Source organism: Helicobacter pylori (assembly GCF_003637665.1).
In the GTDB taxonomy this organism is placed as follows: domain Bacteria; phylum Campylobacterota; class Campylobacteria; order Campylobacterales; family Helicobacteraceae; genus Helicobacter; species Helicobacter pylori_CK.
In genome coordinates, this window is the sequence record NZ_MVWR01000007.1 from 1 (window position 1) to 86260 (window position 86260).

Here is an 86260-nt window from a genome sequence, read left to right on the forward strand (position 1 = left end):
TTAAGCGTTGGGTTTTTTGCCACCATGAATTTGATGTTTATTGCCATTGCCAAATACGCAAGTTATGGTAGCGCGAGTTATGGCGGTGCGAGTTATGGCACTGGCATGGATAAGCTCATGCAAAGGAGTTTTGGTCTTGTATCTCTCCTTTTTTTGTTTTTGGGTGGTGTGGGGGGGGGGGGGTGTTTTCGGGCTCCAGCTAGCGTGGGTTTAGGAGCGCCAGGGTTGTTTTTACTAGGATCTTGCGAATGGCCTCTTTTTAAAACCAATAAGTTTTCAGGATTTAATTTAACGAGCTTGGGTTTTGAAGGAAAAAAATCTTCTCTGTGTTCGTATAAAAAATAAATCAACCAATGCAACAATATAGACAGAATGAGAGAAAAGAAAAAATTCCTGTTAGAATGATCCACAGGATCAAAATTTTTCCCTAACTTAACAGATTGTAATTTAGAATTTTCTGGCATATAAATTTCCTAATTTTGAATTCTTTATATTATTTTCAGTTTCTTTGATCAATTCTTCTTTAGATGTTTTGGGGCTTATTTTGTCTAAAAGCAGGCCGTATTTGTCGCTTAATAAAACCAAGTAACGCTCCTTATGAGTTTCTATGGAAATAATTTTATGGCGTGCATCCACACGACCCAAAACACTAATTTCTAACTTAAAATCTTTTGCAGAAAAAGACCCTTGTGTAGGAACAATTTTTTTTTTGATTATATACAATATTAAGAGCAAGACAGCAATAACCGCTAACGCCTTGTAAGCATGGCTTAAATCCAGTGGGGGTTTTAGCTCTAAAGCGTTTAAGGGGTTTTGGGCTTGCTCGTTAGCGTCTTTTTGTGCAAGGTTAGTTTGCTGAGAGTTTTCTTTAGGGCTAGGCGGTGGGGCTAAATGAAAACCTTTGGGTAAAAAAAGAAAGCGGATTTGTTTTTTATCCTTACTATTTGAGGCTTGGACTTCTAAATCTTTGGCTTTTTTAGACAAAAGATAGATGTCATTTTGGTAGGAAAACATTTCTAAGGCGTTTAAAGAGGCTTCTTTAAAATCCATGGTTTTTTTAGAATCCAGTTTAGCATTTTTTAAAACGATCACTTTTTGGCCTTCAACTTCCATGATTTTTGGCGTTTTATTAAAGGGCGTTTCAAAAGTGAGCGTGGTTTGGACGGCTTTGATAGGGGGCGTTTTGGTATTTTCATCAGGCTGAACTTCTTTTAAAACATTTTCCCAATGCGTGAGTTTAATGGGAGCATCATCATTTAAAGGTATTTTTTCGTCAGCCAGTAACATCAAAGTAGCGCTCAGTATCAAGAATAACAATCTCATGAATTTTTAGCAAGATAATACACAATGGCGTTAGAATCAAGGATTTCATTCAAACGAATGGCTAAATTCCTTTCAAAAACCATCACCTCACCCTTACCAATAACCCGCCCGTTCACAAAAGTATCCACGCTCTCTCCAGCGGGCTTTTGCAAATCAATCACAGAGCCTTTTTCAAAACGCAAAATTTGCAATAAAGGGATTTGCGTAGAGCCAAGCTCGGCGCTAAAAACGATTTCCATATCCAAAAGGTTTTTATAATCGCAGATGAGTTCTTCTAAATAAGTGGAAAGCTCTAGTTCTCTTTCTTTACTAGCTTTTTCTTTCTCTTTTTCGGCTATTTTTAACTTATTAGTTTCTGTTTCTGGCATTAAACTCTACTCTTTCAAGAATGATTTGACTTTGATTATAAAATCTTAATTTTACTATAAATTTTATAACAAATAAAGCTATTACGCCTTAAAGCGAGCTTTAGAAATGCAAAATTCTGTTAAAAAACACGCATCGCATAAAGGGTTTTTAGCTTTGCAAGTGTAGCGGCCAAATAAAATTAAGGCGTGGTGGAGTTGGGATAAATCGTCTTTAAAAAGCTCGCTCAATTCCTCTTCGGTTTTGATAGGCGTTTTAGCGTCGCTTAAGCCTAAGCGGTGTGTCGTGCGGAACACATGGGTATCTACGGCTATATAATTTGCATCAAAGCACACTGAAAGCAACACATTAGCGGTTTTTTGCCCCACGCCATCTAAACTCATCAGTTCTTTTTGCGTAGAGGGGATAACGCCCTTAAAATCCCTAACCACTTTTTGCGCCATATTAATTAAATGCTTGCTTTTATTGTTGAAATACGAAACGGATTTGATGATCTCTTTAACCTCTTCTAAAGAAGCTAGGGCTAAATCGTTCACGCTGGGGTATTTTTCAAACAGCTTGGGCGTTATTTGATTCACTCTAGCGTCCGTGCATTGGGCGCTTAAAATGGTCGCCACTAGCAATTCATAGGGGTTTTTATGGCGCAATTCGGTGGTTTGGTTGGGGTAATATTTTAAAAGCAGCTCTTTGATTTGTCGGGCTTTTTGGTAAGTTTTAGCGCGTTTTAAGCTCATTCTTGCACGCTTTCTTTGATGACAAGGTATTGCGCTTCATGGGATCTTAAAGCCACTTGAATGCGGTTGATTTTAACCGAAAGCGTGGCTTTTTTCATGGAATAATGCAAAAGAATGCATTGAACCCCTTCATGGATACCAAAAGAGAGGAAGCGTTTTTTAAGGGATTCATCGCAGTTGGCGATTTCTACGATTTCATAAACTTTGTCTTTAATGGCTTCATTGAGCGTCATTTTACTTCCTTTTTGAATCAATGTTTTTTTTGACTTCATCTACGATGATGTCAATAGGTGTGAAAATACGGCGCAAGATTTTAAAAGGTGCTTGGATAATATCTGACGCTAAAGTTACTTGAGTTTTAGGTTTATCCAGCGTGCCTTTGACATTCACGTTAGTGGTGATTTTACCTCCTTTTCCTAAGACAAGATAGCCCACAATAGGGATTTTATTTAAGACATTACTCAAAGCCTTGATAGTGGAAACTTCTAAATTCAAATCCAATTTGTTTTTGTCTAATTCAATGATCCCATTGCCAGCAATATCAAGCGTTTTGCCGATAAGATCAATTTTTTCTAACCCTAAATATTCTTTAGTGATCCCAAAAACAACAGATCCCTTTTTGATTTGATAGCCATTAGCCCCTAAATGAGGGTTCCTAAAGACAATGAGAGAGGGAATGGTGTTGATGAGATTGATCATGTTTTGCATGAGGGCGAAATTCTTTAAGCTTGTGTTTTGGAATTTCAATTCGCCGTTGAAAACTTGATCTTCAAGAGCCCCAATAAGCGTGAATAAACCCCCTTCTACGAAATCTTTTTGGAGGATGGTATTGATATAATCCCCGCTAAAATTATGGGCCTTAAGATACAAAGCCCCATGCACTAAATCCGCCATGATCATGCCGTTTTTATAATTGCCATCAATTTTCACTCTGTCATCTTGAGCGACAATATCAAGATTTTCTAAAGGAAAAGGCATTTTTTTATAGATTAACACGACATCTTTAGCATGGATGCGTGTAGAGATAGGGATAATTTTGTGGGCTTTTTCATAGCGTTGTTTGGCGCTAATGAAAATATCTTCATCTTGGATTTCTTTAGAGCTAGGCTTTTCTTTTCGTTCTTTTGAGAATAATCCTGCAATCGCTGGCATTTTGCTATCTAAAAAATCATCAATACTCAAATCAATATTATTAAGGGTAATATCCTTTTGATCCCCCTTAACTTTTATAGATATGCTTTTGCTTGGAGTATAGACAGAAATTTCATCTTTATTAATAGATCCGAATAAAGAGAGGGAATTAAATTGCTTGCCGTTGCTATGATAGATGGGTAAAGTGATTTTCAAATCTTTAGCAAAAAAATCAATATTGATAAAATCGCTCGTAGAAACTTCTAAAGAGCCATCTTCTAAGGCGAAATATTTCATAATAGGGGAATAGGGCTTGATTTTTTTCAAATCTTTGATTCTAAAAACATAGGCGTTATCTTTAAATTCGCCCTCTAATAAAAGTTGTGGCACGCTCCATTGCATGTGGTTGGGGTTAGAAAAATCAAAATTCAAAGAAAGGTTTTTAAGAGTGTCTCCTGTAGCGTAAAAAACATCTTTAGTGAATTTGTCTTCACTTTGGGCTTTAATGGTGTCTATGATTTTTCTTCTAAACGCCTCTGAGTTTTCACCCTCTTGAATAACAGAATGCAAGCTTTTTAAATCTAAAGAAAATTTAGTAGGCTGTGGGTTATCTGGGTCGTTATTCAAGCCATAAGAACGCATGTTGATATTATTGTTAGTGTTGAATCGTATTTTATGGACTAAAGAATCTAAAGAAAGGGTTTTTTTATTCAAATCTAAAGCGATTTTAGCGTCTAAATCCAGCATGTTTTCATAGCGGGTGTGGGTAGTTTCTATGTAGATGTATTGGTATTCTTGGGTAATATCTAGGTTTACGCTAGCGCTTTGCGTATAAAGGGGGATATTATAGAGCGAGAGAGTGCCTTCTTGCAAATTAACGCTGCCTTGAACGCTAAATAAGGGGGCGGTGTTTTTCAAGAATTGTAAGGTGAGTTTCAAATCCGCACTAGATGGCATGCTGATTTTATCCAAAGGTAAAACGACTTTATAAGCGCTCAATAAATCCTTAATGCTATCGCCATAATAATTAGGGGTCGTTTTTAAAAAAACCTCCAACTTAGGGGCTTCTAACAAATTGGAAAAAGTGGCGTAAGAGCCGGTTAATTCCATGGTTTCATAAGTGATTTTTTGGGGCTGTATGAGAAGCTGTTTGTTTTTGAAGATCAATTCGGTTTTATCCATTTTAATGGGCGATAAGCCATCATTAAAAACGACTGAAGGTTTCATCAAAGTGGCTTTAACTACAGAATTTTCCAAAAGCGATGGGATAAACTCGCTAGGAGTGAAATTAGCTTTGATTAAAGCGTTATCAATCTTAAAACTAGCAAATTGGATTTTATCAAAAATCCATGTTTTTAAATTTTTTTGCGATTGGCGTTGGAAAAGAGGCTTTAAAAACGCTAGGCTTTTCATTGGAGAAGTGTTAATTTTTAATTCTATGGTTTTTAAATCGGTTAGCCCTTGCAAATAAATTGCAGCGCTGGGTTCAATTAAAGGCTTGACAATCAAATTAAACGCCATTTTCCTAGCTTTAGGTGAATAGTGGGCGTTGCCATCCACTTGAACTTTAATATTTTTAAAAAGCAGATTGATGATCTTAAGCTTGATGTTTTTATCATCTTCTAGGGAAAATTCCCCTTTGACTCCCGGGAATTCTAACTCGTATTTATTCCCATCAAAAAAGATATTGGCTTTATTTTTATCGTCTAAAATGATTTCTTTGACTTTAAGTTTTTCAAAATAAGACACCGCCCAAATGCCATAACGGATATTTCTAATCAAATCAGAAACTTCTAAACGCTTTTTAGTGGGTTTTTGATGGAAGAAAGAAGAGAGATCAACCCGCTCAACTTCTAAAGAAAGCTTGTTATTGAGTTTTAAGTATAATTCAGAAATGCCAAGCTTTCCAATTTTTAAATTTTGTATGTGAATGCCGTTTGAAAGGGTTTTGTGAATGACGACTAAAATAGCGAATACTACCACAAACAAGATAATGACATTAAATACTTTCTTAGATACATGTTTTCTTTTATTCATTAGTATTCTTTTTTATTTAAGTATACCAATTTATCCTAACAAAGTGGTGGTTGTCCCGCAAGGTTCGCTCAAAAAAGTGTTTTTTTCTTTAAAAGAGCAGGGCGTGGATATTAACGCTTTGGATTGGCTTTTTTTACGCCTAATGGGCATGCCTAAAAAAGGCTATATTGACATGGGCGATGGGGCTTTAAGAAAGGGGGATTTTTTAGTCCGTTTGATTAAGGGGAAGGTGGCTCTTAGAAGCGTTACTTTAATCCCTGGAGAAACCCGCTATTTTTTCACGCAAATTTTGAGCGAGACTTACCAACTAGAAATAAGCGAACTTAATGATGCTTATGAAAGCATCGCACCAAGATTAAACGGCTCTGTGATAGAAGATGGGGTGATACTACCGGACACTTATCATTTGCCTTTAGGAGAGAATGCATTTAAAATCATGCAAGCTTTGATCGGTCAATCTCTAAAAAAACACGAAGCTTTGAGCAAACAATGGCTTGGGTATTACCACAAAGAAGAGTGGTTTGAAAAAATCATTCTCGCTTCTATTGTGCAAAAAGAAGCCGCTAATATTGAAGAAATGCCCCTGATTGCGAGCGTGATTTTTAACCGCTTGAAAAAAGGCATGCCTTTACAAATGGATGGGGCTTTGAATTACCAAGAATTTTCACACGCTAAAGTGACCAAAGAGCGCATTAAAACCGATAACACCCCCTATAATACTTATAAATTTAAGGGCTTGCCTAAAAATCCTGTGGGGAGCGTGAGCCTAGAAGCGATTAGAGCCGTGGTTTTCCCTAAAAAAACGGATTTCTTGTATTTTGTGAAAATGCCGGATAAAAAACATGCTTTCAGCGCGACTTATAAGGAGCATTTAAAAAACATTAATCTTTCTAATAATCATTTTTAAAATTAAGGTTAATGGGGCGTTTTTTCTTTTAAATTGAGTAAAAAGTGTTTAGTATTTTCTCATTTTAATTTTAAGTTCTTACTATTAAAGCATTTTAGATTTTATTAAAAAAGGCTTGCTACAATTTTAGGCAAATTTTGATTGCTAGGGCTTTAGAACAGCTTTTAGCACAAAGGAGAATGAATGGCTAAAATGAGCGCTCCAGATGGGGTTGCCGTTTGGGTGAATGAAGACAGGTGTAAGGGTTGTGATATTTGCGTATCGGTATGCCCTGCTGGGGTTCTTGGCATGGGGATTGAAAAAGAAAGGGTGCTTGGAAAAGTGGCCAAAGTAGCTTACCCAGAGAGTTGTATCGGTTGCGTGCAATGCGAGTTGCACTGCCCGGACTTTGCGATTTATGTGGCTGACAGGAAGGATTTCAAATTCGCTAAAGTTTCTAAAGAAGCCCAAGAAAGAAGCGAAAAGGTTAAGGCCAATAAATACATGCTCTTAGAAGAGACTATTTTAGAAGGGAGAGGCAAGTAATGCGTGAGATTATTTCTGACGGGAATGAATTAGTCGCTAAAGCGGCGATTGAAGTGGGGTGTCGGTTTTTTGGGGGCTATCCTATCACGCCAAGCTCAGATATTATGCATGCGATGAGCGTGGCTTTACCCAAATGCGGCGGCCATTTTATCCAAATGGAAGATGAAATCAGCGGGATTAGCGTGTCTTTAGGGGCGAGCATGAGCGGGACGAAGTCTATGACAGCCAGCTCTGGGCCTGGTATTTCATTAAAAGTGGAGCAAATCGGTTATTCTTTCATGGCGGAAATCCCTTTAGTGATCGCTGATGTGATGCGTTCAGGCCCATCAACCGGAATGCCCACTCGTGTGGCTCAAGGCGATGTGAATTTCTTAAGACACCCCATACATGGGGATTTTAAAGCCGTCGCGCTCGCTCCTGCTAGTTTAGAAGAGGCTTACACAGAAACCGTTCGCGCGTTCAATTTGGCTGAAATGCTCATGACTCCTGTATTCTTGCTCATGGATGAAACCGTGGGGCATATGTATGGCAAGGTGCAAATCCCGGATTTAGAAGAAGTGCAAAAGATGACCATTAATCGTAAGGAATTTCTGGGCGATAAAAAAGACTACAAGCCTTATGGGGTCGCGCAAGATGAGCCGGCTGTCTTAAACCCTTTCTTTAAAGGCTATCGCTACCATGTTTCAGGCTTGCACCATGGGCCTATTGGCTTTCCTACTGAAGACGCTAAAATCGGGGGGGATTTGATTGACAGATTATTTAATAAGATTGAATCCAAGCAAGACATTATTAATGAAAATGAGGAAATGGATTTAGAGAGTGCTGAAATTATTATCATCGCTTATGGTTCGGTTTCTCTAGCGGTTAAAGAAGCCTTGAAAGATTACCATAAAGAAAGCAAACAAAAAGTCGGCTTTTTCAGGCCTAAAACCTTATGGCCAAGCCCGGCTAAACGCTTGAAAGAAATAGGGGACAAATACGAAAAAATCCTTGTGATTGAATTGAATAAGGGGCAGTATTTAGAAGAAATTGAAAGGGCTATGCAAAGAAAGGTGCATTTCTTTGGGCAAGCCAATGGGCGCACGATTTCGCCCAAACAAATCATCGCAAAGTTGAAGGAGCTTTAAAATGGCGTTTAATTATGATGAATATTTGCGTGTGGATAAAATACCCACTTTGTGGTGTTGGGGCTGTGGCGATGGCGTGATTTTAAAATCCATTATCCGCACGATTGACGCTTTAGGTTGGAAAATGGATGATGTGTGTTTGGTGAGCGGGATTGGTTGCAGCGGGCGTATGAGTTCGTATGTGAATTGCAATACCGTTCATACCACGCATGGCAGGGCTGTGGCGTATGCGACAGGGATTAAAATGGCTAACCCTAGTAAGCATGTGATCGTGGTTTCTGGCGATGGCGATGGCTTTGCTATTGGAGGCAATCACACCATGCATGCGTGCAGAAGAAATATTGATTTGAATTTTATTTTAGTGAATAATTTCATTTATGGTTTGACCAACTCCCAAACTTCGCCCACCACGCCTAATGGCATGTGGACGGTTACGGCTCAATGGGGGAATATTGATAACCAATTTGACCCATGCGCTTTAACCACCGCTGCTGGGGCGAGTTTTGTGGCTAGAGAGAGCGTTTTAGACCCTCAAAAATTAGAAAAAGTGCTTAAAGAAGGTTTCTCGCACAAGGGCTTTAGTTTCTTTGATGTCCATAGCAATTGCCATATCAATTTAGGACGCAAAAATAAAATGGGCGAAGCGTCTCAAATGCTAAAATGGATGGAAAGCCGATTGGTGAGCAAACGCCAATTTGAAGCCATGAGTCCTGAAGAAAGGGTGGATAAATTCCCTACCGGCGTTTTAAAGCATGACACGGACAGGAAAGAATATTGCGAAGCGTATCAAGAAATCATTGAAAAAGCACAAGGAAAACAATAATGGAAGCGCAATTACGATTTACGGGCGTTGGAGGGCAAGGCGTGCTGTTAGCGGGAGAAATTTTAGCTGAGGCTAAGATTGTGAGTGGGGGCTATGGCACTAAGACTTCCACCTACACTTCGCAAGTGCGTGGAGGGCCCACTAAAGTGGATATTTTGCTAGATAAAGATGAAATTATTTTCCCTTATGCTAAAGAGGGCGAGATTGATTTCATGCTTTCAGTCGCTCAAATCAGCTACAACCAGTTTAAAAGCGATATTAAAAAAGGCGGTATCGTTGTCATTGATCCCAATTTGGTAACGCCCACTAAAGAAGACGAAGAAAAATACCAGATCTATAAAATCCCCATTATCAGCATCGCTAAAGATGAAGTGGGTAACATCATCACGCAATCTGTGGTAGCGTTAGCCATTACCGTGGAGCTGACTAAATGCGTAGAAGAAAATATCGTGCTAGACACCATGCTTAAAAAAGTCCCTGCAAAAGTCGCTGAAACAAACAAAAAAGCCTTTGAAATTGGCAAAAAACATGCTTTAGAAGCTTTGAAAGTTAGGGCTTAATGGCTCTAAACTCTTGTTTTGAATTGATTTTCTTAATAAATTTTTGAGAACTTGATTGTAATGGGTTCAAGATAACTCAAGCTCTAAAAAGGGGCTTTGCTTTTTTACCCATTTTAGATTAAGACGCTCGTAAACACCAAAGGCAAAAACACCAATGATTTTTGAAAAACAAGACTACCAGCAAGAGTGTATTAATAACATTGTCACGCTTTTAGATGGCTTTGATTTTAAGCGCCACGACGCCTTAAATCTAAAAGATTGTTTAAGTCAATTCCACGCCACATGCGAAATTCCTGTCAGAAATTTAAGCGGCAAGCTCAATGTTGATATTTTAATGGAGACAGGCACAGGCAAGACTTTCACTTACTTGAATTTAATCTTTGCACTCCACAAGGCTTACAAGCAAAATAAATTCATCATCTTTGTCCCACGAAAAGCCATTTTGGAGTCGGTTAAGCAAAATATCCGCCTTACGAAAGATTATTTTTATTTAGAATTCAAACGCCACCTGAAAACCTACACTTATGAAGGGGATAAATCGCCAAGCAACATTATCAACCATTACATTAAAAACCAAGACGAACTGAGCGTTTTGCTCCTCACTAACAGCGCGATTGACAAGGGCGAAAAAAACATACTCAATAAAAACAGCGAAAACCTTTTTAACACCAAAAGCATTTTTGAAAATATCGCTGATTTAAAGCCTATTTCCATCATAGACGAGCCGCATTTGCTTAAGGGTGAAGCGTTTGGTAAGTATTTTAGTAAAATAGGCGCGCTTTATTTTCGCTTTGGGGCGACTTTTGCCAAAGAAAAAGAGCATGCTTTAAGCAATGTATCCTTTTGTTTGGATTCAATCAGCGCGTTTAGAAATTACCTTGTCAAACAAATCCGCATCCATTCTGTCATGCAAGATGCGCAAAGCCCGTTTTTGCTCAATGCGGATTCAAAAAGCGCAAAAATTGCCTTTTATAAAGCGGGCATTCTTAAACAAATCACGCTTTCAAAGGGAGAGGATTTAGGCAAGATTGGCGCTTCTTTTAACGGCGTCAGTTTGGTTAAAACCACCAAAGACAAGGCTTATTTGAGCAATGGCGCTACGCTTGAAAAGGCTTCTTATAAACTCACGCAAGATGAAATCAGCACCCTTTTAGAAAAAGCCATTGACTTGCATTTTGAAAAAGAGGCGTTTTTATTTGAGCAAAACATTAAAGCGTTAAGCCTATTTTTTATCCCAAAAATTGAGGATTTTAGGCAAATTGATAACAAAGGCACGCCCTTTATTAAAACCGAATTTGAAAGGCTTTACAAACTCAAACGCGCTTCAATTCTAGCAAAGGAAGATTTATCGCCAAGTTATAGAGAATATTTGAAAAGAGATTTTGATGAGAGCGGTAATTTACGCGTCCATCAAGGCTATTTTAGCGGCGATAGCATAGCGTTCAATAAAGGCAAAAAAGAAAGCGGCAAAGAAAATATTGAAGCCAACGACATTAAAATGATTTTAAGCGAAAAAGAAAAACTGCTTTCATTCCAAACGCCTTTGCGTTTTATTTTTAGCGTGTGGGCTTTGCAAGAGGGCTGGGATAATCCAAACATTTTTACCCTGATTAAACTGGCAAATTCCACCAGCGAAACAAGCCGCCATCAGCAAGTGGGGCGCGGGTTAAGGATCGCGCTTAATCAAGAGGGCAAGCGCGTTACGCATGGATTTTTAAAAGGCAATGATGACGCTTTTTATAAAATAAACCACCTTGACATGCTAGTGAGTAGCGAAGAAGTGGGCTTTATGGAGGGTTTGCAAAAAGAGATTGAAGCGAGCAGCTTTATTGGTGGTGGCAGCGCGCTAGACAGAGAGATTTTAGCCAGGTTAGGGCTTAATGAAAGAAAGATCAATAAATTTTGCGATGCATTAGAAACATTAAACGCCGTAGAATTTGACGAAACAAACAACGCTTACAAAATCATTGCCCCTATTTGCGAGATAATGCAAAACAACGAAGAAAGGATAAAAAGCTTTTTAAGCGATGAAGAATATCGCGCCGTTTTAAGCGCCTTTAAAATGGCTGAAGATCCAACCAACAAGCGTGATCAAATTATAAACGCTAACCAGCCTCCAGAAAAAGTCAAAATCCGCCAAAATTTAGCTAAGGAATTTAAAGAGTTATGGCAAACCATCAACGTGCAAAGCCAATTAAGCTATCAAAATATCCAAAAAAACAAGCTGATAGAATCTATCGTTAAAGCGTTTAATGAAAGCCATGTGATGTGTGAGGCAATCATCTTTGAAAGCAAAAGGTATGATGCAAAAACAAATAAAATTATCACAGAGCAATCAAACACCCTAAAAATCAAAAACTACGCTAACGATTTACAAAAAGAAATAAACGCGCTTTTACTTGACTTTGCCAAAGATGAGCGCTTACCCTTAAAATTCACGCTTGAACTCTACAACGCTTTAAACAAAGAGCATTTCACAAACTCACCTAAAAAAGCCTTTAAATTGCTTAAAGACATCATTAAAGATAAGTTGCATGCAAATTTGCTTTCTTGCGTGAGTTATGGATTTTGCCAAAACGCCTTTTCTAACACGACTTTTGATAAAACCGATCCGCTTTATTGTGAAGATGGCTCGCCCAAAAATGAGATTGAAAAACACAAATTAGGTAAATACAAAAGTGCACAAACTCCAAGCCCAAACTATCTTTATGATACGATCATTTATGATTCTAAAATTGAAGAAGAAGTGAGTAAAGAGCGGGTGCAAACACTGGAAGGTAAAAGCGTAGAAGTTTTTGCCAAGCTCCCTAAATTTAAAATCCCAACGCCTTATAAAAACTATGAGCCTGATTTTGCTTATTTGATTAAAGATGAAAAGGGTGCAAAAATCTTTTTTGTTTGCGAAACCAAAGGTTATGAAAAAGAAAGCGATATCCCACCAGATGAAAAGCGTAAAATGGACTACGCTAAGAAATTTTTTGAAACGCTATCTCAAAATTTAAAAAATGCGAAAAAAGAAATACGAGTCGTTTTTGCCACACGCATTAACAAACAAGATTTATTAAGCGCGCTTAAAAACGCATTAAAGGAAACGCTATGACAGATAAAAATCAAGCCAAAAAAATGGGTATCAACATTATCCAAAGCCAGCAAGAAAATAACCCCCTTTTTGACATGCTTTTAAAGAACTTCCCGCAAACGATAAAAGACGGACAAGTGAGCTTAAGCGCTATCAAAATGCTTTTAGGCTTTAATGAAAGCATGAACGATATCAGCGGCTATGAGCTCACTTGGACGGGTAAGGGGCTTGCCAACGCTCTTTATTCTGAACCTTGCCAAAAACAACTCAAATTACAAGAAAGCTTTACGCCCCAAAATTTAGCCAACAAACACCCCAACAACGCCATTATCATAGGCGACAATCTTGATGCACTCAAACTTTTAAAATCCGCTTACAGCGAAAAAATCAAAATGATTTACATTGACCCCCCTTACAACACACAAAACGAGAATTTTATTTATCCGGATAATTTCAGACAAGATTATCAAAAGATTTTAAGGGAAGTGGGCTTAATGGAAATAGATGAAAACGGAAAGGAGATAGAAAGCGAGAGCTTGAAATTTTTTAAAAACATTCAAGGGAGCGGAAACGCATAGCGGGTGGCTTTCTTTCATGCTGCCTCGCCTAAAATTAGCGCGCGATTTGCTTAAAGAAGACGGCGTGATTTTTATCAGCATTGACGATAACGAATGCGCGAATTTAAAAATCTTGTGCGATGAGATTTTTGGGGAGGATAATTTTGTTGGAGATTTTATTAAGCAATCAAAAGTAGGGGGAGGCAGTGACTCTAAATTTATTGTAAAAGAACACGAATATTGTTTGGTTTATGCTAAAAATATAAATTTAACTAATGAAATGTTTTTAAAGCACGATGATGATTATCTTAAAAGATACAAAGAAATAGATGATAAAGGCAGATTTTTTTGGGATACTTTTTCAAGAAGAGGTTTAACAAATCCTATAATATATGAGATTAAAGCACCAGATGGAACTTTAATAAAAGATGGTTGGATTAGATCAGAAGAAACATTTAAAAAAAATTATCAAGATGGTGAAGTTAGAATTATAAAAATTAAAGATAAATGGAGCGTTCAATTTAAGCAGTATTTAAATTTAAATGGTAGAAAACCCCGTAGTATGACAACTGATTTTGGAGGAAGTATCGAGGGCAAAAATGATATTATCAATTTATTTAATAGCGATAAAATATTTAGCTATCCAAAGTCTATAAAATTTATTTCAACATTACTTAAAATTGCTACAAACGAGGGCGACATCATCTTAGACTTTTTCGCCGGGAGCGGGACAACCGCGCATGCGGTGATGGAATTAAACGCAGAAGATAAAGGCAATAGGGAATTTATTTTAGTTCAAATTGATGAAGAGATAAAAGAAGATAAAAGCGCTTATGATTTTTGTAAGAATGTTTTAAAAAGCACAAAGCCTGTCATTAGCGATATTACCATAGAAAGGGTTAAAAGAGCCGCTCAAAAAATCATCGAATCTTCAAAAGATAGCGGTTTGGATTTGGGCTTTAAAGTTTATACCTTACAAGACAAAGCGCAAATTACAAACGACAAAGAGGGAATGACGCTTTTCAATCATTCTCATTTAACGCCCTTTGACAAAGCCCTAAATTTAGCCCTACAATGCGGCAAAACGCTCAACCAAGTGCTAGAGATTATCATCAAAGATAAACTCTACCAATGCGAAGACGCTTACTTTTGTATCGTGTGCGATGAAGAAACGCAAGAATATTTAGCCAAAAGTGGAAACGAAAGGATATTTTTAGACGGCTATGAAGAAATAGACTTAGAAGCCTTTCTCAATCTCAACGCTAGCTTTAAAGAGCGTTTGAGCGTGGTGTATTGATTGAAAAGGGGTTAAAAACCGCTTGAGTGGTTTCGCTCCTAATTTTTATTTACCCATAGTTTGTTTTTGAGTATAATCCTACGAAAATTTTAAGGAACGGCATGGAGTTTTTAGGACTGCTTTTGAGTCTATTCGCTATTTTGATAGCGTTTAAAAAGCCTGAAAAAGAAAATTGGGCGTTTGGGATTTTGATTGTGGTGTGGTTGGAGGAGCTTGTTATTTTTATAGCCCACAGCTCTAGCGTTTTGCCTAATATGAATCTATAGGGGGATGCATGAATAAAGAAACCCGATTTTATAATCTTTTTTCTTTGGCGATTTTAGGGATTTTAATCTTTCCTGTGGGTTTGGCGAATTTTTATTTTGGCTATGTTTTGAAAGATTCGCCTTGTATTTTTTGCTGGGCGCAACGCATCAACATGATTTTAATAGGGGCTGTGGCGCTTTTGGTGGTGCGTTTTGGGTTTAAGCCTAAATACATTGCCTTGCTGTTGCTCATGGCTAGTAGCGGGTTATATGAGAGCTTTTATCATACCGGTAGCCATGCCTTAGAAGATGTGGGGCAGGGCTTTGCGCTCGCTATTTTGGGCTTGCACACGCAGTTTTGGGCACTTTTTGTCTTTTTTAGCGTGGTGGCACTTTTAGCGGTTTTGCTCTTTTTTGCCCCTAATACCCAACCTTTTAAAGATCGTTTGTTAAACGCGCTCCAAAAAAGCGCTTTTTATGTTTTCTTTATAGTGGTGGGTTCTAACGCCGTGCAAGCGTTTATTTCTACCGGGCCTTTCCCTTACATAGGGCAAAGCGATCCGGTGCGTTTTTCTTGGAATTTGAAAGAATCGGTCTGGTCTATGGAGAATTGGGATCATTTGAAATTCCCAAGAAGCGTTTTGGGCAGAAGAGATGTGGGTGAGCCTTTGAAATTGAGCGCTTTGCCTAAAGATAATGATTATGATCATTCGCCTCTAGAAATTACAAAAACTCTAAAGATTGAAAAAAAAGAAGAACTTTTTTTAAAACTGAATGGAGCGATCACGGATTTGAATTTCAATGAAGACAAGGCGATCCTTATTACAGAAAACCAAGGGCTTTATCTTGTAAGTAACGATTTGAAAACCATTCATAGCCATATGGTGTTGGATAGCTATTATAGCGCGACGGTGGGGGCGTTCGTGGGGGCGGATTTTAACGAAGATGAAAACATTGTGATCATGGGTAATAATAAAACGAGCGTAGAAATCACTCCTAACAAAAACGCTAACGCGCTTAAAAACTTCCCTTATTTTTTAGAAGGGGCTAACTCTTTTGATGAAGTGGAACGCAGCCGCTTGAAAACTTCTAGGGCGAAAAACTATTATGTTAGCGCTGCAAGAAGGGGGGCTAAATTCACTTATTTGATCACCGCTCCTAACAAGCGCTATAAGGATTTGATGATTATCTCCATGCTCAATAGCGACAAACAGGTACATGGGGAGTTTTTATTGGAACTAGGCAATGCCAAACTTAAAGAAAAAAGGGGATTGGGCGAGTTAGTCATTAGCGCGCTGGCTTTAAAGGATAACAAGCTTTATGCGTTCAGTAAGGAATTTAACACGCTTTTAGTCATAGACCCTATAAAAGAAGAAATCCTTGAAGTTTATGGCTTGCCTAAAGAGATTAAAAATATCAGCGCTGGGGGGTTTAGAAACGATGAGCTTGTCCTTGTGAGCTATGAGAATAATAAAAATATTCTCTACACTCTTAATTTTTAAACTCTTTTAAAGCTACTTTTTTCTAATATATCAACGCATTAGAAGATGGTCGCTATTTTAGAATAGAGGAAAGTCCGGGCTACATTAGACAAAATTCCATCTAACGGATGGCTAGCGCAAGCTAAGGGAAAGTGCCACAGAAAGCAAACCGCCTTTTTAAGGTAAGGGTGAAAGGGTGGGGTAAGAGCCCACCAGAGCTAAAGCAATTTAGCTTGTTTGGGCAAACCCAATTTGTAGCAAGAAGCGCATGGTAAGTCTAAATTGATACACGCTTCGCTTGAGGAATATTGCAAAATATTTCCCAGATAAATGGCCATCCATTGACAGAACCCGGCTTATTCTAATGCTCAACTGCGTGTTGATTTTTTAAATAAAGTTTCAATCATTTTATTTTTTTTATTTTTTACCTGATTATTGTTTAAAATCTTAAAGATTTGTGTTACACTCTGTAAAATCAAAATCAAAGGGGATAGCGTGTTAGAAAAATCTTTCTTAAAAAGCAAGCAATTAGTTTTGTGCGGACTGGGTGTTTTGATGTTGCAAGCTTGCACTTGCCCAAACACTTCACAAAGAAATTCTTTTTTACAAGATGTGCCTTATTGGATGTTGCAAAATCGCAGTCAGTATCTCACGCAAGGGGTGGATAGCTCGCACATTGTAGATGGTAAGAAAACTGAAGAGATAGAAAAAATCGCTACCAAAAGAGCGACAATAAGAGTGGCTCAAAATATCGTGCATAAACTTAAAGAGGATTATCTCTCTAAATCCAACCGCATTAAGCAAAAGATCACTAATGAAATGTTTATCCAAATGACGCAAGCCATTTATGATAGCTTAATGAATGTGGATCGTTTAGGCATTTATATCAATCCTAACAATGAAGAAGTGTTTGCGTTGGTGCGCGCGCGTTCCTTTGATAAGGATGTTTTGAGCGAAGGGTTGCATAAAATGTCTTTAGACAATCAAGCGGTGAGTATCCTTGTGGCTAAAGTGGAAGAAATTTTTAAAGATTCTATCAATTATGGAGACATTAAAGTCCCTATAGCCATGTAGGCTTAAAATAATAGGCGTTCTTCGCTATCGCCTGTTTTTTTGGGGGTGGGCGTGATGGAATTGGGGGTTGAATAGTAGGGGATTTTATCCACGATTTCTTTACGCAAGCCTTTAGGGACATCAAACTTTCTTTTTAAAGAAGGTTCAATCGCTAAAATGTTACGCATGAAATGCGAATACACAGGCGCACTCACAATACCCCCTGCCGCTCCTTTACTAATAGGCGTGTTATCGTCTCTCCCAAACCAGATCACGCTTTGTAAGGTGGGGGTAAAGCCAATAAACCAAGCATCAACATTGTTATTAGAAGTCCCGGTTTTGCCAGCGATTTCTAAACCTTTAATGCGCGCTGAACGCCCCGTGCCATTTTCTACCGCATTCATCAGCACTGAAAGGGTCAAAAAGGCTTGCTCTTTGGAGGTGATCTTTTTGGTTTCAATGGGAGTGAAAGTTTTGACTTCGTTTTGTTGGTTGGTGATGCTTTCAATGAGCATGGGTTTGAGCATGGAGCCGTAATTAGAAAATAGAGAATACTTTTCAGCCGCATCAATGGGTGAGATAGCAAAGCTCCCTAACACAATAGACAAGTCTTTAGGGAGGTTTTTAAACCCCATATCGCTTAAAGATTGATAAATTTTTTCAAAGCCAAGCTGATCGCTTAAATTGATCGTGGCTAGATTTAACGAATGGCTCAAAGCTTCTTGCAAGGTTACAAGCCCTAAAAACTTGCGAGTATAATTGCTGGGGTGCCATGCGTGGTTTTGTTCGCTGTTTTTACTATAATTGCCATTTTCAAAGTTTCGCGCGGTATCAGGGATTTTAGAAGTCGTGGAATAGCCATTATCAAAAGCGATTTGATACACAAAGGGTTTTATCGCGCTCCCAAATTGCCGTTTGGCTTGCGTGGCGCGATTGAAAGCGCTTTTTTTATAATCAATCCCCCCCACTAAAGCTAAAATCTTACCGGTGCTTGTGTCTGTAACTATCATGCTAGCGTTTAAGTTGTCTTCATCTTCATCATTAGATGCGTTAGTTTTTGGCTTTTCTTTAGCGATTTTTTCTAAGATTTTTTGATGCCCAAAACGCAAGGACTCTAACGCTAAGCGTTGGTAATCCAAATCTATCGTGAGCTTTATGGTATAGCCTTGAGTTTTTAGCCCATCTAATTGATCCAATTGTTTCAACACTTCATCTACGACATAGGGAGCGATATTTTGCGTGGAAGTTTGGTTATAGACGATTGGCACTTCATTGAGAGCGCCTTTGAGCTCGTTAGAAGAAATCCAGCCTAAAGAATACAACCGCCTTAAAATATCATTAGCCCTAGAAAGTGAAAATTCTAAATTTTTGGTAGGGTCATAAAAACTCGGAGCTCTCGGCAAGGCGACTAACATGGTGATTTCTTTAAGCGTGAGTTTGTCAAGGGGTTTTTTAAAATACCCTAAGCTTGCGGTTTTCACGCCATAATACCCATGCCCAAAAAAAGTTTGGTTCAAATAACGCTCTAAAATTTCTTCTTTGCTTAAGACTTTTTCAATGCGTAAAGAAATGATAGCTTCTTTGAGTTTTCTGGTTAATGTTTTTTCTCGTGTGAGCACCATGTTTTTAACGAGTTGTTGGGTTAGGGTGCTACCCCCTTCAGTGTAACGACCGCTTTTAGCGTTTTTAATCATAGCGCGCATGATAGCGTCTAAATTGATCCCCCCATGTTCAAAAAAGAGGGTGTCTTCTACCGCTAAAAGGCTTTCAATAAATCGTGGAGGGATTTCTTCAAAACGCGCATAAAAACGGAATTCCTTATCATAGATATTAGCGATCAAACGCCCTTTTCGGTCTAAAATCTGTGAAGCGACGCCCGGGCGATAATCTTTAATCTTAGCAATATCCTTATCCGTAGTTACCCAAACTTGAGCGATAAGAATGGCTAACAACCCTATGATAATCAAAAATAAAACGATAAAACCATAAAAAATCTTTTTTAGCATTTAATCACTCTTAAAAGAAGATTGTATTTTATAATAATCTAAAAGGGCGTTTGCAAGCTCTTTAGTGTCTTCTAAGCTGTTTTTGAGGGACAAAGAGACTCGTAAAAGGGGTTTAGAAACCGTGGGGGGGCGGATAGCTCCCACTAAAAACCCCTTTTCTTTCAAAAAATGATGAGCGTTTAAAAGAGCGGGATTGTTTTCAAATTCTAGAGTAAAAAATCCTGCGAGCGTTCTAATACCTAAGGTTTCAAAAATGATCTGTTGGTGTTTGCTAAGCTCATTTTTTAATTCTTGTTTTTGCGCGATAAAGTATTCTAAATGAGCCAAAGTTAAAGCGGTGTCTAACAGGCTTAAAGCGGTAGTATAAATCACGCTTTTAGCGCGATTAGTTAAAAACTCTATGACTTGTAAAGGGGCTAAAATACACGCCCCATAGCTCGCAAGGGCTTTAGAAAAAGTGCTGAGCTCAATGATTTTATCTTTGTCTTTGATACGATAATATTCTAAAAAACCCAACAAATTCTCACCGATAGTCCCAAAACTATGGGCTTCATCAACGATTAAAAAAGCGTCAGGAATCTCTTGAGTGATTGCATAAAAATCATAAGGAGCGACGCTCGCGTCCATAGAATAAACCCCCTCAATGGCGATGAATTTGAGCTTATTTTTAGGAGCGTTAAAGAGTTTTTGTTGTAAATCCTTAGCGTCATTGTGCGAGAAAAAAACCACTTGATCAGACTTAGTTTTCGTGCTAAAAATCCCGCTTGCATGGTAGTGTTCGTCCATGAATAAGAGGGCGTTTTTGACTAATAGGGTGTCTATTAAAGCCAGATTGCCCAAAAAACCACTCCCCACTAAAAGAGCGCTTTCAAACCCCAACAAATCCGCTAATCGCTCTTCTAATTCTGCATGCAAAGGGTGGTAGCCATTCACTAGCATGGAGGCTTTGGGGGAATGAGAAACAAAGGATTGGAGCTTATTAAAAGCGTTTTGAAGCAAGTCTTTTTTAACGCTCAAACCCAAATAATCATTAGAAGCGTAATCCTTTAATAAAGGGTCAAACAACTCTCTTTTGCGGTAGCGTTTGGCATGGCGTAGGGCTTCTAAAGATTTAGAAAACATCAAAACACTTCATTGAATGGAATCATTCGCCTTTTTGAATTTTTTCAATGATCTTATTGAGTTCATCTTGTTTTTCGTAAAACATCTTATCAATATTTTCTTTGACATGTTTAGCGCTATCTTCCATTAAATGCACTTTATGCTCTAGGTATTTTAAATCGGTAATGTGGTCTTCTTGAACGGCTTTAACCAAATCATTAGCTTCAGCATGCACGCTCGCATGGTGGCTTTCTAAAGCTCTATAGCCTGAAGTGTTGGAAAAATTCTCTTTGCCCGCGCCCTCATAATACCATTTGCCTAAGCGGCAATTCTTATGGCTGGTAATATCAAAGGAGTTGAGACCAAAAACCATGCCATAAAGATTGTTTTTAAAGACCACATGATCGAGTTTGGCTAGACCGCAAAACACCCGGTTATTGATATTGTAGATGGTGTATTTTGCCGCTTGCGCAACAATCATGTTATTTTTTACGGTGGATTTAAGCTCTTCTACATCGCCTTTAATAGAGCCTACAATAGAATTAATATCGTGGGTATTGGTTTGAATATCGTTCGCTTCTTGTTGCATGCTTTTAACGACAACGGCGATTTCTTTAGTGGCTTTCTGGGTTTTTTCAGCGAGTTTTCTCACCTCATCAGCCACCACCGCAAACCCTCTCCCATGCTCGCCCGCCCGTGCGGCCTCAATAGCGGCATTTAGGGCTAAGAGATTGGTTTGTTCTGCAATATCGTCAATCAAAGAAATGACTTGAGTGATTTCGTTGCTCCGTTGGTTGAGGGAGTCCGCTAACGAAGTAGCGTTTTGCATCTTTTCATAAAGCGATTCAATGTCTTGACCCGTTTTATTAACGGTCCCCAATCCTTCAGCAGAATGCGCTTCGCCATTTTTAGCCGCATTTAAGAGCAAGCCGGTTTCTTGATGGAAATACTGCATGCTTTCTTGTGCGTTCTCTAATCCTTCTTTTAAACTCGTGCAAAAAGTCTTAAACAAATCATTTTTATGGTATTCCCCCACACCCCCTATTTTTTTGGCTAGTGAAAAATACTGCACGCCATCAATATTTTGGCTTTTTAAAGAATAAGAAACCCCTTGTAAATTAACGCTCTCTGCATTTTCTTTAAAATGAACGCTTTGTTCTTCTAAATTGTTTAAGCTTGCAAGATTCCCGCTTTTAAAAACGACTTTATTGTTTTTAATACCTACAAAACCCTCATGCAAGCACAAATTTAAAAGGCTTTGATAGAGATTGATTTCTTTTTTTAACTCCGTAATTTCAGAATCTTTTTGACTGATTTGAAGTTGCAACTGCTTATTCCCAAACATGGTGGCATTCCTTATTTAAATTTGAATCTTTTGAGATTATACCCAAAATTACCAAACATTTTAATCGCTCGTTAGTATTGTTGCTTCAAATATAATTCAGAAAATAAGCCCTGTTTTTTCATAAGGGTTTCAAAGTTGCCCTGTTCTATTAGTTTGCCTTGATCTAACACGATAATTTCATCAGCTTGTTTGACACTATTCATGCGGTGTGTAATAATTAAAGCCATCTTAGATTGCGATTTTTTAAAAATAAAATCTAAAAACTCTTTTTCCATAATGGGATCGATGGCGCTGCTTGGCTCATCTAAAACAATGCAATTACTTGGTTTTAAAAAGGCTCTTATGGTAGCTATGCGTTGCTTTTGACCTAAAGAAAAATCTACCCCATTATACTGTGCTCCAAATAGTGTGTTGTTGCAATCATTAAGACAATTTTGAAAATTCTCATCAAAAGATTTTAGTATTTCTCTTTTTTGCTTTAATTGCTCTTTAGTGATATTGTTTTGCATAAAAAGATTATCATCAATGTTATACCCAGCATAAAGAGAAAAATCTTGGAATATAGCGCTCATTTGTTGATGGTAGCTGTTTAGCTCTAAATCCTGTAACGAGTATTTGTTATTGATAATAATTTGACCTGAATTTGGGATATAAAACCCTAGCAATAATTTAATCAGCGTGCTTTTCCCACTAGCATTCTTGCCGACTAATGCATAAATTTTATTAGAGTGTAAAGAGAGATTAAAGTTTTCAAAAATAAGTTTTGAATTAGGATAAGAGAAACTAATATTTTCAAATGTAATGCTATGGATTTTTTCTTCTAATTTGATTTGTGTTTCTGGTTTTGGTGTTTGGTAATCTAAAATACAAAAATAATTTTCAAAGTATTTATTGATAGCAAAAAACCACTTTCCATAAAACGATAAATCTTGTAGTTGCTGCTCAGTAGAGCTAAATGCTTGGATATACCCAGCAATTGCTCCCACACCAATTAATTTTGAAAGGATAATAAAAACCATTAGAAAAAAGAGTGCAATACTTAGAATGGTGGTTAAAACATCAGTATATATGGTAGATATTAAGTTTTTTTGAGCTACTTTCACAAAATTATTGAGATACAATTCTTTGTTTTCAATAAATTTATGATGAAAATTTAGCATGAAGTTAAATAATAGGTTGTCTTTGTTCTTTTGGTTATCTAATCCAGAGTATAGGTAATTTTGCATGCTTTCTTTTTGGTCTTGAAGCTTATCTATGGAAGCACTGTGTTTTTTTGCTATATGGTTGGAGATGAGAATACAAGGCATTGTTGCAAAAATCATTATAAAGGGTAGATAAATACTAATGGAAAATAATATTCCAAACAGACTCACAAGCCCTATAATGCGTTGTAGATTAAAAAAGAGATTACTGACATAATTTAGGGGGCGGATGTGCAGTCCGTTATGGATAGTGTTAAGCTTGATAGTATGGTCTTTATTTTCAAAAAAACTTAGATTTTTAACTTGTGTGAGTTTATTAGCGAGCTGTGTGATGATGTTTATAGAAAATTGTTCGGCAATAATGGTTTGCAAGCTTGATAAAATTCCTGATAATACATGTGCTAAAAACAGCAAAGATCCCCATAGTAATAAAGTTGGTAATAGCAAGCTGTATTCAAAATGTGTATGATTTTGCAACAAATTTACCACAATATCAATCAATCTTATCATAACAAGGATATTTAGAGATGGAATAATGCCGACAAATAGCACTGTAATTGATGCCAACACAACACATTTTGGTGAGCTTTTACAGAGTAAAATGAAAGTCCTTAGGGGAATGTTTTTCATCGTATCCATTGGTGTTTGCATGCAATAAGATTTGGTATAAATTTTCTTTATTATAGCCCATTTTCATGCTCCTTTAAATTTTGCTTTTAAAATAAAGCCCTTTAAAATTTCAAACTTTAACCGATAATAGTTCCAACCAAAAGCAAGGATGCCTTTGGGTTTTTTATAACAAGGAGTTACAACAATGGCTTTTCAGGTCAATACGAATATCAATGCGATGAATGCGCATGTGCAATCCGCACTCACTCAAAACGCGCTTAAAACTTCATTGGAGAGATTGAGTTCGGGTTTAAGGATTAATAAAGCGGCTGATGACGCATCAGGCATGACGGTAGCGGATTCTTTGCGTTCACAAGCGAGCAGTTTGGGTCAAGCGATTGCCAACACGAATGACGGCATGGGGATTATCCAGGTTGCGGATAAGGCTATGGATGAGCAGTTAAAAATCTTAGACACCGTTAAGGTTAAAGCGACTCAAGCGGCTCAAGATGGGCAAACTACGGAATCTCGTAAAGCGATTCAATCTGACATCGTTCGTTTGATTCAAGGTTTAGATAATATCGGTAATACGACTACTTATAATGGGCAAGCGTTATTGTCTGGTCAATTCACTAACAAAGAATTCCAAGTAGGGGCTTATTCTAACCAAAGTATTAAGGCTTCTATCGGCTCTACCACTTCGGATAAAATCGGTCAGGTTCGTATCGCTACAGGCGCGTTAATCACGGCTTCTGGGGATATTAGCTTGACTTTTAAACAAGTGGATGGCGTGAATGATGTAACTTTAGAGAGCGTGAAAGTCTCTAGTTCAGCAGGCACAGGGATTGGCGTGTTAGCAGAAGTGATTAACAAGAACTCTAACCGAACAGGGGTTAAAGCTTATGCGAGCGTTATCACCACAAGCGATGTGGCGGTCCAGTCAGGAAGTTTGAGTAATTTAACCTTAAATGGGATCCATTTGGGGAATATCGCAGATATTAAGAAAAACGACTCAGACGGGCGATTGGTTGCAGCGATCAATGCGGTTACTTCAGAAACCGGCGTGGAAGCTTATACGGATCAAAAAGGGCGCTTGAATTTGCGCAGTATAGATGGTCGTGGGATTGAAATCAAAACCGATAGCGTCAGTAACGGGCCTAGCGCTTTAACGATGGTTAATGGCGGTCAGGATTTAACAAAAGGCTCTACTAACTATGGGAGACTTTCTCTCACACGCTTAGACGCTAAGAGCATCAATGTCGTTTCGGCTTCTGATTCGCAACATTTAGGTTTCACAGCGATTGGTTTTGGGGAATCTCAAGTGGCAGAAACCACGGTGAATTTGCGCGATGTTACCGGGAATTTTAACGCTAATGTCAAATCAGCCAGTGGCGCGAACTATAACGCTGTCATCGCTAGTGGTAATCAAAGCTTGGGATCTGGGGTTACAACCTTAAGAGGCGCGATGGTGGTGATTGATATTGCCGAGTCTGCGATGAAAATGTTGGATAAAGTCCGCTCTGATTTAGGTTCTGTGCAAAATCAAATGATTAGCACCGTGAATAACATCAGCATCACTCAAGTGAATGTTAAAGCGGCTGAATCTCAAATCAGGGATGTGGATTTTGCTGAAGAGAGCGCGAATTTCAATAAAAACAATATTTTGGCGCAATCAGGCAGTTATGCGATGAGTCAAGCCAACACCGTTCAACAAAATATCTTAAGACTTTTAACTTAGTTTTAAGAAAGGTGTTTGTATGGGGCTAACGCTTTAAGCGTTGGCTTTTCGCTTTAATTTTTGCTTCTTTTTTAATAAAATACTCTTTTTGATTCCTTTTTATTACAGGCGGTTATTGTGTTGGATAGTTTTGAGATTTTAAAGGCTTTAAAGAGTTTGGATTTATTGAAAAACGCCCCTGCTTGGTGGTGGCCTAACGCTTTGAAATTTGAAGCTCTACTAGGGGCGGTTTTAACGCAAAACACTAAATTTGAAGCCGTTTTGAAATCTTTAGAAAATTTAAAAAACGCTTTCATTTTAGAAAATGATGATGAAATCAATCTTAAAAAAATCGCTTATATAGAGTTTTCAAAGCTTGCAGAGTGTGTCCGCCCTAGCGGGTTTTATAACCAAAAAGCCAAACGACTGATTGATTTGAGCAAGAATATTTTAAAAGACTTTCAAAGTTTTGAAAATTTTAAACAAGAAGTAACCAGAGAGTGGCTTTTAGACCAAAAGGGCATTGGCAAAGAAAGCGCGGATGCGATTTTATGCTATGCGTGCGCTAAAGAAGTGATGGTGGTGGATAAATACAGCTATCTTTTTTTAAAAAAATTAGGCATAGAGATAGAAGATTATGATGAATTGCAAAAATTTTTTGAAAAAGGCGTTCAAGAGAATTTAAATTCCGCCTTAGCGCTTTATGAAAACACCATTTCTTTAGCGCAACTTTATGCGAGATTCCATGGAAAGATTGTAGAATTTTCCAAACAAAAATGGGAATTGAAGCTTTGATTTTTAGATTTTTCTTAATCTTAAGCCTTTTAAAAGGAGTTTTATTGGCCAAAAAGGATGGGGATTTTTTTAAACCTTTAGAGCCTACTAAAAAATATTTTGGCTCTTTTAAAATCGGCTATCTTTATCAGCATGCAGAAACGACTAAAAGATCCCCCATCCGCCCTAAAAACCGCCCGCCTATTTTGATGGATAAAATTTATCATGACGCTTCTTTAGGCTTTCAGGCAGGGTTCGTTTTAAAAAAGAAAGCTTTATTAGGGGGGTATTTGGATGCAGGAATGGGCGATTCGTATTTCATGAGCGCTGGGTTTATGGCTGGGGTTAGGCTTTTTAAGGGGTGGGTTATCCCTAAAATCGCCTTAGGCTATCAGCTCCAAATTTTAGGGGCTAAGATTGATAAGTATCAATTCAATATCCAATCAGCGGTGGGGAGTGTGGGCTTGTTTTTCAATGCGGCTAAAAATTTTGGCTTGAGTATAGAAGCAAGGGGTGCTATCCCTTTTTATTTTATCCAAAGCAAATTTTCTAAAGCCTTTGGCACGCCACGATTGAATATTTATTCTGTTGGGATCACTTTCACCTTTTATGATTTTACGAGATTTTTAGGGTAAAATATTCATTTTAAAAAACAACTATAGAGTATAAAAACCATAATTAGACAAACTTTAAGGATTGATGATGATTTTCATTGATGCATGTTTTAGAAAGGAAACGCCTTATACGCCCATTTGGATGATGAGGCAAGCGGGGCGTTACCTTAGCGAATACCAAGAAAGCCGTAAAAAAGCGGGGAGCTTCTTGGAATTGTGTAAAAATAGCGATTTAGCCACAGAAGTTACCTTACAGCCGGTAGAGATTTTAGGCGTGGATGCGGCTATTTTGTTTAGCGATATTTTAGTAGTGCCTTTGGAAATGGGCTTGAATTTGGAGTTTATCCCCAAAAAGGGGCCGCATTTTTTAGAGACGATTACGGATTTAAAAAGCGTGGAAAGCCTAAAAGTAGGGGCTTATAAACAACTAAACTATGTCTATGATACGATTTCTCAAACGCGCCAAAAGCTTTCTAAAGAGAAAGCGTTGATCGGTTTTTGCGGATCGCCTTGGACTTTAGCGACTTACATGATAGAAGGCGAGGGGAGCAAATCGTATGCCAAAAGCAAGAAAATGCTTTATAGCGAGCCTGAAGTTTTAAAAGCGCTTTTAGAAAAATTAAGCCTTGAATTGATAGAGTATTTGAGCCTTCAAATCCAAGCAGGGGTCAATGCGGTGATGATCTTTGACTCATGGGCTAGCGCTTTAGAAAAAGAAGCGTATTTGAAATTCAGTTGGGATTATTTGAAAAAAATCTCTAAAGAGCTTAAAAAACGCTATGCGCATATCCCAGTTATCCTTTTCCCTAAAGGGATTGGCGCTTATTTGGATAGCATAGACGGGGAATTTGATGTGTTTGGCGTGGATTGGGGCACGCCTTTAGAGATGGCAAAAAAGATTTTAGGCGGTAAGTATGTTTTGCAAGGGAATTTAGAACCCACCCGCCTTTATGATAAAAACGCTTTAGAAGAAGGGGTTGAAACGATTCTAAAAGTCATGGGCAATCAAGGGCATATTTTTAATTTAGGGCATGGGATGTTGCCGGACTTACCCAGAGAAAACGCCAAGTATTTAGTGCAATTAGTGCATAATAAAACCAAGCGCTAGGGGGATTGATGAATACCATTATAAGATGTGTGAGTTTATTAGGTTTATGCACTGCTTTAGCTTTGGCGCAAACCCCCTCTAAAACCCCCGATGAAATCAAGCAAATCCTTAACAATTACAGCCATAAGAATTTAAAGCTCATTGATCCGCCGACAAGTTCTTTAGAAGCAACACCGAGTTTTTTATCCTCGCCTAAAGAAACAGCGACCACGATCAATCAAGAGATCGCTAAATACCATGAAAAAAGCGATAAAGCCGCTTTGGGTCTTTATGAATTGCTAAAGGGGGCTACTTCTAATCTCAGTTTGCAAGCGCAAGAACTCAGTGTCAAGCAAGCGATGAAAAACCACACCATCGCCAAAGCGATGTTTTTACCCACCTTAAATACGAGTTATAATTTTAAGAATGAAAATAGGGATACTCCGCACTTTAAGCATTACAACACGCAACAACTCCAAGCTGAAGTCAAATTGAATGTGTTTAATGGCTTTAGCGATGTGAATAATGTCAAAGAAAAGTCTGCGACCTACCGATCCACTGTGGCTAATTTAGAGTATAGCCGCCAAAGCGTGTATTTGCAAGTGGTGCAACAATACTACGAGTATTTTAACAATCTCGCTCGCATGATCGCTTTGCAAAAGAAATTAGAGCAAATCAAAACGGACATTAAAAGGGTTACTAAGCTCTATGACAAAGGGCTAACCACGATTGATGATTTACAAAGTCTAAAAGCGCAAGGGAATTTGAGCGAATACGATATTTTGGACATGCAATTTGCTTTGGAACAAAACCGCTTGACTTTAGAGTATCTCACTAATCTCAGTGTGAAAAATTTAAAAAAGACTACGATTGATGCGCCTAATTTGCAATTAAGAGAAAGGCAAGATTTAGTCTCTTTAAGGGAGCAAATTTCTGCGCTCAGATACCAAAACAAGCAACTCAATTATTACCCCAAGATAGATGTGTATGACTCATGGCTTTTTTGGATCCAAAAACCCGCTTACGCTTTGGGGAGTTTTGGGAACTTCTTCCCAGGTCAGCAAAATACGGCTGGGGTTACTGCGACTTTGAATATTTTTGATGATATAGGCTTGAGCTTGCAAAAACAATCCATCATGCTAGGCCAATTAGCGAATGAAAAGAATTTAGCGTATAAAAAATTAGAGCAAGAAAAAGACGAACAGCTTTACAGAAAGTCGCTTGATATTGCCAGAGCCAAGATTGAATCTTCCAAGGCTAGTTTGGATGCGGCTAATCTTTCTTTTGCCAATATTAAAAGGAAATACGACGCTAATTTAGTGGATTTCACCACTTATTTAAGGGGCTTAACCACGCGCTTTGATGCAGAAGTGGCTTACAATTTAGCGCTCAATAATTATGAAGTGCAAAAAGCCAATTACATTTTCAACAGCGGGCATAAAATAGACGACTATGTGCATTAAGGGATAAAAATGATACGAAAAATTTTAATAGGACTTTTTTTGAGTTTTTTGAGCATGGAAGCTGGCGAAAAAGTGTATGCGATTTTCAATGTGAAAGCGATGCAAGATTCCAAACTCACCTTAGACAGCACAGGGATTGTGGATAGCATTAAGGTTACTGAGGGGAGCGTGGTCAAAAAGGGCGATGTTTTGTTGCTTTTGTATAATCAAGACAAACAGGCTCAAAGCGATTCCACCGAACAACAACTCATTTTCGCTAAAAAGCAATACCAACGATACAGCAAAATTGGAGGTGCTGTGGATAAAAACACTCTAGAGGGTTATGAGTTCACTTACAGGCGCTTGGAATCGGATTACGCTTATTCTATTGCGGTATTGAATAAAACCATTTTAAGAGCCCCTTTTGATGGCGTGATAGCGAGCAAAAACATTCAGGTGGGCGAGGGGGTGAGCGCGAATAACACGGTGTTATTGAGACTAGTCAGCCATGCTAGGAAATTGGTTATTGAATTTGATTCTAAATATATTAATGCAGTCAAAGTGGGGGATACTTACACTTATTCTATAGATGGGGATTCTAATCAGCATGAAGCTAAAATCACTAAGATTTACCCCACGGTTGATGAAAACACCAGGAAAGTGAGCGCTGAAGCCCTTTTGTCTAAGCCTATGGCAGTGGGGCTTTTTGGCGATGGGTTTATCCAAACGAAGTAATAGGATATTTTGATGTATAAAACAGCGATAAATCGTCCTATTACGACCTTGATGTTTGCTTTGGCGATTGTCTTTTTTGGGGTGATGGGGTTTAAAAAATTGAGCGTGGCGCTTTTCCCTAAAATTGATATGCCTACGGTGGTGGTTACTACGACTTATCCTGGGGCTAGCGCTGAAATCATAGAGAGTAAGGTAACCGATAAGATTGAAGAAGCGGTGATGGGGATTGATGGGATCAAAAAGGTTACTTCCACGAGTTCTAAAAATGTGAGTATTGTCGTCATTGAATTTGAGTTAGAAAAGCCTAATGAAGAAGCCTTAAACGATGTGGTGAATAAAATTTCTTCGGTGCGTTTTGATGATTCTAACATTAAAAAACCCTCTATCAATAAATTTGATACCGACAGCCAAGCCATTATTTCATTGTTTGTGAGCAGTTCAAGCGTGCCCGCTACAACCCTTAATGACTACGCTAAAAACACCATTAAGCCCATGCTCCAAAAAATCAATGGGGTAGGGGGCGTGCAGCTCAACGGCTTTAGGGAGCGCCAGATTAGGATTTATGCCGATCCCACTTTGATGAATAAATACAACCTGACTTATGCGGATCTTTTCAGCACGCTTAAAGCGGAGAATGTGGAAATTGATGGGGGGCGCATTGTCAATAGCCAAAGGGAATTGTCTATTTTAGTGAATGCGAATAGTTACAGCGTCGCAGATGTGGAAAAGATCCAAGTGGGCAATCATGTGCGTCTTAGCGATATTGCAAAGATTGAAATCGGTTTGGAAGAAGACAACACTTTTGCGAGCTTTAAAGACAAGCCCGGTGTGATTTTAGAAATCCAAAAGATTGCCGGAGCGAATGAAATTGAAATCGTGGATAGGGTGTATGAAGCTTTAAAACACATTCAAGCCATTAGCCCCAGCTATGAAATCAGACCCTTTTTAGACACCACGAGCTATATCCGCACCTCTATTGAAGACGTGAAATTTGACCTAGTCTTGGGGGCGATTTTAGCGGTTTTGGTGGTGTTTGCGTTCTTGCGTAACGGCACGATCACCCTTGTTTCAGCGATCTCTATCCCTATTTCTATCATGGGGACTTTTGCACTCATTCAATGGATGGGTTTTTCATTAAACATGCTCACCATGGTGGCTTTAACGCTAGCGATAGGGATTATCATTGATGATGCGATCGTGGTGATTGAAAACATCCATAAAAAGCTAGAAATGGGCATGAGTAAACGAAAAGCGAGCTATGAGGGGGTGAGGGAGATTGGCTTTGCTCTAGTGGCGATTTCAGCGATGCTGCTCTCTGTTTTTGTGCCTATAGGGAACATGAAAGGCATTATCGGGCGCTTTTTCCAAAGTTTTGGGATCACGGTGGCTTTAGCGATCGCTTTATCGTATGTGGTGGTCGTTACGATTATCCCCATGGTAAGTTCAGTCGTGGTCAATCCCAGGCATTCTCGTTTTTATGTGTGGAGTGAACCTTTTTTTAAGGCTTTAGAGGCTCGTTATACCCGATTGCTCCAATGGGTATTAAACCACAAGCTCATTATCTTTATAGCGGTGGTTTTGGTGTTTGTGGGTTCGCTTTTTGTGGCTTCTAAATTGGGTATGGAGTTCATGTTGAAAGAAGATAGGGGGAGGTTTTTAGTGTGGCTCAAGGCTAAACCGGGCGTGAGCATAGATTACATGACACAAAAGAGCAAGATCTTTCAAAAAGCGATTGAAAAACATGCTGAAGTGGAATTCACCACCTTGCAAGTGGGTTATGGCACCACACAAAACCCTTTTAGAGCGAAAATTTTTGTGCAACTCAAGCCTTTAAAAGAGCGCAAAAAAGAGGGTGAATTGGGGCAATTTGAGTTGATGAGCGCTTTAAGGAAGGAATTAAGAAGCATGCCTGAAGCTAAAGGTTTAGATATTATTAATCTTTCTGAAGTCGCTCTTTTAGGGGGCGGTGGGGATAGTTCGCCTTTTCAAACCTTTGTGTTTTCCCATTCTCAAGAAGCGGTGGATAAAAGCGTGGAGAATTTGAAAAAATTCTTATTAGAAAGCCCTGAATTAAAAGGCAAGGTTGAAAGCTATCATACAAGCACGAGCGAATCGCAACCGCAACTGCAACTCAAAATCTTAAGACAAAACGCCAACAAATACGGCGTGAGCGCTCAAACCATTGGATCAGTGGTGAGTTCTGCTTTTTCTGGGACTTCTCAAGCGAGCGTGTTCAAAGAAGATGGCAAAGAATACGACATGATCATTAGAGTGCCTGATGACAAGCGCGTTTCTGTAGAAGACATCAAACGCTTGCAAGTGCGTAACAAATACGATAAATTGATGTTTTTAGACGCTTTAGTGGAAATCACAGAAACTAAAAGCCCGTCTAGTATTTCTCGCTACAACCGCCAACGCAGCGTTACGGTGCTTGCTGAGCCTAATAGGAATGCGGGCGTTTCTTTGGGCGAGATTTTAACGCAAGTGAGTAAAAACACTAAAGAATGGCTGGTTGAAGGGGCAAATTACAGATTTGCCGGTGAAGCGGATAACGCCAAAGAGAGCAATGGGGAGTTTTTAGTCGCTCTAGCGACAGCGTTTGTGTTGATCTATATGATTTTAGCGGCGTTGTATGAGTCCATTCTAGAGCCTTTTATCATCATGGTTACCATGCCTTTAAGCTTTTCAGGGGCGTTTTTTGCTCTAGGTTTAGTCCATCAGCCTTTGAGCATGTTCTCTATGATAGGCTTGATCTTGCTCATTGGTATGGTGGGTAAAAACGCCACGCTTTTAATTGATGTGGCGAATGAAGAGCGTAAAAAAGGTTTGAATATCCAAGAAGCCATTTTGTTTGCCGGCAAAACCCGTCTGAGACCGATTTTAATGACGACCATTGCGATGGTTTGTGGCATGCTGCCTTTAGCGCTAGCGAGTGGGGATGGAGCGGCGATGAAATCCCCTATAGGGATTGCGATGAGTGGGGGCTTGATGATTTCTATGGTGTTAAGCTTACTCATTGTGCCGGTGTTTTATCGTTTGCTCGCTCCCATAGACGACAAAATCAAGCGGTTTTATCAAAACCAAAAAACTTTAGAATGAAAAAAATTGTTTTAATTTTGGCTTTATGGGCGGGTTTGTTAGGGGCGTTTGAGCCTAAAAAAAGTCATATTTATTTTGGGGCTATGGTGGGTTTAGCTCCTATTAAAATAACCCCAAAACCCATTAGCGACTCTTCTTATACGGCTTTTTTATGGGGGGCTAAAGGGGGGTATCAATTCGCTTTTTTTAAAACTCTAGCGCTAAGGGGTGAATTTTCCTACCTTATGGCGATAAAACCCACCGCACTGCACACGATTAACACTTCTTTATTGAGCTTAAATATTGATGTGTTAAGCGATTTTTATACTTACAAAAAATACAGCTTTGGGGTGTATGGGGGGCTTGGGATAGGGTATTTTTATCAAAGCAACCATTTAGGCATGAAAAATAGTTCGTTTATGGGTTATAACGGCTTGTTTAATGTGGGGCTTGGCAGCACGATCGATCGCCACCACCGCATAGAGCTTGGGGCTAAGATCCCTTTTTCAAAGACTAGAAATTCTTTTAAAAATCTTTATTTTTTAGAGAGCGTTTTTATCCATGCGAGTTATAGTTACGCTTTTTAAAGGAGATGTATTACAGAAAGTAACTAACTGATGGTTTTTATAATGAGATTGGTTACTAACATATAAAAGGATTTGTTTTGTTTTCTTTTAGTTAATATAATGACCTTTTTGTTGTAGATAGTGTTAAGAAATGTAATTATATAATATAATATGAAAGGGTTCAAAATATGACTTATAGAAATGGCAAAATAGATTTAAAGGAACGCTTTAGCAAAAACCGCTCTTTTAAGGGCATTAAAAAGAAAATCGCTAAAAAATATACAATCAAAAACTCGCCTTTGACAATTTACTCCTTAAAAACGCATTCAAATTCTTCTCTATCCATTAATAAAAAAATCTTCTTAGGGCTAGGGTTTGTTTCGGCTTTGAGCGCTGAAGATTATAAGAGTTCGGTGTATTGGCTCAATAGCGTGAATGAAAATAACAGCCACAAATCCTACTATGTCAGCCCTTTACGCACTTGGGCTGGGGGGAATAGGAATTTCACGCAAAATTATAACAATAGTCAGTTATACATAGGGACAAAAAACGCTTCTTCAACACCTAATCATTCTTCTGTGTGGTTTGGGGAAAAGGGCTATATCGGTTTTATTACGGGGGTTTTTAAGGCTAGAGACATTTTTATCACAGGAGCTGTTGGATCGGGCAATGAGTGGAAAACTGGCGGAGGTGCGATACTGGTTTTTGAAAGCTCAAACGAATTAAGCGCTAATGGGGCTTATTTTCAAAATAACAGAGCCGGGACACAAACTTCTTGGATCAATTTGATTTCCAATCATAGCGTGAATTTGACAAACACAGATTTTGGCAACCAAACCCCTAATGGAGGCTTTAATGCTATGGGGCGAAAGATCACTTATAATGGTGGGATCGTCAATGGTGGGAATTTTGGCTTTGACAATGTGGATAGCAATGGCACAACTACCATTAGCGGAGTAACTTTCAACAATAATGGCGCGCTCACTTATAAGGGTGGGAATGGTATCGGGGGGAGCATCACTTTCACTAACTCTAATATCAATCATTACAAACTCAATCTTAATGCTAATAGCGTTACCTTTAATAACAGCACTCTAGGGAGCATGCCTAATGGCAATATTAATACTATAGGAAATGCCTACATTCTTAATGCAAATAATATTACTTTTAATAATTTGACCTTTAATGGGGGTTGGTTCGTTTTTAATAGACCTGATGCTCATGTTAATTTTCAAGGCACAACCACGATCAATAACCCCACTTCGCCTTTTGTCAATATGACCGGTAAAGTTACTATTAATCCTAATGCGATTTTTAATATTCAAAATTACACGCCTAGTATAGGGAGCGCTTACACGCTCTTTAGCATGAAAAATGGCAACATCACTTATAATGATGTCAATAACTTATGGAATATCATCAGGCTTAAAAACACGCAAGCCACAAAAGACAATAGCAAAAACGCCACTTCCAATAACAACACCCACACTTACTATGTAACCTACAATTTAGGCGGCACGCTTTATCATTTCAGACAAATTTTTAGTCCTGATTCCATTGTTTTGCAATCCGTCTATTATGGCGCGAACAATATTTATTACACCAATAGCGTGAATATCCATGACAATGTCTTTAATTTAAAAGACATTAAAGACAATAGAGACGATACGATTTTTTATCTTAACGGCTTGAACACTTGGAATTACACTAATGCGAGATTTACTCAAACCTATGGCGGGAAAAACAGCGCTTTAGTCTTTAACGCTACGACCCCTTGGGCTAATGGCGCAATCCCTAAATCTAACAGCACGGTGCGTTTTGGGGGGTATGAGGGAGTCAATTGGGGGAAAACGGGCTATATCACCGGCACTTTCACAGCCGATAGGGTTTATATCACCGGTAACATGATGTCTGGGAATGGCGCTCAAACCGGTGGGGGGGCGACTTTGAATTTTGTGGGTGCAACTGAAGTCAATATCGCCGGAGCCACTTTTAAAAACTTAAAAACCACTTCACAAAACTCTTACATGACTTTTATCGCTTTAGGGGATAGTTCTAGGAGTGGTAAGATCAATGTTTCTCAGTCTGATTTTTACGATTGGACGGGTGGGGGGTATGATTTTACCGGTAACAGCGCTTTTGATAGCGTGAATTTCAACAAGACTTATTACAAATTTCAAGGCCCTAAAAACACTTACACCTTTAAAAACACGAACTTTTTAGCAGGGAATTTTAAGTTTCAAGGCAAGACCACCATTGAAAAATCCGTTTTAGATGACGCTTCTTACACTTTTGATGGCGCGAATAACACCTTTAATGAAAACAAGTTTAATGGCGGATCGTTTAATTTCAACCATGCAGAGCAGACAGACGCTTTTAATAACAACTCGTTTAATGGCGGTTCGTTTAGTTTTAACGCCAAGCAAGTGGATTTTAATCATAACTCGTTCAATGGGGGCGTGTTTAATTTCAATAATACCCCTAAAGTCAGTTTTACTGATGACGCTTTTAATGTGAATAACCAATTCAAAATAAACGGTGCTCAAACGGATTTTACTTTCAATAAGGGCGTTATTTTCAACATGCAAGGGCTTTTGAGCAGTTTAAGCGTAGGCACGACTTACCAATTGCTTAACGCTAAAAGCGTGGATTATAAGGATAACAATAACGCTTTGTATCAAATGTTGCGTTGGACGAGTGGGGAAAACCCTAGTGGTAAATTAGTAGATGAAAATAAAACCGCACCAAGCAGCGCTAAAATTTATAATGTCCAATTCACCGATAACGGCTTGACTTACTACATCAAAGAAAATTTTAATAACGGGATCACGCTCACCCGTTTATGCACTCTAGGCTATACGCATTGCGTGAATATCCACAATGATGCATTTCATCTTAAAAATATCAATAATAACGCCAGTAACACCGTGTTCTATCTCAACGGCATGACGACTTGGAAGATCGCTGGCACAGGCGTTTTCACGCAAGATTATAGCGGCGCTAACAGCGTTTTAGTGTTCAATCAGACCACCCCTTTTCTTGATGGAGCAAATCCCGCTTCTAATAGCGTGGTGGGTTTTGGGAAAACTTCTGGGGCTGAATGGGGGTTAGTGGGCTATATTCAAGGCATTTTTAAAGCCAACCAAATTGACATTACCGGCACGATTCGCTCCGGCAATGGGGCTAAAACTGGTGGGGGCGCGACTTTAGTGTTTAACGCTGAAAAGCGTTTGAATATCGCTAACGCTAATTTGAATAACGATAAAGCCGGTTTGCAAAATTCATGGATGAATTTCATTGTCAATAACGGCAACTTGAATGTAACAAACGCAAATTTTAGCAACCAAACCCCGCATGGAGGCTTTAACCTTAAGGCCAATAACATTACTTGGGATAAAGGCTCTGTGAATGGAGGGGGGAATTTTGGCGTGGATAACGCTAGCGCTAACGGAAATGCCGTGATTAAGAACATTAATTTTAGCGATAACGGCACTTTGATTTATAAAGGGGGTGAAAACAGCACCGGAAATTCCCTAACCCTAGAAAACAACACTTTCAATTCCTATAACATCAACGCCAAAGCGCAAAACCTAATTTTTAACAACAACTCGTTTAATGGCGGGAGCTATTCGTTTAATGACACTAAAAACACCACCTTTAAAGGCACAAACACGCTTATTAATAGCGATCCTTTTAGCCGCCTTCAAGGATCAATCGCTATTGACAATAATAGTATTTTTAATATTGAAAGGGATTTGACTGACAACACCACCTACACGCTTTTAAGCGGGAATAACATTAAATATAATAATGAAATTTTGGCGGACAATGTTTTTTCAAAAAATTTATGGAATTTAATCCATTATGGTGGCGAACAAGGGACTCTATTAAGAGCGGATAACAACACTTTTTTTGTGCAATTCACCCAAAGCAACGGCCAAAAATTTGTTTTTGAAGAAACTTTTAACCCAGGCTCTATCACCTATAAATATTTCACTATCCATTCTTCGCCTTTCCACACAGACGCTGATTCTAAGGATATTTGGAATCAAGTGAGGAAGCAGTTTGATTTCATTCCAGGAAAAACCCCTGTGTGTGTTGGCGTGTGCTATATCGCGCCTTATAAAAATCAAGACCTTATTGGCTCTAGCGCTTTTGCGTGGTCGCTGAACTTTGGGGCTACGGTGGTAGGGACTTTGCTTTTAGGGAGCGCTCAAGAAAAGGCCAATAACAATGGCGGATCTATCTGGTTTGGTAAGAATAATTTGTTGTATTTGCATGGCAATTTCAACGCGACTAATATCTTTTTAACGAATAACTTTAATGTCGGCAACCCTAACGCCGGCGGTGGGGCGACGATTAGTTTTAACGCTGATGAAACCTTGAACGCTGACGGATTGAATTACACGAATTTTCAAACCGTGGCTATGGGCTTACAAACTAGCGCGAGCCAGCATTCTTGGGCGAATTTCAATTCCAGGCTTTCTATGGAAATTAAAAACTCTAACTTTAGGGATTTCACATGGGGAGGCTTTAATTTTAATTCAGGGCGTATCGCTTTTGAAAACACCACTTTTAGTGGTTGGACCAATATTAACGGAGCGACTGAGAGCGGCTCATCGTATGTGAATATGGTTGCGAATACGGATCTGATATTCACTAATTCCATTTTAGGAGGGGGCATTCGCTATGATTTGAAAGCTAATAACATTATTTTCAATAACTCTCAAATAGTCATTGATGTGTCTAAGAATGTGAATCAGTCATCATTGAATGGGAATGTTACTTTCAATAATTCCAGGCTTTCAGTCAAGCCCAACGCTGCTATTAATGTTGGGGATAGCCAAACCCAAACGGCTTTAGAAAACGCCTCAAGCCTTTCTTTTTACAACAACAGCGTGGCGAATTTTAACGGCACAACCGCTTTTAATGGGGTGTCTTATTTGAATTTGAACCCTAACGCTCAAGTAAGCTTCAATCAAGCAAATTTCAATAACGCTAATGTAACCTTTTATGGGATTCCGCTATTTGGTAAAACGCCTGATTTTGGCAACTCTGTGCGCCTTATCAATTTCAAAGGGAATACAAATTTTAATCAAGCCACGCTCAATTTAAGGGCTAAAAATATCCATATCAATTTCCAAGGCGCTTCTACTTTTAAACAAAACTCTACGATGAATCTAGCTGAAAGTTCTCAAGCGAGCTTTGACGCTCTCAAAGTGGAAGGGGAAACGAATTTCAATCTCAATAACTCAAGCTTATTAAATTTCAATGGCGATAGCGTTTTTAACGCTCCTGTGAGTTTTTATGCCAATAATTCTCAAATTTCTTTCACTAAATTAGCGACCTTTAATGCAGACGCTTCATTTGATTTAAGCAACAACAGCACCCTGAATTTTCAAAGCGTTCTTTTAAATGGCACTCTAAACCTTTTAGGCAATGGCGCTAACGCTCTAGCTATTAATGCAAGCGGGAATTTCAGCTTTGGATCTCAAGGCGTTTTGAATCTGTCTAATGTGAATTTGTTTGATGCAAAAAACAAGCCCTTAGTTTATAATATTTTACAAGCTCAAAACATTCAGGGTTTAATGGGGAATAACGGCTATGAAAAGATCCGTTTTTACGGCATACAGATTGACAAGGCTGATTATTCGTTTAATAACGGCGTTCATTCTTGGAGTTTCATTAACCCGCTCAACACAACTGAAACGATTACAGAAACCTTGCATAACAACCGCTTGAAAGTGCAGATCTCTCAAAACGGCGCTTCTAATAATACGGCATTTAATCTCGCCCCTAGCTTGTATTTTTACCAAAAAAACCCTTATGATGAAAGCTCTAATTCCTATAATCACACAAGCGATAAAGCCGGCACTTATTATTTGAGCAGCAATATCAAAGGCTTTAATCAAAACAATGAAACACCCGGGACTTATAACGCGCAAAACCAACCCTTACAAGCCTTACACATTTACAATCAGGCTATCACTAAGCAAGATTTGAGTGTGATCGCCAATTTGGGTAAGGAGTTTTTGCCTAAAATAGCCAATCTTTTATCTTCAGGGGCTTTAGACAATCTCAATCTCAATAGCCCAAATAGTTTTGAAACTCTTTTTGGTATCTTTGAAAAGTATGGTATCACTTTAAACCAAGAAAATTGGAAGAGCTTATTAAAGATTATCAATAATTTTTCCAACACGGCTAATTACCATTTCTCTCAAGGCAATCTCGTGGTAGGGGCAATCAAAGAAGGGCAAACGAACACTAACAGCGTGGTGTGGTTTGGAGGCGATGGGTATAAAGAGCCATGCGCGGTTGGGGATAACGCTTGCCAGATGTTTAGGCAGACTAATTTAGGGCAATTGCTCCATTCTAGCGCGCCTTATTTAGGCTATATTAACGCTAATTTTAGGGCTAAAAACATTTACATTACCGGAACCATCGGCAGCGGGAACGCTTGGGGGAGCGGGGGGAGCGCGAATGTGTCTTTTGAAAGCGCGACGAATTTAGTGCTCAATCAAGCCAATATTGACGCTCAAGGGACCGATAAAATCTTTTCTTACTTGGGGAAAGAGGGCATTGAAAAGCTTTTTGGAGAAAAAGGTTTAGGGAATGCGCTTTCTAATATCATTTATGAAGAGAGTTTGAACAATAACGCTATCCCTAAAGATTTAGCCAGCATGATCCCTAAAGATTTTGGATCTAAGACTTTAAGCTCATTGCTTAGCCCTACTGAAGTGAATAACCTCTTAGGCGTGAGCGCTTTTAAAAACGCGATCATGGAAATTTTAAATTCTAAAACGGTGGGCGATGTTTTTGGTGAAAACGGGCTTTTAAACGCGCTAGATCCTATAAAAAGAAAAGAAATTGATCAAATGCTTTTAGAACAGATCCAAGCCCATTCTTCAGGGTTTGAAAAATTCATCGTGAAAACTTTAGGGATTGAAAATGTAGAGAATTTCATCAATAACTGGTATGGCAAGCAAAGCTTGAGTTCTTTTGCCAATAATTTTGTGCCTGGAGGTTTGAATCAAGCCCTGGATAAAATAGGCTCTAGCTCTGATGCCAAAGACTTACAGAGTTTCTTGGATAAAACGACTTTTGGGGATATTCTCAATCAAATGATCAATCAAGCCCCCCTAATCAATAAGCTCATTTCTTGGCTAGGCCCGCAGGATTTGAGCGTGTTAGTCAATATCGCTTTAAATAGCATCACTAATCCTAGCGAAGAGCTGACTAGCACCATTTCTAGCATAGGTGAAAAAGCGTTAAATGACTTATTGGGCGAAGGCGTAGTGAATAAAATCATGAGCAATCAAGTCCTAGGGCAAATGATCAATAAAATCGTCGCTGATAAGGGATTTGGAGGCGTTTATCATCAAGGTTTAGGCACCATACTCCCTAAATCCTTACAAGATGAGTTGAAACAATTGGGCATGGGATCTTTACTCAAACCTAAAGGCTTGCACAATCTCTGGCAAAAAGGGAATTTCAATTTCGTGGCTAAAAACCATGTGTTTGTGAATAACAGCTCGTTTAGTAACGCCACAGGGGGGGAATTGAATTTTGTAGCGGGCAAGTCCATTATTTTTAACGGGAAAAATACGATCAATTTCACGCAATATCAGGGCAGGCTTTCTTTTGTATCTAAAGATTTTTCTAATATTTCATTAGACACCTTAAACGCTACCAATGGTTTAATTCTTAATGCGCCACGAAACGATATTAGCGTTCAAAAAGGTCAAATTTGCGTGAATGTTTTAGATTGCATGGGCGAGAAAAAAACTAATCCTTCAACTTCAAGCGCTCCAACCGATGAAACGCTAGAAGTGAATGCGAATAATTTCGCTTTCTTAGGCACAATTAGAGCGAATGGCTTAGTGGATTTTTCAAAAGTCTTACAAAATACCACGATCGGGACTTTAAATTTAGAGCCAAACGCTACTTTTAAAGCGAATAATTTGATCGTGAATAACGCTTTTAACAATAATTCTAATCATAGGGCTGATATCAGCGGTAATCTCAATGTGGTAAAAGGAGCGGCTCTCAGTACGAATGAAAATGGTTTGAATGTGGGGGGGAATTTTAAGAGCGAAGGGTCATTAATCTTTAATCTTAATAACCCCACCCATCAAACGATTATTAATGTAACGGGCACTTCTACGATCATGTCTTATAACAATCAAGCTTTAATCCATTTTAATACCCAACTCAAGCAAGGCGCTTACACGCTTATGGACGCTAAACGCATGGTTTATGGATATGACAATCAAACCATTCTTGGTGGGAGCTTGAGCGATTATCTTAAACTTTACACCCTCATTGATTTTAACGGCAAACGCATGCAATTAAAGGGCGATTCATTAAGCTATGATGACAAACCGGTCAATATCAAGGATGGGGGTCTTGTGGTAAGCTTTAAAGACAATCAAGGGCAAATGGTGTATTCATCTATCCTTTATGATAAGGTTCAAGTTACGGTTTCTAATCAACCCATTAACATTCAAGCCCCTAGTTTGGAATACTATATCCAGCGCATTCAAGGCGGCGGAGGTTTGAATGCAATCAAATCTGCGGGCAATCATTCCATTATGTGGTTGAATGAGCTTTTTGTGGCTAAGGGAGGTAATCCCTTGTTCGCTCCTTATTATTTGCAAGACAATCCCACTGAACACATTGTTACTTTAATGAAAGATATTACTAGCGCTTTAGGCATGCTTTCTAAACCCAATCTTAAAAACAACTCCACCGATGTTTTGCAACTCAACACTTACACGCAACAAATGGGGCGTTTAGCCAAGCTTTCTAATTTCGCTTCTTTTGATTCAACGGATTTTAGCGAACGCTTGAGCAGCCTTAAAAACCAAAGATTTGCTGACGCTATCCCTAATGCAATGGATGTGATTTTAAAATACTCTCAAAGGGATAAATTAAAAAACAACCTTTGGGCGACTGGTGTTGGGGGCGTGAGCTTTGTGGAAAATGGCACAGGAACGCTCTATGGTGTCAATGTGGGCTATGACAGATTCATTAAGGATGTGATTGTTGGGGGGTATGCAGCTTATGGGTATAGCGGTTTTTATGAACGCATCACTAATTCTAAATCCGATAATGTGGATGTGGGCTTGTATGCGAGAGCCTTTATCAAAAAAAGCGAGCTAACTTTTAGCGTCAATGAAACTTGGGGGGCGAATAAAACCCAAATTAGCTCTACTGATACTCTGCTTTCTATGATCAATCAATCCTACAAATACAGCACATGGACAACGAACGTGAAAGTCAATTACGGGTATGATTTCATGTTTAAAAATAAAAGCATCATTTTAAAACCTCAAATTGGTTTGAGGTATTACTATATTGGCATGACCGGTTTGGAAGGGGTGATGAATAATGCGATCTATAACCAGTTTAAAGCGAACGCTGATCCGTCTAAAAAATCCGTTTTAACGATTGATCTTGCTTTGGAGAACCGCCATTATTTCAACACAAACTCTTATTTTTATGCGATTGGCGGCGTTGGTAGGGATTTGCTTGTAAGGTCTATGGGGGATAAATTGGTGCGTTTCATTGGTAACAACACTTTGAGTTACAGGAAAGGCGAGCTTTATAACACTTTTGCGAGCATCACTACAGGCGGGGAAGTGAGATTGTTTAAAAGCTTTTATGCGAATGCTGGGGTGGGGGCTAGGTTTGGATTGGATTACAAAATGATCAACATTACCGGGAATATTGGAATGCGTTTAGCGTTTTAGGGGGTTGGGGCTTACCCCTTTTTTTTGAGCCATTAAACAATTGATAAATGGTGGGATTAAGGATTTAACGCATGCGTTCTTTTGGTGTTAGTAACATGCGATTAGCGCTTAGTAAAAATAAAATAATGCCACCAATAATGAAAAATGTTGAAGTTGCTAAAACCAGTATAGTATCAATCCCTTGAAAAGCTTTGATTAGAAGTTGATTAAGGTAGTAAAAAATAGATGTTTTGATAAATAATTGACCAATATTAGGTAGGTATTCTAAAGGAACAAAAACATTACAAGACATTAGCGCATAGAGATTGATGATATTACAAAATCCTAAGATGCTTTGTTCGTTTTGAAAAATTCTAGCTACAAAAATTGCCAAGCAAAAACAAAACAATGCGCTTGAAAAAACACTAACAAACCCCAAAATAAGCGCTTTAAAATTAAGAATAGTGATGATATTGAGCGCATAAAAAGAGAGAACAATAAAGATAAAAGCATATAGGATTACAACGATTAGTCTTGAAGCGATTAATGCTAGAGTTATTTGTTTGAAAGTTGCTGGTGATAGCATGTAGAACAAAAATATATTATGCGATCTAGAGCTTGTTATAGCTTGTGTGAGACCAAAGATCGCGCTAGAAATAATAAGAAGTCCCATTAGACCTATAATGTTATTAAAGTAAAAAATTTCAGTGGTATTTTTTGAAAAAACAAAAATTAGTAATAGGAGCATTAAAATAGGATAAATAAAAGTCCAAAATAGCGCACTTGTATTGGTGAGATAAGATTTGATTTCAAGTTTTAGGATAGATAGAATTGCTCCCACTAAATATCCTTTAGTAATGCTAATAAGTCTTTTGTGGTTGGTTTTTCTTTAAAGTTAAAAGTTTTAGCTACAGATTTTAATATAGAATTTAAAGGTTTGTATTGAGCAATGTTGCCATTTTTAAGGAGCAATACCCATTCGCAACTATCTAAGACAATAGGATCATGAGTGGCGATGATACTTGTAAGTTGTTGGGTGTTGCGCAAGCTTATGAGATTTGATAGTCTTATAAGAGCGTTTTGCTCTAAACTAGTTTCTGGTTCATCCATAATAATTAATTGGGGGTGGTGGCTAAGAGCTAAGTCAATCTTTAAGCGCTGTTTTTGTCCATCGCTTAGGTGTTCGTAGGTTTTATTCAAAAGATTTTTTTCAAATAGATTTGGAGTGCAGTTTTTGTGAAAAAATTGATAGAATTTAAAAAGGTCGTTTGCGTTTAATCCAGGTGGGTAGTTGAATAGGTTAGAGACAACTCCCAATTGTTTGCGTTGTGGTATAACATTGTCGTGGTATGGAATATTATTGTTTTGTGCTTTAAAATTATAGTCTGATCCAATGCCTAGAATAGTGTTGATAAGCGTTGATTTTCCAGCACCATTTGTGCCAATAATGGCTGTACTAGTATGACTTTTAAATGAAAAATCTTGTATATTTAAAGCGTTTTTAAACATGGTTTTTGGGTGTATGCTGATGTTAGAAATCATAAAATCCCCTTATTAGAAATGATTTAAAATCCTATTTAGGGTTATTATATTCAAATGATGGTTTTATTTAGCGTAGTATTACTAAAAAATTAACTAATCTTTGTTAAAACGAGCTCAAAGCGTTACTGATAAACACGCTCTAAGCGCATCAAACGATTTTAAAAAGCGTTCAAACTCCAAAAAATAAACAGAGCCAAGGCTTTAAATAAAAAGATCAATAACCTTAAAAAACCAAAGGAACGGAGTCTTTGATTTTCCATTCTCAAAACCCTAAATACCCTCTCATTTTTTGTCCGTTACTGGTTTATGGGTGTTTTAACATGTAAAATTCCAACGCTTTTTCAAAGAGAAGCGAGCGGTTAGGAAAACCTTTCTCTTTCATGTATTCATCCACTTTAGCCATAAAACTAGGCGAAAGTAAAACGCTGTGATTGATTCTTCGCTCTTTGCTTGTTTTTTCTTCGTATTCTATTTCTTCTATTTCGGCTAACAAACTCGGCGAAAGCGAAATGTTAAAACTGCTCCTTCGTTCGCTGCTCACTTTTATTTCTGCTTCTAATTCGGCTAATTCGGTTAGCAACTTTTTGCGTTTGGCTTGTAAAGCCTGAACGGTTGTGTGCACTTTATGGTGTTCCATCATTGCTCCTTAAAACATCTTTATTTTTCGCATTCTACTATAAAATAGGATTTTGTGAGTAAATTCATTAAAAATGAAAATTGGAATTTTTCTTTAGAATTTAACCGGGTATTTGATTTTAATTTTAATCCAATTCTTTAAGGCGTTTTAACAATTCTTCTTCATTCAAAACGCTCACGCCATGTTTTTTTGCTAGAGAGAGTTTTGAGCCGGCGTTTTCTCCAACGATTAAAAAATCGGTTTTAGCACTCACGCTTGAAGAAATTTTTGCCCCTAAATTTTCTAACATTTGAGCGTATTCTTGCCGTGGTTTAGAAAGCGTGCCGGTTAAAACAATCGTTTTATTGCTGAAAACAGAAGAGCTTTTTTGCTTTTCTTCAGCCATATCGCTGTTTTTAGGGTTCAACAACTCAAATAACGATCGGATAAATTCCTGATTGCTCGCATAAAAATTGACTAAAGAACGCGCCATTTCCACCCCAAAGCCTTCCATTTCTAAAAACTCGGCTTCGCTTTTTTCTAACACATTTAAGCCGTATTTGGCTAGCGTTTTACTCGCTCCCTTACCGACATGCTCAATCCCTAAAGCGTTGATCAAACGCCATAAGGGAGGGTTTTTGCTCTTTTGAATAGCGTCTAATAGATTTTGAGCTTTTTTGATTTTGAATTTGTCTAGCCGCATTAAATCTTCCAATTTTAAAGCATACAAATCCAAAGCGTTAACAATGAGTTTTTCTTCAAAAAGTTGTTCTATGACTTTATCGCCCAAGCCTTGAATGTTTAAAGCGTCCTTAGAAGCGAAATGAATCAAGCTTTCTTTCAACCTTGCTGGGCAATTAAGGTTTTGACAATAAGTAAAAATCTCTTCGCATAAAAGCTCATGCGAGCATATAGGGCAAACTTTGGGGCGTTCAATTTTATGTTGCGAGCCGTCTCTATAAGATTCTAAAGGTTTGATGATTTTAGGGATCACATCGCCGCTTCTAATGACAACGACTCTATCATTGAGCATGATATTCTTTTTTTCAATTTCAGAATAATTGTGCAAGGTCGCTTTCGTAATCATGGCTCCAGCAATTTCTACAGGCTCTAAAAGAGCGACCGGTGTGATTGCCCCGCTGCGCCCCACTTGGTTAATGACTCCTACAATTTTGGTGTGTTTTTCTAGAGCCGGGAATTTATAAGCGCAGGCGAATTTAGGGGATTTTTGCGTGTAGCCTAGCTCCTTTTGAATATTTAATTCATTCACAACGATCACCATGCCGTCTAAAAGGGCAAAAAAGCCCTCCCTTTCTTTAATCAGGGTGTGGTAATTGTCTTCTATTTCTTGGTGGTTTTTGTTTAGGCTTAAGTATTGAATGGCGCTAAAACCTAACGAGACGATAAAATCCAAACACTCCTTAAAGCTTAAAAAATTTAAAGAATGCTTGCCCACGCCCCAAGGAATGAATTGCAATTTACGCTTTTTAGTGATTTTGCTATCAAGCTGCCTCAAACTCCCTGATGCGGCATTTCTGGGGTTAGCGAATAGGGGCTCGTTAGCATTTAAGCGCTCTTGATTCAAAGCGTCAAAATCCTTTTTAGAAATGATCACTTCGCCCCTGATTTCTATTTCTTCATTATAAGCGATAGTGTGGGGGATATTAGCGATGTGTTTAGCGTTGTTAGTAACAAGCTCTCCTTCTAAGCCATTACCCCTAGTGGTCGCACTCACTAGCTTGCCATGTTGATACAAAAGATTGAGCGAAACCCCATCAAGTTTGGGCGAACACACGAATGAAGCGTTAGGATAGGCTTTTAAAATGCGTTGCAACCACGCTTGCAATTCGCTTTGATTGAACACATCATCTAAACTCCACATCCGCATTAAATGGGGATTCTTATTGAATGAATTGGTGGCAGTAGCCCCCACTTTTTGGGTAGGGGAGTTAGCTTGAATGCTATTAGGGTTTTTTTCTTCATAAGCTTTTAATTCTTGGTAAAGTTCATCATAGACTGCATCGCTTACGATAGGATCATCAAGGTTGTAATAATGGTGCGATAGGGTGTTTAAATATGCAATTCTTTCTAAATATTCTTTTTGGCTTTTTATCATGTTTGTAAAAACCTTTTAAACTAAATTAGGGTAGTATTATAACATTTAATCTTTGATAGGGCTTTAGGGGAAATTAGGTGGTAAGAGACATTGACAAAACGACTTCGTTGCACTTAAACAACGAAGCGCAATTTCTGTGCTTTAGATTAGATGCAGAAAAAGACACCCAACTTTATGGCATGAATATTTTTAAGATCCGAGAAATTATCCATTATGACGGAGAGGTTACAGAGATTCTTGGGGGGAGCGATGGCATGATGCTTGGGTTTCTTAGCGTTAGGGGCGAATCCATTCCTTTAGTGGATGTGAAAAGGTGGTTGCATTATAACGCCAATGATCCGAGTCGTGATCTAAAAGAATGCAGCGTTAAAGATGACCATAATTTAGTGATCGTGTGCCATTTTTCTAACCATTCCATCGCTCTAAAGGTTTTAAAAATTGAAAGGATCATCCATAAAAATTGGACTGAGATTAGCGCTGGGGACAAACAAGGCATTAATGAAGAGGGCAAGCTTAGCGCTATCACTCGTTTTGATGAACAACGAGTGGTGCAGATCTTAGATGTGGAAAAAATGATTAGCGATGTTTTCCCTAGCTTGAAAGATTTAGACGATTTGACTTTGCGTTGCATAGAAGCCATTCAAAGCCAAAAACTCATTTTAATCGCTGAAGATTCCTTAAGCGCTCTTAAAACCCTAGAAAAGATCGTTCAAACTTTAGAATTGCGTTATTTAGCCTTTCCAAACGGGAGGGAATTGTTGGATTATTTGTATGAAAAAGAACATTACCAACAAGTCGGCGTGGTCATTACGGATTTAGAAATGCCTAACATTTCAGGGTTTGAAGTGTTAAAAACCATTAAAGCTGATCATAGAACTGAGCATCTTCCTGTGATTATCAATTCGTCCATGAGCAGCGATTCTAACCGCCAATTAGCCCAATCTTTAGAAGCGGATGGTTTTGTGGTAAAATCTAACATTCTTGAAATCCATGAAATGCTTAAAAAAACGCTTTCATAAATTTAATTTTTGTTTTAATTTAAAGGGATAAAACATGCGAAGTCATTTTTGCACAGAAATTAGTGAAAAAGATGTGGGTAAAACCATCAAAGTGGCCGGGTGGTGTAACACTTATAGAGACCATGGGGGCGTGGTTTTTATTGATTTAAGGGATAAAAGCGGTTTGGTGCAACTAGTCTGTGATCCTAGCTCTAAGGCTTATGAAAAGGCTTTAGAGGTTAGGAGCGAATTTGTGCTAGTGGCTAAAGGAAGAGTGCGTTTGAGAGGCGTTGGGTTAGAAAACCCTAAACTAAAAACGGGTAAAATTGAAATCGTTTTAGAAGAGTTAGTCATTGAAAATAAAAGCGCTACCCCACCGATTGAAATTGGCAATAAAAACGTGAATGAAGATTTGCGCTTGAAATACCGCTATTTGGATTTGCGCTCTTTGAACGCTTATGAAATCTTTAAATTGCGCAGCGAAGTGGCTTTAATCACTCGTAACACTCTATCCCAAAAGGGTTTTTTAGAGATTGAAACCCCCATTTTGTCTAAAACCACGCCTGAGGGGGCTAGGGATTATTTAGTGCCAAGCAGGGTGCATGAGGGCGAATTTTTCGCACTCCCTCAAAGCCCGCAATTGTTCAAACAGCTTTTAATGGTGGGGGGAATGGACAGGTATTTTCAAATCGCTCGTTGCTTTAGAGATGAAGATTTAAGAGCGGACAGGCAGCCGGAATTCACGCAAATTGATGCGGAAATGAGTTTTTGCGATGAAAATGATGTGATGGGCGTGGTGGAAGATTTGTTGCAAGAGATTTTTAAAGCGATTGGGCATACTATTTCTAAACCTTTTAAACGCATGCCTTATAAGGAAGCGATGGAAAATTACGGGAGCGATAAGCCGGATTTACGCTTTGAATTGCCTTTAATAGAAGTGGGGGATTGTTTTATAGACAGCTCAAACGCTATTTTTTCTAATATCGCACAAGATCCTAAAAACCAACGCATTAAAGCTTTGAATGTTAAGGGGGCTGATGCGGTTTTTAGCCGCAGCGTTTTAAAAGAATTAGAAGAATTTGTGCGCCAATTTGGGGCTCAAGGCTTAGCGTATTTGCAAATTAAAGAAGACGGGATTAAAGGGCCTTTAGTTAAATTTTTGAGCGAAAAGGGGCTTAAAAATATTTTAGAAAAAACTGATGCGCAAGTTGGGGATATTGTCTTTTTTGGAGCCGGGGATAAAAAAATCGTGTTAGATTACATGGGGCGCTTGCGTTTGAAAGTGGCTGAAACGCTTGATCTGATTGATAAAGACGCTTTGAATTTCTTATGGGTAGTCAATTTCCCCATGTTTGAAAAAACCGAAAACGGCTATCACGCCGCACACCACCCTTTTACGATGCCTAAAAATATAGAATGCGAAGATATAGAAGAGATTGAAGCGCATGCGTATGATGTGGTGCTTAATGGCGTGGAGCTTGGTGGGGGGAGCATAAGGATTCATAAAGAAGAAATGCAAAAAAAAGTCTTTGAAAAAATCAATATCAACGAAGAGGAAGCGCAAAAGAAATTTGGCTTTTTACTAGAAGCGCTAAAGTTTGGCGCTCCTCCTCATGGGGGCTTTGCGATAGGCTTTGATCGCTTGATCATGCTAATGACCAAATCCAATAGTATTAGAGATGTGATCGCTTTCCCTAAAACGCAAAAAGCTTCATGCTTATTGACGAATGCACCTAGCCCCATTAATGAAGAGCAACTAAGAGAATTACACATTCGCTTGAGAAAATAATTTAAAAGGATATGATATGAAACAACTATTTTTGATTATTGGAGCCCCAGGGAGTGGTAAAACCACTGATGCAGAGCTTATCGCTAAGAATAACAGCGAAACAATCGCTCATTTTTCTACCGGGGATTTATTGAGAGCTGAGAGCGCTAAAAAGACTGAGCGAGGCTTATTGATTGAAAAATTCACTTCTCAAGGCGAATTAGTGCCTTTAGAAATTGTGGTAGAAACGATCCTTGCAGCGATTAAAAGCTCTAGCAAAGGGATCATTTTAATTGATGGCTATCCCAGGAGCGTGGAACAAATGCAGGCTCTGGATAAGGAATTGAGTGCTCAAAACGAAGTGATCTTAAAAAGCGTGATTGAAGTAGAAGTGAGTGAAAACACCGCTAAAGAAAGGGTTTTAGGGCGCTCTAGGGGGGCTGATGATAATGAAAGGGTGTTTCATAACCGCATGCGGGTGTTTTTAGATCCCTTAGCTGAAATCCAAAATTTCTACAAGGCTAAGCATTTGCATAAAATCATCAATGGCGAAAGAAGTATTGAAGAAATCGTGAATGAAATGCAAAAATATATTTTGTCTTTTGGGAATTAAAATGCGCTCTTAAGGAGAATGAGCTGTGATTTCTGTCTATATCATTTCTTTAAAAGAAAGTCAAAGGCGTTTGGATACTGAAAAACTCGTTTTAGAATCCAATGAAAAATTTAAAGGCCGTTGTGTTTTTCAAATCTTTGACGCTATTAGCCCTAAACATGAAGATTTTGAAAAATTTATTCAAGAGCTTTATGATGCACAAAGCATGTTAAAATCCGATTGGTTCCATTCTGATTGGTGTCGTGGAGAATTGTTACCCCAAGAATTTGGGTGCTATTTAAGCCATTATCTTTTGTGGAAAGAATGCGTTAAATTAAACCAACCGGTCGTTATTTTAGAAGACGATGTAGCCTTAGAGTCCAATTTCATGCAAGCCTTAGAAGATTGTTTGAAAAGCCCTTTTGATTTTGTCAAGCTTTTTGGGTGGTATTGGAATTTTCATAAGACCAATTTGCACACGCTCCCCTTAGAGAGAGATGCTGTAGAATCTGTGGGAGAGACACCCATTGAAGATCATGTAAAGACTGAAGCACCTGAAACGCCTATTGAAAATTATGAAGTTACCCCCCCCCCCCCCAATCCCACACAAGATGCGCAACAAGACTCTATTATTGAAACGCAACAAGACCCTAAAGGACTATCTGAGCCTTGCAAAATAGCGCCCCAAAAAATCTCTTTTAACCAAGTAGTTTTTAAAAAAATTAAAAGAAAGCTCAACCACTTCATTGGAAATATTTTAGCTCGGACAGAAGTGTATAAGAAACTCACAGGAAAATACGATGAACTCACAGGAAAATACGATGAACTCATGGGAAAATACGATGAACTCACAGGAAAATACGACGAACTCATGGGAAAATACGAATCCTTATTGGCAAAAGAAACAAACATCAAAGAGACCTTTTGGGAAAGGCGTGCTGATAGTGAAAAAGAAGCCTTTTTTTTAGAGCATTTTTACCTCACCAGCGTGTATGTGGCTTCTACGGCAGGATACTATATCACGCCTAAGGGCGCTAAAACTTTTATAGAAGCCACGGAACGTTTTAAAATCATAGAGCCGGTGGATATGTTCATAAACAACCCCACTTACCATGATGTCGCTACTCTTACTTACTTGCCTTTGCCTGTTTCTTTGAACAAGCATTGCAAAATCAGCACCATCCAAAATCTAAAAAAATCCGACATTTCATTGAGCGGCCCTAAAAAGTCTTACTTGGATAATCTTCTTTATGATCAATTAAACACTAGAAAGTGCTTAAAAGCCTTTCACAAATACAGCAGACGATACGCTCCTTTAAAAACCCCTAAAGAGGTTTAAAAAGAATGAAAAAACTTTATGGTAGAATGTCACAGAATGCCATATTTAGGAGTTCATTTGACACAAGTTTATATCATTTCTTTAAAAGAAAGTCAAAGGCGTTTGGATACTGAAAAACTCGTTTTAGAATCCAATGAAAAATTTAAAGGCCGTTATGTTTTTCAAATCTTTGACGCTATTAGCCCTAAACACGAAGATTTTGAAAAACTCGTTCAAGAGCTTTATGATTCTTCAAGTTTGTTAAAATCCGATTGGTTCCATTCTGATTATTGTTATCAAGAATTATTGCCCCAAGAATTTGGGTGCTATTTAAGCCATTATCTTTTGTGGAAAGAATGCGTCAAAACAAATCAACCGGTCGTTATTTTAGAAGATGACGTAGCGCTAGAGTCCAACTTCATGCAAGCCTTAGAAGATTGCTTGAAAAGCCCTTTTGATTTTGTGAGACTCTACGGGCATTATTGGGGAGGCCATAAAACCAATTTGTGCGCTCTCCCTATTTATACAGAGAATGAAAATGAAGAGGTTGAAGTGCCTATGGAAAATCATGCAGAGACCGAAGCGTCTATGGAAAAAACGCCTATTGAAAACCATGAAGTTACCCCCCCCCCCCCAATCCCACACAAGATGCACAACAAGAAGAATTATCTAATCCTTGCAAAATAGCACCCCAAAAAACCTCTTTTAACCAAGTGGTTTTTAGAAAAATTAAAAGAAAACTCAACCGCTTCATTGGAAATATTTTAGCTCGGACAGAAGTGTATAAGAATGTCGTAGAAAAATACGATGATCTCACCACAAAATACGATGATCTCAATAAGAAACTCGTAGAAAAATACGACGAACTCAACAAAAAATACGATGATCTCACCACAAAATATGAATCCTTATTGGCAAAAGAGGCAAACATCAAAGAGACTTTTTGGGAATCTCGCGCTGATAATGAAAAAGAAGCACTATTTTTAGAGCATTTTTACCTCACCAGCGTGTATGTGGCCACTACAGCAGGCTACTACTTAACCCCTAAGGGCGCTAAAACCTTTATAGAAGCCACGGAGCATTTTAAAATCATAGAGCCGGTGGATATGTTTATGAACAACCCCACTTACCATGATGTGGCGAATTTGACTTATTTGCCTTGCCCTGTTTCTTTAAACAAACATGCTTTCAATAGCACCATTCAAAATGCAAAAAAGCCTGACATTTCATTAAAGCCTCCTAGAAAATCCTATTTTGATAATCTTTTTTATCATAAATTCAACGCTCAAAAGTGCTTAAAAGCCTTTCACAAATACAGCAAACAATACGCTCCTTTAAAAACCACTAAAGAGGTTTAAAAAGAGCGGGCTTTATGTTAGAATAAGTCTTTTTATTCAAAGGAGATTGCAATGAATTTAGAGAAGTTAGAAGTGAGCCATGACGCTGATTCTTTGTGCGTGGTGATTGAAATATCCAAGCATTCTAATATCAAGTATGAATTGGATAAAGAAAGCGGGGCTTTAATGGTGGATAGGGTGCTTTATGGGGCGCAAAATTACCCCGCGAATTACGGCTTTGTGCCTAACACTTTAGGATCTGATGGCGACCCTGTAGATGTGTTGGTTTTAAGCGATGTGGCTTTTCAAGCCGGAAGCGTAGTGAAAGCGCGCTTGGTTGGGGTTTTGAACATGGAAGATGAAAGCGGAATGGATGAAAAATTACTCGCTCTGCCCATAGATAAGATCGATCCCACGCATTCCTATGTCAAAGATATTGATGATTTATCCAAACACACTTTGGATAAAATCAAGCATTTTTTTGAAACTTACAAGGATTTAGAGCCTAATAAATGGGTGAAAGTCAAGGGGTTTGAAAACAAAGAGAGCGCGATTAAGGTTTTAGAGAAAGCGATAAAAGCCTATCAAGGCTAAAGATTTTTTAAAGGGGTTTGGCTTATTTAAGCGATAAAAGCCCTTTTTTAACGCTCACAATATAAAAGGCTTTTGTCTTGTTGGGTGTTGGTATAAAATAGGGTAGTTTAAAGCGGATTTTTGTATCAATTCCCATAAAAACAAGCGCCAAAAACTACAATTTAACGATCTTAACCCCACTGCCGCCTAAATTAATGGGAGCGTCGCTAAAGCTCACCACTTTAGGGTGGTTTTTTAAAAATTCTTTCACAAACTTTTCTAAAATCCCGCTCCCTTTGCCATGGCAAATCAGCACTTCTTCAAAGCCCCCTAAAAGCGCGTCGTTTAAAAAAGCGTCTAGTAAATCCAGGGCTTCTTCGCTGCGTTGCCCTCTTAAATCAAGGCGCAAGCTCGCTTCTTTGGGTTTAGGAATAATGGTTTTAGGGGGTTTGAATTTGTTTTTAGGGGGTTTTTGGATTTGTTTCAACCAACTCCCATGCGCTTTCAAACGCATGCCAAACTCGGTTTCTACCAAATAATAGCCCTTGTCTAAAATTTGCGCTATCATCACGCTTTCATTTTTATAATGCGCTTTTTCGTTAATTTGAAAGCTTGTTATGATTTGTGGGATTTCCTGGTCTGTTTTATGCTTGTTTAAAATCTCGCTCGCTTTATGGATTTCTTTATGCATGGAGCTGGTATCTTTTGAAGCGACTTCGCTTTTTAAGATATTTAGGGCTTGTTGGTAGGATTTTTCCAATTCCAATTTTTTATTATGAAAGATTTCTTTTTGTTTTTCCATTTCTAAAAGCCATGCGTTTTTTAAATCTTCTTGCTCTTTTAAAGCGTCCTCTAAGCTTTCATTTTTTTGCTTTAATTCCCTTTCTAGCGCGCTGGAATTTTCAATCAAAACATTCAATTTTTCCTTATCTTCGCCATAGAAGGCTTTCGCTTTTTCAATCAAAAAATGCGGTACGCCATAGCGCAAAGCGGTTTCAAACGCATAGCTTTTGCCAATAACCCCTTTTAAAAAAGTGTAAGTGGGCCGTTCTTTTTCCTCGTCATAAAGAGCGGCTAGTAATTCCACTTCCTTGTTTTCTGCCATCAACACGCTCAGGCGTTTGTGGTGCGTGGTGATAATGATTTGGTTGTTTTGTTTGAGCAATTTTTCTAACAGGGTTTTATACAAACTGCTCGCTTCATCAGCGTCAGTCCCTAGCTCAATTTCATCAACGCCTAAAAGCATGTTTTCTTTGGATAAAAGAGCGCTAAATTGCTTCATTCTGCCGGCGAAAGTAGAGATATTGTTCGCGCTGTTTTGGGGGTCGTTGATAATGGCGTGGATTTCTTTGAAATAGGGGATAATGGAATGATGGGCGTTGATTTTCATAGGAATGAGATGCTTGCTCAAAAACGCCGCGCTTAAAAGCGATTTTAAGAGCATGGTTTTCCCGCCCGCATTCACGCCGGTAACAGCGAGCATGGATTTTTCAAACTTCAAATTTAAGGGCTTTGGCTCTTTTAAAATGGGGTGCGAAAAGTTTTCTAAAATCATTTTTTTTGCGTAAAGCTTGGCATGACAAATTCTAAATTATAAGCTTTAGCGAAATTAAGTCTGGCTTGCAAGCTGTCTAAAAAATCAAATTCTTTAAAAAGGAATTTTAAAAATAAAAGGTGTTTTTGCAAGCTACGGCTTAGAGTTTGGCACATTTCAACGATACAGCAATCTATTTCATTGTCAATTTGTGCGATTTTTTGCGCGATTTTTTGGGCGCTTTCAGGCAAAAGATAGAAATAGCCATTAGCGCTCCTTTCTAGCACAACGCCTTTAATCGCGCTAGAAAACCCGCTTTTCAATAAAAGGCATTCATAACCATGTTTAAGGTGGCTTTGCGTATCCACTAAATAAGGGGCAAGCTCTTTAGAGTGGGCGTAATGGTGAATGACTTTTACACTCTCTTTTTTAAGGCGGTTCAAGCTTTCATTCAAAGCGTCTAGGGTAGCGTTCGCCCCTTGTTTGATTTGCCCTTCATCATCTAATAAAGCGATTAGATCATTAAAAAAAGGGGGTAAAATAATGGCGTTAAGGCGTTCGTGAAATTTTAAATGCGTGAAAGGTTTAAAAGCGTTTTGTAAAACGACAATGTAGCGCAATCGTTTGACAATCTCATAGATTTCATCTAAATGGAGCGTCCCTAATTTGGTGAGTTTGATAAGAATAAGTTCGCTTTCTTTCACGCTTTTAGGGGCGATCAAACCGATCGCATCCACTTCAGTTAGATAAGTGAAAGCTTGTTTGAGATCGTTTTCTAAAGCAATAGAACCCCTTTCTTTTGCGAAAAAGGTTTTAAAAAGAGCGATAAATTCTTTTAAATCCAGGCTTTCTTCTAGGGGTTTGGGTAGGGTATTATTATTATTCATCATTCATTGGGTATTCATTGGGGTTGGATTAAGGGATCTTTTTGAAGCGTCTGACAAGAATCCAAATCCACAAGAACGTCTTTCATAGGGGTTTGTTTTTTGCCTAAAAAGCTCAAAGTCCCGCTCACTAAATTAAAGGTTTGGTTATTGACTTTAATGCCTTTACACAACAGGGTTTCCCCTCTTAAAAACGCTCTTTGCAAAGCGATTTCTTGTTGGTTTTGTTTATAAGTATAAACGCTGATGCTCGCTCCTATAATCCCTACGATTAAAAAAGCTAAAATCTTTTGTTTGGGGCTAGCTAAACCAAAATCCTTTAACACTAAAAACAATAAGATCAGCGTTAAAAATAAAACAACCGCTACGCCCATTACATTTCGCCCCTTAATTGGTAGGTAATATCCCCCGCTCCAAAGCCTATCACAAACCCCTTTTCAATCGTTTCTACTACCTCATCATTGACTAATAACTCTAAAAAATCCCCCTTTTTACGCACCCTATCTATAAAGGTGGGGTTATAATGCTTGAAATGGGCTTTCAAATCAATATCTCTTTTAACTTCACACGCGCTATAAACGGGTAAAATGATCAATCTGTCGCAATGCTCTAAAAAACATTTTTTAAACTCTTCTAAATTATCCATTAAGCGCGAATATTTGTGCGCTTGCCAAATGACAATCATTTTTTCTTGCGTGTTTAACAAATTAGCATAAATCCTAGCGCTCTTTAAAGTGGCGTTAATTTCGGTGGGGTGGTGGGCGTAATCATCAATGAGAATGAGCGCGTTTTTTTGCAAAATATCAAAGCGTTTTTTAATGCCTTTGAAATTTAAAAGGTTGTTTCTGATTTCTTCTAAATGCAATTCGTCTAAAGCGCTTAAAATCGCCAAACTCGCATTCGTGGCGTTATGTTCGCCTAACCCCCACACTAAAAAAGTCCCTAAATCTTTCAATTCAAATGAAGTGTAAGGCTCGCCTTCTTTTAAAATATATTGAATGTTTTGAATGTCTTTTTTTTCTAAAACAATGGCGTCTTTAGAATAGTTTTTTAAAAAAGGATCTTCTTTATAGATCACTCTTTTTTGCGCATGGTCTAAAAAATATTCATAAGCGAAGAAGAATCGCTCTAAATCGTGGTTATAATGCTCCAAATGTTCTGGCTCTGTGTTAGGCACAATCGCGCAAAAAGGGTTGGAAAATAAAAAACTTGAATCGCTCTCATCGGCTTCAAAAACCAAACTCATATCCGCGCTCTCTCGCACATTGGAATCAAACTCTTTAGAATGCGCCCCAATAATCGCTCCAAAAGCGGGGCAAATCGCGCTCAACATGGCCGTGATACTGCTCTTTCCATGAGCCCCACACACGCTAAAAACGCGCTTGTCTTTAAGGATAGAATACAAAGCGTCTTTACGAGACAAAATAGGGATTTCTAATTCCTTAGCCCTTTGTATTTCGGTATTGTCTTCTTTGATAATGGCTGAATGGATAATAACATCTTGATGGTTGATCGCTTGTGGATCATGCGGGATATTAATTTCTACGCCTAAAGCTTTCAAATACTTAACGCTAGGGCTTATGGCAATATCAGATCCGCTGATTGTAGCCCCTTGCGCTTTAAGGTATTTGGCTAAGCCTGAAATGCCAATCCCCCCTATGCCAATGAAGTGGATCTTGCAATCTTGCAAGTTTTTGAGTAAAACTTTTGGGGTTTCAAGCATGCTTTTCTCGGTAAGTTTCTATGATTTCTAAAGGCTTTTCTAAAAGGGGGGTGTCATAGACAAGGGCCAAACGCACATAGTCAGCACCGATATGATTACGCCCTAAATACAAAGCCGGTAAGGTGGTAATGCCTTCGTTTTGATAAAGCGTTTTAGCAAAATTTTCGCCATCTTTAACGGGCAGATACGCATAAAAACTATAAGGATAAATGAGCGTGTCTTTAAAGATTTTTCGCGCTAGTTTCAAATTATTCGCATAAATATTGCGGAAAAATTCTGCATGTTCATCATCTAGCCAAGCCGCTTCACTAGCCTTTTGGATCGCATTAGCGCTCGTATAGCCTAAATAGGTGCGAAACGCTTTGTATTTTTCTAAAAGGCTGCTATCCCCAGCGATAAAACCACTCCTTAGCCCTGGAGCGCTAGATCGTTTGGAGAGCGAATGGATAACCAAAACATTTTTGAACGCTTCATTACCAGCCAGCATGCAAGCTTCTAAAAGCGAAGGGGGAGGCGTATTTTCATAAATTTCACTATAGCATTCATCATTGATTAAAATAAAATCATGCTTTAAAGCGAGTTTGACCCAAGCGATCAGTTCTTCTAAAGAAAGGGTTCTTCCGGTGGGGTTGTTAGGGGAATTTAAGATCACTAAATCCACTTCTTGCAACTCTTTTTCATTCAAGCTTGGAGTGAAATCATTTTCTTTAACTAAAGGCATTAAAAGGCTTTTGGCTCTAGCGAATTGGGCTGATCCTTCATAGATTTGATAAAAAGGGTTAGAGTAGGCGATGGTGGGGTTTTGGTAATCAAATAAAACAAAACTAGGGAAATTGAATAACACTTCCCTAGATCCTAGCGTGGAAACTAATTCGTTTTCTTTCAATTCTATCTTAAAACGGCGTTTAAAAAAACCCCTTTGAGCCTCCCTCAAACCCTCTTCAAACGCGCTTTTAGGGTAGATATTGAGCGAATGAGCATGCTGTTTAAGAGCGTCTTGAATGAATTTGGGCGTTTCAAATCGCGGCTCGCCGATGCCTAAATCTAGCCCCTTTTTTTTAGGGGTGATCTCTTTAAACAAGGCTCTTAATCGTTCAAAAGGATAAGGCTCAAAAGTCATAGGGCTACTTTAATCTTAAAATGGAATAGTTGATCTTACCTAAAATTTAAGCGTTATGGTATGAAACCACCAAGAAAGAGTATAATAGTGCATAAGAATTTAACTGATGAAGAGGTTTAATGCTGGAAAATAGAGTTAAGACCAAGCAAATTTTTATCGGTGGCGTGGCCATAGGGGGTGATGCTCCCATAAGTACGCAAAGCATGACCTTTAGTAAAACCGCTGATATTGAAAGCACTAAAAATCAAATTGACAGACTCAAACTCGCCGGGGCTGATTTAGTGAGGGTGGCGGTGAGTAATGAAAAGGACGCCCTAGCCTTAAAAGAATTGAAAAAAGTGTCCCCTTTGCCTTTAATCGCTGATATCCATTTCCATTATAAATTCGCTCTCATTGCCGCTCAAAGCGTGGATGCGATAAGAATTAACCCCGGAAACATCGGCTCTAAAGACAAGATCAAAGCGGTGGTTGATGCTTGTAAAGAAAAAAATATTCCTATAAGAATTGGCGTGAATGCCGGGAGTTTAGAAAAGCAGTTTGATCAAAAATACGGACCCACCCCAAAAGGCATGGTAGAAAGCGCTTTGTATAACGCCAAACTTTTAGAAGATTTGGATTTTACCAATTTTAAGATTTCTTTAAAAGCGAGCGATGTGATGCGCACCATAGAAGCTTACAGGATGCTACGCCCTCTTGTGATCTATCCTTTCCATTTGGGGGTTACTGAAGCGGGGAATCTTTTTAGCTCCAGTATCAAATCCGCCATGGCTTTAGGGGGGCTTTTAATGGAGGGCATTGGGGATACGATGCGCGTATCCATTACAGGGGAATTAGAAAATGAAATCAAAGTGGCTCGAGCGATTTTACGCCATAGCGGGCGTTTGAAAGAGGGGATCAATTGGATTTCTTGCCCCACTTGCGGGCGCATTGAAGCCAATTTAGTGGATATGGCAAGCAAAGTAGAAAAACGCTTAAGCCACATTAAAACCCCTTTAGACATTAGCGTGATGGGCTGTGTGGTGAATGCTTTGGGTGAAGCCAAGCATGCAGACATGGCGATCGCTTTTGGGAATCGCAGCGGTTTGATCATTAAAGAGGGTAAAGTCATCCATAAACTGGCTGAAAAGGATTTGTTTGAAACTTTTGTCATAGAAGTGGAAAATTTAGCTAAAGAAAGAGAAAAAAGTTTAAAGGATTAGGCATGATGAATAAATTTAAAAATTTTGTGAGCAACTACCAACAATCTGATCATTATAAAGAGCCTTTAGGCTTTGGTATTGCCAGAGTGGATATTGCCCCTATTTCTAAAAAGGTTTTATGTGCCACTTACCCCATTTTGAACTGGAAAGATGAAAATCTAGGCTCTTATGCAGTATTTTGCAATGCATTTTCTAAAGAAAAAATCCTAAAAGAGAGCGCGAGCGAATGCGTCATTGAGATTGATGAAAGTTTTGTGTTAAAAGCGTTAGATTTTTATACGCCCTTTTTGAATGAAGCCTATTCTAATAAAATGGCTCATAAAAACATCCAAGTGGTTTTAGAGCTTTTAAAGGCTTTAGAAGAAAATCGTTTGAAAAATAATAATGGGGAGTCTCTTTATCGCTTGGTGATCTTGTATGAAGATAAGCCTTGCGAGAGCGTGGAGAGTGCGTATATGAAACTTTTAGCGCTCTCTTTAGGGAAAGCCCCTTTGAGGAGTTTGAATTTAGAGGGTATTTTTAACCAGCTTTCTAATGCGGCCTGGAGCGGCAACAAGCCTTATGAATTAGAATGGCTTAGAACGAACGAAGTGGCTTTAAAAATGCGAGGCCATTTCCCTAGCATTGATTTTATAGATAAATTCCCGCGCTATTTGATGCAATTAATCCCTGAGTTTGACAATATCCGCTTACTGGATAGCTCAAAAACGCGCTTTGGGGCGTATTTAGGGACCGGAGGTTATACCCAAATGCCCGGGGCTAGTTACGTGAATTTTAACGCAGGGGCTATGGGAGTGTGCATGAATGAGGGGCGCATTTCTTCATCGGTGGTGGTTGGAGAAGGCACTGATATTGGTGGGGGAGCGAGCGTTTTAGGCGTTTTAAGCGGAGGGAATAACAACCCTATTAGCATCGGGAAAAATTGTTTGTTAGGGGCTAATAGCGTTACCGGCATTAGTTTAGGCGATGGTTGTATTGTGGATGCAGGCGTTACGATACTAGCTGGGAGCGTGATAGAAATTGAAGAAAATGAGTTTAAAAAACTTTTAGAAGTGAATAGCGCTTTAGAAAAACATGCCAACAACCTTTACAAAGGCAAAGAGCTTTCCGGAAAAAATGGCGTGCATTTTCGTTCCAATAGCCAAAATGGCAAGCTGATTGCTTTTAGGAGCGTGAAAAAAATTGAGTTGAATCAAAACCTGCATTAAGGATTAAAAGAATGCTCAAAAAAAGTTTGTTATTGCTTGTTTTTTTAGTCTTACAGCTTAGCGGCGCTGAAGAAAACAATCAAGCCCCAAAAAACACGCCCCCTGAATTAAACCCCGCTAATACTAAGGGCGCACCAAACCCTAACACCCAGATCACCCCTAAAAACGATAACTCCAATCTATTAGACAAATTAGGATCGCCTGAAAACGCTCAAACCGAGCTTTCTGCCGGTATTGATTTGGCTAAAAAGGGCGATTATCAAGGGGCTTTTAAGCTTTTTTCCCAATCGTGCGATAACGGCAATGCGGCCGGGTGTTTTGCAGTGGGGGCGATGTATGCTAATGGGGTAGGGATCCAAACCAACAGACTAAAGGCCGCTCGCTATTATGAAATGGGTTGCAGTGGGGGCGATGCGACCGCTTGCGCGAATCTGGCTCAAATGTATGAAAACAAGAAGAATGCGGATACGAACGATAAGGAAAACGCTTTGCAATTGTATGCGGTGGCTTGTCAAGGGGGGGATATGCTCGCATGCAATAATTTGGGGTGGATGTTTGCTAACGGGAGTGGGGTCCCAAAAGATTATTACAAAGCGATAAGTTATTATAAATTTTCATGCGAAAATGGGAATGATATGGGGTGCTATAATTTGGGTTTGATGTCTAATGTGAATAATATTTATGGCATTGATAAGGCCAAGCTCAGTCAAGTGGATTTGAATTATTTGGCTTGTAACGCTGGGGATATGATGGGGTGCGCGAATTTAGGGTGGATTTATGCGAATGGGGATTTAGGGGCTCCTTTGAATAACCACTATGCAGCGAAATATTTTCAAATGGCATGCGATGGGGGGATTTTGGGGAGCTGTAACAATTTAGGTGTGCTGTATCAAAAGGGCTTAGGCGTGCCTCAAGACGATCAAAGGGCTTTGGATTTATTCTCGTATGCGTGCGATAATGGTTTTGAGTCAAGCTGTCGTAATTACGGGAATTTTAAAGAGCATTTATTGCGCGTGAATCCTAATTACGGGCGCTTATTCATGCCGTATAATTCTTATGATATACCCTAGTAATAGCAATTTCTTAAGGGGATAGGGGGTATTTTGAAACCATTCTCGCCCTATAACTAAACCCTCTCTAAAGATCGCATTTTTAAGAGATTAGCGCTTGCTTTGCGCAAAGCTCTTTTATTTTTTTGAATTAATTCAGCAACAAATTGCTACTTTTTCAAAAATTTAAGCTATCTTTTTTTTTTTTTGATTTAATACTCGGTGTGATTTTAATCTTATTCAAAAGGAAAAGCGATGAGAGTGGCACAAAACACCATTAACAACTTTTTTGCCTTAACAGGCACGATATTTTCTATCCCTGTATACCAGAGGAACTACACTTGGGAAGAAGAGAATTGTGAAAAATTACTGCAAGATATTGTCAGTATTTCACAAAACAAGAAAACGCATTTCATGGGTTCTATCACTTATATTTTGCATTTGATTGATGATGAAAAGAGTTTGAGGCAGTTGCAAGAATTTGTCATCGTTGACGGGCAACAAAGGATTACCACTCTCATGCTTTTACTCAAAGCCATAGAGACAAAGATACAAAATGAAGGGATAAAAAAAGAGATTGACAATCTGCTCAATCTTACAGGACAAAGGTTGCGTCTCAAGCCCATTAAAAGCGACAAAGAAGCCTTTGATCTGGTCATGCAAAATAAATCGTATAACATACAAGGCGTATCACACATTAGGAATAATTATAAATTTTTCACCAAAGAGCTTGACAATTATATCAGCAAAGGGTATCGCATAGAAGAGATTTATGGCGCGTTTTTTCGGCTTAAAATCGTAGCCGTAGGCTTAGAGTTGGGCGAAGACGATCCGCAAGTGGTGTTTGAAAGCATTAACGCTACAGGCGTGCAATTAAAAGGGCTGGATCTCATCCGCAACTATCTGATGATGGGAGAAAATTCTGACAGACAGAAACATCTTTATGAGACTTATTGGATTCCTTTAGAAAATTGGCTTGGTGAAAAGGAATTGAATGATTTTATCAAAACCTATTTGAGAATCTATTTTGAGAATAGATTAAAAGAGGGAGAGCGCGAAGTGTATGAAGCACTAAAAGACCATCACAGAGACAATTTCTCTGATAATATACAAGGTCTTATGAGCGATATGCGTGAATATGGGAGAATCTATCAAATCTTTTTAGACAGAGATCATTATTTTTTACATCGTGGAGACCCGCAACAATTAGCGAATTTACGCCTGCGCATTAAAGATCTTGTGAAAATCAAATTTGGCGTGGCAAAGCCTTTTATTTTGCGTTGCACGAGAGACTTTGAAGAAGGCAAATTGGATTATGAAAACTTCTGCGAAATTTTGCAAATCCTTATCAGCTACTTCGTGCGCCGGAGCGTGTGCGGGGATCCTGCCCCTGCACTTGCTGAACTTCTTTATTCTTTATACAGACAGCTAGAAAATGTTTCAGCCGATGCATTGAAGCGGTATTTGGGCAAGAGCGTTGGACGAACGGCGTTCCCTAATGACGATAAAATTAAAGCGGCGTTTCTTGTGCGTAACGCTTATGCAGCAAATCAAGTGTGCAAATTCATCTTGCTTGAGATTGAAAAATTAAGCAACGCCGAACCGCCAAAAGAAGAGAATTTAGAAGTGGAGCATTTCTACCCCAAAACCCCCACCCAAGAATGGCGCGATAGGGTAGGGGATTATTTCACTTTTGAGCAAGACTACCTCAATAATTTTGGGAATCTAACCTTATCAGGGCAAAATCAAAGGCTTGGCAACAAATCTTACGAGGCAAAAATAGAGCTTATGGAAGAATACAGCTCCTTGCATTTAAACGACTATTTCATCAATAACACCCATTCTTGGGGGATAGAGGAAGTGAAGAATAGGAGCGAATATTTAGCGGATCAATTTTGTCAAGTGGGATTGTTTAAAGATTTGCCTAAAGAATACCGCGCAAGAGAGCTTCACAAAACCCTTGATAATGACTTAACTAATCATAATCTTCAAAGCGTTAAGCTCCCCAATCAGCAAAAGCAAACGGCAAGAAACGCTAAGGAATTGGCTAGCGCTGTCATAGACTACTTGCTAGAAAACGCCAGAGAAGCCTTTGAAAACTACACAGATGAAGAGCCAAGATATATTTGTTGGGATAAAGCAAAAGCGCAATTAAGGGATAGAGATGGCACTTTGGTTGTGCCTTTTGAAAAATACGGATTTTACTTTGTCAGCAATGCGAGTTATCAAACGGTGGGCAGTAATCTTAAAGATCTCATCTTAGGCTGCGATCTCAATCCCAGAGACTTTATTGTGTAACAAACAAGCCCCCCAAAGAAATGGTGGGGTTAAAAAAATTTTAAAATCACTTGCCAAAAGCTTGGTGCAAATGCGTGGTGAGAGAGTTAAGATACTGCTCCACTTGGGGGTTTTTCACCACATCGTTGCAAATAAAAGTGGGCAACGCTGAAAGCCCTAAAAATTGGAACGCTTTATGCAAATGCAAATACACAACATCCACACCCACCCCTTCAAAAAATTCACTAGGATCGTTAAAGGCTTCAATAGGAGCGTTCCAGGTCAAGCTCAACATGTATTTTTTGCCTTGCATCAATCCCCCTTTCCCGTAGTTTTTAGTGGGGTTTTGCGAGCTTCTGCCATCGCTAGCATAAAGCTTCCCATGCCCTGAAGTGAAGACTTCATCAATGTATTTTTTCACAATCCAAGGCTCTCCCATCCACCAGCCAGGCATTTGCCAAATTGCCGCATCAGCGCTAAAGAATTTCTCCACTTCCTGGCTCTTTTCATAGCCCTTATCCACGATCGTTGTATCCACTTCTAGCCCTAAAGACTCTAGAGTCTTTTTTGCATGGTCAGTCAAAGTTTCATTGAGTTTCCCCCCAGAGCTCCCGAACGCTTTGCCCCCATTAATGATGAGTACTTTTTTCATTTTGTTCCTTTTTTAATAAAATAGGGGGAAATTCTATCCAAATGAAACTTAAGATTAAAGAAATTCCTTTCATCTAAAATAAAAGTTAAAAAAATAATCAATTGCCACTACATTATTTTTATTATGTTAAGATAATGAAAATTTCCAGTTAAGGAGTGGCGATGTTCTACGATGAAAAAAAGACCTATCAAAAGATTGAAGAACGCCTTGAGATAGTCAGTTCGTTTAACGCTCACAATGAGCATAAAAACTTGCAAGACGAGTTTAAGGGGGCTGGCATTTCTAGGCGCGATTTATTGAAGTGGGCGGGCATGATGAGTGCAACTCTAGCCTTGCCGGCTAGTTTTGCTCCCTTGACTTTAAAAGCGGTAGAGGTGGCTAACAGGTTGCCTGTGATTTGGTTGCACATGGCAGAATGCACTGGCTGTAGCGAGAGCTTGTTAAGGAGTGCAGACCCGACCATTGATAGCATTATCTTTGATTACATTAACCTAGAATACCATGAGACGATCATGGTAGCGAGCGGTTTTCAGGCTGAAAAAAGCTTGCATGACGCCATAGAAAAGCATAAAAACAATTACATTTTAATGGTAGAAGGCGGTATCCCCCAAGGCACCGAATACTTCCTCACTCAAGGCCCAAACGCTGAAACGGGGGCTGAAGAGTGCAGGAAAGCCGCTCAATACGCAGCGGCTATTTTTGCCATAGGCACATGCTCAAGTTTTGGGGGCGTGCAAGCGGCTTACCCTAACCCCTCTAACGCGCAACCTTTGCATAAAATCATTGACAAACCCGTGATTAACGTTCCCGGTTGCCCGCCTAGTGAAAAAAATATTGTAGGCAATGTGCTTTATTACTTGATGTTTGGGGCTCTCCCTAAATTAGATGCGTATAACCGCCCCTCTTGGGCTTATGGGAACAGGATTCATGATTTGTGCGAAAGGCGAGGGCATTTTGATGCGGGCGAGTTTGTGGAACATTTTGGCGATGAAAACGCTAAAAGGGGCTTTTGTTTGTATAAAATGGGCTGTAAAGGGCCTTACACTTTCAACAATTGCTCCAAACTCCGCTTCAATTCACACACTTCTTGGCCCATAGGCGCAGGGCATGGGTGCATAGGGTGTTCTGAGCCTAATTTTTGGGATACGATGAGTCCTTTTGAAGAGCCTTTGGCGAACCGCTCCATTAAAACCGCCTTTGATGGATTAGGGGCTGATAAAGTAGCGGATAAAGTAGGCACGACTTTGCTGAGCGCAACCGCTATTGGCATTGTCGCGCATGTGCTCCTTTCTAAAGCGATCAAAAACAAAGAGTAAGGGATTAACATGTCAAAAAAAATCGTAGTCGATCCTATCACCAGGATTGAGGGGCATTTAAGGATTGAAGTGATCGTAGATGATGATAATGTGATCACCGATGCGTTTTCTTCCTCTACGCTTTTTAGGGGGCTAGAGACGATCATTAGGGGCAGAGACCCACGAGATGCAGGCTTTATCGCTCAAAGGATTTGCGGGGTATGCACTTATTCGCATTATAAGGCTGGTATCACTGCAGTAGAAAACGCTCTAGGCATCACCCCCCCATTAAACGCGCAATTAGTGCGATCTTTGATGAACATGGCACTGCTTTTTCATGACCATGTGGTGCATTTTTATACTTTGCATGGGCTTGATTGGTGCGATATTATGAGCGCTTTAAAAGCCGATCCCATTCAAGCGGCAAAACTTTCTTTCAAATACAGCCCTTATCCCATTAATACCGGTGCGGGTGAATTAAAAGCGGTTCAAAAACGCTTGAATGATTTCGCTAAAAGCGGATCTCTAGGGCCTTTTAGTAATGGCTACTATGGGCATAAAACCTATCGTTTAAGCCCAGAGCAAAATTTAATCGTTTTAAGCCACTACCTCAAGCTTTTAGAAATCCAAAGGGAAGCGGCGAAAATGACCGCTATTTTTGGGGCCAAACAGCCTCACCCACAAAGCCTAACGGTAGGGGGTGTTACGAGTGTTATGGATATATTGGATCCGACGAGATTGGCGGAATGGAAGAGCAAGTTTGAAGTGGTGGCCAATTTCATCAACCATGCCTACTACCCTGATTTGGTGATGGCAGGCGAAATGTTCGCTAACGAACCATCCGTTACTAAAGGCTGCGGCTTAAGGAATTTTATCGCTTATGAAGAAGTGTTGCTCGGAAAGGATAAATACCTTTTGAGTAGTGGGGTGGTGCTTGATGGGGATATTTCTAAACTGCACCCCATTGATGAGAGTTTGATTAAAGAAGAAGTTACGCATTCTTGGTATCAATACGAAGACACTAAAGAAGTGCAACTCCACCCTTATGACGGGCAAACGAACCCGCATTATACCGGTTTAAAAGACGGCGAGAGCGTGGGGATTGAAAATAAAATAATCCCTGCTAAAGTGCTTGACACTAAAAATAAATATTCTTGGATAAAATCGCCCAGATACGATAGTAAGCCCATGGAAGTAGGCCCTTTAAGTTCCGTAGTGGTAGGTTTAGCGGCGAAAAACCCCTATGTTACTGAAGTGGCTACGAAGTTTTTAAAAGACACTAAATTGCCTTTAGAGGCGTTGTTTTCAACGCTTGGGCGCACAGCTGCAAGGTGTATTGAAGCTAAAACGATCGCTGATAATGGCCTTTTGGCGTTTGATGCGTTAGTGGAAAATCTAAAAAGCGATCAGAGCACTTGCACTCCTTATCACATTGATAAAAATCAAGAATATAAAGGGCGCTACATCGGTCAAGTGCCAAGGGGCATGTTAAGCCATTGGGTGCGTATTAAAAACGGCGTGGTGGAAAATTATCAAGCGGTGGTGCCTTCTACTTGGAATGCGGGGCCTAGAGATTCTCAAAATCAAAGGGGGGCTTATGAAATGAGCTTGATTGGCACTAAAATCGCTGATTTAACCCAGCCTTTAGAAATCATTAGGACTATCCATTCTTTTGACCCATGCATTGCATGCTCAGTGCATGTGATGGATTTTAAAGGGCAGTCTTTAAACGAGTTTAAAGTAGAGCCTAATTTCGCTAAATTCTAAAAAGGGTTACGCATGGATAAAATGAATAAGGTCGTTTTACACAAAGAATATTCAGGTTTTGTGCGCTTTTTCCATTGGGTTAGGGCTTTGAGTATTTTTACTTTAATCGCTACAGGTTTTTACATCGCTTACCCTTTTTTGCAGCCTAATTCCAGCTTTTATAAAGGGGTGTATCTTTTACAAGCTTATGTGCGCTCTTTTCATGTCATGTTTGGGTTTTTACTCATTAGCGCATTAATCTTTAGAACCTATCTTTTTTTCACTAAAGAAAGCTTAATGGAACGCAGGAGTTTTGGCCAACTTTTAAGCCCAAAAGCCTGGATAGATCAGATGAAAGCGTATTTTCTTATCAGCGGCAAACCCCACACTAAAGGATTGTATAACCCTGTCCAGCTTGTGGCTTATTTCACTTTGGTTGTTTTGATCGTATTGATGAGTTTGAGCGGGATAGTGCTGTATTATAATGTCTATCATGCGGGGCTTGGGGCGTTTTTAGCAAGTGCTTTTAAGTGGTTTGAAGCGCTTTGTGGGGGGTTAGCGAATGTGCGTTTTATCCACCACTTAGCGACTTGGGGGTTTATTTTGTTTGTCCCTGTGCATGTTTATATGGTGTTTTTCCATTCTATCAGGTATGATAGTTCAGGGGCGGATTCTATGATTAATGGCTATGGTTATACCAAAGAATGAGTCAAAAAATCCTGATTCTTGGCATTGGCAATATCCTTTTTGGCGATGAAGGGATTGGGGTGCATCTAGCCCACTACCTTAAAAAGAATTTTTCTTTTTTTCCTAGCGTGGATATTGTGGATGGGGGGACTATGGCTCAGCAACTCATTCCTTTAATCACTTCGTATGAAAAGGTTTTGATTTTGGATTGCGTGAGCGCTAAAGGCGTTGAAATAGGATCAGTTTATGCCTTTGATTTTAAGGACGCCCCTAAAGAAATCACATGGGCTGGGAGCGCGCATGAAGTGGAAATGCTACACACTTTAAGGCTCACGGAGTTTTTAGGGGATTTGCCTAAAACTTTTATCGTAGGGCTTGTGCCTTTTGTGATAGGGAGCGAGACCACTTTCAAGCTCTCAAGCGAAATGTTAAACGCTTTAGAAACAGCCTTAAAAGCCATAGAAACCCAACTCAACGCATGGGGAGTTAAAATGCAACGCACCGATCATATCGCTTTAGAGTGTATCGCTGAACTCTCTTATAAGGGTTTTTGAATTGGCGTTTGTTTTTCTTTTTAAATGCGTTAATGAAAAAACAAGCCTGAATTTTACACCCCTTTTAGAGCAAATGGCACTCCATTTGCAAGCGCGTTTTTATAGCGTTTATAAGGATAATACGACTTCTTTCTACCTCCAAGCGAGCGCTGAGATCACTTTAGAATTTGCGCAAAAATTAAGCGAGATCTTACCCTTTTCTTTAGATTTTAGCTTTTTGTCTTTAAAAGAAATCACAGAGCCTTTAGATGAAAATCTTTTCCAAACAACAAGCCTTTCAAAGCCTCTTTTTATGAATGCTAAAGAGCATCAAGATTTTTTAGACAAAAACGCATCTTTGTATGCCAATGCGTTAGGTTTTGTCAAAAACACCGCTTTTAAGGGGGATACAATCCATAGCCCTAAAGAGCTTATAGATTGCTTAACCCAATTAAAAGAGGCGCTCAAAACACAGGATTTTATTCCTATTTTCACTTCTAGAGGAGCATTATCCCTTTCTTTAAAAAATCCCTCTCCAAGCGTTATTTTTAGCGATCTCTCTAGCGTTTTGAGCTGCACTAAATTGCCTTTAGAGGACGCTAAATATTTAGCCAGTTTGGAAAAACCCTCTATCAAAGCCTCTTTAAAAAGCGTATTTAAGGACACTTTTAAAAACGATGAAATCATAGCCCAACTACCCTATGACCCCATATTGAATTTATTGTGCCATATTTTACAAGATGAGGGGATAGAATTTGTTTTTATCCATGCAAATGATCCACAAGAAGTGCTTTTGCATTATGAAGCGCTTTTTAAAACCCCTAAACGCTTGATCACGCCCACCAAAAAATTCGTGCTAGAAAACAATCTTTCTACCCTTCCCTTTAAAGATGAATTAGAGTTTTTAAGCACAACCCCCAATTCTATCGTTCTATATTTTAGTTTCAAGCACCCTACAAGGTTGTTATTGCATGCTAATGGTTCTTTAAAAACGCTTTTAAGCGTTAGTTTTGATTTCAATCAAATATTTAACCTCCTCAAACAAGACGAAAAAGCCTCTAGAATGCTACAAAACTACGCTACTAAATTCCCTGATTTTTATGCGCGCCTTTTAGAGCTTTCTAAATACAATCTAGGGGGCGCTAATTTATTGGATTTTTTTTGCATTTTAGGGTTTGTTTTGGGTTATAGCGAGGATTTTTGCACGCAGAGCGTTATTTCTTTGGCTAAAGAATGCTTACGCCCTAAAGGCCCTAGGATTGATTATAAAATCCTTAAAGATGATTCTTTGAAAATGGCTTTAAACTTTTCAAAGATCATGCACAGTGCGATGAGTTTCAGGCTCGCAGGCGTGGAAAATGAAATTTTGAGTTTGGGGATTTTGGATTCTTTAGCGGAGTTTTTAGGGAATTTCATTTGGGATAACGCGCAAAATTTTAGCGTCCAAGAAGTAACGATCGCTGGGGATTTCTTTGGCGAAAAAGTGTTTTTGGATTTGTTTGTGCAATATTTCCCTAAAACCCTTGCCCTTAAAACGCATGCGTTTTTGGATTATGAATAAGGGCTTAAAAGCGGATGTGCATCATCAACCCGCCGTCCATGTATTGGGTTTTTTTGCTTTTAGTCCTTTCAAAATAAGGCCCAAAAGATAAAGCCTTATTGAAATTAACAATCGGCACGCTCACCCCTTCGGCGATATTGTTTTTAGCGAGTTGTTTGTAAAGTTTTTTGTCGCTTTTTTTATGGCTTTTAAGGTTAGGGCTTTTTTCTAAATCTACGCCTTCTAAAGCGCTATTTTTAGTGAAATCATAAAGCTTTTTGTCGTTTTTAGCCTCGGTTTTTAATCCATGGTTTTTATGGAGTTTGTAAAACTTTTTACCGCTCTTTTTGTCGCTTTTAGTTTCGGTTTCTAAATCCGCTGCGAACGCACTACTATAAGCCACAAGCGATACAAGAAATAAATTTCTAACTATACGCATAAGAATATCTCCTCTTAATATAGTCTTTTTCTATCACACCACCCTAGCATGTTAGAAATAACCATTAGAAAATATAAGGGCGTTTGAGTAAAAATACCAACACCACCACGCTTTCTAAAGCCACTCAATCAATAAAAAACATAAGGGAAGTATCCAGGCGCTCCATACCCATAAGGCCCATAAGGCATAAGACCTGACCCATAAGGCATGAAACCATAGGGCATGTAATAATAAGGCATGTAATAGCCTCCATACATCCCGTTTTGCATGGGCGAATTGAGGTTATCCACTGAATTGTAAAAGCCGTTTAAAGAGCCATAAGCGTTATAATTAGTGAAACGATTGATTAAAGGCGTGGTGCGTGCATCAATAGTGGCGTTTTCTTGCTGGATGGCTTTTTCTTCTCTAGCGACTTCTTGGGCTTTGGTCTCTTTGGGATCTTTAACTAGCACTTCTTCTATAGGCACATTCGCCCCACAAGCGCTTAACAGATAGGCTAAAAAGCCGGTGTTTAAAAAAAGAATGATTTTAGAGAGGTGAGCGGATTGGCTGGGTAAAAAAGTTTTATTGTTTTGATGCATGGAATTTCCTAATTTAAAAATAACTAAAGATTAACATGTTTTTGATTTAATGTTGATTAAGCGGTGGTTTTGTGGCTATTTCATTTTAATTTTGTTTTTCATTAAAACCCAATCACTAAAATCTTATTTTTATGATAAAATACCTAACCATAATATCAAATCTTAAACCAAAGAAAAATAAAGAAAAACCATGAAAAAAGTTCTCTTACTAACTCTCTCTCTCTCGTTTTGGCTCCACGCTGAAAGGAACGGGTTTTATTTAGGTTTAAATTTTCTAGAAGGAAGCTATATTAAAGGACAAGGTAGTATCGGCAAAAAAGCTTCAGCAGAAAACGCCTTAAATGAAGCGATCAATAACGCAAAAAATTCATTATTCCCCGAACAAAACACAAAAGCCATAAGAGATGCACAAAACGCCTTAAATGAAGTGAAAGATTCAACAAAGATCGCTAACCGATTCGCAGGAAATGGTGGATCGGGCGGTCTTTTTAATGAACTCAGCTTGGGGTATAAATATTTTTTAGGTAAAAAAAGGATTATAGGGTTTAGGCACTCTCTTTTTTTCGGTTACCAACTTGGTGGCGTTGGTTCTGTTCCTGGCAGCGGTTTAATCGCTTTTTTACCTTATGGTTTCAATACGGATTTGCTCATTAATTGGACTAACGATAAGCGAGCGTCCCAAGAATATGTTCAACGAAGGGTAAAAGGGCTCTCTATATTTTACAAAGATATGACCGGCAGAACGCTAGACTCTAATACATTAAAAAAAGCATCGATGCACACATTTAGAAAATCTTCAGGGCTTGTGGTTGGCATGGAACTAGGGGGTAGCACTTGGTTTGCAAGTAACAATCTCACCCCTTTCAATCAAGTCAAGAGCCGCACGATTTTTCAGTTGCAAGGAAAATTTGGCGTTCGTTGGAATAATGATGAATACGATATGGATCGCTATGGCGATGAAATATATCTTGGGGGTTCTAGCGTGGAATTAGGGGTTAAAGTGCCAGCCTTTAAAGTCAATTACTATAGCGATAATTATGGGGATAAATTGGATTATAAAAGAGTGGTGAGCGTTTATCTTAACTATACATACAACTTTAAAAACAAACATTAAAACACGCTTTTTAATGCTCTTTGATTGTTTGTCTTAAACATGCTTTTTGAGTATTTTTACCAACACTTTATTGAAACAAAATCTTAGTTTGAAACTCTTCAAAGCCTTTTTTTCTCAACTGGCATGCCGGGCATTTATCGCAGCCATAACCATAAGCGTGCAAAATCTTTCGCTCTCCTTGATAGCAGGTGTGCGTTTCTTTGATGACTAAATCCAAGACGCCCAAATCTTTAGCCATTTGAAATTCTTGCGCTTTATTCAAAAACATTAAAGGCGTTAGGATTTTAATCGCCGTGTTTGATCCTAAATTTAGGGCATGCTCAATGCTTTTAATAAAATCTTCTTTACAATCCGGATAGCCGCTAAAATCCGCTTGCGAAACCCCTAAAGCGATGTTACTGGCCCCTATTTTTTGCGCGTAAGAATGCAAAAGGGTGATAAAAATAGCGTTACGATTAGGCACAAAAGAATTGGGTAAATCTTTATTTTGCGCATGCGAATGCCCCATTAAATCGTTAGAGTTTTTAAAAAGTGCGGAGTGGGTGATATTTTCTAAAAAATCTAATGGGATGATTTCATAAGGGAGTTGCAAAAGAGAAGCGATTTTTTGAGCGCATTCTAATTCCACAGAGTGTTTTTGCGCGTAATCAAACCCCACTAAACAGACTTTTTTAAAACGCTTTTTCGCCCATACGGCTAAAGTGGTGCTGTCTTGCCCGCCGCTAAAACTGATCACGCAAATTTCTTGTTCCATCAAAATTCCTTAAAAATTTAAAAAGATATAATAACACAAAGAAATTTTAAGAGTAAAAAGCGTGTTTGAGTTAGAAAAAGAATTACAAGAATTGTTTGACATTTATGAAAAATCCCCCTATGAGCTTTACTTGGTAGGGGGGTGCGTGCGCGATGGTTTAATGGGAATTACTCCTAAAGATTACGATTTAACCTCAAACGCTTTAGCCAGTGAAAGTAAAGAGCTTCTTTTAAAGCGCCATTTTAGGGTGTTAGAAACCGGCATCAAACATGGCACGATCACGGCTCTTAAAAACCATCAAAGCTATGAAATCACAACTTTTAGGATTGAAAAAGGGCATATCAAGCACCGAAAGCCTAAAGAATTGGTCTTTAGCGCTCATTTAACAGACGATTTAAAGCGGCGCGATTTTAGCATGAATGCGATCGCTTATAGCCCTACAAAAGGGCTGATTGATCCTTTTAAAGGGCAGAATGCGATTAGAAATCAAATAATTGAATGCGTGGGGGAAGCGCGATTAAGGTTTTTTGAAGACGCTTTAAGGATTTTAAGAGCGTTGCGATTTAGCGCGACTTTAGGCTTTAAGATAGCAACAAGCACCAAAAGAGCGGTTTTTGCGTGTAAGGATTTGTTAAAACACCTCTCCAAAGAGCGCTTACAAAGCGAATTAAATAAGCTTCTTATGGGGAAAAACGCCTATGAAGTGGCTAAAGAATATCAAGAAATTTTAGAGTTGGTTACTCAAGAGAAAATAGAAAATTTAGGGTTTTTAAAAAACGCGCCTTTCAATCTGGAATTAAGATTGTTAGGGTTTTTTAAACATCAAAAAAGTTTAGAAAATCTACGATACCCTAAAAAAACATGTGTTTTATTTGCTCAAGCTAAAGAATGCCATAAAGCTTTTTTAAACATTCATAACAAAACAGAGTTAAAATTTTTATTGAAAAACTACGATTTAGAGCCTTTTAATTTGGCTTTAGATTTTTATGCGCTCAAAAACCCCAAACACGCTTTAAAAATTAAAAGCTTGTTAAAAGAAATATTTAACGCTAATGAGCCTTTTAAAAAAGAACACCTAGCCCTTAAGGGCGGCGCGCTCCAAAGCTTGGGTTACCAACACCAAAAAATCGGCGAAATTTTAAACGCATGCTTAAAATTAGTCATTGAAAATCCTAAAAATAATGCTTTAGAGTGGCTGATTGAATGGGTTAAAGATAATTATTTACCTAATGATGTTATAAACTTTTCGCCAGTAGGCAGAAAAAATTAAAAACAGAGAAAACATGATAACGATGAATGCGATTCAATGGCCTAAGAAATGGGTTCCAGGAGAGACTGATAATTTTGTGTCTAATGGAGCCATTGTCAAAGGTTTGGATTTTAAAAAAGTGGTGCAACATTTAAGAGACGCGTCTTGTTGGGAAAAGTATTACAAAAATTCAGGGAATATCCACATGCATAATCAAGACAATACCATTCTTAAAGACAAGACTCGTTTCCGCTTTGAAACTTTTGGCTTTCTCATTGAAGCGCAGGTGGAAGAGTTTGAATTGAAAGACACCATACTGCGTTTGGCTTGGAGAGGTTGGAATGAAGCTAAAGGCGATGAGTATCTTGAAGCCTATCACGCATGGATTGTTGAAAAATTAGATAATGATCGTGTGCGTATTTTAACCCAAGAAACTCAGTTAGGAGTCCCTGCTAAAGCTTTAGCGAAATCTGTGCCTAATGCGATGCTAAACGGCCATCAAGCTTGGTTAGATGGTTTAGTGGCGTATTCACGCTAATAAGTGAGGGTTAAATGAAAATCGGATGGATTGGACTTGGGGCTATGGGGACTCCTATGGCGGCTCGTTTGCGCGATGCGGGTTTAAAAGTATCGGTTTATAACCGAACAGAGAGCAAAGCAGCCCCCTTAAAAGAAAAGGGCGTAGCGGTTTATACTAACCCTATAGATTTGGCCGCTAAAGTTGATCTGGTTTTTATTATGCTTTCGGATAAAACGGCGATTGATGCTGTTTTAGTGCCAAAATTTTGGGAACAGATGTCTGAAAAAATCGTGGTGAATATGAGCACTATCGCCCCTTTGGAAAGCTTGGCTTTAGAAAAAACCGCTCAAAAACATCAAGTAACTTACCTTGAAGCGCCTGTTTCGGGATCGGTTGGTGCGGCTAAAGCTGGGGCTTTATTGATTTTAGCGGCAGGTGATGAAGAAGTTATCTCTAAACTCAAACCTGTTTTGGCGCATTTAGGGAGTCAAACCTTTTATTTGGGTAAGATTGGTCAAGGGACAGGAGCTAAACTATCCATTAATAGCCTTTTGGCTCAAATGGGGGTTGCTTATTCAGAAGCTTTGCTATTAGCCAAACATTTAGGGGTTGATGCAGAGTCATTTTTGCAAATTATTGGTCAATCTGGCATGAATTCGCCTCTCTTTCAAGCTAAAAAAGGCATGTGGCTACAAGATAGCTATCCGGCCGCTTTCAGTTTGAAACTCATGCTCAAAGACATTCGTTTAGCTAACAATGAAGCAGGAGAGGCGATTCAATTGCCATTCTTATCTAAAGCAGAAGAGCTTTATTCTCAAGCGGAAAAATCCGGTTTAGGCGAAATGGATATGGCAGCCGTTTATCATTATTTAGAAAAAGGAGAACATTAAAATGGACAGAGAACAAGTGGTCGCTTTACAGCACCAACGATTTGCTGCAAAAAATACGATCCTAATCGTCGTATTTCTCAAAGGGATTGGGAAGCTTTGGTTGAAGTGGGGAGGTTAGCCCCTTCTTCAATCGGGCTTGAACCATGGAAAATGCTTTTATTAAAGAATGAACGCATGAAAGAAGATTTAAAACCGATGGCCTGGGGGGCGCTTTCTAGTTTAGAGGGAGCGAGCCATTTTGTCATTTATCTTGCGCGAAAGGGCGTTACTTATGACAGCGATTACGTTAAGAAAGTGATGCATGAGGTTAAAAAAAGGGATTATGACACTAATTCCAGGTTCGCTCAAATCATCAAAAATTTCCAAGAGAACGATATGAAACTCAATAGCGAACGATCTTTGTTTGATTGGGCTAGCAAGCAGACTTATATCCAAATGGCGAACATGATGATGGCAGCGGCCATGTTAGGGATTGATTCTTGCCCGATTGAAGGGTATGATCAAGAAAAAGTGGAAGCTTATTTAGAGGAAAAAGGCTATCTGAACACGGCGGAATTTGGGGTATCGGTAATGGCTAGTTTTGGTTATCGCAACCAAGAAATCACCCCTAAAACCCGCTGGAAGACAGAAGTTATTTATGAAGTGATTGAATAAAAAACGCTTTTAGCTTTTTGATAACCAACCATAAAGAGCTTGGCGTTAGCCAAGCACTAATCTCTTAAATGACGCCTATTCATGTTTGATAAAAACAGAACCACCACAACACAATTAAGTATTCTTTAGGTATAATCAAAAACTATTTTTAAATAAAGGGTTTTTATGCTTCGTTTTGCGCCTTCGCCTACAGGGGATATGCACATAGGGAATTTAAGGGCAGCCATTTTCAACTACATTGTGGCCAAACAGCAACACAAACCCTTTCTCATCCGCATTGAAGACACGGACAAAGAGCGCAACATTGAAGGCAAAGATCAAGAGATTTTAGAAATTTTAAAGCTTATGGGGATAAGCTGGGACAAACTTGTGTATCAAAGCCACAACTTGAATTACCACCAAGAAATGGCAGAAAAATTACTGAAAGAAAATAAAGCGTTTTATTGCTATGCGAGCGCGGAGTTTTTAGAAAGAGAAAAAGAAAAAGCCAAAAATGAAAAACGCCCTTTCAGGTATTTAGACGAGTGGGCGGCTTTAGAAAAAGACAAGCACCATGCCCCTGTGGTGCGTTTAAAAGCCCCCAATCATGCGGTGTCTTTCAATGATGTGATTAAAAAAGAAGTGGAATTTGAATCTGATGAATTGGATTCTTTTGTGCTTTTGAGACAGGATAAAAGCCCTACTTATAATTTCGCTTGCGCATGCGATGATTTGCTTTATAAAATCAGTCTGATCATTAGAGGCGAAGATCACGTGAGCAACACCCCCAAACAAATCTTAATCCAGCAAGCTTTAGGCTCAAACGATCCGATTGTTTATGCGCATTTGCCTATTATTTTAGATGAAACAAGCGGTAAAAAGATGAGTAAAAGAGACGAAGCGTCCAGCGTGAAATGGCTTTTGAATCAAGGGTTTTTACCGGTTGCGATTGCGAATTACCTCATCACTATCGGCAATAAAGTGCCTAAGGAAGTTTTTAGCCTTGATGAAGCGATAGAGTGGTTTGATTTAGAAAACCTTTCCAGTTCCCCGGCTCATTTTAATTTAAAATATTTAAAACACTTAAACCACGAGCATTTAAAGCTTTTAGACGATGAAAAATTATTAGAACTCACTTCAATCAAAGATAAAAACCTCTTAGGGCTTTTAAGATTGTTTATAGAAGAATGCGGCACGCTTTTAGAATTGAAAGAAAAAATTTCGTTGTTTTTAGAGCCAAAAGATATTACTAAAACTTATGAGAATGAAGATTTTAAAGAGCGTTGTTTAGCGCTTTTTAACGCCCTAAAAGGCATGGATTTTCAAGCGTATAAGGATTTTGAAAGTTTTAAAAAAGAAGCCATGCGATTAAGCCAGCTTAAGGGTAAGGATTTTTTCAAACCTTTGCGCATCCTTTTAACCGGGAACTCGCATGGCGTTGAATTGCCTTTGATTTTCCCCTATATCCAAAGCCATTATCAAGAAGTTTTAAGGCTCAAAGCATGATATTTTCTACCCTTATTAATGCGATAGCGGTGATTTTAAGCTCGCTCATTACGATTTATATGTGGGTGGTGATCATTTATTCGCTTATAAGTTTTGTGCAGCCTAACCCAAATAACCCCATCATGCAAATCCTCGCTCGCTTGTGTGAGCCGGTGTTTTATTTTTTACGCTCTAAATTCAAGTTGGTGTTTAACGGGTTGGATTTCGCTCCTTTAGTGGTGGTCATCGTTTTGAAATTTTTAGATTTAACCCTCATCCAATGGCTTTTTATGCTCGCCAAAAGCCTTTAAAGAAAATCATGCGTTTTTTTATTTTATTTTTTATGGGTGCGCTTGGTGTTAGTTTTTCTCAAACCGAGTTGAGTTTAAAAGTTTTAGAAAAAAAGCCCGCCGGGATCGTTAGGGATTATTACTTATGGCGTTATATTAGCGATAAAAAAACGAGTTTAGAAAACGCTAAAAAAGCCTATGAATTGACTCATAATAAAAATAACGCCCTACAAAAGGCCATGCAAGAAAAAGGCTCAGACAATGCAGAAAAAAGCCCTGATGTTAAATTGCCTGAAGATATTTATTGCAAACAAATTACCCTAGAAAGCATGTTAGAAACAACAGACACTTTCCAAAATAGCTGTATCGCTATCGCTTTAAAATCAAAAATCAGAGATTTTGATAAAATCCCCCTTCAAACCCTTAAACCCTTACAAGAAAAAATCAAAGAGGCTTACCCCGTTCTTTATGAAGAATTAGAAATTTTGCAAAGTAAGCATGTGGGCGCTTCTTTGTTTAAGGCTAATGCGCAAGTGTTTAGCGCGCTTTTCAATCATTTGAGTTATGAAAAAAAGCTCCAAATTTTTGAAAAGCATATCCCTATTAAAGAGTTAAACCGCCTTTTAGATGAAGATTACCCGGCGTTTAACCGCTTGATCTATCAAGTTATTTTAGATCCTAAATTGGATCATTTTAAAGACGCTCTCACTAAAAGTAACGCTACCCACAGCAACGCGCAAACCTTTTTTATCCTAGGGATTAATGAAATCTTGCGCAAAAAACCCTCTAAAGCGCTCAAGTATTTTGAACGCTCAGAAGCGGTGGTCAAAGACGATGATTTTTCAAAAGACAGAGCGATCTTTTGGCAGTATTTAGTCTCTAAAAAGAAAAAAACTTTAGAGCGCCTTTCACAAAGCCCTGCCTTAAACCTCTATAGCCTTTATGCGAGCCGAAAATTAAAAACCACGCCCAATTACCGCATCATTTCTCACATCCAAAATTTAAGCCAAGAAGACCCTCCTTTTAACACTTATGACCCTTTTTCGTGGCAAATTTTTAAGGAAAAAACCTTGAGTTTGAAAGATGAGGGCGCGTTTAATGCGATGCTAAAAAGCCTGTATTATGAAAAAAGCGCCCCTGAATTGACCTATCTTTTAAGCCAACGCAATAAAGATAAGATTTATTATTATTTATCCCCTTATGAAGGTATTATTGAATGGCAAAATGTTGATGAAAAGGCTATGGCGTATGCGATCGCTAGGCAAGAAAGTTTCTTGCTCCCGGCAGTCATTTCGCGCTCGTTCGCTTTGGGGCTTATGCAAATCATGCCCTTTAATGTAAGGCCTTTCGCTAAACGCCTTGGCATGGATAATGTTGATCTAAACGACATGTTTAACCCCAATATCGCTCTCAAATTTGGCAATTATTACTTGAATCATTTGAAAAAAGAATTCAACCACCCCCTTTTTGTCGCCTACGCTTATAACGCTGGGCCTGGGTTTTTAAGGAGGTGGCTAGAAAGCTCCAAACGATTTAAAGAAAAAAATCATTTTGAGCCATGGCTTAGCATGGAGCTTATGCCTTATAGCGAGACTCGCATGTATGGCTTTAGGGTCATGCTCAATTACTTGATTTATCAAGAAATTTTTGGGAATTTCATCCCTATTGATGGATTTTTAGAACAAACTCTTACAAAGGACAAACCATGATTAAAAAATGCCTTTTTCCTGCCGCTGGCTATGGCACGCGCTTTTTGCCGATCACTAAAACCATTCCTAAAGAAATGCTGCCCATTGTGGATAAGCCTTTAATCCAATACGCTGTGGAAGAAGCGATGGAAGCAGGCTGTGAAGTGATGGCGATCGTTACAGGAAGAAACAAGCGCAGTTTAGAAGATTATTTTGACACGAGCTATGAAATAGAGCATCAAATCCAAGGCACTAACAAAGAAAACGCCCTAAAAAGCATTCGTAACATTATAGAGAAATGCTGTTTTTCCTATGTGCGCCAAAAGCAAATGAAAGGCTTAGGGCATGCGATTTTAACCGGAGAAGCCCTCATAGGCAATGAGCCTTTTGCAGTGATTTTAGCCGACGATTTATGCATAAGCCATGATTATCCAAGCGTGTTAAAGCAAATGATTTCATTGTATCAAAAATACCAATGCTCTATTGTAGCCATTGAAGAAGTGGCGCTAGAAGAAGTTTCAAAATACGGCGTGATCAGGGGCGAATGGTTAGAAGAGGGGGTGTATGAGATTAAAGACATGGTGGAAAAACCAAGCCAAGAAGACGCCCCAAGCAATCTAGCCGTGATAGGGCGCTACATTTTAACCCCGGATATTTTTGAAATTTTAAGCGAGACGAAACCGGGTAAAAACAATGAAATCCAAATCACAGACGCCTTACGCACTCAAGCCAAAAGAAAACGGATCATCGCTTACCAATTCAAAGGCAAACGATACGATTGCGGGAGCGTGGAAGGCTATATTGAAGCGAGTAACGCTTATTATAAAAAACGCTTATAAATCTTATCAACATGGGCAATTTGACTTATTACGCTTACATGTATTTGATCCTCTTTGTATGCTTGCTGCCTGTGTTATTGGTGGGGCTTGTTTGGAGGCTTACTCGCCCCCCCTTAAAGCAAAATATTCCTAATAAAAGCCTCTCTTTAGAAAATTTAAACGAACAAATCAAAAACCTTAAAAGTGCACCAGCTTTAGAAAAACTGAAAAACGACTTCAATGAGCGTTTTAAAATTTGCCCCAAAGACAAAGAAACTCTGTGGCTAGAAACGATCCAAAAATTAGTCGCTTCAGAATTTTTTGAATTAGAAGACGCTATTAATTTTGGGCAAGAATTAGAAAACGCTAACCCTAATTACCAACAAAAAATTGCTAACGCTACCGGCTTAGCCCTTAAGAATAAAAAAGAAAAAGGATAGAATTGGATTTTTTAGAGATTGTAGGACAAGTCCCTTTAAAAGGGGGGGTAGAAATTTCAGGGGCGAAAAATTCCGCGCTCCCCATTTTAGCCGCCGCGCTTTTAAGCCGCCAAGAAGTCAAAATCAAATCCTTGCCCCAAGTGGTGGATATAAAGGCGATGGCGTTATTGTTGCAAAATTTAGGTGCAGAATTAGAATGGCTTAACCCACACACGCTCCAAATCAGCGCTAAATCCCTGCACCACACCGAAGCCACTTACGATTTGGTGCGTAAAATGCGCGCTTCCATTTTGGTTTTAGGCCCTTTATTAGCGCGTTTTAAAGAATGCTTGGTGAGTTTGCCCGGTGGGTGCGCTATAGGAGCAAGGCCTGTGGATTTGCACTTAAAAGCGATGCAACAATTAGGGGCTGAAATCAAAATTGAGCAAGGCTATATCCATGCAAAAGCCCCTAAAGGCTTGAAAGGGAATGATATTTTATTTGATAAAATCAGCGTTACAGGCACAGAAAACGCCCTCATGGCAGCAAGTTTAGCTAAAGGGATCACGCGCATCATTAATGCGGCTAAAGAGCCAGAAATCGCTCAATTGTGTACCTTTTTGCAAAGCGGGGGCGTAGAGATTGAAGGCGTTGGGAGCAGCGAGTTAAAGATTAGAGGGGTAGAAAGCGATGCTTTGCATTTAAAAGACATTCAAATCATACCGGATAGGATTGAAGCCGGCACTTATTTGTGCGTGGGGGCTATCACTAACAGCCAGCTTAAAATTAATAACATTATCCCTAACCACCTTCAAGCGATCACGGATAAGCTTATAGAAATTGGTTTTTCATTAGACATTCAAAAAAATTCCATAGAAATTTATCCGGCTAAAAAACGCCAAGCCTTTGAAATCACCACGAAAGAATACCCAGGCTTTCCCACGGATATGCAAGCGCAATTCATGGCGTTAGCCACGCAGTGTTTGGGGACGAGCGTGATTGAAGAAACGCTTTTTGAAAACCGCTTCATGCATGCAAGCGAATTGCAACGATTAGGGGCTAACATTAGCCTAAAAACCAATGTTGCTACCATTCACGGATCCACAGAGCTTACTGGGAGCGATGTGATGGCGACCGATTTAAGGGCTTCTTCTGCTCTCATTTTAGCCGCTTTAGTGGCTAAGGGCGTGAGTAGGGTGCATAGGATTTACCACTTAGATAGGGGTTATGAGAGATTAGAGGATAAAATCAACGCTTTAGGGGCAAAAGTGTTGCGTTTAAAAGAAAAATAACCCAAGATTTGGTTACAATAGCTAGAATATTTTTCAATTATTACACAAGGAGCTTTTATGCGTATTGAGCATGATTTCATTGGGCAAATGGAAATTAGCGATGAAGTTTATTATGGGATTCAGACTTTAAGAGCGAGTGAAAACTTTTTTATCACCAACGACAAGCTTTGCAGTTATCCTGTTTTTATCAAATCTTTCGCTCAAGTCAAAAAAGCGGCTGCTCTCGCTAACGCGCAACTAGGCTTGATTGATGAAAAGCTTAAAATTGCGATTTGCCATGCGTGCGATTTGTTGATTGATGGTAAATATCACGATCAATTCGTTGTGGATATGATTCAAGGGGGGGCTGGCACAAGCACGAACATGAACATGAACGAAGTCATTGCTAATTTGGCTTTAGAATACATGGGGCATAAAAAGAGCGAGTATCAATTTTGCCACCCAAACGATCATGTCAACCGCTCCCAATCCACCAATGACGCCTACCCTAGCGCGTTAAAAATTGCGATTTATGAGCGCTTGAGTAATTTAGTCAATCCCTTAAAAGCCTTAAGAGACGCTTTCGCTCAAAAATCTAAGGAATTTGCTCATGTGATTAAAATGGGGCGCACCCAGCTTCAAGACGCCGTGCCTATGACTTTAGGGCAAGAATTTGAAACTTATGCCTTGATGATTGATAGGGATATTGAGCAGGTTTTAGACGCTAGGAATTGGGTAAGAGAGCTTAATTTGGGCGGCACCGCTATTGGCACAGGGATCAATTCGCACCCTGATTATCGCAATTTGATTGAAAAGAAAATCCAAGAAGTAACGGGCCGCCCTTTTGTCATGGCTAATAATTTGATAGAAGCCACCCAAAGCACGGGGGCGTATGTGCAAGTGAGTGGGGTTTTAAAGCGTATTGCGGTGAAACTTTCTAAGGTTTGTAACGATTTGAGGCTGCTCAGCTCAGGCCCTAGAGCCGGGTTGAATGAAATCAATTTGCCTAAAATGCAGCCGGGTAGCTCTATTATGCCGGGTAAAGTCAATCCGGTGATCCCTGAAGTGGTCAATCAAGTGTGCTTTGCGGTGATTGGGAACGATTTGAGCGTGGCGTTAGCCGCAGAAGGAGGGCAATTGCAACTCAATGTGTTTGAGCCGGTGATCGCTTACAAGCTATTTCATTCCTTTGTGATTTTAGGGCGCGCGATTGAAACTTTAACGACTAAATGCGTGGAAGGCATCACGGCTAATGAAAAGATTTGCCACGATTATGTCTTCAATAGCATTGGCATTGTTACTGCACTAAACCCTCATATTGGCTATGAAAAATCCGCTATGATCGCCAAAGAAGCCTTAAAAAGCGATCGTTCTATCTATGACATCGCTTTAGAAAAGAAGATCTTAACCAAAGAGCAACTGGACGATATTTTCAAGCCAGAAAACATGCTAAGCCCTCACGCTTTCAAAAAGCATAAAGACTGAACGCTTTGCAACTTTCACGCCTTCAAATTTTACGCTCCCTTTATATGGAGCGTCTTTTGGGCGAAACTTATACGGATATTAGCCTTATAAAGCCCCAAAATAAGCCCCTTAACAAACAAGTTCATGAGGGTATAGAAAATTGTAATTTGTGCAAACGCCATCAAAATTCAAAACCGGTGATCGGGCTTTTTAACCCCACTTCCAAGCTCGCTTTCATCACGCTCACCCCCATGCTGGATAGCCAATTACATTTCTTAAACAATTTAAAAGCAGCCATGTTAGAGAGCATTATCCAAAAGGTTTTTAACTACCCCTTAAAAGATTGCAGTATCTTATCGCTCCTTAAATGCGACTCTAACAGCCTTAATTTAGAAGTAGAAATCAACGCATGCCTGCCTCATTTAACCTGGCAATTAGACAATAGCGCTTCAAAAGTCATTGTGGTATTTGGTGAGATTTTGCCCAAACACCTTTTAAACCTTTCTAAAGAAGAATCCTTTGGGCGCATCGTGTCTTTAAAAACCAAACATTTTTTAAGCACCCATGCTTTAGAGGACATGCTCAAAAACCCCACGCTCAAAAAAGAAGCGTTAGCGCATTTTAAAATAGCGCTTCAGTTTCTTAATCAGTCTTAAAAGACGCCTTATTTTTTAACCCACCTCCTTATTACGCGCAACAAAGGCAAGGATTTTTGATAAGCTTTGCGATAGATTTTAAAAGTAGTGTTTTGAGAGAGTTCTAATAAAGGCGAGGCGTTTTGTAAAAGGCGCTCATAATTAACCCTCAAATCATCATAATTAACCCTCAAATCATCATAATTAACCCTCAAATCATCATAATTAACCCTCAAATCATCATAATTAACCCTCAAATCATCATAATTAACCCTCAAATCATCATAATTAACCCTCAAATCATCATAATTAACCCTCAAATCATCATAATTAACCCTCAAATCATCATAATTAACCCTCAAATCATCATAATTAACCCTCAAATCATCATAATTAACCCTCAAATCATCATAATTAACCCTCAAATCATCATAATTAACCCTCAAATCAT

The 86260-nt window shown here is 38.9% G+C and carries 66 protein-coding genes, 1 other RNA gene and 6 pseudogenes; 50 read left to right on the top strand and 23 right to left on the bottom strand.

All coding sequences use genetic code 11. The features are described from left to right. Positions 1 to 213: pseudogene (locus EAL49_RS08585) on the top strand (hypothetical protein); the annotation flags it as partial. Here EAL49_RS08585 and EAL49_RS08550 read toward each other — a convergent pair. The 6 genes and pseudogenes from EAL49_RS08550 to EAL49_RS05425 all read right to left on the bottom strand — a co-directional run. Beyond that, positions 162 to 464, bottom strand: a pseudogene (locus tag EAL49_RS08550) (siderophore-mediated iron transporter); the annotation flags it as partial. The pseudogenes EAL49_RS08585 and EAL49_RS08550 sit on opposite strands and share 52 nt — an antisense overlap. Then, positions 448 to 1323: a hypothetical protein gene (locus tag EAL49_RS05405; RefSeq protein WP_120829416.1), complete on the bottom strand. Its 876-nt coding sequence runs from the start codon at positions 1321 to 1323 to the stop codon at positions 448 to 450. The gene EAL49_RS05405 and the pseudogene EAL49_RS08550, both read right to left, overlap by 17 nt. Further along, the gene (gene fliN / locus EAL49_RS05410; protein ID WP_033601981.1) at positions 1320 to 1691 is read right to left on the bottom strand and encodes a flagellar motor switch protein FliN; all 372 of its coding nucleotides are present in this window, start codon (positions 1689 to 1691) and stop codon (positions 1320 to 1322) included. Before fliN ends, EAL49_RS05405 begins: the two co-directional genes overlap by 4 nt. 81 nt (positions 1692 to 1772) lie before the next feature. Next, complete coding sequence (gene nth, locus EAL49_RS05415) at positions 1773 to 2423, bottom strand: endonuclease III (RefSeq protein WP_120829417.1); 651 nt, start codon at positions 2421 to 2423, stop codon at positions 1773 to 1775. Continuing rightward, complete coding sequence (locus EAL49_RS05420; RefSeq protein WP_120829418.1) at positions 2420 to 2656, bottom strand: FeoA family protein; 237 nt, start codon at positions 2654 to 2656, stop codon at positions 2420 to 2422. Before EAL49_RS05420 ends, nth begins: the two co-directional genes overlap by 4 nt. 1 nt (position 2657) lies before the next feature. Continuing rightward, the gene (locus EAL49_RS05425) at positions 2658 to 5591 is read right to left on the bottom strand and encodes a DUF3971 domain-containing protein (protein ID WP_120829419.1); all 2934 of its coding nucleotides are present in this window, start codon (positions 5589 to 5591) and stop codon (positions 2658 to 2660) included. On the opposite strand from EAL49_RS05425, the gene mltG reads away from it, so the two are divergent. The 12 genes from mltG (at position 5509) to EAL49_RS05485 (ending at position 17266) form a co-directional block, all read left to right on the top strand. Further along, positions 5509 to 6498, top strand: a complete 990-nt coding sequence (mltG, locus tag EAL49_RS05430) for an endolytic transglycosylase MltG (protein ID WP_120829420.1) — start codon at positions 5509 to 5511, stop codon at positions 6496 to 6498. The genes EAL49_RS05425 and mltG overlap by 83 nt on opposite strands. Before the next feature lie 183 nt (positions 6499 to 6681). Beyond that, positions 6682 to 7023 (top strand): 4Fe-4S dicluster domain-containing protein, encoded by a 342-nt coding sequence (locus tag EAL49_RS05435; protein ID WP_001096895.1) that lies wholly within the window; start codon positions 6682 to 6684, stop codon positions 7021 to 7023. Further along, positions 7023 to 8150: a 2-oxoglutarate synthase subunit alpha gene (locus EAL49_RS05440; protein ID WP_120829421.1), complete on the top strand. Its 1128-nt coding sequence runs from the start codon at positions 7023 to 7025 to the stop codon at positions 8148 to 8150. Before EAL49_RS05435 ends, EAL49_RS05440 begins: the two co-directional genes overlap by 1 nt. 1 nt (position 8151) lies before the next feature. Continuing rightward, the gene (locus EAL49_RS05445; RefSeq protein WP_000885323.1) at positions 8152 to 8973 is read left to right on the top strand and encodes a 2-oxoglutarate ferredoxin oxidoreductase subunit beta; all 822 of its coding nucleotides are present in this window, start codon (positions 8152 to 8154) and stop codon (positions 8971 to 8973) included. After that, positions 8973 to 9533, top strand: a complete 561-nt coding sequence (locus EAL49_RS05450; protein WP_033589414.1) for a 2-oxoglutarate:acceptor oxidoreductase subunit OorC — start codon at positions 8973 to 8975, stop codon at positions 9531 to 9533. Before EAL49_RS05445 ends, EAL49_RS05450 begins: the two co-directional genes overlap by 1 nt. Before the next feature lie 154 nt (positions 9534 to 9687). Beyond that, positions 9688 to 12633: a restriction endonuclease gene (locus EAL49_RS05455; protein ID WP_120829422.1), complete on the top strand. Its 2946-nt coding sequence runs from the start codon at positions 9688 to 9690 to the stop codon at positions 12631 to 12633. After that, positions 12630 to 13190 carry a hypothetical protein gene (locus EAL49_RS08590; protein WP_423750152.1) on the top strand — a complete coding sequence of 187 codons (561 nt, stop codon included), beginning with the start codon at positions 12630 to 12632 and terminating at the stop codon, positions 13188 to 13190. The genes EAL49_RS05455 and EAL49_RS08590 overlap by 4 nt, the downstream gene beginning before the upstream one ends. A 16-nt stretch (positions 13191 to 13206) precedes the next feature. Continuing rightward, entirely contained in the window at positions 13207 to 14466 is a 1260-nt protein-coding gene (locus tag EAL49_RS05460) for a site-specific DNA-methyltransferase (protein WP_423750153.1), read from the top strand. Between the two features lie 101 nt (positions 14467 to 14567). After that, positions 14568 to 14732, top strand: coding sequence for a hypothetical protein (locus tag EAL49_RS05465; protein ID WP_120829423.1), 165 nt, complete (start codon positions 14568 to 14570; stop codon positions 14730 to 14732). Positions 14733 to 14740: 8 nt separating this feature from the next. Beyond that, positions 14741 to 16213: a disulfide bond formation protein B gene (locus EAL49_RS05470; protein ID WP_120829424.1), complete on the top strand. Its 1473-nt coding sequence runs from the start codon at positions 14741 to 14743 to the stop codon at positions 16211 to 16213. Positions 16214 to 16248: 35 nt separating this feature from the next. Next, an RNA gene (rnpB, locus tag EAL49_RS05475) (RNase P RNA component class A) lies at positions 16249 to 16564 on the top strand. 123 nt (positions 16565 to 16687) lie between these two features. Beyond that, positions 16688 to 17266, top strand: coding sequence for a tumor necrosis factor alpha-inducing protein (locus EAL49_RS05485; RefSeq protein ID WP_120829464.1), 579 nt, complete (start codon positions 16688 to 16690; stop codon positions 17264 to 17266). Between the two features lie 2 nt (positions 17267 to 17268). Here EAL49_RS05485 and pbp1a read toward each other — a convergent pair whose 3' ends face one another. The 4 genes from pbp1a to EAL49_RS05505 all read right to left on the bottom strand — a co-directional run bounded on the left by pbp1a (position 17269) and on the right by EAL49_RS05505 (position 23538). Then, entirely contained in the window at positions 17269 to 19251 is a 1983-nt protein-coding gene (gene pbp1a / locus EAL49_RS05490; protein WP_120829426.1) for a penicillin-binding protein 1A, read from the bottom strand. Then, positions 19252 to 20373 (bottom strand): aminotransferase class I/II-fold pyridoxal phosphate-dependent enzyme, encoded by a 1122-nt coding sequence (locus EAL49_RS05495; RefSeq protein ID WP_120829427.1) that lies wholly within the window; start codon positions 20371 to 20373, stop codon positions 19252 to 19254. It abuts the gene before it with no gap. 22 nt (positions 20374 to 20395) lie between these two features. Next, the gene (tlpD, locus tag EAL49_RS05500) at positions 20396 to 21697 is read right to left on the bottom strand and encodes a chemotaxis chemoreceptor TlpD (RefSeq protein ID WP_120829428.1); all 1302 of its coding nucleotides are present in this window, start codon (positions 21695 to 21697) and stop codon (positions 20396 to 20398) included. A 71-nt stretch (positions 21698 to 21768) separates the two neighbouring features. Next, a complete protein-coding gene (locus EAL49_RS05505; RefSeq protein ID WP_240461650.1) occupies positions 21769 to 23538 on the bottom strand; it encodes an ATP-binding cassette domain-containing protein in 1770 nt (589 codons plus the stop codon). Between the two features lie 175 nt (positions 23539 to 23713). Here EAL49_RS05505 and EAL49_RS05510 point away from each other — a divergent pair, with 175 nt between their 5' ends. The 9 genes from EAL49_RS05510 (at position 23714) to EAL49_RS05550 (ending at position 43273) form a co-directional block, all read left to right on the top strand. Next, complete coding sequence (locus tag EAL49_RS05510) at positions 23714 to 25246, top strand: flagellin A (RefSeq protein ID WP_000885496.1); 1533 nt, start codon at positions 23714 to 23716, stop codon at positions 25244 to 25246. A gap of 117 nt (positions 25247 to 25363) precedes the next feature. Next, positions 25364 to 26020, top strand: a complete 657-nt coding sequence (locus EAL49_RS05515; RefSeq protein ID WP_120829430.1) for a 3-methyladenine DNA glycosylase — start codon at positions 25364 to 25366, stop codon at positions 26018 to 26020. Then, positions 26017 to 26634: a hypothetical protein gene (locus EAL49_RS05520; RefSeq protein ID WP_162973113.1), complete on the top strand. Its 618-nt coding sequence runs from the start codon at positions 26017 to 26019 to the stop codon at positions 26632 to 26634. The genes EAL49_RS05515 and EAL49_RS05520 overlap by 4 nt, the downstream gene beginning before the upstream one ends. A 67-nt stretch (positions 26635 to 26701) precedes the next feature. Further along, entirely contained in the window at positions 26702 to 27721 is a 1020-nt protein-coding gene (gene hemE / locus EAL49_RS05525; protein ID WP_162973114.1) for a uroporphyrinogen decarboxylase, read from the top strand. An 8-nt stretch (positions 27722 to 27729) separates the two neighbouring features. Then, positions 27730 to 29163, top strand: coding sequence for an efflux RND transporter outer membrane subunit HefA (gene hefA, locus EAL49_RS05530; RefSeq protein ID WP_120829432.1), 1434 nt, complete (start codon positions 27730 to 27732; stop codon positions 29161 to 29163). A gap of 9 nt (positions 29164 to 29172) precedes the next feature. After that, positions 29173 to 29877: an efflux RND transporter periplasmic adaptor subunit HefB gene (hefB, locus tag EAL49_RS05535; RefSeq protein ID WP_000619654.1), complete on the top strand. Its 705-nt coding sequence runs from the start codon at positions 29173 to 29175 to the stop codon at positions 29875 to 29877. Between the two features lie 12 nt (positions 29878 to 29889). Beyond that, entirely contained in the window at positions 29890 to 32976 is a 3087-nt protein-coding gene (gene hefC / locus EAL49_RS05540) for an efflux RND transporter permease subunit HefC (protein WP_120829433.1), read from the top strand. After that, positions 32973 to 33542 (top strand): outer membrane beta-barrel protein, encoded by a 570-nt coding sequence (locus EAL49_RS05545; RefSeq protein ID WP_120829434.1) that lies wholly within the window; start codon positions 32973 to 32975, stop codon positions 33540 to 33542. The genes hefC and EAL49_RS05545 overlap by 4 nt, the downstream gene beginning before the upstream one ends. 167 nt (positions 33543 to 33709) lie before the next feature. Then, positions 33710 to 43273 (top strand): vacuolating cytotoxin domain-containing protein, encoded by a 9564-nt coding sequence (locus EAL49_RS05550; RefSeq protein WP_120829435.1) that lies wholly within the window; start codon positions 33710 to 33712, stop codon positions 43271 to 43273. A 64-nt stretch (positions 43274 to 43337) separates the two neighbouring features. Here the strand turns inward: EAL49_RS05550 and EAL49_RS05555 are convergent, their stop codons facing one another. The 4 genes from EAL49_RS05555 to ligA form a co-directional block, all read right to left on the bottom strand. After that, a complete protein-coding gene (locus tag EAL49_RS05555; protein WP_000500917.1) occupies positions 43338 to 44093 on the bottom strand; it encodes an ABC transporter permease in 756 nt (251 codons plus the stop codon). Beyond that, on the bottom strand, positions 44093 to 44794 hold the full coding sequence (locus EAL49_RS05560; RefSeq protein WP_120829436.1) for an ATP-binding cassette domain-containing protein: 702 nt from the start codon (positions 44792 to 44794) through the stop codon (positions 44093 to 44095). The genes EAL49_RS05555 and EAL49_RS05560 overlap by 1 nt, the downstream gene beginning before the upstream one ends. A 304-nt stretch (positions 44795 to 45098) precedes the next feature. Then, on the bottom strand, positions 45099 to 45431 hold the full coding sequence (locus EAL49_RS05565) for a hypothetical protein (protein ID WP_000399945.1): 333 nt from the start codon (positions 45429 to 45431) through the stop codon (positions 45099 to 45101). A gap of 124 nt (positions 45432 to 45555) precedes the next feature. Next, positions 45556 to 47526, bottom strand: a complete 1971-nt coding sequence (gene ligA / locus EAL49_RS05570) for an NAD-dependent DNA ligase LigA (protein WP_120829437.1) — start codon at positions 47524 to 47526, stop codon at positions 45556 to 45558. A gap of 77 nt (positions 47527 to 47603) precedes the next feature. Between ligA and EAL49_RS05575 the strand changes: the two genes are divergently transcribed. The 6 genes and pseudogenes from EAL49_RS05575 to ppa all read left to right on the top strand — a co-directional run bounded on the left by EAL49_RS05575 (position 47604) and on the right by ppa (position 54133). Beyond that, a complete protein-coding gene (locus EAL49_RS05575) occupies positions 47604 to 48545 on the top strand; it encodes a chemotaxis protein (RefSeq protein WP_120829438.1) in 942 nt (313 codons plus the stop codon). Positions 48546 to 48579: 34 nt separating this feature from the next. Next, positions 48580 to 50313, top strand: coding sequence for an aspartate--tRNA ligase (gene aspS, locus EAL49_RS05580; protein ID WP_120829439.1), 1734 nt, complete (start codon positions 48580 to 48582; stop codon positions 50311 to 50313). Between the two features lie 16 nt (positions 50314 to 50329). Beyond that, on the top strand, positions 50330 to 50905 hold the full coding sequence (locus EAL49_RS05585) for an adenylate kinase (protein ID WP_120829440.1): 576 nt from the start codon (positions 50330 to 50332) through the stop codon (positions 50903 to 50905). 25 nt (positions 50906 to 50930) lie between these two features. Further along, positions 50931 to 52223 carry a glycosyltransferase family 25 protein gene (locus EAL49_RS08435; RefSeq protein ID WP_120829441.1) on the top strand — a complete coding sequence of 431 codons (1293 nt, stop codon included), beginning with the start codon at positions 50931 to 50933 and terminating at the stop codon, positions 52221 to 52223. 57 nt (positions 52224 to 52280) lie between these two features. Further along, a pseudogene (locus tag EAL49_RS05595) lies at positions 52281 to 53560 on the top strand (glycosyltransferase family 25 protein). Between the two features lie 51 nt (positions 53561 to 53611). After that, positions 53612 to 54133: an inorganic diphosphatase gene (gene ppa / locus EAL49_RS05600; protein ID WP_001927915.1), complete on the top strand. Its 522-nt coding sequence runs from the start codon at positions 53612 to 53614 to the stop codon at positions 54131 to 54133. 154 nt (positions 54134 to 54287) lie between these two features. Here ppa and EAL49_RS05605 read toward each other — a convergent pair. From EAL49_RS05605 to EAL49_RS05620, 4 genes and pseudogenes are all read right to left on the bottom strand, one after another. Beyond that, a pseudogene (locus tag EAL49_RS05605) lies at positions 54288 to 56536 on the bottom strand (endonuclease MutS2). 11 nt (positions 56537 to 56547) lie between these two features. Continuing rightward, the gene (locus EAL49_RS05610; RefSeq protein ID WP_120829442.1) at positions 56548 to 56904 is read right to left on the bottom strand and encodes a hypothetical protein; all 357 of its coding nucleotides are present in this window, start codon (positions 56902 to 56904) and stop codon (positions 56548 to 56550) included. After that, positions 56904 to 58253, bottom strand: a complete 1350-nt coding sequence (gene murC, locus EAL49_RS05615; RefSeq protein WP_120829443.1) for a UDP-N-acetylmuramate--L-alanine ligase — start codon at positions 58251 to 58253, stop codon at positions 56904 to 56906. Before murC ends, EAL49_RS05610 begins: the two co-directional genes overlap by 1 nt. Next, the gene (locus EAL49_RS05620) at positions 58246 to 59373 is read right to left on the bottom strand and encodes a succinyldiaminopimelate transaminase (protein ID WP_120829444.1); all 1128 of its coding nucleotides are present in this window, start codon (positions 59371 to 59373) and stop codon (positions 58246 to 58248) included. The genes murC and EAL49_RS05620 overlap by 8 nt, the downstream gene beginning before the upstream one ends. A gap of 119 nt (positions 59374 to 59492) precedes the next feature. Here EAL49_RS05620 and ispG point away from each other — a divergent pair, with 119 nt between their 5' ends. The 4 genes from ispG (at position 59493) to EAL49_RS05640 (ending at position 65127) form a co-directional block, all read left to right on the top strand. Next, on the top strand, positions 59493 to 60572 hold the full coding sequence (gene ispG / locus EAL49_RS05625; protein WP_000892473.1) for a flavodoxin-dependent (E)-4-hydroxy-3-methylbut-2-enyl-diphosphate synthase: 1080 nt from the start codon (positions 59493 to 59495) through the stop codon (positions 60570 to 60572). 2 nt (positions 60573 to 60574) lie between these two features. After that, positions 60575 to 61780, top strand: a complete 1206-nt coding sequence (locus EAL49_RS05630; protein ID WP_120829445.1) for a 2,3,4,5-tetrahydropyridine-2,6-carboxylate N-succinyltransferase — start codon at positions 60575 to 60577, stop codon at positions 61778 to 61780. Positions 61781 to 61791: 11 nt separating this feature from the next. Next, on the top strand, positions 61792 to 62850 hold the full coding sequence (locus tag EAL49_RS05635) for a tetratricopeptide repeat protein (RefSeq protein ID WP_120829446.1): 1059 nt from the start codon (positions 61792 to 61794) through the stop codon (positions 62848 to 62850). A 234-nt stretch (positions 62851 to 63084) separates the two neighbouring features. Beyond that, on the top strand, positions 63085 to 65127 hold the full coding sequence (locus EAL49_RS05640; protein WP_120829447.1) for a DUF262 domain-containing protein: 2043 nt from the start codon (positions 63085 to 63087) through the stop codon (positions 65125 to 65127). Positions 65128 to 65173: 46 nt separating this feature from the next. Here the strand turns inward: EAL49_RS05640 and mdaB are convergent, their stop codons facing one another. Next, positions 65174 to 65758, bottom strand: a complete 585-nt coding sequence (gene mdaB / locus EAL49_RS05645; protein ID WP_120829448.1) for an NADPH:quinone oxidoreductase MdaB — start codon at positions 65756 to 65758, stop codon at positions 65174 to 65176. 161 nt (positions 65759 to 65919) lie between these two features. On the opposite strand from mdaB, the gene EAL49_RS05650 reads away from it, so the two are divergent. Genes EAL49_RS05650 through hydE form a run of 5 tightly spaced genes read left to right on the top strand, consistent with a single transcriptional unit; the run spans position 65920 to position 71580 of the window. Then, positions 65920 to 67074 carry a hydrogenase 1 small subunit gene (locus EAL49_RS05650; RefSeq protein WP_120829449.1) on the top strand — a complete coding sequence of 385 codons (1155 nt, stop codon included), beginning with the start codon at positions 65920 to 65922 and terminating at the stop codon, positions 67072 to 67074. Between the two features lie 9 nt (positions 67075 to 67083). After that, positions 67084 to 68820: a nickel-dependent hydrogenase large subunit gene (locus tag EAL49_RS05655; RefSeq protein ID WP_120829450.1), complete on the top strand. Its 1737-nt coding sequence runs from the start codon at positions 67084 to 67086 to the stop codon at positions 68818 to 68820. A 12-nt stretch (positions 68821 to 68832) separates the two neighbouring features. Next, positions 68833 to 69507 carry a Ni/Fe-hydrogenase, b-type cytochrome subunit gene (cybH, locus tag EAL49_RS05660; RefSeq protein ID WP_033741013.1) on the top strand — a complete coding sequence of 225 codons (675 nt, stop codon included), beginning with the start codon at positions 68833 to 68835 and terminating at the stop codon, positions 69505 to 69507. Then, positions 69504 to 70040, top strand: a complete 537-nt coding sequence (gene hydD / locus EAL49_RS05665) for a hydrogenase biosynthesis protein HydD (protein ID WP_000078615.1) — start codon at positions 69504 to 69506, stop codon at positions 70038 to 70040. The genes cybH and hydD overlap by 4 nt, the downstream gene beginning before the upstream one ends. 1 nt (position 70041) lies before the next feature. Then, positions 70042 to 71580, top strand: coding sequence for a hydrogenase biosynthesis protein HydE (gene hydE / locus EAL49_RS05670; RefSeq protein WP_120829451.1), 1539 nt, complete (start codon positions 70042 to 70044; stop codon positions 71578 to 71580). Positions 71581 to 71584: 4 nt separating this feature from the next. Here hydE and EAL49_RS05675 read toward each other — a convergent pair whose 3' ends face one another. Then, positions 71585 to 71998, bottom strand: a complete 414-nt coding sequence (locus EAL49_RS05675; RefSeq protein ID WP_120829452.1) for a hypothetical protein — start codon at positions 71996 to 71998, stop codon at positions 71585 to 71587. 128 nt (positions 71999 to 72126) lie between these two features. Continuing rightward, positions 72127 to 72579, bottom strand: a complete 453-nt coding sequence (locus EAL49_RS05680) for a hypothetical protein (RefSeq protein ID WP_000554114.1) — start codon at positions 72577 to 72579, stop codon at positions 72127 to 72129. A 190-nt stretch (positions 72580 to 72769) separates the two neighbouring features. Between EAL49_RS05680 and oipA the strand changes: the two genes are divergently transcribed. Further along, entirely contained in the window at positions 72770 to 73693 is a 924-nt protein-coding gene (gene oipA, locus EAL49_RS05685; RefSeq protein WP_120829453.1) for an outer inflammatory protein OipA, read from the top strand. A gap of 67 nt (positions 73694 to 73760) precedes the next feature. Here the strand turns inward: oipA and queC are convergent, their stop codons facing one another. After that, complete coding sequence (gene queC / locus EAL49_RS05690) at positions 73761 to 74447, bottom strand: 7-cyano-7-deazaguanine synthase QueC (RefSeq protein ID WP_120829454.1); 687 nt, start codon at positions 74445 to 74447, stop codon at positions 73761 to 73763. A 61-nt stretch (positions 74448 to 74508) separates the two neighbouring features. Here queC and EAL49_RS05695 point away from each other — a divergent pair, with 61 nt between their 5' ends. From EAL49_RS05695 to EAL49_RS05750, 12 genes and pseudogenes are all read left to right on the top strand, one after another. Further along, a complete protein-coding gene (locus tag EAL49_RS05695) occupies positions 74509 to 75717 on the top strand; it encodes a CCA tRNA nucleotidyltransferase (RefSeq protein ID WP_120829455.1) in 1209 nt (402 codons plus the stop codon). A gap of 13 nt (positions 75718 to 75730) precedes the next feature. Beyond that, complete coding sequence (locus EAL49_RS05700) at positions 75731 to 76234, top strand: SRPBCC family protein (RefSeq protein ID WP_120829456.1); 504 nt, start codon at positions 75731 to 75733, stop codon at positions 76232 to 76234. A gap of 14 nt (positions 76235 to 76248) precedes the next feature. Continuing rightward, positions 76249 to 77106 (top strand): NAD(P)-dependent oxidoreductase, encoded by an 858-nt coding sequence (locus EAL49_RS05705; protein WP_120829457.1) that lies wholly within the window; start codon positions 76249 to 76251, stop codon positions 77104 to 77106. Position 77107: 1 nt separating this feature from the next. Next, a pseudogene (gene frxA / locus EAL49_RS05710) lies at positions 77108 to 77760 on the top strand (NAD(P)H-dependent flavin oxidoreductase FrxA). A 165-nt stretch (positions 77761 to 77925) separates the two neighbouring features. Beyond that, positions 77926 to 79245 (top strand): glutamate--tRNA ligase, encoded by a 1320-nt coding sequence (gene gltX, locus EAL49_RS05715; protein ID WP_120829458.1) that lies wholly within the window; start codon positions 77926 to 77928, stop codon positions 79243 to 79245. Beyond that, positions 79242 to 79535 (top strand): YggT family protein, encoded by a 294-nt coding sequence (locus EAL49_RS05720; protein WP_120829459.1) that lies wholly within the window; start codon positions 79242 to 79244, stop codon positions 79533 to 79535. Before gltX ends, EAL49_RS05720 begins: the two co-directional genes overlap by 4 nt. A gap of 8 nt (positions 79536 to 79543) precedes the next feature. After that, entirely contained in the window at positions 79544 to 81223 is a 1680-nt protein-coding gene (locus tag EAL49_RS05725; RefSeq protein ID WP_120829460.1) for a lytic transglycosylase domain-containing protein, read from the top strand. Then, positions 81220 to 82041, top strand: a complete 822-nt coding sequence (gene galU, locus EAL49_RS05730) for a UTP--glucose-1-phosphate uridylyltransferase GalU (protein ID WP_000591492.1) — start codon at positions 81220 to 81222, stop codon at positions 82039 to 82041. The genes EAL49_RS05725 and galU overlap by 4 nt, the downstream gene beginning before the upstream one ends. Positions 82042 to 82052: 11 nt before the next feature. Next, positions 82053 to 82460, top strand: a complete 408-nt coding sequence (locus EAL49_RS05735) for a hypothetical protein (protein ID WP_108510618.1) — start codon at positions 82053 to 82055, stop codon at positions 82458 to 82460. 2 nt (positions 82461 to 82462) lie between these two features. Continuing rightward, positions 82463 to 83731: a UDP-N-acetylglucosamine 1-carboxyvinyltransferase gene (gene murA, locus EAL49_RS05740; RefSeq protein WP_120829461.1), complete on the top strand. Its 1269-nt coding sequence runs from the start codon at positions 82463 to 82465 to the stop codon at positions 83729 to 83731. Positions 83732 to 83788: 57 nt separating this feature from the next. Beyond that, positions 83789 to 85195, top strand: coding sequence for an aspartate ammonia-lyase (gene aspA / locus EAL49_RS05745; RefSeq protein ID WP_033769100.1), 1407 nt, complete (start codon positions 83789 to 83791; stop codon positions 85193 to 85195). Positions 85196 to 85239: 44 nt separating this feature from the next. Next, positions 85240 to 85830, top strand: a complete 591-nt coding sequence (locus EAL49_RS05750; protein WP_120829462.1) for a uracil-DNA glycosylase family protein — start codon at positions 85240 to 85242, stop codon at positions 85828 to 85830. An 8-nt stretch (positions 85831 to 85838) separates the two neighbouring features. Here the strand turns inward: EAL49_RS05750 and EAL49_RS05755 are convergent. Further along, positions 85839 to 86260, bottom strand: a pseudogene (locus EAL49_RS05755) (glycosyltransferase family 10 domain-containing protein); the annotation flags it as partial.

Excerpts from the sequence above, each read along its gene's own strand:
- EAL49_RS05405 (WP_120829416.1), bottom strand. The coding sequence starts at position 1,323 with ATGAGATTGTTATTCTTGATACTGAGCGCTACTTTGATGTTACTGGCT.
- fliN (WP_033601981.1), bottom strand. The coding sequence starts at position 1,691 with ATGCCAGAAACAGAAACTAATAAGTTAAAAATAGCCGAAAAAGAGAAA.
- nth (WP_120829417.1), bottom strand. The coding sequence starts at position 2,423 with ATGAGCTTAAAACGCGCTAAAACTTACCAAAAAGCCCGACAAATCAAA.
- EAL49_RS05420 (WP_120829418.1), bottom strand. The coding sequence starts at position 2,656 with ATGACGCTCAATGAAGCCATTAAAGACAAAGTTTATGAAATCGTAGAA.
- mltG (WP_120829420.1), top strand. The coding sequence starts at position 5,509 with ATGACGACTAAAATAGCGAATACTACCACAAACAAGATAATGACATTA.
- EAL49_RS05425 (WP_120829419.1), bottom strand. The coding sequence starts at position 5,591 with ATGAATAAAAGAAAACATGTATCTAAGAAAGTATTTAATGTCATTATC.
- EAL49_RS05435 (WP_001096895.1), top strand. The coding sequence starts at position 6,682 with ATGGCTAAAATGAGCGCTCCAGATGGGGTTGCCGTTTGGGTGAATGAA.
- EAL49_RS05440 (WP_120829421.1), top strand. The coding sequence starts at position 7,023 with ATGCGTGAGATTATTTCTGACGGGAATGAATTAGTCGCTAAAGCGGCG.
- EAL49_RS05445 (WP_000885323.1), top strand. The coding sequence starts at position 8,152 with ATGGCGTTTAATTATGATGAATATTTGCGTGTGGATAAAATACCCACT.
- EAL49_RS05450 (WP_033589414.1), top strand. The coding sequence starts at position 8,973 with ATGGAAGCGCAATTACGATTTACGGGCGTTGGAGGGCAAGGCGTGCTG.
- EAL49_RS05455 (WP_120829422.1), top strand. The coding sequence starts at position 9,688 with ATGATTTTTGAAAAACAAGACTACCAGCAAGAGTGTATTAATAACATT.
- EAL49_RS08590 (WP_423750152.1), top strand. The coding sequence starts at position 12,630 with ATGACAGATAAAAATCAAGCCAAAAAAATGGGTATCAACATTATCCAA.
- EAL49_RS05460 (WP_423750153.1), top strand. The coding sequence starts at position 13,207 with ATGCTGCCTCGCCTAAAATTAGCGCGCGATTTGCTTAAAGAAGACGGC.
- EAL49_RS05465 (WP_120829423.1), top strand. The coding sequence starts at position 14,568 with ATGGAGTTTTTAGGACTGCTTTTGAGTCTATTCGCTATTTTGATAGCG.
- EAL49_RS05470 (WP_120829424.1), top strand. The coding sequence starts at position 14,741 with ATGAATAAAGAAACCCGATTTTATAATCTTTTTTCTTTGGCGATTTTA.
- pbp1a (WP_120829426.1), bottom strand. The coding sequence starts at position 19,251 with ATGCTAAAAAAGATTTTTTATGGTTTTATCGTTTTATTTTTGATTATC.
- EAL49_RS05495 (WP_120829427.1), bottom strand. The coding sequence starts at position 20,373 with ATGTTTTCTAAATCTTTAGAAGCCCTACGCCATGCCAAACGCTACCGC.
- tlpD (WP_120829428.1), bottom strand. The coding sequence starts at position 21,697 with ATGTTTGGGAATAAGCAGTTGCAACTTCAAATCAGTCAAAAAGATTCT.
- EAL49_RS05505 (WP_240461650.1), bottom strand. The coding sequence starts at position 23,538 with ATGGATACGATGAAAAACATTCCCCTAAGGACTTTCATTTTACTCTGT.
- EAL49_RS05510 (WP_000885496.1), top strand. The coding sequence starts at position 23,714 with ATGGCTTTTCAGGTCAATACGAATATCAATGCGATGAATGCGCATGTG.
- hemE (WP_162973114.1), top strand. The coding sequence starts at position 26,702 with ATGATTTTCATTGATGCATGTTTTAGAAAGGAAACGCCTTATACGCCC.
- hefA (WP_120829432.1), top strand. The coding sequence starts at position 27,730 with ATGAATACCATTATAAGATGTGTGAGTTTATTAGGTTTATGCACTGCT.
- hefB (WP_000619654.1), top strand. The coding sequence starts at position 29,173 with ATGATACGAAAAATTTTAATAGGACTTTTTTTGAGTTTTTTGAGCATG.
- hefC (WP_120829433.1), top strand. The coding sequence starts at position 29,890 with ATGTATAAAACAGCGATAAATCGTCCTATTACGACCTTGATGTTTGCT.
- EAL49_RS05545 (WP_120829434.1), top strand. The coding sequence starts at position 32,973 with ATGAAAAAAATTGTTTTAATTTTGGCTTTATGGGCGGGTTTGTTAGGG.
- EAL49_RS05550 (WP_120829435.1), top strand. The coding sequence starts at position 33,710 with ATGACTTATAGAAATGGCAAAATAGATTTAAAGGAACGCTTTAGCAAA.
- EAL49_RS05560 (WP_120829436.1), bottom strand. The coding sequence starts at position 44,794 with ATGATTTCTAACATCAGCATACACCCAAAAACCATGTTTAAAAACGCT.
- EAL49_RS05565 (WP_000399945.1), bottom strand. The coding sequence starts at position 45,431 with ATGGAACACCATAAAGTGCACACAACCGTTCAGGCTTTACAAGCCAAA.
- ligA (WP_120829437.1), bottom strand. The coding sequence starts at position 47,526 with ATGATAAAAAGCCAAAAAGAATATTTAGAAAGAATTGCATATTTAAAC.
- aspS (WP_120829439.1), top strand. The coding sequence starts at position 48,580 with ATGCGAAGTCATTTTTGCACAGAAATTAGTGAAAAAGATGTGGGTAAA.
- EAL49_RS05585 (WP_120829440.1), top strand. The coding sequence starts at position 50,330 with ATGAAACAACTATTTTTGATTATTGGAGCCCCAGGGAGTGGTAAAACC.
- ppa (WP_001927915.1), top strand. The coding sequence starts at position 53,612 with ATGAATTTAGAGAAGTTAGAAGTGAGCCATGACGCTGATTCTTTGTGC.
- EAL49_RS05610 (WP_120829442.1), bottom strand. The coding sequence starts at position 56,904 with ATGGGCGTAGCGGTTGTTTTATTTTTAACGCTGATCTTATTGTTTTTA.
- murC (WP_120829443.1), bottom strand. The coding sequence starts at position 58,253 with ATGCTTGAAACCCCAAAAGTTTTACTCAAAAACTTGCAAGATTGCAAG.
- EAL49_RS05620 (WP_120829444.1), bottom strand. The coding sequence starts at position 59,373 with ATGACTTTTGAGCCTTATCCTTTTGAACGATTAAGAGCCTTGTTTAAA.
- ispG (WP_000892473.1), top strand. The coding sequence starts at position 59,493 with ATGCTGGAAAATAGAGTTAAGACCAAGCAAATTTTTATCGGTGGCGTG.
- EAL49_RS05630 (WP_120829445.1), top strand. The coding sequence starts at position 60,575 with ATGATGAATAAATTTAAAAATTTTGTGAGCAACTACCAACAATCTGAT.
- EAL49_RS05635 (WP_120829446.1), top strand. The coding sequence starts at position 61,792 with ATGCTCAAAAAAAGTTTGTTATTGCTTGTTTTTTTAGTCTTACAGCTT.
- EAL49_RS05640 (WP_120829447.1), top strand. The coding sequence starts at position 63,085 with ATGAGAGTGGCACAAAACACCATTAACAACTTTTTTGCCTTAACAGGC.
- mdaB (WP_120829448.1), bottom strand. The coding sequence starts at position 65,758 with ATGAAAAAAGTACTCATCATTAATGGGGGCAAAGCGTTCGGGAGCTCT.
- EAL49_RS05650 (WP_120829449.1), top strand. The coding sequence starts at position 65,920 with ATGTTCTACGATGAAAAAAAGACCTATCAAAAGATTGAAGAACGCCTT.
- EAL49_RS05655 (WP_120829450.1), top strand. The coding sequence starts at position 67,084 with ATGTCAAAAAAAATCGTAGTCGATCCTATCACCAGGATTGAGGGGCAT.
- cybH (WP_033741013.1), top strand. The coding sequence starts at position 68,833 with ATGGATAAAATGAATAAGGTCGTTTTACACAAAGAATATTCAGGTTTT.
- hydD (WP_000078615.1), top strand. The coding sequence starts at position 69,504 with ATGAGTCAAAAAATCCTGATTCTTGGCATTGGCAATATCCTTTTTGGC.
- EAL49_RS05675 (WP_120829452.1), bottom strand. The coding sequence starts at position 71,998 with ATGCGTATAGTTAGAAATTTATTTCTTGTATCGCTTGTGGCTTATAGT.
- EAL49_RS05680 (WP_000554114.1), bottom strand. The coding sequence starts at position 72,579 with ATGCATCAAAACAATAAAACTTTTTTACCCAGCCAATCCGCTCACCTC.
- oipA (WP_120829453.1), top strand. The coding sequence starts at position 72,770 with ATGAAAAAAGTTCTCTTACTAACTCTCTCTCTCTCGTTTTGGCTCCAC.
- queC (WP_120829454.1), bottom strand. The coding sequence starts at position 74,447 with ATGGAACAAGAAATTTGCGTGATCAGTTTTAGCGGCGGGCAAGACAGC.
- EAL49_RS05700 (WP_120829456.1), top strand. The coding sequence starts at position 75,731 with ATGATAACGATGAATGCGATTCAATGGCCTAAGAAATGGGTTCCAGGA.
- EAL49_RS05705 (WP_120829457.1), top strand. The coding sequence starts at position 76,249 with ATGAAAATCGGATGGATTGGACTTGGGGCTATGGGGACTCCTATGGCG.
- gltX (WP_120829458.1), top strand. The coding sequence starts at position 77,926 with ATGCTTCGTTTTGCGCCTTCGCCTACAGGGGATATGCACATAGGGAAT.
- EAL49_RS05720 (WP_120829459.1), top strand. The coding sequence starts at position 79,242 with ATGATATTTTCTACCCTTATTAATGCGATAGCGGTGATTTTAAGCTCG.
- EAL49_RS05725 (WP_120829460.1), top strand. The coding sequence starts at position 79,544 with ATGCGTTTTTTTATTTTATTTTTTATGGGTGCGCTTGGTGTTAGTTTT.
- galU (WP_000591492.1), top strand. The coding sequence starts at position 81,220 with ATGATTAAAAAATGCCTTTTTCCTGCCGCTGGCTATGGCACGCGCTTT.
- EAL49_RS05735 (WP_108510618.1), top strand. The coding sequence starts at position 82,053 with ATGGGCAATTTGACTTATTACGCTTACATGTATTTGATCCTCTTTGTA.
- aspA (WP_033769100.1), top strand. The coding sequence starts at position 83,789 with ATGCGTATTGAGCATGATTTCATTGGGCAAATGGAAATTAGCGATGAA.
- EAL49_RS05750 (WP_120829462.1), top strand. The coding sequence starts at position 85,240 with ATGGAGCGTCTTTTGGGCGAAACTTATACGGATATTAGCCTTATAAAG.